The sequence below is a fragment of the Rathayibacter sp. AY1A7 genome, assembly GCF_002930845.1.
Classification (GTDB): Bacteria; Actinomycetota; Actinomycetes; order Actinomycetales; family Microbacteriaceae; genus Rathayibacter.
In genome coordinates, this window is the sequence record NZ_PSTL01000001.1 from 228,629 (window position 1) to 341,896 (window position 113,268).

Consider the following 113,268-nt stretch of genomic DNA (forward strand, 5'->3'; position numbering starts at 1 on the left):
TCCTCGAGCAGAACGGCGGCGTCGCTGCCGCCCGGAACCGCGCCCTCGACGGCATCGACTCCGAGTTCGTCTGGTTCGTGGACGTCGACGACGAGTGGGACACGGAGATCCTCCGGACCCTCACCGCCGAGGCCGAGCGGACGGCGGCCGACGTCGTCGTCTGCCGGGCGCTCTACCGCACCCGGCAGTCGACCTCCGGACGTGTGATCGACGGCCTCGACCGGCGCGAACTGGTCTCGTCCGAACTCGCTCTCGAGCGGATGGCGTCCGGGCGCCTGCACGGCTTCCTCTGGAACAAGCTCTTCCGCCGCGCCGTCCTGCAGGAGGAGCTCTTCCCGCGCTTGAGCTCCCAGTCCGACTTCGTCGGCGTGCTGCGGGCGGTCCAGGCGTCGGAACGGGTGCTCTTCGTGCCGGAGGTCCTCTACTCCTACGTCCACACGGCGTCCTCGATCACCCGTCGGCGCGACCCGGACCTCCGGAACCTCCTGGTCTGCGCCGAGGAGATGCGCGCGGCGCTCGCCCGTACGTTCGAGGAGGTGCCGCGCCCGCTGTCGGACTGGTTCACGACCTGGTTCTACGCCGTCCCCGTCGCGCTCACCCCGATCCGCCAGAACTCCGACCCGGCGCTCGTCGAGACCGGCGTCCGGCTCGGGTCCGAGGCGCTGCGCGACGTCCGCGTGCTCCGCTCCGCGCGGTCGCCGCGGCTGCTCGTCCTGGGGCTGGTGCTCAAGCACGTCCCCGCCGCCTTCACGGCGCTCAGCCGGATCCTCTACGCCGTGCACGACACCCGCCGCCGCCTCTCCGATCGGAGGAGCACCCGGTGGACGACGTGACCGTCCCCGTGCAGGCCGCCGCGGCCCGCCCCTTCCGCACCTCCGCTCCATTCCCTCCCTCCCGCACCGACCCCCGAGGAGCACCGGCATGACCTCCTACATCACCGGCCGCATCGAGCGGATGCCGGCCAGCATCACCACGCTCGACGAGGCGGCGGAGGCCGTGCTCGAGCTGTCCCGGAGCGGCCGCGACGAGCTGGTCGTCACACCGAACACCGACCACTTCGTGCGCTGGAAGCACTCCGGCGAGTTCCGGCGGTACTACGGCCGGGCGTCCCTCGTGGTGCTCGACGGGGCGCCTCTGGTCTGGCTGGCCCGCTCGTACGGCCACCGCACGGCGAGCCGCGTGACGGGCATCGACCTCTTCACCGAGGTCTGCCGCCGCGCGGCGCTCGAGGGTGCGCCGGTCGCTCTCATCGGCGGACGCCCCGGAGTCGGCGATCGCGCAGCCGCCGAGCTGCAGCAGCGCTTCGCCGGGCTCCAGATTCCGGTCGTCGTCTCGCCGGAGCCGGCCGAGCTCGCGGACGACGCCTACCTCGCCCGCCTCTCCTCGACCCTGCGCACGGCCGACGTCCGCATCGTCGCGCTCTGCCTCGGCTCCCCCAAGCAGGAGGAGGTCCGCGAGCGCCTGCTCGCCGTCGGCGGCACGGGAGCGGTGTGCCTCGGCGTCGGCGCCGCCGTGGACTTCCTCGCCGGCGAGATCCCGCGGGCGCCGCTCGTGGTGCAGCGCCTCGGCCTCGAGTGGGCGCACCGGCTCAGCCGGGAGCCCGGCAGGCTCTGGCGGCGCTATCTGGGCGACGCCGTGCGGGTGCTGCCGAGCGTGGTCGCGGCCCTCCGCTACCGGGTGCGCCGTGCCGTCCGCTGAGCACGCGGGCGGCGTCGCCGGCGAGAGGCCGCTGGTCCTGGTCTGGAAGCGCGCGTGGCTGCAGGACTCCGAGACGTTCGTCCGCAATCAGATGCACGGACTCGAGCGCTGGCGCGCCCTCGGAGTGGGCCTCGAGCGCACCGGCTCGGGCGTCCTCCACGACCGCACGGACATCGTCCTGCACGATCCGATCACCCCTCGCGGGCGGCGGTCCCTCCTCCTGCGGTGGCTCGGAGTGTCACGACGGCTCGACGCGATCGTCGATGAGCACCGGCCCGCCCTCATCCATGCGCACTTCCTCATCGACGCCGTCTCCATCGCCCGGTACGCACGGAGGAGGCGCCTCCCGCTCGTCGTGACGGGGCACGGCTACGACGTGACCAGCTGGCCGCTCGCGACCGGAGCTCCGCGCCTGCTCCGACCCCTCGCCCGAGCTCACCGCGCCCTCGAGGCCCGCACCGTCTTCCGTACCGCGCACGCGGTGATCGGCGTGTCCCGCTTCATCACCGACGGGCTCCTGCGCCTGGGGGCGGACCCGCGGCGCACCGGAGTGGGCTACATCGGCGTCCCGACCTCCCGCCCCGAGGCCGCACCGGCTGCGGAGCGCGCGGGAATCGTCTTCGTCGGACGCCTCACCGACAAGAAGGGCGTCCCGGATCTGCTCGAGGCGGTCGCCGCCCTCCCCGGACCAATCCGCGACGTCCCCCTGACCGTCGTCGGCGACGGCCACCTGCGGGGGGCGCTCGTCGAGCAGGCGGCGCGGCTGGGCCTGCAGGTGACCTTCACCGGCTCCCTGCCCCCCGCCGAGGTCGCCCGCATCCTCGCCGGCGCCGCGGTCTTCTGCGCACCGTCGCGGACCGCGGCGACAGGCGACTCCGAGGGCTTCGGCATGGTCTTCCTCGAGGCCGCGCTCGCAGGCGTCCCTGTCGTCTCGTACCGCCACGGCGGCGTCCCGGAGGCGGTCCAGGACGGCGTCACCGGGCTGCTCGTCCCGGAGGGGGACGTGCCCAGCCTGACCGGGGCGCTCGCCGCCCTGCTCCGGGACCCGGACCGCGCGGAGCGGATGGGCGCGGAGGGGCGGGAGCGCGTGCTCGCCTCGTTCGACCTCGCCGAGCGGATCCGCGACCTCGAGGACCTCTACGACCGGGCGGCCGGCCGATCGATGCCGACGACGACGGACGGAGATCGCGGATGAGCCGCGCCGAGCACCGCGCCGATGATCCGCGACCGGGCCTCCGTCCGGCCTCCGCCGGGCGGGAGAGGTGAGCCTGCGCCGGAGCACCGTCGACGCGACCGCCTGGACGGCGGTCTCGTTCGCCGTCGCGCTCGTCGTGCAGCTCGGGCAGTTCGCGCTCCTGGCGAGACTGCTGGACCCCTCCGAGATGGGGATCATCGCGATCGTCGCCCTGCTCAACGCGTTCGTCGACATCTTCCTCGGAATGGGGGTCGCCCAGGCGATCATCCAGCGCCGGAGGGCGACCAGCTTCGAGCTCTCGTCGGTCTTCTGGCTCAACCTCTCCGTCGGGCTCCTGGTCACCGTCGCCGTCCTCCTGGGCGCCGCACCGATCGCCTCCCTGCTCGGGTCCGCCGCCGCGGCGCCGGTCCTCACCGTCGCCTCGCTCGTGTTCGTGGGCAGCGCAGCCGGGCAGGTGCCGAGAGCGGTGCTCGAGAAGGGGATCCGGTTCCGAGCGGTCGCCGTGTCCGAGACGATCGCTCTCGTCGGCGGCTTCGCCGTGACGGTCTGCCTCGCGGTCTCGGGCGCGGGGGCGCTCTCCTATGCGTGGGGGCTCGTCGCGACCGCGGCTCTGCGCTCCGTGCTCGCCCTCGTGCAGGCCCGCCGCTGGTTCCGGCTGCGGTTCCGGTTCCGGATCCGCGAGACCGCCCGCTTCCTCTCCTTCGGCGTCTTCCAGACCCTCGACGGCATCGTCAACTACCTGGGCTCGAACGCCGGCTCGCTCGCGATCGGCCGCCTGCTCGGACCGGCCCAGCTGGGCGGGTACACCCTGGGATACAACCTCGCCGTGAACCTCCCCGCGAGGGTCAACCCGATCGTGACGCGGGTGATGTTCCCGGTGTTCTCCTCGATCCAGCACGACCGTGAGCGCGTCGCGCGGAACCACCTCCGCGTCACCGCGGTGCTCAGCATGGCGAGCATCCCGCCGCTGATGCTGGTGGCGCTGCGCTCCGAGGAGATCGTGCGGCTGTTCTACGGACCCGGCTGGGGCTGGATCGCGGGCATGACGAGCGCACTGACGGTGGTGGGCGCGGTGCGGGCGATCGGCAATCCGGTCGGCTTCATCCTGATGGCGATGGACCGGGTGCGGTTCGGGCTGGTCGTGAACATCGTGAAGACCGCGATCACGGTCCCGATGATCGTCGGCGGGGGAGTGCTGTTCGGACTCGACGGCTTGATCGGCGGGCTGCTGCTCTCGAGCGCTCTCGGCTTCGCCGTCACCTGCGCCGTGCTGCGGGTGGTGCTCGGAGTGCGCCTCGGCGCGTTCCTGCGCGCGTGCGCCGCGGGGCCGCTGCTCGCCGCACCGATGGCGATCGTGCTGCTCCTGCTCCGCCTGCTCCCCGAGGGCGCGCCCCTGCGGCTGCTCCCGGTGGAGCTGGCGCTCGCGGGCCTTGTGCTGGGAGCGACCGCCCTCCTGGCGCCGGGGCGCGACATCGCCGAGGCGCGATCGCTCGTCCTGTCGCGACTGCCCGCCCGGCTCCGGCTCGGCTCCGCCGCCCCGGTCGAGGTCGCCGTGGTGCTGGCCGCCGAGGAGCGCTTCGACGGCAGCGGGGGAGCCGTGGCGACCTGGGTCCGCGAGACGGTGTCCCGCTCCTCGCTCCGGATCGCCGTGCACGCGCCGTGGTCGTCGGCGTCACCGGGCGTGGACGTCAGGCCCCATCGTCTGTACCGGCGGATCTACGCGGTTCAGCGGCGCGCGGCACTCCTCCTGGCGCATCGGCGCGACAGCGACCCGGGCGCCGAGCTACGCCGGCTGTCCTTCGGCGGGCGCTTCTGGCTGCTGGTGCTCGCTCCGTCGCTGCGCCGTGTCCCGACGGTCTGGATCCACAACCGCCCCCGCTACGCCGTGCGCCTGCGCCGCCTGGGCTACCGGGGGCGGATCGTCGCACACCTGCACAACGACCTGCTCGATCACCTGCCACCCGATCCCGCCGCCGCCCGGCGCTACCTCGACGCGGTCGACGAGTGGATCTTCTGCAGCGAGTTCCTGCGCGCCCGGGCGGTCGACCGGTACGGCCTGATCGCCACAGCCGTCCTGTACAACGGGGTCGTCCCTCCGCCCGAGGTCCCGCCGGCGCCGCTCGGCGGTACTGCGGAGGCGGTCTTCGCCGGGAGGCTGGTGGCCGAGAAGGGAGCCCGCGAGGCCGTCGAGATCGTGAGGCGGATGCGGACCGAGCACGGCGCCGATCTGCGGCTGGTCATCGCCGGCGCATCGGGCCTCGGGGACGACGCGACGCCCACCCCGTACGTCCGAGCGCTCGACGAGGCGGTCGCCACCCTGCCCGGCGCCGTGCGCCGGCTCCCGTTCCTCCGGCACGAGAACCTGCTGGAGCTGTTCGGCTCCTCGGCGCTCCTGCTCTACCCCTGCCGCTGGAACGAGCCGTTCGGGATGGTGGTGGTGGAGGCGCTCTCGCGGGGGATCCCCGTCGTGACGGTCGAGCGCGGAGGCCTCCCCGAGATCCTGCGCACCTCCGACGGAGTGGTCGACGGATCCGTCCTCGTCCCGCCGGGCACGGAGGAGGAGGTCGCGGACGCCGTCCTCGCGGAGCTCCCCGCCCTCATCGCCTCGCTGCGCGATCCCCGGCGGCGCGCGGAGGTCGCTGCGGCGTCGCGGCGTCGGGCGGAGGACTTCGGCTGGCCGGGCATCGCCCGCCGCGCGGACGAGCTGCTGGCCCACCCCCGCGGCTGACGCGCGGGACCGCCGCGCGCACGCGGATCGACGTTCCGCGCCAAGCCCGTCGAGGCTCGTGCCGCGCGATTAGTGTCGGCGCGACATGCCACCTGCATCCCCTCTCCCGCCCGCGTCCGCCGACGCCACCGCCTCTCCCGTGCTGCTCGATCCGCCTCCCGCTCCGGACCGGCGACCGCGGACGACCCTTCCGCCGCGAGAGGTCGGCCCGTCGTCCCGGAATCGGCGCGCCGCTCCTCCGCTCCGCCAGACGGAGGCCGCCACCGGCACCTCCGCGGAACGGCTCTGACATGGGCCGCCACGCCGACGACGCCCTCCTCCGCCGCCGGACCGCCTCTCATCCCTCCGTCATCGCCGCGACCCGCGTCACCGACGCTCCGAAGACCCGCGGGCTGCCGTCGCGCGCGTCGGCGGATCCCGCTCAGCGGCGGCACGAGCGGATCGTCCTCGTCTTCCTCGCGGTGCTCCTGGCGCTGAGCGTCGTGCAGCTCTACACCCTGGGCCCCGTCACCGCTCCGGTCGCCTGGAGCCTGCTCTTCCTCCCGTACTCCGTCGCGCGGCTGCGCGGCGGGCGGATCGACCGGTTCGTGGTCGTGGTCCTCCTCGTGATCGCCGGCACCCTCTTCGCGCTCACCTACTCCGGAGCACGCGCGGCCGCGCTGCGCGACGTGGTCTCCGTCGTCTCCTTCCTCGCTCCGTACCTGGCCGTCCGCGGGCTCGGCGACGGCGCCTGGCGTGTCGTCGGCCGCGCCCTCGGCTGGGCGGCGCCCGTGTTCCTCCTCCAGGTGACGCTCACGATCCTCTTCCAGCTCGATCCCGTGCAGGAGACCGCCTACCTCCGGTGGCCGGACGCGGTGCTGTTCTCCGACATCTACGTGCGGGACATCTTCACGACGTCCTTCAACAACGTCCTGCAGGAGAAGTCGGGAGGGTTCTTCCTCAACGGCAACATCGCCTCGATGTACATGGCCACGACCGGCGCGCTGGCCTTCGCCGTCTGGAGACGGCAGCGGGGGAGGCTCCTCCTGCTCGTCGCCGTCGCCGGGCTAGTCGGCGCCCTCTTCACGCTGTCCAAGACCGCGATCGTCCTCGCGATCGTCCTGCCCCTGCTGGTCGCCGCGATCCGCGGACTCAAGGGACGCAGCCTCGGTCCGGTCGCCTGGATGATCACCATCCCCTCCGGGATCACGGCCGTGTACGCCGTCGCCGTGTCCTTTCCGCAGCTGGCGGAGGCGGGCCTGCTCACGCTCGGGGCCCGCGGCGACTTCCTGCGCCTGGCTGCGAGTGCGTTCCCCGACAACTGGCTGCTGGGGCTGGGGTACGGCGGATGGCAGGAGCTGTGGCTGGCGCGCGGGTCGCAGTTCACCCAGCACAGCGAGCCGCGCCCGCCTCACAACCTCCTCGTCACCGCGTGGACCAACGGCGGGCTCCTGATCGCGCTCCCCGTCATCGCGTTCCTCCTCCTCGCCACCGTCGCCGTCGTGCGCCTGCTCCTCCGGGTCGCCCGGAACGAGGCCGTCGCCGTCGGGGCGCTCGCCGTCGCCGTCCTCTGGACGTTCCTGCACGGGATGGCCGACAACACCACCTGGTTCGGCGATCAGCACTCGCTCGCGACGCTCGCCGTCTCCGTGGCGCTCGTGGGCGTCCTGTCGGCGGAGGTCCCCGCGCCGGGCCGAGTGCCTCACGGAAGCGCTCCGGCGGCCTCGGCCGGCACGGGTCGGGCGCCGCTGCGACGGCCGCCGAGCCCCGGCCTCGGGCGGCGCTGACGCGACCGCCGCGCCGCAGCCGGTCCGGACACGGACCGCGCCGGTATCATCGACCCGTTATGGCACGCATCTACGACTGCTCCGTCGACACGGACCTCCTGACCGGCACCCGTCTCGCGCGGACGGCCATCGGCCGCGGCGAGCTCGTGGTGATCCCCACCGATACCGTCTACGGCGTCGCGGCCAACGCGTTCGACGCCGCCGCGGTCCAGCGCCTGCTCGACGCGAAGGGACGGACGAGGCAGTCGCCGCCGCCCGTCCTGATCGGGGACGTGGCCGCCCTCGACGCCCTCGCCGAGAACGTGCCGGAGGCGGTGCGCGACCTCGCCCGCGAGTTCTGGCCCGGCGGGCTCACCATCGTCCTGCACGCCCAGCCCTCCCTGGTCTGGGACCTGGGCGAGACGCGCGGGACCGTGGCGCTGCGCATGCCGGACAACCCGGTGACGATCGAGCTCCTCGCCGAGACCGGCCCGCTGGCGGTCTCCTCCGCCAATCGCACGGGGCAGCCCTCGGCCACGACCGCACAGGAGGCGTTCGACCAGCTCGGCGACTCCGTCGACGTCTATCTCGACGCCGGCGCCGCCGGATCGCGCTACAGCGACCGCCCCGCGGGCGCCAGCGAGTCCTCGACGATCGTCGACGCGACAGCGCTGAGCTTCGAGGGCGGCACCCTGCGCATCCTGCGCCAGGGCGTCGTGTCGGCCGAGCGGATCCGCGAGGTCGTCGGAGACCTGCTGCCGGATCCGGACGCGCCTCGTGCCGAGACGTCGGAGCCCGACGCCTCCACGGCCGGCGCGGCGCAGGCCGGGTACCAGCAGGAGCCCGCCGAGACCGCGACCGGCAGCGACCCGTACGCCTTCGAGCGGACCCCGACCGCGCGCCCCGACTGGGCCTCCGGCGCCCGCCTGCAGGACGACTCCGCGCCCGGCGACTCCGCGCCCGTCGATTCCGCCGATGCACCGGACACGGGCTCGTCGAGCACGAACGCGCCGACGCCCAACACCGGCACCGGCGCCGCCCGCACCGACTCCGCTCCGGGTGAGTAACCGGTGATCACCTTCGCCCTCGTCTCGCTCGCGGTCGCGCTCGTGACCGGAGCGCTGTCGTGGGTCATCTGGAAGCTGAGCCTGAAGTACCGGCTCTACCCGAAGATCCGCGTCAGGGACATGCACACGCGGCCGACCCCCCGCCTGGGCGGCATCGCGATGTTCCTCGGGATCCTCGTCGGCTTCGGCATCGCCTCCCAGCTGCCCTACTTCCGGCTGGTGTTCGCCAATCCCGAGCCGATCCTCGCGATCCTCGGCGCGAGCCTGCTCATCGTCCTCATCGGCGTCGCCGACGACATCTGGGACCTGGACTGGACCACGAAGCTGGCCGGTCAGCTGATCGCCGCCGGCCTGATCGCCTGGAAGGGCGTGCAGATCGTCTCCCTGCCGATCGGCGGCCTGACCGTCGGCTCGCCGTGGATGTCGCTGATCATCACCGTGCTCGCGATCGTCCTGGTCACCAACGCTCTCAACTTCATCGACGGCCTCGACGGCCTCGTGGCGGGCGTCGCCCTGATCGCCAACGGGGTCTTCTTCCTCTACAGCTACCTGCTGGTGCAGCAGACCTCGCCCACCGACTACTTCAACCTGGCCTCGCTCATCGCGGTCCTGCTCGTCGGCGCCTGCGCCGGATTTCTCCCCATCAACTGGCGTCCGGCGCGGATGTTCATGGGCGACAGCGGCGCACTGCTGATCGGGATGCTGATGGCCACCTCCGCGATCGCGGTCACCGGCCAGATCGACCCGGCCCAGCTCGCGGCGAAGGAGCTCCTGCCCGCGTTCATCCCGATCATCCTGCCGTTCGCGATCCTCGTGGTGCCGCTGATGGACTTCGGCCTCGCTGTGATCAGGCGCCTGCGCGCGGGAAAGTCGCCGTTCAGCGCCGACCGGAAGCACCTGCACCACCGCCTGCTCGACATGGGGCACTCCCACCTGCACGCCGTGCTGATCTTCTACGCGTGGACCGCCGTCGTCGCCGTCAGCTGCCTGCTGATGTTCGTGGTCGACGTGCTGTGGGTCCCGCTCGTCTTCCTCGGAGTCGGTCTGCTGGTCTGCACCGTCGTCACGCTCGCCCCGCTCAGCCGCCGCAAGCGGCTCGAGGCGGCGGCGCAGTCCGCGGAGGCCTCACCCGTCCTCGACCCCCTCGACCGCGCGTCCTCGACGGAGCTGCTCCGTCCGCCGGCCGGACTCCCGATCGACCGGGACACGACAGCGCCGACCACGGCGCGGAAGGAAGCATCATGACCGGAGCCTCCCCGGCCACCCCCCGTCCGCAGCCCGCGTCCGTCCCCGTCCTGCGCCGCGCGCTGGTCGTGGGCGGCCTCTTCGTGCTCGCCCTGGCCGTTCTCGGCACCGTCGTCGGCGGGATCGCCGCCGGGGGAGAGGGCGCGATCGGAGCCCTCCTCGGCGCGATCGTCGGCGGCGTGATGGTGCTCCTCACCGCCGCGAGCATCCTCGTCGCCAACCGCCTCGACATCGGCGGGTTCTTCGCCGTCGTCCTCGGCACGTGGCTCGCCAAGTTCGTGCTGTTCGTGATCGCCGCCCTGGTCCTGCGCGATCAGCCGTGGCTGAACAGCACCGCGATGTTCGTCACGATCATCGTCGCCGTCCTGGGGTCCCTGGTGATCGACGTCCTCGTCGTCTCGCGCTCGCGCATGCCGAACGTCAGCGACATCGCTCGATGAGGACGAGCCGAACGGTTCCTGAGAGGACCACGATTCGGCTCTCAGGCCGTTCTGTTGCTACAGTAGGGACGAATCCCGCAGGCGAACGTGTCCTCAGATCGTCTCATCGTTGATGGCGGTCGTCGAGCACGATCGCCGTCCGAGCGGAAAACCCCACCTTTCGTCGTCGCGAGAGCGTTGCGTCCGAATGATTCGATTCGGTCGGCTGCAACGTGCCACGCCCCGAATTCCAGGAGCTAGCGCTGTTTGCTAACGCTGTGACCCTGTTGGTCTCGTCCTCGACCGGTGAGAGTGACTTCCACACCCCGTCGATCTCCGAGTTCTTCCCGCCCGGTTTCCTCTTCGAGGGAACCCCTTTCGAGATCAACCGCGTCATGCTGGTCCGCTTCATCGCGGTCATCGCACTGATGCTGTTCTTCTGGCTCGGGACGCGCAAGCTGCGCCTCGTCCCCGGCCGCTTCCAGAACGTCGTCGAGCTCGCGTTCGACTTCGTCCGCGTCACCATCGCCAAGGACATCCTCGGCGAGAAGGACGCGCGCCGGTTCCTCCCGATCCTCGTGACGATCTTCTTCGCGATCATCTCGATGAACCTGACCGGCATCGTCCCGTTCCTGAACATCGCGGGGACCTCCGTGGTGGGCATGCCGCTCTTCCTCGGCCTGGTCGCCTACGTGACGTTCATCTACGCGGGCATCAAGGACCGGGGGATGGGCTTCTTCAAGAACGCCCTGTTCCCGCCCGGAGCGCCGTTCCTGATCTACTTCATCCTCACGCCGATCGAGCTGCTGCAGACGTTCATCATTCGTCCGCTCTCGCTCGCACTGCGGCTCGTGATGAACATGATCGTCGGCCACCTCCTGCTGGTGCTGTGCTTCTCGGCCACGCAGTTCTTCCTCTTCAGCTCCCAGATCGACCCGGGCTTCAAGCTCTTCGGCGTCGTGACCTTCGCCTTCGGCGGTGCGTTCACGCTCTTCGAGCTCCTCGTCGCCGTGCTGCAGGCCTACATCTTCACCCTCCTCGCTGCGGTCTACATCCAGTTGGCCGTCGCCGAGGAGCACTGACCCCACTACTCACGGGCTCCCGCCCGTTCTCACGATCACCCCACTGAAAGGACCCACTCGTGGACTCAGTCACCGTTCTCGCCGAACTCACCGGCAACATCGCGACGGTCGGTTACGGCCTCGCAGCGATCGGCCCCGGCATCGGTGTCGGCATCGTCGCGGGCAAGACCGTCGAGGCCATGGCGCGCCAGCCCGAGATGGCCGGCCGCCTCCAGACCACGATGTTCCTCGGCATCGCGTTCACCGAGGTGCTCGCGCTCATCGGCCTCGCCACCTACTTCATCTTCGCGGCGTAGTCGTGTTCAGCACCGCTGTGAACATCGCTGCGGAAGAAGGTGACGTCCCCGCGGTCATTCTGATCCCGGAGTTCTACGACTTCTTCTGGTCGGGGGTGATCTTCCTCATCCTGCTGTTCTTCTTCTGGAGGCTGGTCCTGCCGCGCCTGCAGAAGATGCTCGACGCGCGCTCCGCCGCGATCGAGGGGAACATCGCGAAGGCCGACGAGGCCCAGCGACAGGCCGAGGCCGCCCTCGAGAAGTACACCGCCCAGCTGGCCGAGGCCCGCGCCGAGGCCGGAGTGATCCGTGAGAAGGCGAACGCCGACGGCAACGCGATCGTGGCGGCGAAGAAGGAGCAGGCGCAGGTCGAGGCCGAGCGCATCCTCCACAACGCGCACGCTCAGATCGAGGCGGACCGTCAGGCCGCCGTGGTCTCGCTCCGCTCCGAAGTCGGAACCCTCGCCATCGACCTCGCCTCCGGCGTGATCGGCGAGAGCCTCAACGACGACGCGAAGGCGTCCGCGATCGTGGACCGCTTCCTCGCCGACCTCGAGGCCTCGGAGAAGGCGAACAACTGATGGGCAGCGCGTCCAGGCAGGCACTCGCATCGGCGAAGGCGGAGCTCTCCGCCCTCGCCGGTCAGGCGTCCCTCGACACGGCCCAGCAGCTCTTCGAGGCCGCACGGGTCATCGACGGCCAGGCGCAGCTGCGCGCGGCCCTCGCCGACCCGAGCGCCGACTCGAGCAGCAAGCAGGCTCTCGTCGCCCGCGTGTTCGGTCCCTTCGGCGAGCCGGCCAAGCGCCTGCTCACCGTGATCGTCGGCCACCGCTGGTCGGGCCCGAGCGACATGGTCGCCGGGGTCGAGGAGGTCGGGGTCCGCGCGATCGCGTCGTCCGCTCCGGAGGGCGTCAACCTCGAGAAGGAGCTCCACTCCTTCGGCGAGGTCGTCGCCTCCGACGCCCAGCTCGAGCTCGCGCTCGGCAGCAAGCTCGCCGCCGCCGACTCGAAGGTCGCGCTCGTGCAGCGCCTCCTCGAGGGCAAGGCCGCGGCCGAGACGCTGGCGATCCTCCGGCAGCTGATCGCGCACCCGCGCGGTCGCCGCATCCCGGAGCTCGTCCGCTTCGCAGCAGGCGTGGTCGCCGACCAGGGCGGGTTCATCCTCGCCACGGTCTCGGTCGCCGCACCGATCGCCCCCGAGCAGCTCGACCGGCTCCGCTCGGCGCTCACGCGCCAGTACAGCCGACCGGTCTCCGTCAACGTCGTGGTCGATCCCTCCCTCCTGGGCGGGATGCGCCTGCACGTCGGCGACGAGGTCATCGACGGAACCGTCTCCGCACGGCTGTCCGACCTGAAGCTCCAGCTCGCGTCCTGACGGGCGCACGTATCCTCAGAGGGCACTGCCCTCGACCCCCGCACCATCCAGGTCAGGCCCCGACGACCTCTTCGGCTCGCACGGACCCAACGAATAGGAATTCCCATGGCAGATATCACCATCAGCCCGGATGAGATCCGCGACGCGCTGAAGGACTTCGTCTCGTCGTACGAGCCGGGCAAGGCCTCCACCACCGAGGTCGGCTACGTCATCGACGCCGCCGACGGCATCGCCCACGTCGAGGGCCTCCCCGGCGTCATGGCCAACGAGCTCATCCGCTTCTCCAACGGTGTCCTGGGCCTGGCCCAGAACCTCGACGAGAACGAGATCGGCGTCGTCGTCCTCGGCGAGTTCTCCGGCATCGAGGAGGGCATGGAGGTCACCCGCACCGGCGAGGTCCTCTCGGTCCCCGTCGGCGACGGCTACCTCGGCCGCGTCGTCGACCCGCTCGGCAACCCGATCGACGGGCTCGGCGAGATCGCCTCCGAGGGCCGCCGCGCCCTCGAGCTCCAGGCTCCCGGCGTCATGTCGCGCAAGTCGGTCCACGAGCCGCTGCAGACCGGCATCAAGGCCATCGACGCGATGATCCCGGTCGGCCGCGGCCAGCGCCAGCTCATCATCGGCGACCGCCAGACCGGCAAGACGGCCATCGCGATCGACACGATCATCAACCAGAAGGCCAACTGGGAGTCGGGCGACACGAACAAGCAGGTCCGCTGCATCTACGTCGCCATCGGCCAGAAGGGCTCGACCATCGCCTCGGTGAAGGGCGCGCTCGAGGACGCCGGAGCGATGGAGTACACGACCATCGTCGCGTCCCCCGCCTCCGACCCCGCCGGCTTCAAGTACCTCGCCCCCTACACAGGCTCGGCCATCGGTCAGCACTGGATGTACGGCGGCAAGCACGTCCTGATCATCTTCGACGACCTGTCGAAGCAGGCCGAGGCCTACCGCGCCGTGTCGCTCCTCCTGCGCCGCCCGCCGGGACGCGAGGCGTACCCGGGTGACGTCTTCTACCTGCACTCCCGTCTGCTGGAGCGCTGCGCGAAGCTGTCCGACGAGCTCGGCGCCGGCTCGATGACCGGTCTCCCGATCATCGAGACCAAGGCGAACGACGTCTCGGCCTACATCCCGACCAACGTGATCTCGATCACCGACGGCCAGATCTTCCTCCAGTCCGACCTCTTCAACGCCAACCAGCGGCCCGCGGTCGACGTGGGCATCTCGGTCTCGCGGGTCGGCGGCGACGCGCAGGTCAAGTCGATCAAGAAGGTCTCCGGCACGCTGAAGCTCGAGCTGGCGCAGTACCGCTCGCTCGAGGCCTTCGCGATGTTCGCCTCCGACCTCGACGCCGCCTCGCGCCGTCAGCTCGCCCGCGGCGCCCGCCTGACCGAGCTGCTCAAGCAGCCGCAGTACTCGCCGTACCCCGTCGAGGAGCAGGTCGTCTCGATCTGGGCCGGAACGAACGGCAAGCTCGACGAGGTCCCGGTCCCCGACGTGCTGCGCTTCGAGCGCGAGCTCCTGGACTACCTGGGCCGCAACACCCAGGTGCTGAACACCCTCCGCGACACCAACGTGCTCTCCGACGACACCGTCGCCGAGCTCAACCGTGCCGTCGACGGCTTCAAGCTGGAGTTCCAGACCGGTGAGGGCAAGCCGCTCGCCTCGGTCGGGCGCGAGGAGCACCAGGCCATCGCGGCCGACGAGGTCGGCCAGGAGAAGATCGTCAAGGGCCGTCGCTGACCAGCGGCACCCCGTCGATTCGCCACTTTTAGGACAACAGGAGACACATGGGAGCGCAACTCCGGGTCTACCGGTCGAAGATCCGCTCGGCCCAGACGACCAAGAAGATCACTCGGGCCATGGAGCTGATCTCGGCCTCGCGCATCCAGAAGGCGCAGAACCGCGTCGCTGCCGCGGCGCCGTACTCGAACGCGATCACGCGCGCCGTGTCCGCTGTCGCGACCTACTCGAACGTGGAGCACCCGCTCACGACCGAGCGCGAGAAGCTGGACACGGCCGCGATCGTGATCTTCACCTCCGACCGCGGCCTCGCCGGCGCGTTCTCCTCGAGCGTGCTCAAGGAGGCCGAGGAGCTGGCCGCGCTGCTGCGCAGCGAGGGCAAGGAGGTCGTCTTCTACCTGGTCGGCCGCAAGGCGAACGCGTACTTCTCGTTCCGGAAGCGGGCCAGCGTCCGCGTCTGGACGGGCGGCACCGACCAGCCCGTGTTCGAGACGGCGAAGGAGATCGCGGACGCGGTCGTCGAGTCGTACAACCTCGATGACGAGGAGGGCGGCGTGGACGAGATCCACCTCGTCTACAACCGCTTCGTCAGCATGGTCACCCAGCAGCCGACCGTCGTCCGGCTGCTGCCGCTCGAGGTCGTCGAGGGCGCCGAGGAGCAGAACAGCGAGCTTTACCCGCTCTACGAGTTCGAGCCCGACCCCGAGACGGTCCTCGACCGCCTCCTGCCCGTGTACGTCGAGAGCCGCATCTTCAACGCGATGCTGCAGTCGGCGGCCTCGGAGCACGCGGCACGCCAGAAGGCCATGAAGTCGGCGAGCGACAACGCGGACACGCTGATCAAGACCTACACGCGTCTCGCCAACAACGCCCGCCAGACCGAGATCACGCAGCAGATCGCCGAGATCGTCGGCGGCGCCGACGCCCTGTCCTCCTCCAAGTAAGAGGGCTCCGCTCCACACAGTTTCGACTCCGCCCTCCGGGAGCGGTGAGACCACAGAAGGAAGTAGCAATGACACTGACCGCACCTGAGGCGGCGACCGGGACGTCGGGCGGGGCCATCGGCCGCATCGCCCGCGTCACCGGCCCCGTCGTTGACATCGAGTTCCCCCACGACGCGATCCCCGAGGTCTACAACGCGCTCTACACGCACGTCGAGGTCGAGGGCGTCTCGAGCAAGCTGACCTTCGAGGTCGCGCAGCACCTGGGCGACGACCTCGTCCGGGCCATCTCCCTGAACCCCACCGACGGACTCGTCCGCGGCCAGGAGGTCCACGACACCGGCCTGCCGATCTCGGTCCCGGTCGGCGACGTGACCAAGGGCAAGGTCTTCAACGTGATCGGCGAGGTGCTCAACGCCGACGCCGACGGGAAGATCAACGGAGAGTCGTTCGAGATCACCGAGCGCTGGCCGATCCACCGCAAGCCCCCGCAGTTCGACCAGCTCGAGTCCAAGACCGAGCTGTTCGAGACCGGCATCAAGGTCATCGACCTGCTCACTCCGTACGTGCAGGGCGGCAAGATCGGCCTGTTCGGCGGCGCGGGCGTCGGCAAGACCGTCCTCATCCAGGAGATGATCCAGCGCGTCGCGCAGGACCACGGTGGAGTGTCCGTGTTCGCCGGCGTCGGCGAGCGCACCCGTGAGGGCAACGACCTCATCGCCGAGATGGAGGAGGCGGGCGTCTTCGACAAGACCGCTCTCGTCTTCGGCCAGATGGACGAGCCGCCGGGAACGCGTCTGCGCGTCGCCCTGTCGGCCCTGACCATGGCGGAGTACTTCCGCGATGTGCAGAAGCAGGACGTGCTGCTCTTCATCGACAACATCTTCCGCTTCACGCAGGCCGGCTCGGAGGTGTCGACCCTGCTGGGCCGCATGCCCTCCGCGGTGGGCTACCAGCCGAACCTCGCCGACGAGATGGGTGTGCTCCAGGAGCGCATCACCTCGACGCGCGGACACTCGATCACCTCGCTGCAGGCGATCTACGTCCCCGCCGACGACTACACCGACCCGGCGCCGGCGACCACCTTCGCCCACCTCGACGCGACCACCGAGCTCTCCCGCGAGATCGCGTCGAAGGGCCTCTACCCGGCCGTCGACCCGCTCACGTCCACCTCGCGCATCCTCGACCCCCGCTACCTGGGCGCCGACCACTACCGCGTGGCGACGAACGTGAAGCAGATCCTGCAGAAGAACAAGGAGCTGCAGGAGATCATCGCGATCCTCGGTGTCGACGAGCTGTCGGAGGAGGACAAGATCACGGTGTCGCGTGCGCGCCGGATCCAGCAGTTCCTCTCGCAGAACACCTACATGGCGAAGAAGTTCACCGGTGTCGAGGGATCGACCGTCCCGCTGAAGGACACGATCGAGTCGTTCGACGCGATCACCAAGGGCGAGTTCGACCACGTGGCCGAGCAGGCGTTCTTCAACGTCGGCTCGATCTCGGACGTCGAGGAGAAGTGGACCCAGATCCAGAAGGAGAACGGCTGATCATGGCCGGGACCCTGAAGGTCAGCGTCGTGTCCGCGAACGCCGAGGTGTGGTCCGGAGAGGCGAAGCAGCTCACGGCTCGCACGGTCGAGGGCGAGATCGGCATCCTCGCCGGCCACGAGCCGATGCTCGCGATCCTCGCCACCGGCGAGGTGCGCGTCACGGCCCTGGACGGCACGCGTCTCACCGCGCAGGCCGACGACGGCTTCCTGTCCGTCGAGAACGACGTGGTGACCGTGGTCGCCCGTCAGGCATCGCTGGTCTAGTACACCGCCGCTCACCGCGGCTCGGAGGGGCCGGACGATCATCGCGATCGTCCGGCCCCTTCGTCGTGCCGCCCGTCCCTCTTCTCCGAAGGAGTCCTGTGCACGTCCTGCTGCCACCGTCCGAGACGAAGCGCGACGGCGGCGACGAGCCGTTCGTGCTCGAGTCGCTCGCCTTCCCCGAGCTCCACGCGAAGCGGCGCGAGCTGGCGGAGGCGCTGATCGCGCTGGCCGGGGACCCCGAGCTCTCTGCCCGGGCGCTGAAGCTCGGTCCGCGTCAGTTCGGCGAGATCGATCGCAACGCGGGGCTCGCGACCGCGGCAGGTCTCCCCGCGGTCGACCGCTTCGACGGGGTGCTGTTCGATGCGCTCGACGCGCGCAGCCTCGATCCCGGTGCACGGGAGGTGCTCGGTCGGACGGCGATCGTGCAGTCCGCGCTCTGGGGGCCGATCCGCGCCCTCGACCTGATCCCTGCATACCGTCTGTCCCACGACTCCCGTGTGCCGGGCAGACCGCTCAAGCGGTGGTGGGCGGCGGAGGCCGGGCGGGTGCTGAGCGCGCTCGACGGGCTCGTCCTCGATCTGCGGAGCGAGGCGTACGCGGCGCTCGGACCGGTCCCTGCGGGCGAGGGGCGGTTCTTCGTCCGCGTCCGCTCGCGCGGGGCCGACGGCGTCCTCCGGTCGCTGAACCACTTCAACAAGCAGGGCAAGGGACGCTTCGTCAGGGCGCTGGCGGAGGACCGGGTGGCGACGGAGTCGCTCGGCGAGCTCTCGGCGTGGGCGGCCGGGCGCGGGTTCCTGCTCGCCGAGAACCGGCACACGGGAGAGCTCGACCTCGTCGTGCCGGAGTCGTAGGCGTCAGCGTCGGCGCCAGCAGCCGGTGAGGTGGTCGTCGACGACTCCGGCCGACTGCATCAGCGCGTACGCGGTGGTCGGTCCGACGAAGCGGAGCCCGGCGGCCTTCAGCACTCGCGCGAGCGCCGTCGACCCGGGCGTCGTCGCAGGGACGTCGGCGGCTCGGACCACCCGGTCCTCGACGTCCGGATCGTGGAAGGACCACACGAGCTCGTCGAGCGCGCCCTCGCCTCTCTGCTCCAGGAGCGCGAGCACGGCCCGGGCGTTGTCCCGGGTGGCGATGATCTTCGCGCGGTTCCGGATGATGCCGCTGTCCTCCATCAGCCGCTCGACATCGGTGTCGTCGTACCGGGCGACGCGGGCCGGATCGAAGCCGTCGAAGGCCTCGCGGAACCTCGGCCGCTTGCGGAGGATCGTGATCCAGGAGAGGCCGGACTGGAACGCCTCGAGGGAGATCTTCTCGAACAGCGGGCGATCTCCGTGCAGCGGGGTGCCCCATTCCTCGTCGTGGTAGCGGCGGTACTCCGGATCCGCGCCGCTCCAGGCGCAGCGGACCAGGCCGTCCTCTCCCTCGACGAGTCCGTCGGCCGTGCTCATCGGTGGGGGATCCCCTCGTGATCGAGAAGCCAGGCTTTCGTGGCGACGCCCTCGCCCGCGCTGAAGCCGGTGATCCGTCCGTCGCTCGCGAGGACGCGGTGGCAGCCCACGATGATCGGCACCGGGTTCGCACCTACCGCTCCGCCGATCGGCCGGCCCGCCCGGGGGCGACCGGCGGCCGTGCCCAGTGCACCGTAGGAGGTGATCTCCCCGAAGCCCAGAGCCTGGAGCCGCTGCCAGATCTCGAGCTGGAAGGGCGTGCCGCGCAGAGCGACCGGCAGATCGAACGAGCGGCGGGTCCCGTCGAAGTACTCGTCCAGCTGCTCGACGGCCCGCAGGAGCACCGGGAGGTCCGACTCCGGGAGGTGCTCGTGAGGGAGCAGACCGGCCTGCTCGATGGCGAGCGAGACGATCGCATCGCCGTCGCTGCCCACCTCGATGCGGCCGAGGGGGCTCGTCGTCCGTCGGACGTGAAGGGGAGTCGTTCTCATGCGTCGAGAGTATCCGCGGGGCTCCCCACCGACCGGCGGGAATCGGACACCGGTGCAGAACTCGGCCGATCGGTCCCTGTGGAGGGATTCCTGGCCGGAGGGCGCCATCCGAGCGCCGGCGATTCGGTGTCGATGGGACCTCTCCCTCCACAGGCGGCGATCTCGAGATCCTTCCGATGATCCCGAGGGCCGTCGCTCCCGGCGGGTGCGAGGGTCGGCAGGATCGCAGCATGACCTCCTCAGCGATCTTCCTCCACCCCGCTCCCGCCTCGCGTGTCCCGGCCTCACCCGACGACGCCGCCCTGTTCCACGCCGCTCACGGATCCCGGCGGGGTGCGGCCGAGGCGAGCCTCGTGCTCGTCCCGTTCCGGGCCGGCGCGCCGAGCGGCTCGCTCCGCTTCGAGCTGTCGGGGGCGGATCCGTCCCTGATCGCGCGGGCCAGCCTCGGTGCGCTCGGCCGGTTCGGGCGGGTGCAGCGAGCACTCGCGCTGGTGCATCCCGGCGAGGCGGGTCCGGAGTCGTGCGAGGGACTCGTCGCCGCCCTCGAGGAGCGTGCGCGCCGGCTCCCCGGTCTCGCCCTTCGGGTCGCCGTGCTCCCGTCGTCCGGCGGCGACGACGGGCTCGAGGCCGGCGACCGGGACGACCCGCGAGCGGTGGCCGCCGCGGTCGACCGTCTCCTCGACCGCCACCCGCGGGCTGAACTGCCCGACGTGCTGTTGCGCGGTGTCGACGACCTCCTCCGGCGAGCTCTCGCCGGTCCCGATCCCGAGGTCCGGCCGGCGGGCCTGGCTGCGCTCGTCGTGGCCGTGCAGCGCAGCCGCGGTGCGGACCGCGTGCTGCGGTCGGCGCGGGGCGGTGACCCCGGCGCGGCGGGAGCGCTCGCCCCGCTGCTCCGCCGTGCCGCCGTCGTCGCACCCGCGAGCGAGCGAGCCGGAGTGCTCGTCCTCCTCGCGCGGATCCTGGCCGGTGAGGGCCGTGCCGACGAGGCCGGACGGCTCGCCGACGAGGCCGTCGCTCTCGATCCGCACCACGCAGGTGCGCGCCGGGTCGCGGCCGCACTCGCCGCCGATCGGCGGGAGCGCGCCGCGTGAGGTCGCTAGAGCCGCGACCAGGCCTCGGTGAGAACGCTCCGGAGGATCTGCTCGATCTCGTCGAACTCGCGCGGGCCGATGGTGAGCGGCGGCGCGAGCTGCACGACGGGATCGCCTCGGTCGTCCGCTCGGCAGTACAGCCCCGCGTCGAAGAGCCCCTTCGAGAGGAATCCGCGCAGCAGCCGCTCCGACTCGTCCTCGTCGAACGTCTCCTTCGTCGCCTTGTCCTTCACCAGCTCGATGCCGAAGAAGTAGCCGTCGCCCCGGACGTCGCCGACGATCGGCAGGTCGAGCAGCTTCTCGAGCGTGGACCGGAAGACGGGCGAGTTCTCTCGCACGCGCTCGTTCAGGCCCTCCTCCTCGAAGATGTCGAGGTTCTCGAGCGCGACCGCGGCCGAGACGGGGTGGCCGCCGAAGGTGTAGCCGTGCGGGAAGACGACCTGACCGTGGCGGAAGGGCTCGTAGATCCGATCGCTGACGATCGTCGCGCCGATGGGGGAGTAGCCGCTGGTCATCCCCTTCGCGCAGGTGATCATGTCCGGCACGTAGCCGTACTCGTCGCAGGCGAACATGTGCCCGATGCGGCCGAACGCGCAGATCACCTCATCGGACACCAGCAGCACGTCGTGCTTGTCGCAGATCTCGCGGACCCTCTGGAAGTACCCGGGAGGGGGCGGGAAGCAGCCGCCCGAGTTCTGCACGGGCTCCAGGAACACGGCGGCCACCGTGTCCGGCCCCTCGAACTCGATCATCTCCTCGATGCGGTTCGCCGCCCACAGGCCGAACGCCTCCAGGTCGTCGCCGTGCTCGGGAGCCCGGTAGAAGTTGGTGTTGGGGACGCGGAAGCCGCCCGGCACCAGCGGCTCGAACATCGACTTCATCCCGGGGATGCCCGTGATCGCGAGCGCTCCCTGGGGAGTGCCGTGATACGCGACCGAGCGCGAGACGACCTTGTGCTTGCCCGGCTTGCCCTGCAGCTTCCAGTAGTGCTTGGCGAGCTTGAACGCCGTCTCCACCGCCTCGCCGCCGCCGGTCGAGAAGAAGACCCGGTTCAGGTCGCCCGGCGCGTGGTCGGCGAGCCGGTCGGCCAGCTCGATCGCCGAGGGGGTCGCGTAGGACCAGAGCGGGAAGAAGGAGAGCTCGGACGCCTGCTTCGCCGCGGCCTCCGCCAGTCGGCGCCGCCCGTGTCCCGCATTGACGACGAAGAGGCCGGACAGGCCGTCGAAGTACTTGCGCCCGGTGCTGTCCCAGATGTGGTGTCCCTCGCCGCGCGTGATGATCGGCACGCCCGCGCCCGAGTCCATCGTCGACTGACGGGTGAAGTGCATCCAGAGGTGGTCCTTCGCCTTCTTCTGCAGGGAGGCGTCGTCGGTCCCCCCAGGCGCGTCGGTCCCGCGGACGGGATCGCCCGACTCGAGGCCGGAGGTCGAGAAGGCTGTCTCGGTGGTCATCTTTTACCGCGTTCCCCAGTTGTAGAACTGCTTGTGGAGCTTCAGATAGACGAAGGTCTCGGTCGAGAGCACGCCGGGAAGCGACCGGATCTCCTGGTTGAGCAGGGCGATCAGATCGTCGTCGTTCTCGCACACGACCTCGGCGAGGATGTCGAAGGAGCCGGCCGTCAGCACGACGTAGTCGACGGCGGGGATGGAGGCGAGCCGGTCCGCGACGTCGCGGGTGTCGCCGGTGACGCGCACACCGATCATCGCCTGGCGGTAGAAGCCGAGCTGCATCGGATCCGTCACCGCGACGATCTGCATGACGCCCGACTCGGTGAGCTTCTGCACCCGCTGCCGGACGGCCGCCTCGCTCAGGCCCACGGCCTTGCCGATCTCGGCGTACGAGCGCCGACCGTCGGCCTGCAGCTGCTCGATGATCGCCTTCGACACCTCGTCGAGCTGGACAGGACGCTGAGAGGGCGGGCGAGACGGGGCCATGCGGCGATTCTGGCAGTCCACGGATGCCCGGGCAAGTGGATCCGCACGTCGGAGCTCGATCCGGCATCGGATCCGGTGGTCGGAGCGTCGACCCGTCTGCGCGACGGACATCGGGCGACAGCGATGGCGGCCGGCTCGGCGGAGGGCCGTCAGCGACTACCATCGGGAGGCGGCCGGGCACCCCTGGCGCCGGCGGTCACGGGCCGTCGGACCGGACGGCCGCGGGCCACGGGGATGCGAGGAGCAGCGATGACGCAGATCGGCCGCAGCCGCGCGTCCGTCACCGTCCCCGTCTCCGCCTGGAGCTCCGACGCACCCTCGGCCGAAGTCACCCTCGGCTGGGCCGCGCGCACCGAGACCGGCCACGTGCGCAGCGCGAACGAGGACAGCTACCTCGCCAAGAGCCCGCTCTTCGCTGTCGCCGACGGGATGGGCGGGCACGCGGCAGGAGAGGTCGCCAGCGACGCGGTCGTGTCGCGCCTGTCCACCGCGGCGCTCGGCGCGACCGTCGGAGCGGAGGAGATCGACCGGGCGCTTCGAGAGGCGGTCGGGGACATCGCCCGGCAGTCGCACACGGCCGACGTCGGCACCGGGACCACGGTCACCGGGATCGCGCTCACGGTGGTCGGGGGAGAGCCCTATTGGTCCGTCTTCAACATCGGCGACTCGCGCGTGTACCTGAGCGTCGCCGGGACCCTCGTGCAGCTCACCGTGGACCACTCCATCGTCCAGGAGCTGGTCGACGCGGGCCTGATCTCCCGCGACGAGGCCGACGTGCATCCGCACAGCAACGTGATCACCCGCGCGGTCGGCTTCCACGAGGCGCCCGTCCCCGACTACCGGCTCGTGCCCGTCCTCGCCGGATCGCGTCTGCTGATCTGCTCGGACGGACTCACGAAGGAGCTGACCGATGCCGGCGTCGGCCACCTGCTCAGCGGCACCGGCTCCGCTCAGGAGGCGGCCGACGCCCTGGTCGACGCCGCGCTGGACAACGGCGGGCGCGACAACGTCACCGTGATCGTCGTCGACGTCCTCGCGGTCACCGGCGACGAGGAGGCCGGCGCGCCGGTCTGACGAGCAGCGCTCCGGCACGGGACGGCCGCGGTGGCGGTGCCGCCGGACCGCCCGCACGCGCCGAACGGCCGTACGACGGTCCTGCGCCTGCCGGTTCGCGTCGGGTTCGGCCGGCTCGGGGCTCCCCGCGCCGGCGCTGGGTACGATGGTGAGCGGAAGGGCGTTCTCGGTGATCTGCAGCACGTGTGGCTCCAACCTCGCTCCCGGGGCGATCCTCTGCGGCGAGTGCGGTTCGTCGGTGGCGGCGCATGCCACGACGGGTGCGTCCCGCCCCTCGTCCTCCGGCGACACAACGGTCCTCGATCCGTCCCGCCGTGCCTGGCTGCCGGGCCTGGCCCCCGGCCGGCACCGCCGTCCCGCCCCCGGCGCTCCGATGGCGCCGCCCTCGCAGGGGCTCGTGCGCCTCAGCTTCGCGACCGGGCAGCACGCGATCGTGACCGGCAACGGCCTGATCGGACGCCAGCCGCTCCCGGACCCCAACGAGACGTTCCGGCACATCCTCGCGATCCCGGATCCGTCGCGATCCCTCTCCAAGACCCACCTCGAGTTCGGCTTCGACGAGGGCGGGCTCTGGGTCAGGGACCGCTGGTCGGCCAACGGGTCCGTGCTGGTCGCACCGACCCAGGCGCCGCTCCCGCTCGAGGCCGGCCGCCGCTACCGCGCGAAGCTCGGCAGCCGGATCCTGCTCTCCTCGGTCGAGATGGCGGTCGAGCGCGTCGACGGGTCCGCCGGCGGCTCGGGACGCCCGCCCCTCACCCGCTGACGGCACGGCCTCCGGGGACCGAATCGGCGGTCGATACGGCCTCCGGGTGCGGAATTCGTGACGATCATGTTTCCGGATGAGCGTTCTCCTCCGTTCGCCGTGACAGGCGGATGAGCGCTGTGCCAGTATTTCCCCACGTTCGGCCCCCGAGGCACGAGCCCCGACGCAGTCAGGAGCCCCCGCCATGACCCGTCCCCTCCCGAGGGATCCCGTCCTCCGCCGGGCCGTCGCCGCGGCACGCTCGCACGAGCGCGAGCGCCGGGCGGTCCTCTCGCGTCGGGCGGTCCTCGGCGGGATCGGCCTCGGAGCGGGTGCCCTCGCCCTGGCCGCCTGCGCCCCGCAGACCCGTGCCGCTCCGACCGCCGCCGCCGACGGATCGGCCGGCGACCCGCGCCTGGTGTGGGACAACTGGCCCGCCTACATGGACGAGGACGACGACGGGAACCACCCCACGCTCCAGGGCTTCGAGGAGCAGACGGGCATCGCGGTGACCTACAACGTCGCCGTCGACGACAACAACTCGTACTACGGCAAGGTGAAGGATCAGCTCGCGCTCGGGCAGTACATCGGCGCCGACACGGTCTGCCTGACGGAGTGGATGGTCTCGCGCCTGGTCCGCCGCGGCTACGTGCAGGAGCTCGACCACGCGAACATCCCGAACATCGCCAACCTCACCCCCTCGCTGGCGAACCCCGACTTCGATCCGGGCCGTCGGCTCTCCCTCCCGTACCAGGCGGGGTTCTCGGGCATCTGCTGGAACAGGGAGAAGCTGCCGAAGGGCCTCTCGAGCATCGAGGATCTGTGGGATCCGTCGCTCCGCGGCCGCGTCGGCGTGCTGAGCGAGATGCGCGACACGATCGGGCTCATCATGCTCGCTCAGGGGACGGACATCGCCGGCTCCTGGGGCGACGACGAGTACATGAACGCGATCGACGTCTTCCGCGAGCAGGTCGACGCCGGACAGATCCGCAACATCAAGGGGAACGCGTACCTCAACGACCTGCAGAACGAGGACACCCTCGCGGCGATCTGCTGGTCCGGCGACATCACCCTGATCAACGCCGAGGCCGGCGACAAGTGGGAGTTCGCCTTCCCCGACTCGGGCGGCGCGCTCTGGAACGACACCTTCGTGGTCCCGATGGGCTCCGAGCGCAAGGCCAACGCCGAGGCCCTGATGAACTACTACTACGAGCCCGAGGTCGCCGCCGAGGTGGCCGCCTGGGTCAACTACATCACCCCCGTGGATGGAGCGAAGGACGTCATGGAGAGCATCGATCCGGAGCTGGCCGAGAACCAGCTGATCTTCCCCGACGAGGACACGCTCGCGCAGGCGCACGTGTTCCGGACCCTGACCGCCGCGGAGGAGAAGGAGTACCAGGCCGAGTTCCAGAAGGTGCTCCTGGGCATCTGATGGCGATCGGGACCTTCGCCGAGAGCGGCGCCGACCTCCAGCTGGTCGGGATCAGCAAGCAGTACCCGGGCTTCACGGCCATCGACTCCCTGGACCTCACCATCCCGGCGGGCTCCTTCTTCGCCCTGCTGGGCCCCTCGGGCTGCGGCAAGACGACGACGCTGCGCCTGGTCGCCGGGCTCGAGGAGCCCTCCGCCGGCCGGATCCTCATCGGCGGGCGGGACGTCACCGAGACGAAGACGTACCAGCGGCCCGTCAACACCGTGTTCCAGTCGTACGCGCTGTTCCCGCACATGTCGATCCTCGAGAACGTCGCCTTCGGCCTGAAGCGGCGGAGGATCGCCGACCCCGTCGGCAAGGCGCACGAGGCGCTCCGCCTGGTCGAGCTCGACCACCTCGCCCAGCGCCGCCCCGCGCAGCTCTCCGGTGGTCAGCAGCAGCGGGTCGCCCTCGCACGCGCCCTCGTCAACCGGCCCGCCCTGCTCCTGCTCGACGAGCCGCTCGGCGCCCTCGACCTCAAGCTCCGCCGGCAGATGCAGCTGGAGCTCAAGTCGATCCAGGAGGAGGTGGGCCTCACCTTCCTCCACGTCACGCACGACCAGGAGGAGGCCATGACGATGGCCGACACCGTCGCGGTGATGAACAAGGGCAGGATCGAGCAGATGGGCGCGCCGGAGGAGCTCTACGAGCTCCCGCGCACCGCGTTCGTCGCGAACTTCCTCGGCCAGTCCAACCTCTTCACGGGCGAGGTGGTCGGCAGCACCGACCGCGCACTCACCGTCGACGCGGGCGGGCACCGGATCGTCGTGCCCGTCGCCCGCTGCGCCCGCACGAGCGGGGAGATCACGGTCGGCGTCCGCCCCGAGAAGCTCCTGCTGCTGACGCAGGAGCCGTCGGCGGAATCCGGCCGGAACGTGCTCGGGCCCGGCCGCGTGGTCGACGTCTCCTTCAGCGGGGTCAGCACCCAGTACACGATCCGGATGCCGGGCCTGGGCCCGGTGGTCGTCTTCGCGCAGAACATGGTCTTCGGGCCGGTCGTCGGCGAGGGAGCGGAGGTGTGGGTCGGCTTCAGCACCGAGCACGGCTTCGGACTCGCGGACGAACCGGGCTCGGTCCCGCGCTTCGAGGCGGACGACTCCACCAGCGCCATCGCCGTGCAGCGCCGGGGGCTCCTGGCCGGTCGCAGCGGGGGAGCGTAGGCATGGCCTTCGCCGCCTTCGCCACGGGGCAGGCGGATCCTCAGGACGCTCCGGTCCGCCGGCGGTCGACGATCGCGCTGGTCCTGCTGCTGCCGGGCATCGCCTACATGCTGCTGTTCTTCCTGGCACCGCTGATCTCGCTCGTGCTCACCTCGTTCCAGGCCGAGGTGCCGGACGGGGACATCGGCGAGTACGCCCCCGGGTTCGCCTGGCAGAACTACCTCGTGGTGATGGGCGACTACTGGCCGCACGTGCTCCGCTCCTTCGGCTACGCGCTGATCGCGACGGTGCTCGCGCTGGTGATCAGCTACCCGCTGGCCTACTTCATCGGAGTGAAAGCGCGGCCCTGGCCGCTGCTGCAGAACCTGCTCCTCACGCTGGTGATCGCGCCCTTCTTCATCAGCTTCCTGCTCCGGACGCTGGCGTGGAAGCAGATCCTCGCGGACGAGAGCCCGCTCGTGCAGGCGCTCAAGGCCGTGGCGGTCCTGCCGAGCGACGGCCACCTCACGGGGACGCCGATCGCCGTGATCTTCGGCATCACCTACAACTTCATCCCGTTCATGACGCTGCCGCTGTACACGACGCTCGAGCGCCTCGACGTGCGCCTCCTGGAGGCGGGGTCGGATCTCTACGCGCACCCCGCCTCCGTGTTCTGGAGCGTGACGGTCCCCCTGTCGATGCCGGGCATCGTCTCGGGCACGCTGCTGACGTTCATCCCCGCGGCGGGCGACTACATCAACGCGAGCCGGGACTTCCTCGGCTCGTCGCAGACCTCGATGGTGGGCAACGCGATCGAGGCGAACTTCCTCACGCTCGAGAATTACCCGGCGGCCGCCGCGCTCTCGATCGTGCTGATGGCCGTGATCCTGGTCATCGTCGGCTTCTACGTGAAGCGCAGTGGAACGGAGGACCTCCTGTGACCGCGACGGCCGACCGTCCGCTCGCGAGCGCCCAGGAGGCGCTCGGCGCGCCGCCCCCAGCCCCGATCCGGGGCCGCCGCCGCTTCCGGGGCCTCGGGCTCGGCGTCTACACGGCGCTGGCGCTGCTCTTCCTGCTCATCCCTATCGGGTACACCTTCGTCTTCTCCTTCAACGACTCGGGGAAGAGCAACCTCGCCTGGCGCGGGTTCACCCTCGACAAGTGGGTGTCGGCCTGGACCAGCGAGGAGGTGATGACCGCCTTCGGGAACAGCCTGCTGGTCGGTGTGATCGCCACCGTGCTGGCCACTGCGCTCGGCACCATGATCGCCATCGCGCTCGTGCGGTTCCGCTTCCGGTTCCGGTCGGCGATCAGCCTGCTGCTGTTCCTCCCCATGGCGACTCCGGAGGTGGTGCTCGGAGCCGGCCTCGCCGCGCAGTTCCTCAGCGTGGGCGCCGAGAAGGGGCTGGTCACGATCGTGCTGGCGCACACGATGTTCTGCATCAGCTTCGTCGTGGTCACCGTGAAGGCGCGGGTGGCGAGCCTGGACCCGAAGCTGGAGGAGGCGGGACGCGACCTCTACGCGTCGCCGAACCAGGTCTTCTGGCGGATCACCTTCCCGCTGCTGCTGCCCGGCATCCTCGCCGCGGCGCTGCTCTCGTTCGCGCTGAGCTTCGACGACTTCATCATCACGAACTTCAACTCCGGATCGGTCACCACGTTCCCGAAGTACATCTACATCGCGGCGGCGCGCGGCATCCCGGCGGAGGCGAACGTCATCGCATCGGCGGTGTTCGTCCTGGCGATCCTCGTGGTGGTGATCACGCAGGTCTCCGCGGCTGCCCGGGCGAAGCGCCTCGCGCGCGAGCAGTAGCTCAGGGCGTGCCGGGACGTGCGGTCAGACGTAGGAGGCACGGATCGCGCCGACCGGGCGCCCGCCGCCCGACACGACCGGGTTGAGCCGCACCAGCACGTCGTTCGCCGCGGTCCGGTGCACCGCGTCCGCCTCGACCAGGAGCTTCAGCGCGACCACGGTCGCGGCGCGCAGGCTCCCGTCGAGGATCTTCAGGGCGACGGTGGTGCCGTCGGGCGAGGCCATCACGAGCACGCCCTCGGCGCCGAGCTTGGCGACCAGGCCCAGGCGCTCGATCACGACGGTGTTGTCCCGGCCCGGGCCGTCGATCGCCCACGCGTTCTCGAGGATCGCGGCCGTGAGGACGCCCGCCTGGCGGTAGAGGCCGAACGGTGAGGCGGGGGAGGAGGACACGATCCGCGAGACGCCCTTCGCCAGCGCGGTCAGAGGAAGGGCGTGCACGGGAGCTCCGCAGCCGTCGATCCCCGAGGCCACGACGCGCTCGCCGGTGAGGCGCTCGATCGTGTCGACGATGTGCTGCTGCAGCGGGTGCGTCCGCTCGAGGTAGTCCTCGGTGCTCCAGCCGTTCTGCACGCAGGCCAGCAGCATCGCCGCGTGCTTGCCCGAGCAGTTCATGTAGAGCGGGTCCGGAGTCGCGCCCGCCCGCAGCAGCTGAGCGCGGGTCCCGGAGTCGCCGGGCCAGTCGGCCGGGCACTGCAGGGCGGTGTGGTCCAGGCCGGCGCGGAAGAGCAGGTTCTGCACCAGCGCCACGTGCTGGGGGATGCCGGCGTGGCTCGCGGTGGCGATGACCGCCTCCGCGCCGTTCAGCTCGACTCCGGCGGTCATCACCGCGAGGGCCTGGAACGGCTTGAGGCAGGAGCGGGGGAAGACGGGAGCCGTCGGGGTGCCGAGGCTGCGGGCGACGCGGCCCTCGGAGTCGAGGAGGACGGCGGAGCCGGCGTGGCGCGACTCGACGAACCCGGATCGCTCGACGACGGCCAGCTCGACGGACTCGGCGACGGTGAAGGTTCCTGCTGGCATCCCCCCATCCTGCCCGATGCGCCGACCGGACCCGCGCTCCCGGAGACGCCGAAGGCCACCGGGGAGCGCCTCGGCGCCTGCGGTGGCCTTCGGAGGATCGCGCTTAGAGGGTGGCGAACGCGTCAGCGATGACCGACACGGCGTCGTCGAGCAGCTCGTCGGTGAGGGCGAGGCTCGGCAGGAAGCGGACCACGTTGCCGTAGGTGCCGGCGCTCAGCACGAGGACCCCGTGCTGGGCGGCGTAGTCGATGATCGCCTGGACCGCGACGGCGTTCGGCTCCTTCGTGGTGCCGGCGGTGCCGGGCTGCACGAGCTCCATCGCCATCATCGCGCCGATGCCGCGGACGTCGCCGATGATGTCGTAGCGCTCCTGCAGGCCTCGCAGCGCCGCGCCCAGGCGTGCGCCGATCCGGTCGGCCTCGGCGAGGAGGCCCTCGCGCTCGATGCGCTCGAAGACCGCGACGGCGGCGGCGGCGGCGACGGGGTTCCCGCCGAAGGTGCCGCCCAGTCCGCCGGCCTGCGCCGAGTCCATGATCTCGGCGCGGCCCGTCACGCCCGCGAGCGGCAGGCCGCCGGCGATGCCCTTGGCCGAGAGGACGAGGTCGGGGACGAGGCCGAGGTGCTCGCTGGCGAACCAGGCGCCGGTGCGGGCCATGCCCGACTGGATCTCGTCGGCGACGAAGACGATGCCGTTGGCCGTGCACCACTCCTGCAGTGCCGGGAGGAAGCCGTCGGCGGGGACCATGAAGCCGCCCTCGCCCTGGATGGGCTCGGCGACGAGGCAGGCCAGGGCGGACGCGCCGACGGTCTTCTCGAGGTACGAGATCGCGCGCTGGGCGGCCTCGGCTCCCGACAGGCCGTCGTGGTACGGGTACGAGCTCGGCGCACGGTGGACGTCGCTGGCGAAGGGTCCGAAGCCCAGGCCGTAGGGCAGCGCCTTGAAGTTCATGGCCATCGTGAGGTTCGTGCGTCCGTGGTACGCGTGGTCGAGCACCGCGACGCCGGGGCGGCCGGTGTGCTTGCGCGCGATCTTGACGGCGTTCTCGACCGCCTCGGCACCGGAGTTGACCAGGACGGTCTTCTTGGCGAAGTCGCCGGGGGTGTGCTGGGCCAGCAGCTCCGCGACGCGGATGTAGGGCTCGTACGGTGTGACGGTGAAGAGGGTGTGCGTGAGGCGCGCGAGCTGCTCCGCGGCGGCCGCGACGACGGAGTCGTCGGTGTGCCCGATCGTCGTCACGCCGATGCCGGCGCCGAGGTCGATGAAGCTGTTGCCGTCGACGTCGACCAGGATCGCGCCGTGCGCGCGGTCGATGTAGACGGGGAGCGCGGTGCCGACGCCGGTGGGCACGACGGCGAGGCGGCGCTCGTGCAGGGCCCGGGATCGCGGCCCGGGGATCTCGGTCGCGACGCGCCGCTCCTGGGGGACTGCGGACGTGGGAACCTGGGGGGCGAGCGTGTCTGTCATGGTCCTCGGAGTCTACCCGCGGGGGTTCCGCGTCCAGAGGTCCAGACCGGCGCGACCGGCCTGATCCACCGCCGTCGAGGAGGAGCCCGATGAAGTCCGAGCACGAGTACGCGGTGTCCGTCGTCTGGGAGGGCGACCGGGGCACCGGCACGAGCGGCTACCGCGAGTACGGGCGCCAGCTGACCGTCACGGCGGAGGGCCCGGCGCCCATCCTCGCCTCGGCCGACACGCCCTTCCGGGGCGACGCCGACCGCTGGAACCCGGAGCAGCTGCTCCTCGCGGCGCTCGCGCAGTGCCACCTCCTCTCGTACCTGCACGTGGCGGTCAAGAACGGAGTCGTCGTCACCGGCTACACGGACGACGCGGTGGGCTCGATGCTGCAGGAGGGGGAGAGCGGCCGCTTCACCTCGGTGACCCTCCGGCCCCGCGTCACTGTCGCCGAGGAGTCGATGGTGGCGATCGCCCAGACGCTGCACGCCGAGGCCTCCCGGCTCTGCTTCATCGCCAACTCCGTGAACTTCCCCGTCGCCCACGAGCCGGAGGCGTCCGCGCGCTGAGGCTCAGCGGCGCTCGTGCGGGAGCGCCCGGCGGATGCGCTCGACCGTGGTCGTCGGCGGCGACTCGTTGTACGCACCGGCGAGCTCCTGCCCGGAGAGCGCGTGGACGGCCGCCATCACCTCGTCGGTGGCGTGGCGTCGGGCGCGGCCGGAGTCGGCGGAGCCGTGCCGCGAGAGGTCCAGCGGAGCCCCGAAGCGGACCGTGATCCGGTGCAGGCGCGGCACCCTCGTGCCCACCGGCTGGAGCTCCTGCGTGCCGATCATGCCGACGGGGACCACCGGCGCGCCCGTGGTGAGGGCGAGCCATGCCACTCCGGTGCGGCCCTTGTAGAGGCGCCCGTCGCGGGAGCGGGTGCCCTCGGGGTAGACGGCGAACGCCTCGTCCCGCTCGAGGATCGCCCGGCCGAGGTCCAGCGCCTCCTGAGCGGCCTGGCCGGCGCCGCGCTCGACCGCGACGGCTCCGACACTCGTGAAGAACGCGCGCGAGAGGGCGCCCCGCACGCCGGTCCCCGTGAAGTAGTCCGACTTGGCCAGGAACTGCACCGGCCGCGGGGCGAGCAGCGTCAGCACCGGGGAGTCGATGAACGAGAGGTGGTTGGCCGCCAGGATCACGCGTCCCTCGGCCGGGACGTTGTCGCGCCCCTCCACGATCGGCCGGTAGACCAGCCGGCCGACGCCGCCGATGGACAGGCGCGCCAGACGCGCGGAGAGGCCGATCCCCGGGGGAGTCGGCCTCTCGTGGTCGTCGTCGATCCGCATTCCGACGAAGCTACCGGGGCGTCCATGCCGCTCCGGTCATGCGGCGGATCAGCCGAACTGGGCGAGCGCCTCCTCGATGACCGTCGCGGCGTCGTCGATGAGCTCCTCGCTGATGACCACGCTCGGCATGATCCGCAGCACGCTGTCCCAGCTGCCCGCGTCGAGGACGATCACGCCGTTCGTGGTGGCGTGCTTCAGGATCGCTGTGAGCGCCTCCGGGTACTGCTTCTTCGTGCCCGGGTGGACGAGCTCGACGCCCCACATGGCGCCCTTGCCGCGGACCTCGCCCACGACCGCGAAGCGCTCGGCCCAGTCGCCGATCCGCGCCTGCAGCAGGCGCTCGACCCGCTGCGCCTCCTCCAGCAGGCCCTCGGACTCGATCGCCTCGAACGTCGCGAGCGCCGCGGCGGTGGAGACGGGGTTGCCACCGAACGTGCCGCCGATGCCGCCGGGCTGCACGGCGTCCATGATCTCGGCGCGGCCGGTGACGGCGGCGAGCGGGAAGCCGCCGGCGATGCCCTTGGCCGTCGTGATGAGGTCCGGGACCACGCCGTGGTGCTCGATGGAGTACCAGGTGCCGGTGCGGGCGATGCCGGCCTGGATCTCGTCCGCGACGAAGACGATGCCGTTCTCGGTGCAGAACTCGGACAGGCGGCGGAAGTAGCCCGGCGCCGGGATGATGATGCCGCCGTCGCCCTGGATCGGCTCGACGAAGAGCGCGGCCAGCTCCTGCGCGCCGATGTGGGTGGTGATGTAGTCGATGGTGCGCTCGGCCGCCTCCTCGCCCGTCATGCCCTCGGGATCGCGGAACGGGTAGCTGATCGGGAGGCTGTAGATCTCGCCCGGGAAGGGGCCCATGCCCGCGCGCTCCGGCCAGGGGCGGTAGGTCATCGCCATCGTGAGGTTGGTGCGGCCGTGGAAGGCGTGGTCGAGCGTAGCGATGGCGCGGCGGCCGGTGAACTTCCGCGCGATCTTGACGGCGTTCTCGACCGCCTCCGCGCCGGAGTTCACCAGGATCGAGTGCTTCTCGAAGTCCCCGGGGGTGATCTCGGCGAGCTTCTCGGCGACCCGGACGTAGTTCTCGTACGGAGTGACGGTGAAGAGGGTGTGCGTCAGCTTCTCGGCCTGCGCGGCGGCCGCCGCGGCGACCGCGGGGTGCGCGTGGCCGATGGTGGTCACTCCGATGCCGCAGCCGAGGTCGATCAGGCGGTTGCCGTCGACGTCGACCAGGACCGCGCCCGACGCGTGGTCCATGTAGATGTTCGCGAGCGTCCCGGCGCCGCGAGAGACGCTGGCGACGCGGCGCTCCTGGAGGGCGACGGAGCGCGGGCCGGGGAGCTCGGTGACGAGCTCTCGGGACTGGGGGACCGAGAATTCACGCATGCCCCGATGGTAGGCCTGGGACCGTTCGAGGACCCGCACCCAGCGCGTTGCGAGGCGCGCCGTGCAGGATGGAGGCGATCCCCGAACGTCCACCGGCCGCCGCCGGTCACGAAAGGTGCCCCTGTGCGCAGAACCCTCGCGATCCTCGCCGTCCTCGGCGCCTCCCTGAGCCTGGCGGCCTGCACCCCCGGGGAGCCGGATGCAGCGCCGTCCGCCTCCGCCACCCCGCTCGGCTGCGCGACCGAGGGCGAGGCGACCGCCGCGGTGCAGACCAGCGGCGACTTCGCCACCAAGCCGGTCACCGTGTTCCCCAGCCCGGTCAGCGTGGATGCCACCGAGCGCTCCGTCGCGATCGAGGGCACCGGCGAGGAGGTCGCCGAGGGCGACACCGTGCTGGTCGACTACACGCTCTACAACGGGACGAGCGGTGCCGAGTTCTCGGCGAGCAGCTACGCGTCCGGTGGCCGCGCGGCCTTCGAGGTCGACACCGACCAGTACCTCGCCGGCCTCGTGAAGGCCGTCAACTGCGCGACCGTCGGCTCGCGCGTCGTCGCCGTCGTTCCCCCGGCCGACGCGTTCGGCGACGCCGGGCAGAGCCAGTTCGGCATCGCCGCGACCGACTCGATCGTCATGGTGATCGACGTCGAGCAGATCGTGCCGACCGCCGCCGACGGCGAGCCGCAGCCCCCGGTCGACGGCCTGCCGACGGTGGCGCTCGCCGAGGACGGGGCGCCCACCGTCACCATCCCCTCGACCGACCCGCCCGCCGACCTGCAGCTCGCCGTCCTCAAGAAGGGGAGCGGCGCGACCGTGGCCGACGGCGACCAGCTGATCGTGCAGTACCAGGGTGTGGTCTGGGGCACCGGCGAGGTGTTCGACCAGAGCTGGGGGAAGCCCGCTCCCGCCGCCTTCGGCACCGGCGACGTGATCGAGGGCTTCAAGGAGGCCGTGGTCGGCCAGACCGTCGGCTCGCAGGTGCTGGTCACCATCCCGCCGTCGAAGGGCTACGGCGACCAGGGCAACCAGAACGCGGGGATCAGCGGGACCGACACCCTCGTCTTCGTGGTCGACATCCTCGCCATCAGCTGACCGGGAGGCGCTGGCTGCTCCGTGCCAGGATGGGCGGATGCGCAGGGTCATCATCCTCGGCTCGACCGGGTCCATCGGCACGCAGGCTCTCGACGTCATCGGCGCGAACCGCGAGCGGTTCGAGGTCGTCGGCCTCGCCGCCGGCTCGAACCGGGCGGCGGTCGCCGAGCAGGCGTCCGCGTTCGGCGTCGAGCACACGGCGTTCGGCGCGGAGGAGGCCGAGCAGCTGATCCGCTCGGTCGACGCGGACGTCGTGCTGAACGGGATCACCGGCTCGGTGGGGCTCGGCCCGACGCTCGCGGCGCTCGAGGAGGGCAGGACGCTCGCCCTCGCCAACAAGGAGTCGCTGATCGTCGGCGGCGAGCTCGTCACCTCGCTCGCCGGTCCCGGTCAGATCGTGCCGGTCGACTCCGAGCACTCCGCGATCGCCCAGGCCCTCCTCGCGGGCGAGCACCGCGAGGTCCGCCGCCTCGTGCTGACCGCGTCCGGCGGGCCGTTCCGGGGACGCGACCGCGCCTCCCTCCGCGACGTCACTCCGGCGCAGGCGCTCGCACACCCGACCTGGGACATGGGCCTGGTCGTCACGACCAACTCCTCCACTCTGGTCAACAAGGGGCTCGAGGTGATCGAGGCGCACCTGCTCTTCGACGTCCCCTACGACCGGATCGACGTCACCGTGCACCCGCAGTCGGTGATCCACTCGATGGTCGAGTACGTCGACGGCTCGACGATCGCCCAGGCCTCGCCGCCGGACATGCGGCTCCCGATCTCGCTCGGCCTCGACTGGCCGCACCGCGTCGCCGGGGTCGGCGTCCCGCTCGACTGGAGCCGCTCCCACTCCTGGACGTTCGAGCCGCTGGAGGAGGAGGCGTTCCCCTCGGTCCGGCTCGCGAAGCGCGTCGGGGAGGCGGGCGCCTCCTACCCGGCCGTGTTCAACGCGGCGAACGAGCAGGCCGTGCAGGCGTTCCACGCGGGGCGGATCGGCTACCTCGACATCCTCGAGACGGTGGAGGCGGTGGTCGATGCGCACAGCGTCGACGGCTCGCTGACCCGCGAGTCGCTGGCCGCGGCGGAGGAGTGGGCGCGCCGCACGGCGGACGAGCGGATCGCCGGAGTCTGACCAGGGGTCATCCGGACGGGCTCCGTCTCCGCGGATCCTTGTCGGCGGACGTCGCGCCGCTGATCCGCTCGGCCGCGGAGTTCATCGGATCCGTGCAGGCGCACCCCAGCGTGGACGGGCGGGCCCGGCCTACAGTGTGTCGGTGGAATCCGTGCTGCTCTTCGTCCTCGGCGTCGTCATCATCGCCGTCGGCGTCGCCCTCTCCATCGCCCTGCACGAGGTCGGGCACCTCCTCCCCGCCAAGCTGTTCGGGGTCAAGGTCACGCAGTACATGATCGGGTTCGGGCCGACCCTCTTCTCCCGGCGACGCGGCGAGACGGAGTACGGCGTCAAGGCGATCCCGCTCGGCGGCTACATCGCCATGATCGGCATGTACCCGCCGAAGCACCCGGGGGACCGGCCCACGGAGTCGAGCACAGGCTTCTTCAACGGCCTGGCGTCCTCCGAGGCCCAGCTCGAGGAGCCCCGGCGCGGCGCCTACGCCACGATGATCGACGAGGCCCGTGCCGCCAGCGCCGAGACGATCGGCGACGGCGAGGACCATCGCGCGTTCTACCGGCTCCCCGTGTGGAAGCGCGTGATCGTCATGGCCGGCGGCCCCTTCATGAACCTCGTGATCGCCACGGTCCTCTTCACCGTCCTCCTCTGCGGCATCGGGATCCCGCAGAGCACCAGCACCCTCGCCGCGGTCTCGCAGTGCGTGGTCCCGGAGTCGCAGCGCGCGACCGCGACCTGCACCGCCGACGACCCGCTGGCACCCGGAGCCGCGGCCGGCCTGCTGCCGGGCGACACGATCACGGCGATCGACGGCACTCCGGTGAGCACCTGGAACGACCTGACCCCGATCATCCAGCGCTCCGCGGGCATCCCGCTCAGCGTGTCCGTCCAGCGCGACGGCGCCCCGCTGACCCTCACGATCACCCCCGCCGAGAACGAGGTCGCGGTGACCGACGCGAACGGCGCCCCCGTCACCGACGCCTCCGGTGCGATCGAGACGCAGACGGTCGGCTTCATCGGCATCTCGCCCACGTCGGCCCTCGCGCAGCAGCCGCTCACCGCGGTGCCCGAGACGGTCTGGTCGAACATCACCAGCGTCGCCCACGTGATCCTCAACCTGCCGCAGCGCCTCATCGACGTCGCCCAGGCGGCGTTCGGCTCGGAGGCGCGCGACGCCAACGGCCCGATCAGCGTCGTCGGAGTCGGCCGGATCGCGGGCGAGATCGCCGCCTCCGACCAGCTCCCCGTCGTGTCGAAGGTGCAGACGATGGTCGGCGTCCTCGCCTCGCTCAACGTCGCCCTCCTCGTCTTCAACCTGGTGCCGCTGCTCCCCATGGACGGCGGCCACATCGCCGGCGCCCTCTGGGAGGGCCTGCGCCGCCGGATCGCCAGGCTCCTCGGACGCCGCGACCCCGGCCCCGTCGACATCGCCCGCCTGCTCCCGCTCACCTACGTCGTCGTCCTCGTCCTCGGCGGCATGAGCGCCCTCCTCATCTACGCCGACATCGTCAAGCCGATCACGCTGTTCTGAGTTGGATTCCACGCCGGTCCTCGCCCGGCGTGGCGCGGTCGGCTTCTCGGGGTGGGGGCGTGGGTGGAGCGGGGTGCGGACGGCTGGGGCGAATCGCTGGGACGCGATTCACCCGTTCGCCTCGGGGGTGGCAGGGCGGTCGCTGACCGGCGTGGCGCGGTCCGCTCTGTGAAAGGGAGCGGGCTGGCAGCGTCTGCGGTGAATCGCTCGGATGGGATCGGCGGTTCGGCTCGGGAGCGAGGCGACCGCGGATCGTCGTGCGGTCTCGGGCTGAGAGCAGGTGCGGTGGACGGGTTCCGAGGCGCGCAGGAGGGGCGGCGGCTGGGAAGGTGCGGCGAGCGGACGAGGGGTCCCGCGGCGCGCGTACGATGGGGCGCGTGCCAGCAGTGAATCTGGGTCTTCCCAAGGTCCCCATGACCCTCGCCCCCCGCCGCAAGTCCCGCCAGATCAAGGTGGGCAAGGTGCTCGTGGGCGGTGACGCGCAGGTCAGCGTCCAGTCGATGTGCACCACACCGACGACGAACATCAACGCGACCCTCCAGCAGATCGCCGAGCTCACCGCGTCCGGCTGCGACATCGTCCGCGTCGCGGTGCCGAGCCGCGACGACGCGGAGGCGCTGCCGATCATCGCCAAGAAGAGCCAGATCCCGGTCATCGCCGACATCCACTTCCAGCCGAACTACGTCTACGCCGCGATCGACGCCGGCTGCGCCGCGGTCCGCGTGAACCCCGGCAACATCCGCAAGTTCGACGACCAGGTCGGCAAGATCGCCGCCGCCGCGAAGGCCGCCGGCGTCTCGATCCGCATCGGCGTCAACGCCGGCTCGCTCGAGCCGAGCATCCTGCAGAAGTACGGCAAGCCCACCCCCGAGGCCCTCGTCGAGAGCGCCGTCTGGGAGGCCAGCCTCTTCGAGGAGCACGACTTCCACGACTTCAAGATCTCGGTCAAGCACAACGACCCCGTCGTCATGGTGAAGGCCTACCGCCAGCTCGCCGAGCGCGGCGACTGGCCCCTCCACCTCGGCGTCACCGAGGCCGGCCCCGAGTTCCAGGGGACGATCAAGTCCGCCACCGCCTTCGGCATCCTCCTCGGCGAGGGCATCGGCGACACCATCCGCGTGTCCCTCTCGGCCCCGCCCGCGCAGGAGGTCAAGGTCGGCCTGCAGATCCTCCAGTCGCTGAACCTCCGCGAGCGCAAGCTCGAGATCGTCTCCTGCCCCAGCTGCGGCCGCGCGCAGGTCGACGTCTACACGCTCGCCAACGACGTCACCGCCGGCCTCGAGGGCATGAGCGTCCCGCTGCGCGTCGCCGTCATGGGCTGCGTCGTCAACGGACCCGGCGAGGCCCGCGAGGCCGACCTGGGCGTCGCCTCCGGCAACGGCAAGGGCCAGATCTTCGTCAAGGGCGAGGTCATCAAGACCGTCCCCGAGGCCGAGATCGTCCAGACCCTCATCGAGGAGGCCAACCGCCTGGCCGCCGAGATGCCGGCCGACGACACCTCGACCGGAGCCCCGGTCGTCACCGTCGGCGCGAACTGACGGCGCGGGGCGGATCGACGTGGTCCGCCCCGCACTGCGCCTCGCGCTCGTGGTCGTCGCCGCCGCGCTCCTCGCCTCCGGTGTCGCCGCGCTCCGCAGCGGCCCGTCCTCCGAGGCCGGCGAGTGCATCGACAGCCGCACCCCGCAGGACCCCTTCGGCTGCGACCGCTGGGTGCTGACCGCGGCAGAGGGGGAGACCCCGTACACGGCCTGGGTCGAGGACGCCCGCGTTCGCCTCCGCTCGGAGAGCGTCGGGGGTGCGCCGACCCTGGTCGTCGGCACGGGCTGCCTCGTGGTCAGCGCCGCCTACCGGATCGACGACGGCGTGCTGGTCCCCGGCGATGAGGTGACCGGATCCGACAGCTGCTCCGACACGCCGAGCCCCGAGGCCATCCGGCTCCGGGCGCTCCTCTCCGGCCCGATGACGATCGGCGGCACCCCCGACGAAGTGCTGCTGGACGGCACGGGCGGAGCGGTCGTCTTCTCGCGGATCCCCGACTGAGGCTCCCGGCGCCCTCGCGAGCCGGGGGAGCGCAGCGGATAGGATCGTCCCTCGTGGTCACCCGTCTCTCGCATCTGTTCGTCCGCACGCTCCGGGAGGATCCCGCCGACGCCGAGGTCGCGGGCCACCGCCTCCTCGTCCGCGCGGGCTACATCCGCCGTCAGGCGCCCGGCGTCTTCGCCTGGCTGCCGCTGGGCCTGCGCGTCAAGCGCCGCATCGAGCGGATCATCCACGAGGAGATGGAGGCGGCCGGCGCCCAGGAGGTGCACTTCCCCGCGCTCCTGCCCCGCGAGCCCTACGAGCTCTCGGGCCGCTGGACCGAGTACGGCGACGGCGTGTTCCGCCTGAAGGACCGCAAGGACGCCGACTACATGCTGGCTCCCACGCACGAGGAGTTCTTCACGCTGCTCGTGAAGGACCTCTACTCCTCCTACAAGGACCTGCCCCTGTCGATCTACCAGATCCAGGACAAGTACCGGGACGAGGCGCGGCCCCGCGCGGGCCTCCTGCGCGGCCGCGAGTTCACGATGAAGGACGCGTACTCCTTCGACTACACCGACGCCGGCCTCGACGCGAGCTACCAGCGCCAGCGCGACGCCTACGAGCGGATCTTCGCCCGCCTGGGCCTGGAGTACGTGATCGTGCAGGCCGACGCCGGAGCGATGGGTGGCTCCCGGAGCGAGGAGTTCCTGCACCCCACCCCCGTCGGCGAGGACACCTTCGTCCGATCGGCGGGAGGGTACGCGGCGAACGTCGAGGCGTACCGCACGCCCGTCCCCGCGGCGCTGCCCGTCGAGGGCCTGCCCGAGGCGCGCGTCTTCGACTCGCCCGACACCCCGACCATCCAGACCCTGGTCGACCTGGCGAACGCGACGCAGCCCCGCCCCGACGGCCGCGCCTGGACCGCCGCCGACACCCTGAAGAACGTCGTCCTCGCGCTCACCGCGCTCGACGGCACCCGCGAGCTCGTGATCGTCGGCCAGCCCGGCGACCGCGACGTCGACCTCAAGCGCGCCGAAGTGGCCTTCGCCCCGGCCGAGGTCGAGGCCGCCACCGCGGAGGACTTCGCGAAGCACCCCGGACTGGTCAAGGGCTACATCGGACCCTGGTCGGCCGAGGGAGCCGTCCTGGGCGAGGAGTCGGCGACCGGCGTCCGCTACCTGCTCGACCCGCGCGTGGTCGACGGCACCGCGTGGATCACCGGGGCCAACGTCTCCGGGCAGCACGTCCTCGACCTGGTCGCCGGCCGCGACTTCCACGGCGACGCCACCGTCGAGGTCGCGGACGTCCGCACCGGCGACGAGGCGCCCGACGGCTCGGGCCCGATCGAGACCGCCCGCGGCATGGAGATCGGCCACGTCTTCCAGCTCGGCCGCAAGTACGCCGACGTCCTCGGGCTGAAGGTGCTCGACGAGAACGGGAAGCTCGTCACCGTCACGATGGGCTCCTACGGCATCGGCGTGACCCGCATCCTCGCCATCATCGCCGAGGCCACCCACGACGACCGAGGACTGCTCTGGCCCGCGAACGTCGCGCCGTTCGACGTGCACGTCATCGCGACCGGCAAGGACGCGGCGGCTCTCGAGCTCGCCGAGTCGGTCGGCGCCTCCCTCGAGGCCGCCGGCCGCGACGTGCTGCTCGACGACCGCCCGAAGGTCTCGCCCGGCGTCAAGTTCGGCGACGCCGAGCTGATCGGGGTGCCCGTGATCGTCATCGCGGGGCGAGGAGCGGCCGACGGGATCGTCGAGCTGTGGGACCGCCGGTCCGGCGAGCGCGAGCAGCTCCCGGTCGCCGAGGCGCTCGCCCGGCTGGGCGCCTAGACCCGACACGCCGAGGGCCCCGCCACCGCTTCCCGTGGCAGGCGGGGCCCTCCGTGCGTCGGCGGGATCCGCGGGTGGAACCCCGGGCCGCGTCGGGTACCCTTGAGGGCTGATCCGGGTGAGAGCCCGGCAGGCGAACGACCGCGGTCACCACCGCGGCATCCAAGTGAATAGAGAGAAAGGCCCGCCCGTGGACATCGACCTGAGCGTTCTGCGACTCATGGAGCGCGAGCGCGAGATCCCCTTCGAGGAACTCGTGCAGATCATCGAGCAGGCGATCCTGACCGCCTACCTCAAGCACATCGGCCAGGCCGACGACGCCGACAAGGCCACCGCCGTCGACGCGCGAGTGCACCTCGACCGCAAGACCGGTCACGTCTCGGTCTTCGTGCCCGAGCTCGACGAGGAGGGCGCCGTCGTGGGCGAGGCCGAGGACTCCCCGCGCGACTTCGGCCGCATCGCCGCCTTCGCCGCGAAGCAGGTCATCAACCAGCGCCTGCGCGACATCGCCGACGAGCACGTGCTCGGCGAGTTCAAGGGCCGCGAGGGCGACATCGTCGCCGGCGTCATCCAGCAGGGCCCCAACCCGCGGATGATCCACGTCGACCTCGGCTCCATCGAGGCGATCCTCTCGCCCGAGGAGCAGGTGCCCGGCGAGGACTACAGCCACGGACGCCGCATCCGCGTCTACGTCACGAGCGTCGGCCGCGGACCCAAGGGCCCGTCGGTCCAGGTGTCCCGCACCCACCCGTCGCTGGTGCGCAAGCTGTTCGCCCTCGAGGTCCCCGAGATCGCGTCCGGCGTGGTGGAGATCGTCTCCCTCGCCCGCGAGGCCGGCCACCGCACCAAGATCGCGGTGCGCGCGACCGAGCCCGGCGTGAACGCCAAGGGCGCCTGCATCGGCGAGCTCGGCCAGCGCGTGCGCGCGGTGACCGCCGAGCTCAACAACGAGAAGATCGACATCGTCGACTACTCCTCCGACCTGCCGACCTTCGTCGCCAGCGCGCTCTCGCCCGCCAAGGTGACCAGCGCGTTCGTGATCGACCAGAGCCTCAAGGCCGTCCGGGCGCTCGTCCCCGACTACCAGCTCTCGCTCGCCATCGGCAAGGAGGGCCAGAACGCCCGCCTCGCCGCCAAGCTGACCGGCGCGAAGATCGACATCCAGCCCGATTCGGTGATGGACGGGGAGTGATCCCCGATCATCGGCCGTGCGGGGGAGCGGTCCCGGAGGGGAGGGAGTAGAGTGGAATCCGTCAGAACGTGCGTCGGCTGCCGTCTGCGCGCCCCCCGGGCCTCTCTTCTGAGGCTGGTCCTCCACTCGAACGTCCTCGCGGTAGACCCGCGTGCCGTCCGTCCTGGTCGGGGAGCGTGGCTCCACGACACAGCCGACTGCTACGAGCTCGCGGTCAAGCGCCGCGCGTTCGGAAGAGCGTTCCGGACACGCGAGAGCGTGGACGCGAGCGAGCTGGAGCAGTACATCGCACGATCCGACCGGCTCGGCCCCTCGACCGGAGGGGCCGGAGCAGCGCACGATCACACCATAGAGAACAGGCAGAACGGCCCGTGAACTGATCATGAGCGAAGACTGATGAGCGGCTCGAAATGAGACCCGTCCGTTCGTGACGCCTGCCCCCGTCTTGGGTGCAGGCCCAAGACAGGAGAGAAGTGGCAAAACCACGCGTACACGAGATCGCATCCGAACTGGGTGTCGATAGCAAGGTTGCACTTGCGAAGTTGAAGGAGCTCGGCGAGTTCGTCAAGGGCCCGTCCTCGAGCATCGAACCCCCGGTGGCGCGCAAGCTCCGCCAGGCCCTCCAGGGCCAGGGCGGTTCCTCCGCGGGAGCGTCGGCGACCCCGGCCGCCCCCGCCGCCGGTGCCCGTCCCGGGGCCCCGCGCCCCTCCGGCGCGCGTCCGTCCGCGCCCACGCCCGGACCGGCCAAGCCGCCCGCTCCGGCGCCGGCACCGCCGATGTCTGTCGCCGAGCGCCAGGCCCAGGCTCAGGCAGCCCAGGAGGCCGCGGCCGCTCAGCGCGCCCAGGCAGCCAAGGACGCGCCCGCCGAGGCCGCCGCTCCGGCTCCGACCGAGGCCCCCGCGGCTCCGGCCGCCGCCGAGAAGCCGGCGTCCGGCGCGACCCCCGGCGGACCCAAGCCCGTGACCCCGCGTCCGGCTCCCGCCGCGAACACCCCGCGCCCCGGCGGCGCCTCGGGCGGCTCCAACCGCCCCGGCGGCACCCCGCGCCCGGGCAACAACCCGTTCGCCAGCAACCAGGGCATGGGACAGCGTCCCGCCGCCCCGCGCCCCGGCAACAACCCCTTCGCCAGCTCGCAGGGCATGGGATCGCGTCCGACCCCGGGCAACATCCCCCGCCCGGCTGCTCCGCGCCCCGGCGCGCCCCGACCCGGCGGACCCGGCATGGGCCAGCGCCCCGCCGGCTTCGGCCAGCGTCCCGGCGGACCCGGCGGCGGAGCAGGACGTCCCGGCGGTGCCGGTCGTCCGGCCGGCGGCGGCTTCCAGCGCCCCGGCGGCGCTCCCGGTGCCGGTGGCGGCTTCGCCCCGCGTCCCGGTGGCGGCGGCGGTCGCGGTCGCGGCCCCGGCGGTGGAACCGCAGGAGCCTTCGGTCGCGGCGGCGGCAAGAGCAAGGCCCGGAAGTCCAAGCGCACGAAGCGTCAGGAGTTCGAGCTCAGGGAGGCCCCGTCGCTCGGCGGCGTCAGCGTCCCCCGCGGCGACGGCAGGACGGTCATCCGTCTGCGCCGCGGCGCGTCGATCTCGGACTTCGCCGACAAGATCGAGGCCATGACCGGCGTGCCGGTGCCCCCCGGCAACCTGGTCACCGTCCTCTTCGCCCTCGGCGAGATGGCGACGGCGACCGAGTCGCTCGACGAGGCCACCTTCGAGGTGCTCGGCTCCGAGCTCGGCTTCAAGATCCAGGTCGTCTCGCCCGAGGACGAGGACAAGGAGCTCCTCGAGGGCTTCGGTCTCGACCTCGAGCAGGAGCTCGACGACGAGACGGACGAGGACCTCGAGATCCGTCCGCCGGTCGTCACCGTCATGGGTCACGTCGACCACGGAAAGACGCGCCTGCTCGACGCGATCCGCAACGCCAACGTCGTCGCCGGCGAGGCGGGCGGCATCACGCAGCACATCGGTGCGTACCAGGTCGTCGCGGAGCACGAGGGCATCGAGCGCCCGATCACCTTCATCGACACCCCGGGTCACGAGGCGTTCACCGCCATGCGAGCCCGCGGTGCCCAGGTCACGGACATCGCGATCCTCGTGGTCGCGGCGGACGACGGCATCATGCCGCAGACCATCGAGGCGCTGAACCACGCCCAGGCGGCCAACGTGCCGATCGTGGTCGCGGTGAACAAGGTGGACAAGCCCGACGCCAACCCGGCCAAGGTGCGCCAGCAGCTCACCGAGTTCGGGCTCGTCGCCGAGGAGTACGGCGGAGACGTCATGTTCGTCGACGTGTCGGCTCGCGCGGGCACCGGCATCCAGGACCTCCTGGACGCCGTGCTGCTCACCGCGGACGCCGGTCTCGACCTGCGCGCCAACCCCAACAAGGAGGCGCGCGGAGTCGCGATCGAGGCGAAGCTCGACAAGGGACGCGGTGCGGTCGCGACCGTGCTCATCCAGTCGGGAACGCTGCGCGTCGGAGACGCGATCGTCGCCGGAACGGCCTACGGCCGCGTCCGTGCGATGGCGGACGAGAACGGCAACGCCGTCCTCGAAGCCGTGCCGTCGCGTCCGGTGCAGGTGCAGGGACTCTCGTCCGTGCCCCGCGCCGGCGACACCTTCCTCGTCACCGAGGAGGACCGCACGGCCCGTCAGATCGCCGAGAAGCGCGAAGCCGCTCAGCGCAACGCCCTGCTGGCCAAGGCCCGCAAGCGCATCTCGCTTGAGGACTTCACCCGTGCTCTCGAGGAGGGCAAGGTCGAGTCGCTCAACCTCATCATCAAGGGCGACGTGTCCGGTGCCGTCGAGGCGCTGGAGGAGTCGCTCGTCAAGATCGAGGTCGACGACTCGGTGCAGCTGCGCATCATCCACCGCGGCGTCGGTGCGATCACGGAGTCGGACGTCAACCTCGCGACGATCGACAACGCGATCATCGTGGGCTTCAACGTCCGCCCCGACCCGAAGGCCCGCGAGCGCGCTGCTCGAGAAGGAGTGGACATCCGCTTCTACTCGGTCATCTACAACGCGATCGAAGAGGTCGAGAACTCGCTCACGGGCATGCTCAAGCCCGAGTTCGAGGAGGTCCAGTCCGGTGTCGCCGAGATCCGCGAGGTGTTCCGCTCCTCCAAGTTCGGCAACATCGCGGGTGTCATCGTCCGCTCCGGCACGATCACCCGCAACTCGAAGGCGCGCGTCATCCGTGACGGCGTCGTGGTCGGGGACAACCTGGCCATCGAGTCGCTGCGTCGCTTCAAGGACGACGTCACGGAGGTCCGTACGGACTACGAGGCCGGTATCGGACTCGGAAAGTACAACGACATCCAGATCGGCGACGAGATCGAGACGATCGAGATGAAGGAGAAGCCGCGAGGCTGATCCGCTCCACTGGAAGGCCCGGGTCCGCCCGGGCCTTCCGGCGTCTCACGGCGCTGTTCGTGCGGGATCGGGAGGGGACTCTCGTCCTCTCGCGCCCTGCGGGAGGAATCGCGGGCCGCCCGTGTCCCGGAGGTGCGCACCCTCCAGCGGGCGCTTCCGCACCCCCGGGTGCGGGCGACCGACCCCGATCAGGCGCTCCTGTATCGGTGGGTGCGCCCGCTGAACGAGCAGCTCGCGAGCAGCGCGCCTGCAGGCGACGTCCGGCTCCCGATCCAGCACCTGAGCCTTCCCACCCCGGTCCCCGAGGATCCGGGGGGCGGACCCGCACTCCCTCCGATCGCGGGCACGGGTGGGGTGCCTCCTCGCGGCTCCTGGCCGGGCCTGGCGGGCGGGCCGCAGGCCCGCGGGAGGGAGCCGCGAGGAGGCACCCCACCCGCGCCGTCGCAGACGCGCGGTCGAGGGGCATCACGCCCCAGAAGCAAGGCCCCCTCGGACGCGACCGGTCGTCCGGGCGGAGAGTGGTTGAATGGCGAGCTGAACGGTTCGCCGAGAGAGATGTGAGGACCAGCCATGGCAGATCCGGCCCGGGCGAGGAAGCTCGCCGAACGTATCCAGGTGATCGTCGCGAAGCGGCTCGAGCGCGGTCTCCGCGACCCGCGCCTCGGCTTCGTCACCATCACCGATGTCCAGGTGACCGGCGACCTGCAGCACGCCTCGGTGTTCTACACGGTCTACGGCACCGACGAGGAGCGCGCCGATTCGGCCGCGGCCCTGAAGGCCGCCACCGGAATGCTCCGCACCGAGGTGGGCAGGAACATCACGTCCCGGCTCACGCCGTCGCTCGAGTTCATCCTCGACGCGGTGCCCGAGAACGCGAAGCACATCGAGGACCTGCTCGCCGCCGCGCGCAGCCAGGACTCGCAGGTGCAGTCGCTCGCCGCTCAGGCGGACTACGCCGGCGAGGCCGACCCCTATGTGAAGCCCCGCGAGGACGACGAGGACTAGGCGCCGAGCCCGAACACCGCGGAGCCCGTGGCGACGTCGACCGATTCCAGGACGACGACGACACGGGCTCCCGGCGTGAGCGGGGCCGGGACGTCGACGGTGATCTCCGGGTCGAGCAGCTGGACCGAGGAACGGGTGCGCGCCGAGGAGACGACGATCCCGCTGAAGGAGGCTCCTTCGCGGCCGCGGAGGACGGCGGCCTCGACGATCGCGGTCGCCGCACGGGAGGCGGCTCCGGCCCGGCGGTCGCTCGCGGCGAGGAGCGGCGGGAGCAGGGGCAGCGCCTCGCGCAGCTGCGACGGGATCGTTCCGCCGCGGGACACCGCGAGGCAGACGGCGAGGCCGAACCGGTCGACCAGGCGCCGCAGCGGCGCGGTGACGTGCGCGTACGGCGCGGCGAGAGCCGCCTGCTCGGGATGCTCCGGCGGGGCGCCGTCGAAGGCGGTGTAGCCGGCGCCGCGGAACAGGCTCGCCGCGGCGTACATGATGGCGAGCTGGGCGGGGTCGGCGGTGTCGAGGCGGCGCAGGTAGGCGCCGTAGGCCTCCTCCTCGGGCCACGGGACGCCGAGCGCCGCGGCTCGGGAGCGGAAGGCCGCGACGGTGGCGGGGTCGGCCTCGGGCATGGTCCGGAGGATGCCCACCCCCGCGTCGAGCATCATCGTCGCCGCCGCCATGCCGGTCAGCAGCGAGACCTGGGCGTTCCAGCCCTCGACGGCCAGGGGAGCGCGGCGCTCGACCCGGTAGCCGCCGTCGGCGGCGACGATCTCCTCCTCGGGCAGCGTCAGGCTCGCTCCTCCGCGCTCGGCCTCGCGCGCCAGGCGCTCGCGTCCGAACCAGGGGAGGAGGACGAGGGAGGGGTGCTGATCGCCCGCGTCGACGCTGCGCTGCACGCCCTCGTAGTCGAGCCGGGCCACGCTGCGGACGAGCGCCCGCTCGAGGTGCACCGAGCGCGGCTCCGCCCGCTCGTCGAGGGTCAGCGTCCAGACCAGCGCTCGGCGCGTCTCGTCCGGCAGGAGCGACGCGGTCCCCTCGGAGAGGACCGCGGGGTGCAGCGGGACGCGGCCGTCCGGGAGGTAGTAGGTCTGGCCGCGGCGGCGCGTCTCGGCGTCGAGCGCTCCGCCGGTGCGGACGACCGCGGGCACGTCCGCGATGGCGTAGCGGAGGACGACGCCCTCCGACGTGCGCTCCAGGTGGAGGGCCTGGTCCAGGTCGAGCGAGCCGGGCGGGTCGATCGTCACGAAGGGGAGGTCCGTCCGGTCGACGCGGTCCTCGTCGTCCGCTCCGGCGTCCGCGTGCTCGGCCTCGGCCAGCGCGGCCGGCGGGAACGGGCCGGGCAGGTCGTTCTCGACGCGGACCGCGGCGAGGGCGCGCTGGACGTCCTGGGCGAGGTCGACGTCGAGGGCGCGCTCGACGGCGGCGTCGGGGCGGGGGAGGCGGAGGCGGCGACCGGTCACGGCGCCGACCCTACCCGCCTCCTCCGACGCGGACGGCGGTCGACGGGCCCTCAGGAGCCGGGGAGGAGGTAGCCGTCCTCCGGGCCGCCCGTCGCCAGGCCGTCGGCGAGGAGCCCGGCCAGGGCGCGACCGCGCTGGTCGGCGTCCGGCCAGAGAGACTCCACCTCGGCCGCGGTGACCGGGCCGTGCGCGGCGCGCAGCTCGGCGAGGATGAGGCCGCGGACCTGGCGGTCCGAGCCCTCGAACCGCTTCTGCTTCGCCTTCACGGGCCCGGTGTGCTCGGGGTACCCCTCCGCCCGCCAGCGGCAGAGGTCGCGGATCGGGCACTCGTCGCAGCGCGGAGCGCGGGCGGTGCAGACGATCGCCCCCAGCTCCATCGCGCCCGCGTTGAAGGCCGCCGCCTCGGAGAGCGACTCGGGCAGCAGCGCCGACATCGCGGCGAGGTCGGCCCTCGCGCGGGGCGGGCCGGGCTCCGCCGCTCCGTCGACCGCGCGCGCGAGGACCCGGCGGACGTTGGTGTCGACCACGGGGTGCCGCCTCCCGTAGGCGAACACGGCGATGGCGCGGGCGGTGTAGTCGCCGATGCCGGGCAGCGCGAGGAGGGTCTCGACGTCGTCGGGGACCACGTCGCCGTGCTCCTCGGCGATCGCCACGGCGCAGGCGTGCAGGCGCAGGGCCCGCCGCGGGTAGCCCAGGGACTGCCAGGCGCGCACCGCCTCGCCGGGCGGGACGGCGGCGAGTGCGGAGGGTGTCGGCCAGCGCTCCAGCCACTCCGCCAGACGCGGGACGACGCGGACCACCGGGGTCTGCTGCAGCATGAACTCGCTGACGAGCGTGCCCCAGGCGGGGAAGTTCTCGCGGCGCCACGGCAGGTCGCGGGCGCTCGTGCGGAACCAGGCGGTGATCGCGTCGGCGAGAGGGTCGGAGGGCATCAGCCCACACTAGGCGGCGGCGCGTATCGTGGGCGGATGACCAGGTGGGCTCCGCAGAAGGCCGATGTGCTCGACGCTCTCGCGGCGGAGGTGCTGCACAACTACGGGCGCGGACGGGTCAAGGTCGGGATCGACGGCGACGACCCCGCGGGGAGCGCGGCGTTCGCGCTCGACCTCGCGGAGGCGCTCCGCCGGGCCGGCAAGGACGCGATCGTCGCGCACCTCGCCGACTTCCGACGTCCCCGCGCCGATCGGGACGACCCCGCCGTGCCCGAGGAGCAGCGCTCCTACGCGGCCGGGTACGACTACGAGCTCCTGCGCCGCGTCCTGCTCGATCCGTTCACCCTCGGCGGCAGCACCGGGTTCGTGCTCGCGGGCTTCGACGCGGTGCGCGACGAGGCGCGGCAGGCGCGATGGCGGACCGCCGGCCGCGACGCGGTGCTGCTCGTCGACGGCGAGTTCGCCCTCCGGCCGGAGCTGCGCGGCGCGTGGAGCACCAGCATCCGCCTCGACACGCAGGAGCCGCCGGTGGACGCGGCGTACCGCGCCACGACGGATCCGCGCCGGCTGGCGGGGATCCTCGTCGACATCCGCGATCCGGAGCAGCCCCGGCGCCTCTTCGCCGACTCCTGCTGAGCCTCGGGACGGAGGCCGCCGCCGCGGGCGGCGTCGGTCCGACAGGGCCGCGGGCTCAGACCAGGGCGGCGCGGCGCACGACCTCAGCCGGCGGCACGAAGGCGCCCGCCCGCTCGACCTCGTGCACCAGGTCGACCAGCAGCTGGTTGACCGGTGCCTCGCGCCCGCCGCGGTGAGCGGTGCGGACCACGGCCCCGGCCAGGTGGTCGATCTCGCTCGGCACTCCGCGGCGGACGCTCTGCAGCGTCGACCCGGGGTTCGGCACCTCGCCCATCCGCGCGGCCATCCGGCGGGGGAGCAGCTCGACCAGGGGCAGGGGAGCGGCGGCCAGGGCGCGGACGGACGCGTTCGAGAGTCCCTGCAGCGAGCCGAAGCGGACGCCCGACGCGAGGCCCGTCCGGGCGGCCTCGCGCATCGACCGGGCGAGGACGCGCCGCAGCCCCGGATCGACGATCGTCTCCTGGACCGAGAGCCCGGTGATCGCGGGCAGGGCGTTGACCTCGTTGATCAGCAGCTTCGTCCACTGCGCTCCGGTGAAGTCGTCGGTGACGGCGGTGGGGACCGCCTCGCCGAGCACGGCGGCGGCCCGGCGCACGTCGTCGTCGGCCGGGCGGCCGGGGACGCCGAGCGTGGTCGTGGCAGGAGCCGTGACGGTGACGCGGCCGGGTTCGAGGTGGCTCGCGGCGAAGAGGGCGAGAGCACCCACGAGCCGGGCGTCGCGCACCTGCCGGGCCGCCGCGGTGAGTCCGTCCAGTCCGTTCTGGACGACGACGACGAGGGTGCCGTCGACCGTGCGGCGGTTGGTTCGCAGCGCGTCCTCGGCGTCCTGCGCTTTCGTGCAGACGAAGGCGAGATCGGGTGCCAGATCGAGGGACTCGCCGCAGCGGACCCAGGCGGTGTGCTCGCCCCACGCCCCGTCGAGCCGGATCCCCGACCGGCGGATCGCGGTGAGGTGGTCGCCTCGGGCGGTGACCTCGACGTCGTGCCCGGCGCGGTCGAGAAGGGCGGCGATGGTGCCGCCGACGGCGCCTGCTCCGAGTACTGCGATCCTCATCCGGACAGCCTAGGACGGGCGGGGGAGGGCTCCGGCTCCACCCCGGGAGTACTCCCGATCCGTCCGTGTATCCTCGCACCCGTGCTCGAGACCCCCGCCCCGGCTCCGAACGGGATCCTCCTGCTGGACAAGCCCGGCGGCATCACCAGCCACGACCTCGTCTCGCGGACCCGCCGTCGCGCGGGGACCCGCAAGGTCGGCCACGCGGGAACGCTCGATCCGATGGCGACCGGGCTGATGATCCTCGGTCTCGGCCCCTCGACGCGCCTGCTCACCTACCTCGTCGGCCTCGACAAGCAGTACGAGGCGACGATCCGGCTGGGCTCCTCCACCACCACCGACGACCAGGAGGGCGAGGTGCTCGCCTCGGCGGAGCCCGCCCTCGTCGCGGCCCTCGCCCCGGAGTCGGTGTCCGACGCGATCGCGGCCCTCACCGGAGCGATCGAGCAGGTCCCGAGCACGGTCAGCGCGATCAAGGTGGACGGCCGCCGCGCCTACGCCCGCGCCCGCGACGGCGAGGAGGTCGTGCTCGCCTCCCGCCCCGTGACCGTCTCGGAGTTCGCCGTCCTGGCGAGCCGCCCGGTCGAGGGGTTCCTCGACCTGGACGTGCGCGTCACCTGCTCCTCCGGCACCTACATCCGCGCGCTCGCCCGCGACCTGGGCGCGTCCCTCGGAGTCGGCGGCCACCTGACAGCGCTGCGGCGCACCGTGGTCGGCCCCTTCTCCGTGGCGCAGGCCGGCGAGATCGACGAGCTCGACGTCCCCGCCGCGCTCCTGCCGCCGACGCTCGTGGCGGGCGAGCTGTTCCCCCTGCTGCGCCTCGACGCCCAGGAGGCGGGCGATCTCGCGAACGGCAAGCGCATCCCGGCCCCGGAGGCGGTGGCGGGAGCGAAGGGCCTCCTCGCCGCGGTCGGCCCGGGGGAGCGGCTGATCGGCCTCGCCGAGCGGCGCGGCACCCAGCTCAAGAGCGTCGTCAACTTCCCGACCGAGGACCTGCGGACGGCCGCCTCGTGATCGAGTGGTTCACGATCCTCCAGGTGGGGATCGCCGTCGCGGCCGGCCTGCTCTGCCTCGTGCTCGGGCTGCTCGCCCGCCGTCCCTCGGACGTCTCGGTCGGCGCGACGGCGATCGTCGAGCTGCTGCTGATCGTCCAGCTGGCGGTCGCGATCGTGTCGCCGCTGGTCGGCAACCGCCCGTCGGGGAGCCTGCCGGAGTACTACATCTACCTGATCTCGGCGCTGCTCCTGCCGCTCGCTGCCGGGTTCTGGGCGCTCATCGAGCGGAGCCGCTGGAGCACCGTGATCCTGGGCGTCGCCTGCCTCTCGATCGCGGTCATGGTCTACCGGATGCACCAGATCTGGTTCTTCCAGAGCGCCTGATCGGGCCCGCCACCGGGCCCGGCCCGGCGAGCGCCTAGCATGGACGTGCGATGTCGAAACCAGCCAGCGATGCGTCCGGACGGGCCGCTCACGACCCCTCAGTCCCCTCGGCCCCCGGGAGCGGCGAGCCGACCCGTTCCGCCCGCTCGCGCGGGATCGGCAGCCTCCTGGTCGTGGTCTACGGGATCCTCGCGCTCGCCGCGACGGGGCGCTCCGTCTTCCAGATCATCGATCGGTTCGACGAGGCGCCGCTGGCGTTCTCGCTCTCCGCGCTCTCGGCCGTCGTGTACGTCGTCGCGACGGTCGCCCTGATCGTCCCGGGCCGCGCCTGGCAGCGCGTCGCGTGGGTGACGATCACCTTCGAGCTGGTGGGCGTGCTCGTGGTCGGCGCGCTCAGCCTCCTCGCTCCGCAGCTCCTCGGGCTCGCGAGCGCCGACCCGTTCGGGCGCCAGTCGACGGTGTGGGCGGCCTTCGGCGCCGGCTACCTGCTCATCCCGCTCGTCCTGCCCGTGCTCGGCCTCTGGTGGCTCCGCGTGCAGGGGCGGCGCACGCCCCGGGCGGCCGCCTGATGCGCGTCGAGACCCGCCCCGGCGACCTGGCCGGGATCGGACCCTCCGCCGTCACGATCGGCAAGTTCGACGGCGTCCACTCCGGGCACCGGGCCGTCATCGGCCGGCTGCACGAGCGGGCCCGCGAGCAGGGGCTCGCCGCCGTCGTCGTCACCTTCGACCGCAATCCGCTCAGCGTGATCGCGCCGGAGAAGTGTCCGCCCGTCCTGGTCGGCAACGAGCAGAAGCTCGAGCTCCTCGCCGGGACCGGCGTGGACGCGACGCTGCTGCTCACCTTCGACGAGGCGTTCCGGGCGCTCTCACCCGAGCAGTTCGTCGAGCAGGTGCTGGTGGAGGCGCTCGAGGCCCGTGTGGTCCTCGTCGGCTCCGACTTCCGCTTCGGCGCCCGGGGAGCGGGCGACGTCGACCTGCTGCGCGTGCTCGGCGGGCAGCACGGATTCGAGGTGGTGCTGATCGACGACGTGCGGCCCGAGGACGGCCGCCGCGTCTCCTCCACCTGGATCCGCGAGCTGCTGGCCGAGGGCGACGTGGAGCACGCGACGCGCCTGCTCGGGCACGAGCCCGTCGTCCGCGGCGTGGTCGTGCACGGAGCGAAGCGCGGCCGCGAGCTGGGCTTCCCGACCGCGAACCTCTCGCCGCAGTCGCAGGGCCTGATCCCGGCCGACGGCGTCTACGCGGGCCGGCTCACCACCGACGGCGTCACGCATCCCGCCGCGATCTCGGTCGGCAGCAACCCGACCTTCGTCGGAGTGCCGCCCAAGCAGGTCGAGGCGTACGTGCTCGACCAGACGCTCGACACCCTCGACCTCTACGACCGCGTGGTCGACGTGGCGTTCGTCGGCCGGATCCGCGGCCAGGTCGCCTACGAGGGCGTCGAGCCCCTCATCCGCCAGATGAACCACGACGTGGTGCAGGTCCGCGAGGTCCTCGGCATCGACTGAGCGGGATGCCGGCCGCCGCCTAGCAGGGGCCGCGGGCCCGCACCAGCGGGAGAGGTCCCGGGGCCATCGGCGTACCGTGGCCGCATGAGCGAAACCCCCTCCGACTCGGCGCGCCCCCTCGCGCTCGTCACCGGCGCGACCGGCTACATCGGCGGCCGGCTGACGCCGCGCCTCCTCGAGGCGGGCTTCCGGGTGCGCGTCCTGGTGCGCGACCCGCGCAAGCTGGTCGACGTGCCGTGGGCGGAGGAGGTCGAGGTCGCCCAGGGCGATCTCGGCGATCCGGAGTCGCTGGAGGCCGCGGTCGAGGGCGTCGACGTCCTCTACTACCTCGTCCACTCGATGGGCTCGGGCAACGACCACGCCCACTTCGAGGAGGTCGAGAGCCGCGCCGCGCAGAACGTCGCCACGGCCGCGGAGTCGGCCGGCGTCGGCCGCATCGTCTACCTCGGCGGCCTGCACCCCGAGGGCCAGGAGCTCTCGAAGCACCTCCGCTCGCGCGCGGAGGTGGGCCGGATCCTGATGGAGTCGGGAGTGCCGACGATCGCCCTGCAGGCGGGCGTGATCATCGGCTCCGGGTCGACCTCGTTCGAGATGGTGCGCCACCTCACCGACGTGCTGCCGTACATGCCCGCGCCGCAGTGGGTGCGCAACTTCATCCAGCCGATCGCCGTGCGCGACGTGCTGCACTACCTGATCGGCTCCGCGTCGCTCGAGGACGCCACGCTCAACCGCACCTTCGACATCGGCGGGCCCGACGTGCTCCGCTACGGCCAGATGATGAACGGCTACGCGGTCGAGGCCGGGCTCCCGCAGCGGCCGATCGCGTCCCTGCCGGTGTTCACCCCGTGGCTGGCCTCGCAGTGGGTCAACCTGGTCACGCCGATCCCGCGCTCGCTCGCGGTGCCCATCATCGCCTCGCTGCAGTACGACTGCGTCGTGCACGAGCAGGACATCCGCGCGCTCATCCCCGACCCCGAGGGCGGGCTGACCTCCTACCGCCGCGCCGTCCGGCTCGCGCTGGGAAAGATGCAGGCGGGCGAGATCGAGACGAGCTGGCAGAACGCGGAGGTCGTCGGCGCTCCCAGCGATCCGCTGCCGAGCGACCCGGAGTGGGCCGGCCACACGGTCTACGTGGACCTCAAGGAGCGCCGCACCCAGGCCGACCCGGCCAAGCTCTGGCGCGTCATCGAGGGCATCGGCGGCACCAACGGCTGGTACTCCTTCCCGCTCGCGTGGGTGATCCGCGGCTGGATGGACCGCCTCGTCGGGGGAGTGGGCCTGCAGCGCGGGCGCCGCGACTCCGCGCGCCTGCACGCCGGCGACGCCCTCGACTTCTGGCGCGTCGAGGAGATCGAGCGGCCGAAGCTCCTGCGCCTGCGCGCCGAGATGAAGGTGCCCGGCGGGGCCTGGCTCGAGATGCGCGCCGAGCCCTCCGGAGACGGCGGCTCGGTCTACACGCAGCGCGCGGTGTTCTTCCCGCAGGGCCTCGCGGGCAGGCTCTACTGGTTCGCGATCCTGCCCTTCCACGGCATCATCTTCAACGGCATGGCCAACCGCATCACGGCCACCGCGGCCGACCTGCCGGACTCCGGCGACGAGCGCTCCCCTGGCGGGCGCCGGGTGCAGCGGTGACAATGGAGGGGTCCGGCGGCGGCGAGGCCGCCCGGGACGCCGACGAGAGGAGCACGATGAGCGAACGGTCGAGTACGGACGCGGGGCGCGGACTCCAGCTGGGGAAGGTCCTCTTCATCGGGGACAGCATCATCCAGGCGGGAGCCTGGGGCGAGTGGCTGACGGAGTCGACGGTCGTCGACGAGGGAGTCGGAGGGGCCACCACGGCGGACGTCGTCGCGCGGCTCGCCGAGCTGGTCGCGCAGGAGCCGGATACGGTGGTGCTGCTGATCGGCACCAACGACCTCGCCTGGCACCGCACGACGGAGCACGTCGTGCGCAACATCGAGACGATCGTCGCGACGTTCCGGCGCGACCTCCCGGACGTGCGCATCCTGGTGACCTCGGTCCTGCCGCGCGGACACGAGTTCGCGCCGCAGATCCGCGAGATCAACCGCCACCTGTGGCAGTTCGCGCCCACGGCGCACGCGGGCTACCTCGACCTGTGGCCGGTGCTCGCGGGCGAGGACGGCGGACTGCTCGAGCAGTACTCGCCGGACGGCCTGCACCTCAACGAGGACGGCTACCGCGCCTGGCGCGAGGCACTGGGCCCGGCGCTCGAGGCGGTCGTGCGGATGCCTCCGCGGACCCGCCCGATCACGCTGCCCTACGACGAGTTCGCGCGGCCGAAGACGGCCTAGCGCAGCACCGTGGAGGGGGAGTCGACCGCAGGGTCGGCTCCCCTTCCGTCATTCCGCGGCCAGGGCGGCCTCGAAGGCCGCGAGGGCGTCCGCGGAGAAGAGGACGAACCGGACCTCGTCCAGTGCGCCGTCCGCGGTCGCCTCGCGGACCGTCTCCACCGCGATGCGCGCCGCGTCGTCCATCGGCCAGCCGTAGACGCCCGCCGAGACGGCCGGGAAGGCGAGCGTCCGCGCACCGAGACCGACGGCGGTGCGCACCGACTCGCGGTAGGCCGAGGCGAGGACGGCGCTGCGGTCCTCCGACCGCGAGTGGACGGGACCGACGGTGTGCACGACCCAGCGGGCGGGGAGGCGGCCGGCGGTCGTGGCGACCGCGGAGCCGGCGGGCAGGCCGTCCGGCAGCTCGGTCCCGCGGAGCCGGCGGCACTCGGCGAGGATCTCCGGTCCGCCCGCGCGGTGGATCGCGCCGTCGACGCCGCCGCCGCCGAGGAGCGACGAGTTCGCCGCGTTCACGATCGCGTCGACGTGCTCGCGGGTGAGGTCGCCGCGCACGGCTCTCAGGGTGGTCACGACTCCTCCTCCAGGCTTCGTCCGAGGGCAGCGATCGCCGCAGGTCCCACGCGGCAGCAGCCGCCGATCAGATCCGCTCCCGCCGCGCGCCAGGAGGCGACCAGCGCGGGGTCGAAGGCCGCGTCGCCTGCCCAGCGACGCTCGACGGCGTCCCACTCCTCGCCGCTGTTCGGGTACACGACGACCAGCTTGCCGGTGACGGAGCGGGCGATGCGGACCGCCTCGGCGACGTCGCCGGGCGGGCAGCAGTTCACTCCCACGCCGACCACCTCCTCGGAGGCGGCGGCGACGGCGAACGCCTCGGCCAGGGGCTCGCCGGCCGCGGTGCGGCCCGAACGGCCGCTCACGCAGATCCAGGCGGGGACCGAGGAGCCCGCGAGGGCCTCCACGACGGCCCGCACCTCCCGCACCGACGGGATGGTCTCGACGGCGAGCAGGTCGGGCCCGGCCGCGGCCAGGGCCTCCAGGCGCGGCCGGTGCCAGGCGGCGAGCTCGCCGACGGTGAGGCCGTCGTCGCCGCGGTACTCGGAGCCGTCGCCGAGGCTCGCACCGAAAGGGCCGACGGAGGCGGCGACCCAGCCGCTCTGCGCGCGCCGGGCCAGGTCGACGCTCTCCCGGAGGGCGCGCTCGGCGAGGCGCGGGGCCAGCCCCGCGGCTGCGAATCCGCTCGCGGACACCTGGTAGCTCGCGGTCACCGCGACCCGGGCGCCCGCCTCGGCGAAGGCGCGGTGCGCGGCGACGACCCGGCCGGGCTCCTCCAGCAGGACCCGGGCGCTCCAGAGCGAGGAGTCCACCGCGGCCCCCTGCTCCTCCAGCTCCGTGCCCAGGCCCCCGTCGAGCAGCAGCGGGCGCACCCGCGCCGCAGCGACGAGGCCGGCGGTCACGAGCGGTTGTTGGAGAGCTCGAAGATCTTCACGAGCTCGGCGATCGCCGCCTCGCGGGCGTCTCCGCCCTCCTCGAACATCGCGGTGATGTGCGTGCGGAGGTGGTTCTCGACGATGAGCTTGTTAAGCGAGCCGAGCGACTTCTGGATCGCGAGGGACTGCGTGACGATGTCGACGCAGTAGTCCTCGTTCTCGATCATCCGCTCGAGGCCGCGCATCTGGCCGCCCAGGATCCGGGCACGGTGCAGCGAGCGCTTCTTGAGGTCCTCGATCACTCCTCCAGCCTACGCGCCGCAGGCGGTACCCGGGCGGGGTATGCGCGCCTACGATCGAGGGGTGAGCACCCGCAAGCCGTCCCGCGCGACCGCCGCCCGCTACCCCTCGCGCGACCGCGCCCGCATGGCGCTCGCGCCCGGGATCCTCGGCGCGATCGTGCTGCTGGCCGGGCTCGCCCTCGTCGGCTCCGACGCCTACGACTTCATCCGCTACCCGGTCGCGATCCTCGCGGCGGTCATCGGCTGGTTCGCGATCCAGGCGCGCGCACTCCTCTGGCTGATCGGGCTCGTCCCGGTGCTCGTGCTGTGGAACCCGGTGCTGCCGTTCGCGTTCCCGGACGCGATCTGGTCCTCGCTGAGCCTCGCCGCGGTCGGCGTCTTCGTGGCGGCGGGTCTCGTGATCCGCGTCCCGACCCCGGAATGACGACGAGCGCGACCGTCCGCGCGGCGGAGCGCCGACCGGACCGTCCCGAGGAGTAGACTGGCGCCGCACCCGCACGCCGGGGATGCTGCGACCGGGTCCCAGACCCGTTGCTCGGAGCTCCCGACGGCCACCGGATGCACCGACGCCCGACGCCTCCCCGGAGGCGATCCGGCGGATGCACGGCGACGGCAGCGCGCGGGAACCCCTCCTCCGCCCCCCGTCACACATCGAGGAGGAGCATGGCTCGCAGCGGCCAGCGTCAGTCCGGTCAGACGCGACGAGCGTCGAACGCCGCCGGGAGCCGACCCCGATCGCGCTCGCGCGGTGTGGACAACGCGGGGATCATCCCGATCCTCGCCCGCCGCGTCCGCGAGGTGGAGGCGAAGGCCCAGACCGGCAAGGTCGGACCGACCAACCGGACGAAGTTCCTGGTGATCGCCCTCCTGATGCGCGAGGAGCGCAAGCGGGTCAAGGTCGATCCCTCGCTCAGCGACGCGCAGCGCGCCGAGGAGATGAAGCGCCTCGACGGCATCGCCACGATCCTGGCCAAGACGGCCGCCCGCGACACCAGCCTGATCGCGCTGCTCGAATCGGAGGCCGGCGTCACGGCGGCCGCGCAGAAGCTCCGCCGCGACTGGCTGCTCGAGGCGGGCGCGGAGCTCAGCCCCGACGAGCTGCTCATCGTGACCGAGCCGGAGCCCAAGCCCGAGGTGCCGGTCAACCAGGTCGTGCCGCAGTCGGTGCGCGCCCGCCAACTGGCGAACCCCTTCCTCCCGCCGGACTTCTCGATCGCCGAGGCCTCGGCTCCGGCGCCGCGCCGCAGGCTCGACGACTGGGAGCTGCTCGGGCCGCTCTTCAAGGCGTTCGAGTACGGAGCGGGCGGACGGGCCGCGAGCATGGAGCTCCCGGAGCCGCCGAAGCTCGACCGGGTCTCGCCGCGCGGCCGCGAGCTGATGCCGCACCAGGCGCGCTTCATCGAGAGCGCCCGCGAGGGGCACCGCAGCTTCCTGCTCGCCGACGAGCCGGGTCTGGGCAAGACCGCGCAGAGCCTCCTGGCCGCCTCGGTGGTCGGGGCGTACCCGCTGCTCGCGGTGGTGCCGAACGTGGTCAAGATGAACTGGGCGCGCGAGGTCGAGCACTGGACCCCGCAGCGGCGCGCCACGGTCATCCACGGAGACGGCGGCACGCTCGACGCGTTCGCCGACGTGGTCATCGTCAACTACGACATCCTCGACCGGCACATCGGCTGGCTCGGGAGCCTGGGCTTCCGCGGCATGGTCGTCGACGAGGCGCACTTCATCAAGAACCTCCGCTCGCAGCGCTCGCAGAGCGTGCTCGCGCTGGCGTCGAGGATCCGCGAGACCACTCCGGGGCACGATCCGCTGATGATCGCGCTGACCGGCACCCCGCTGATCAACGACGTCGACGACTTCCGCGCCATCTGGCGCTTCCTCGGCTGGATCGACGAGACCAAGCCGGGGCCGGAGCTGATGGGCCGCCTCGAGGAGACGGGCCTCACCCCCGCCGACACGGGCTTCTACCCGGAGGCGCGCGAGGCCGTGATCGACCTCGGCATCGTCCGGCGCAAGAAGATCGACGTCGCCGCCGACCTGCCGTCGAAGCGGATCGTCGACCTGCCCGTCGAGCTGGACGACGACCTCGGCCGCTCCATCCAGAAGGCCGAGCGCGAGCTCGGCGCCCGCATGCTGCAGCGCTTCAGGGCGGTCACCTCCTCGATCACGCACGAGCTCGACGACGACGAGCGCGAGCGGTTCATCCGCATCGTGGCGCAGAGCGAGCTCGAGGAGTCGAAGTCGGCCAAGACCGGCGAGAACGTCTTCACCATGGTGCGCCGGATCGGCCAGGCCAAGGCGGCGCTGGCCGCCGACTACGCCTCGCAGCTGGCCCGCTCGGTGGGCAAGGTCGTCTTCTTCGCGAAGCACATCGACGTGATGGACCAGGCGGAGGACACCTTCGAGAAGCGCGAGCTCACGTCCGTCTCGATCCGGGGGGACCAGACCGCGGCGTTCCGCCAGACGCAGATCGACGCCTTCAATGAGGACCCCGACGTCTCGGTCGCCGTCTGCTCGCTCACCGCGGCGGGAGTCGGCGTGAACCTGCAGGCGTCGTCCAACGTGGTGCTCGCCGAGCTGTCGTGGACCTCGGCCGAGCAGACGCAGGCGATCGACCGCGTGCACCGCATCGGCCAGGAGGAGCCGGTGACGGCGTGGCGGATCATCGCGGCGCACACGATCGACGCGAAGATCGCCGAGCTCATCGACGCCAAGGCCGGTCTCGCCGCCCGCGCGCTCGACGGCGCGGACGCCGAGACGGCCTCGGCCGACACAGTGCAGCTGGACGCCCTCATGCACGTCCTGCGCGAGGCGATCGGCTGAGTGCACCCGGCCGGGCCGGCTGAGCGCACCCGGCCGGGCCGGCTGAGAGCTCAGCCGGTCCGGGCGAGCGGTGCGGCGAAGAAGTCCCTCTCGAACGAACTCGACCGCAGGAACGCGTCCCTCATCGCGGCGCGCTCCCTCGGTGAGGCGTCGCGGGCGGCCTGCTCCGTGAACTCGATCGCCCGCTCGGTGGCCGTCGCGAAGACCGGGTCGCCGTACGTGAGCAGCCAGTCCGCGTAGGGGTGCTCGGGATGCCCGGAGGCGGCGAGGCGCGACCCGACGTCGGCGTAGAGCCAGAAGCAGGGGAGCAGGGCGGCGACGATCTCGCCGTAGCCGCCGCGCGCGGCGACCGCGAGCAGGTGGTCGGTGTAGCCGCGGGTCACGGGCGCGGGCGTCGCGTCCCTGGTCCCGAGCCGGTCGCGGTGCAGCTGCGCCTCCGCCGCGAGGGCGGACGCCGAGCCCTCGGCCCAGAAGACCTGCTCGGCGGTGGTCGGCGCGCGCTGCGCCGCCACGGCCAGGACGCGGGCGTACTCGGTGAGGTAGAGAGCGTCCTGCTCGAGGTACCACTCGAAGTCCTCCCGCCCGAGGGAGCCGTCGCCGAGGGCCCGCACGAACGGGAGCGCGTCGATCTCGTCGCGGAGGGTCCGGGTCCGCTCCCAGACGTCCGCGCAGAACGCCGGAGGACGTTGCCGGTGGAAGTGGTCGATCGGGCCGTTGCCGGTGCCGACCTCCAGGGCGTCGGCGGCGCGCAGGGCGCCGGTCAGCCACTCCTTGGCCTCCGTCAGCGCCTCGACCAGGGCGTCGGAGGAGGCATCGCGCCCGGCCAGGAGCGTCGCCATCGCGGACGAGAGCGAGCACCCGGTGCCGTGCGTGTTCGAGGTGGCGACGCGCTCGCCGGGGACCTCGCGCACGAGGCCGTCGGGGGTGACGATCGCGTCCGGGGTGGCGGGGCCGTCGAGGTGGCCGCCCTTCACGAGCACGGCGGCGTCGAGGGCGCGGGCGAGTGCCGCTCCCTGCGCGAGCGCGGCCGGCCAGTCGGAGGCGGTCGGCTCTCCGGCCAGCACGCCCAGCTCGGGGAGGTTCGGCGTCACCAGGTCGGCGCGGCGGAGCAGGTCGCGCACGGCGTACTCGGCTTCGGGAGCGAGCAGCCGGTGACCGCTGGTCGCGACCATCACCGGATCCACGACCACGACGGGCGGGCGGACCTCGTCGAGCCACTCGGCGACGACTCCGGCGTACTCGGCCGTGGCGAGCATCCCGATCTTCACCGCGTCGATCGTGACGTCGTCGCTCACCGCGTCGAGCTGCTCGCGGAGGAACGCGGCGGGCGGCAGGTGCACGGAGCGGACCCCGTGCGTGTTCTGCGCGACGAGCGCGGTGACGACCGCCATGCCGTAGCCGCCGAGCGCGCCGATCGACTTGAGGTCGGCCTGGACGCCGGCACCGCCGGTCGGATCGGTGCCGGCGATGCTGAGGACACGGGGGACGCGAGCGCCGGCGGTCATCGGTCCCACTCCGCTCGGATCAGGCGGGCGGCCGCCGCGGGGTCGGCGGCCGTGCAGAGCGCCGACACGACCGCGAGGCCGGCCGCACCGGCGAGGCGGAGTGGCCCCGCGTCCGCGGCTCCGACTCCGCCGATGGCGACGCAGGGCAGCGCCGTGGCCGCGGCGAGGGCGGCGAACCCGTCGACACCGAGGGGAGCGGGGTGGTCGGGCTTGGTCGCGGTGGGCCGGATGACGCCGACGCCGAGGTAGTCGACCGTCCCCGCGGGCAGGGCGCGGACGGCGGCGAGGTGCTCGGGGGTGTTCGCGGTGAGCCCGATCACCGCGTCGGGACCGAGCAGCGAGCGGGCGGCGGTGACGGGGAGGTCGGACTGCCCGAGGTGGACGCCGTGGACGCGGGCGCCCGCGAGGCGGGCGGCGAGGGCGACGTCGACGCGGTCGTCGACCAGCAGGGTCGTGCGCTCGTCGAGGACGGCGGCGACGGCCCGGGTCAGGGCGACGAGCTCGGCGGCGGAGGCGTCGTGATCGCGGATCTGCACGGTCGTGACTCCGCCTCGGACGGCGGCAGCGGCCACGGCGGGCACGCCGCGCGGGCCGCACTGGGCGGTGTCCGTGACGAGGTAGAGCGAGAGGTCGAGGCTCATGCGATCCGCGCCCCGGCCTCGGCGTCGGCCGGCTGGAGGGCAGCGAGGGCGTCGAGGAGGCCGACGGCGAAGGACCCGGGACCGCTGCTCGCAGCGGCGGCCCGCTCGGCGGCGAGGCCCCAGACCGCGGAGGCGCTGACGGCCGCGTCGAGCGGGCGGGCGCCCGCGCCGAGGAACGCCGCCATCACGGCGCCGAGCGCGCAGCCGCCGCCGGTCACGCGGGTCAGCAGCGGGTGGCCCCCCGTGACCCGGACGATCCGCTCGCCGTCGGTGACGAGGTCGACCGCTCCCGAGACGGCGACCACGCCTCCGGTGCGGCGGGCGAGGACGCGGGCGGAGTCGAGCGCCTGCTCGGCGGTGTCGACGGCGTCCACGCCGCGGCCGCCCGCACCGGCTCCCGCGAGGGCGAGGATCTCGGAGGCGTTGCCGCGGATGATCGCGGGCCGCGCCTCGAGCAGCTCCACCGCCAGAGCGGTGCGGACGGGCAGCGGGCCCACGGCGACCGGATCGAGCACCCACGGGGTGCCGGCGCGTCCGGCCGCGGCGACCGCCTCGCGAGCACCCTCGCGCTGCTCCGCTCCGGGCGTGCCGAGGTTGACGAGCACCGCGGAGGCGAGGCCCGCGAAGACGCCCGCCTCGCCGGGCAGGTCGCACATCGCCGGGCTGGCGCCGAGGGCCAGAAGGCTGTTGGCGGTGAAGCCGGTGACGACCGCGTTCGTGATGCACTGCACCAGGGGCCCGGCGGCGCGGAGCTCGGCGAGATCGCGACCCACGGACGCCGGGTCGGGCGCCGTGTCGGCGGGGAGGGTCGGGTGGACAGGCGTGCGAATGCTCATTCGCGACATCCCTTCGCTAGTACGAACTAGATCAGGTTCAACGGGTCTTCTCTCAGCCCTGGCGGGCACCCCGTGTCACTGCGCACGACCCTAGCAGCGGGCGCGGGCGCGCTCGCTGCTGCAGTGCGAGAGGAGGGAGCGGGCCGTCGTCGCCCCTTCGCCCGGGAGCGGCCGCTCAGCCGGTGAGGATCGTCGAGTCGCCGCGCGGCCCCACCGCGACGCGGAGGCCGATCGGCAGCCGCTCGCGCATCGCGTCGACGTGGCTGATCAGGCCGATCGTCCGACCGCCCGACCGCAGCTCGTCGAGCGTGCTGAGCGCCGTCTCGAGCGTCTCGGCGTCGAGCGAGCCGAAGCCCTCGTCGATGAACATGGTCTCGAGCGAAATGCCGCCGGACTGCGCCGTCACCACGTCGGCGAGGCCGAGGGCGAGGGCGAGCGAGGCGAGGAACGTCTCGCCGCCGGAGAGCGAGGCGGGCTGCCGGCGGACGCCGGTGAAGGCGTCGAGCACGTCGATCCCGAGGCCGGAGGCGGCACCGCGGTAGGCGAGCGAGTCGTCGTGGGCGAGGGCGTAGCGGCCGCTGGTCATCGCGTCGAGGCGGAGGTTCGCCGCGGTCACGATCTCCTCCAGGCGTCCGGCGAGGGCGAAGGCCTCGAGGTCCATCCGGCGCGTGTTCTGCCCCCGGCCGGAGACGGTCTCGGCCAGCGCGCGCAGCTCCTCGTGGCGGTGGAGACGCTCACCCAGCACGGCGAGGCGGCCCGCGGCCGTCGCGGCGAGCTCGGCCAGGCGCTCCGAGCGGTGCTCGAGCACGGAGAGGCCGGCTCGCGCCTCGTCGCGACGGGCGGAGGCCTCGCGCGAGCGCTCCTCGGCGGCGGCGAGGTCGACGGCCGTGCCCGGCAGTCCGCGGAGCTCCGGGTCGGCGAGCACCGCCTCCGTCGCGCTCCGCCGTCGCTCGTGCTCGGCGACGACGGCCTCGGCCCGTGCCCGGTCCCCGCTGGCCAGCGCGGCCGACTCGGCCTCCTCGGCGGTCGTGAAGCCGCGCTCGGCGAGGACCTCGGCGAGCTCCTCCCGGGCGGCGGCGGCGGCCTCGGACCGCGAGACGGCCGCCTCCTCGGCCTCGACCAGGGCGACGGCACGGCGGCGCTGGGCACTCAGCTGCTCGACCCGCGAGGCGACGCTCGTCGCGCCGTCGCGGAAGGCCTCGACGCGCTCCCGCAGCAGCCGCAGCGCTTCAGCGGCGAGGGCGGACTCGTCGGCGCGGGCGCGGTGCTCCTCGCGAGCGGCGTCCCGTCCGGTCGTGAGAGCGTCGATCCGGGTGCGCAGCCGGGTGCGCTCGCGCCGCAGCTCCTCCATGCGGGCGGCGGCGCGGCGCGCCGAGGCGAGCCGCTCCTCGTGCGCCGGGCGGAGCGACTCCGGATCCGCGTCCTCGCCCACACGCTCCTCGAGCGCCGCGAGAGCCCGAGCCGCGGCTCCCTCGCGCTCGCGGGCGCCGTCGAGGGCGGCGGCGGCGCGCTCCACCGCGACGCGGGCCCGGTCGAGGTCGTCGGTGCCGACCGTCGTCGGGCCGTCGTGCTCGGCCGGGCGGGGGTGCTCGCACGAGCCGCAGACGGGGCAGGGCTCGCCCGGCTCCAGCCGCTCGGCGAGCTCCCCGGCGAACCCGGCGAACCGGCGCGCGATCAGGGCGGCCTGCTCCGCGGCGCGCTCGCCGTGGACGCGCGCCGCGTCGGCGTAGGCCGTGCCGAGCCGCTGCAGACCCGCCGCAGTGAGATCGCGCTCGAGGGCCGCGGCGATCCTCCGCTCGAGCGCGGCGAGCTCGTCGACGCGCGTGGGGACAGCGGCGGCCTCCCCGGCCAGGGACTCCTCCTCGGCGGCGAGCGCGTCGACGCGGGCGGGCAGCTCGCGCAGCTCCGCCTCGATCCCCGCGAGCGCGGTCGCCGCCGCCTGCTCGGCGCGTGCGGACCGCTCGGTGACGCGCTCCGCGTCGGGGAGCCGGCGCTCCTCTGCCAGCGCCTCGGCGAGGGCGCCGAGGACAGCGGCGAGCCGTTCGGCCGTCTCGGCGGCCGGGCCCCCGGACGCGTCCCCGTAGGCGTCGGCGGCGAGGTCGCGCTGCTGCCGGGCGGCCCGCTCCTTCTCGGCGGCTGCCCGGGCGGAGCGGAGCAGCGGCAGCACGCCGTCGGCCCGGCGCGCGCGCTCGATCGCGGCCCGCTGCTGCTCGACGTGCGCCTCGGCGACCACGAGCTCCTCCGCCTCGATGAGGGCGCGCCGGCGCCGCTCCTGGCCCCGGGCGATGCGCCGTGCCTCGTCGAGAGCGGTGCCCGCGGCCTCGTGCGCCGCGTCGGCCGCGGCGGAGCCGGCCCGGGCCGCCTCGAGCGGAGCGGCGAGCCGCGCCGACAGCCCGGCGAACCAGGCGGCGTCCGGCAGAGGCGGCTCGGCTCCGTCATCGAGGAGCCGGACGGCCTCGTCCGCGAGCGCCGTCACGGCCGCGCGCTCCTCCTCGAGCCCGACGGCGCTCGCGTCGCGCTGCTCGAGCAGGCGGCGGCGGAGCAGATCGAAGCGCTCGGTCGCGAAGAGCGTGCGCAGGAGCCGCTGCCGGTCGTCGTTCTTCGCGAGCAGGAACTCGTGGAAGCGGTTCTGCGCCAGCAGGATCACCTGGAGGAACTGGTCCTTCGTCAGGCCGACGATCCGGCCGATGTCGGCGCCCACCTCCTTCGCGCTCGACGAGACCCCTACCCAGGCGCCGTCGACCTGCTCCAGCAGCTCGACCTTCGCCGGCTGGGTCGTGGTGCCGGTGCCGCGCCGCTTCGGCCGCTCGTACTCGGGCGAGCGCCGGACGCGGTAGACGCGCCCCGCCGCCTCGAACTCGAGCTCGGCGAAGGTCTCGTCCTCGGGGCCGCTGTGGTCGCTCCGGAGGCGCGAGGCGGTGCCGTCGAAGCGGGGGACCGAGCCGTAGAGTGCGAACGCGATCGCGTCGAGGATCGTCGACTTGCCCGCTCCGGTGCGCCCGGCGATGAGGTACACGCCCACGTCCTCGAGCCGGTCGAAGTCGACGCACTGCTCGGCGCGGAACGGTCCGAATCCGGCGAAGGCGAGTCGGCGGATCCTCACCGCAGAGCCTCGGCCTCGATGGCCGCGAGCGCGTCGAGGGTGAGGGCGCGCTCGGTCTCCGTGGCGCCGTGACCGCCGCGGACGTGGGCGAGGAAGTCGTCGACGACCTCCACGTCGCTCCGCCCGCGGATCCGCTCGGCGTACGCGCGCGGCTCGGCCGCGGCGTGCGGGGGCCGGTGCTCGAGCGTGGCGCAGCCGGGGAAGCGCGACTGCAGGCGCGCCATCGCGTCGAGCGGGCGCACGGGATCGGTGAGCACCGCCGAGACCCAGTCGCCCTCCACCTCGGCCAGGGAGGGATCGCGCAGCAGCTGCTGGAGCTCGCCCTCGATCACGCTGAGCCTCCTCGGCACGGGGAGCGGCGACCACTCGACGCCCTCGAGCCCCTCGGGCCCGATCGTCACCAGCCAGGCGCCGCGCGGCTTCGACGCCTCGCCGAACGAGTAGTGCAGCGGCGCTCCGGAGTAGCGCACTCCCGGCAGCAGCTCGGCGCGTCCGTGGATGTGCCCGAGCGCCGCGTAGTCGGCCGCGGCGAAGTGCTCGACCGAGACGTAGTCGAGCCCGCCCGCCGTGATGTCGCGCTCGAGGACCGCGGCCGGGGCTCCGACCGCGAAGCAGTGCGCGAGCACGACCCAGGGACGGCCCGCCGCCTCGGCGGCGGCGCGCACCCGCGCCATCGCGAAGGCGAGCACGTCCTCGTGGCGGCGCAGCTGCTCCTCCGGGTGCCGGTGGCGGTAGAGGGCGGGCTCGAGGAAGGGGATGCCGTGGACGCCGACCTCGAGGCCGGACGCGTCGCGCAGCACGACCGGCTCGGCGTACGCCTCGGGGTCGGTGAGGACGTGGACGCCCGCTCCGCGCAGGAGCCCGGCCTGGAAGCCGAGCCGGGCGGGGGAGTCGTGGTTGCCGCTGGTGAGGACGACCTCGGCGCCGGCCGCGCGGATCGCCTCGAGCGTGCGGGTGAGGAGGGTGTAGTGCTCTGCGGCGGGCACGGCGGAGTCGAAGACGTCGCCGGCGATCAGCACCGCGTCCACGCGCTCGGCCAGAACCGTCTCGACCAGGGCCTCGAGCACGGTCGCGAGCGCCGCCGTCGTGGAGTGCCCGTGGAAGGTGCGGCCGATGTGCCAGTCCGAGGTGTGCAGCAGCTTCACGGTCGTCCTTCCTCTGCGTCGTCCGGGGGAGCGACTCCAGGCTAGTGAGGCCCTCCGACACCGGCGGCGCAACGGACACCTCCCGTTCACCGGGAGGTGCACAATAGGGCGTCGGTCGAGCAGAGGAGATGGTCGTGAAGCTGCCCCGCGTCCCCGCGACGATCCTGGGTCTGGGCTCGCGCACCCGCGCCGCCGCCGAGGACACCGCTCCCATCCAGCGTCTGCGCCCGGACGACGAGCCGGCCCGCACCAGCACGGTCGACAACGCGATCTACCAGGACGGCCGCCGGGTCGTCTCTCCCGGCAGCATCCCGGAGGCGCTCGCCGCCCTGCAGAAGCTGCCCGACGCGATGGCGTGGATCGGGCTGTACCGGCCGAACGCGGCCGAGCTCGCCGCGCTCGAGGACGAGTTCTCGATGCACCCGCTCGCCCTCGAGGACGCGATCAGCGCGCACCAGAGGCCCAAGCTCGAGCGGTACGGCAGCGACATGTTCGTGGTGCTGCGCGCCGCCAGCTACTCCGACCAGCGCGAGGAGGTCGATTTCGGCGAGCTCCACCTGTTCGTGGGGTCGAACTTCGTCGTCACGGTCCGCCACTCCGAGAAGCCCGACCTCTCGCTGGTGCGGCGGCGGATGGAGGCCGATCCGGAGCTGCTGCGCGTCGGCCCGGTCGCCGTGCTGTACGCGATCCTCGACGCCGTCGTGGACCAGTACTCGCCCGTCGTCGCCGGTCTCGAGAACGACATCGACGAGATCGAGGCGCAGGTCTTCGAGGGCGACCCGGCGGTGTCCCGCCGCATCTACGAGCTCAGCCAGGAGGTGCTGGACTTCCAGCGTGCGGTCGCTCCGCTGACCGGCATGCTCGGGCGGCTCGTCACCGACTTCGAGGTGTTCCAGTCGGATGTGGAGCTGCGCCGCTACATCCGCGACGTCGCCGACCACGTCGCGCTCGTCACCGAGCGGGTCGACGGCTTCCGCACCACGCTGCGGGAGATCCTGGCGGTGAACGCGACCCTCGTCGCCCAGCGCCAGAACGAGGACATGAAGAAGCTCGCGGAGGTGGGCAACCAGCAGAACGACGAGGTCAAGCGGATCTCCGCCTGGGCGGCCATCTTCTTCGCGCCGACCATGATCTCGAGCATCTACGGCATGAACTTCGACGTGATGCCCGAGCTGCACGTGGCGTGGGGGTACCCGGCGGCGCTCGCGGCGATGCTCGCCTCGAGCGTGGTGCTGCACCGGCTCTTCAAGCGGTGGGGCTGGCTCTGAGCCCGCGTCCCGCGACGTGTCAACACCGTGACGGTCCCGGAGGCTCCGCGTAGCGTCGCTCGCGGGCCGTCCGGCCCCTGAACGGAGGGACTCCCGATGACTCCGGAGGACACGACCACGACGGCCCCGCGGCCCCGCTCCCTCTGGCGGGCGGGCGCGGCTCCGATCCCCTCCGACGAGTTCGTGCCGGGCGCGCACTACGACGACGTCGTGGTCGGCGCCGGGCTCACCGGGCTGGTCACCGCGCTCCTCCTGCAGCGGACCGGCCGGCGCGTGCTGGTGCTGGAGGCGCGGGAGGTCGGCGCCGTCACGACCGGGAACACGACGGCGAAGCTCAGCCTCCTGCAGGGAGCGCACCTCTCCCGGATCTCGGAGCGCAACATCCCCGCGGTGACCGAGGCCTACGTCGCGGCGAACCTCGCGGGCTTCCGCTGGCTGCTCGACTACTGCGAGGGCGCGGGCGTGCCGGTGCAGAGGCGCACCGCCTACAGCTACGCGCAGACGCCCGAGGGCGTGGACGCCGTCCTGAAGGAGCACACGACCGCGCGCCGCTTCGGCCTCGCGACCCGCCTCGTCGGCGAGCTCGACGTGCCGTTCCCCAGCACGGCGGCCGTCGCCCTTGACGACCAGGCCCAGTTCGACCCGATGGACGTCCTCACGGCGCTCGCCGCCGACTTCCGCGCCGCCGGGGGCACCCTGGTGCAGGGCGTCCGGGCCCTCGGTATGCGAGCGACCGCTCCCGTCCGGGTCCGCACCAGCGCGGGCCCGGTGACCGGGGACCGGGCCTACCTGCTCACGGGGGCGCCGATCCTCGACCGCGGCCTGTACTTCGCCAAGATCGCAGCGCTGCGCTCGTACGCGGTCGCGTTCCGCACCGACGCGCCGATCCCCGACGGCATGTACCTCTCGGTCGACGAGCCGTCCCGCTCGGTGCGCGACGCCGAGCGCGACGGCGAGCGGCTCCTCCTGATCGGCGGCAACGGCCACCCCGTGGGGCGCAGGCCCGTCACCTCGGAGGCGGTGGACGACCTGGTCGCCTGGACGCGGCGGTCCTTCCCGGGGGCGGAGCCGGTCGCGCAGTGGAGCGCCCAGGACTACGAGCCGTTCCACCGTGTGCCGTTCGTGGGCTGGCTGCCGCGGGGCCGCGGACGGATCTTCCTGGCGACCGGCTACGACAAGTGGGGGATGACCAACGCGGTGCAGGCCGCGCTGACGCTCGTCTCCGACCTCGAGGGCGGGACGCCGGCCTGGGCGAGGACGCTGCACCGCCGGCCCACGCTGCCGCGGGTGATGGCGGAGGGGCTCGGCGCCGGGCTGGCGGTGGGCGCCTGGTACGCCCGCGGGTGGTCGGCAGCGTTCCGCGCGCCCCGCTCGGCCGGGGTGGTGCCGGCGGAGGGCCAGGGCTCGCTCGCCCGCGACGGCCTGCAGCCCGTCGCGGTCTCCACCGTGGAGGGGCGGCGCTGCGCGGTGTCGGCGGTGTGCCCGCACCTGGGCGGGATCGTCACCTGGAACGACTCGGAGCGCAGCTGGGACTGCCCGCTGCACGGCTCCCGCTTCGCAGCCGACGGGACGGTGCTGGAGGGGCCGGCGGTCGAGCCGCTCGCCCCGCTGGGCTAGGACGGCCGCCGGCTCAGCGGAGCCGACGGCCGAGGCAGGCCCCGCGGAGCAGGCGGCTCAGTCCTCGTCCGCTCCAGGCTCCGCGACCTCGTCGCCGTCCGCGCCCGAGGCGTCGCCGGTCGTGTGCAGATCGGTGTCGCCCGGGATGCTGAAGTCGCTCAGCGGGTCCAGGGGCTTCTTGTCGTCGGTGTCGTCGCTCATGCCTGCCACCCTACGAGCGCCCGGCGAGGCGCTGCACCGCGGCGACCGGGATCGACAGCCACTCCGGCCGGTTGCGCGCCTCGTAGATCGCCTCGTAGACGGCCTTGTCGAGTTCGAACGCGTCGAGCACCGCCCGGTGCGCGGTGACCGCGTCGCCCGCCCGCTCGGTGTAGCCCTCGAGGAACGCGGCCCGGCTCGCCGCCGCCCAGGCCGCCCTCGAGGCGCCCGGCTCGGCCTGCTCGTGCGCGCCCGCCGCGTAGTCGAAGGACCGCAGCATCCCCGCCACGTCGCGCAGGGCCACGTCGGGAAGGCGGCGCTCGTGCATGGGCCGCAGCGGCTCGCCCTCGAAGTCGAGGAGCACCCAGCCGCGGTCGGGCACGGACAGGACCTGCCCGAGGTGGTAGTCGCCGTGGATGCGCTGGAGCCTCGGCCACGGCGCGGTCTCGGCGGCGCGGAACACGGCCTCGATCGCCTCCGAGTCCTCCGCGATCACGGGGACCTCGGCCGAGGCGATGCGCAGGCGACGGCGCATGGTCGCGACCATCCGCTCGACGACCTCGGACGTGGTGTCCTCGGTCGGCATGACCTCCGCCAGCGTCGCGTGCACCTCGGCGGTGGCGCGGCCCAGCTCGCGGGCGGGTCCGGTGAAGTCGGAGTCGGCGGCGACCGCCTCGAGGGCGACGCGCCACGCGTCCTGGACCCCGGGGAGGAACTCCTGCGCGAAGGCGAGGTGCCCGAAGGCGCGGCCCGTCTCCTCGCCCTCGTCGTCCCACTCGCCCGTCACGTTGCCGATCACGGGCGGGACGAGGGCGCTCCCGGCGGCGTTGAGCGCCGACTGCACCGTCACGTCCGGGTTGTCGCCGTGGTGGAGGGCGCGGAAGACCTTGACGATCACCGGCGTCGCGTCGGATCCGTCGTCGGCCGTGGTGCGGACGATCACCGAGGTGTTCGACTGCTCGCCGCTGAGCACCTTCGAGGACGCGAACGCCCCGATCGCGGCACCCGGCTGCCGGTGGCCCTCGGCGCGGGCGCCGCCCTGGGCGCCGTCCTCGTCGGAGCGGCCGCCGTCGGCGATCATCCCGAGCAGGGCGCGGGCGAACACCGGGTCGCGCGGAGCGTCGTACACGTAGTGCGAGTCGTCGGAGTAGACGAGGGCGTCCTCGAGCCCGGGCACCGGAGCCGCGTGGACGGTCACCGGCACCTGGTACAGCACCGGGCTCGTGCCTGCCCGGTCGATGAAGAGGTGGTCCACCACCTCCGCCTCGCCGGGCTGCAGCGACCAGGCGCCGCGGACCTCCAGCTCGGGGCGCCGCCCCTTGCTCGCGTACCACCTCTGGTCCGCCACCCATGCGGCGATGCGGTCGATCGACAGGCCTGCGCTCATGCTCTTCCCTCCGTCGGCACCCCGAACCCTACTGGCCGCGGACGACGGGCGGAGGGGCTTGCGGCGGGGCGCTCAGGCCAGCTCGAGCACGTCCAGCGTCCAGGCGTACTCGAACGCGATCTCGCGCCAGCGCTCGTAGCGTCCGCTCACTCCGCCGTGTCCCGCGGTCATCTCGGTGCGCAGCAGCGCGGGAGCGCCGACCTCGCGGAGCCTGGCCACCCACTTCGCCGGCTCCACGTACAGCACCCGGGTGTCGTTGAGGCTCGTCGTCGCGAGGATCCGGGGGTACTGCACGCCCTCGCGGACGTTCTCGTAGGGCGAGTACGACTTCATGTAGGCGTACACCTCGGCGTCGTGCAGCGGGTCGCCCCACTCGTCCCACTCGATCACCGTGAGCGGCAGCGACGGGTCGAGGATCGAGGTGAGCGCGTCGACGAACGGGACCTGCGCGAGGACGCCGGCGAACGCCTCCGGGGCGAGGTTCGCGACCGCGCCCATCAGCAGGCCGCCGGCCGACCCTCCCTGCGCGACCAGGCGGTCCGGAGTGGTGAAGCCCGCGTCGACCAGGTGCCGCGCCGCGGAGACGAAGTCGGTGAAGGTCGTCCGCTTCGCCAGCGTCTTCCCGTTCTCGTACCAGGAGCGGCCCATCTCCCCGCCGCCGCGGACGTGCGCGACGGCGAAGACGACGCCGCGGTCGAGCAGCGAGAGGCGCGCGATCGAGAAGCCCGGGTCGATGCTCGCCTCGTACGAGCCGTAGCCGTAGAGGAGGAGCGGCGCGGGGGCCGAGTCCGGATCGGCGGCGTCGCGGCGCCAGACGAGCGAGAGCGGCACCCGCGTGCCGTCCTCCGCCACGGCCCACTCCCTCCTCTGCACGTACAGCGCGGGGTCGTAGTCGCCGAGCACCGGCTGCTGCTTGAGCACCGTGCGCTCGCCCGTCGCGACGTCGAGCGCGAGCACGGTCGAGGGGGTGACGAACGAGGTGTAGGCGAGGCGGAGGGAGGACTGCTCCCACTCCGGGTTCCCCGCCAGGCCCGCGTCGTAGAGCGGCTCGTCGAAGACGATCTCCTCGAGCCGCGCTCCGGCGCCGTCCTCGCGGAGCAGCCCGAGCCGGGTGGCTCCGTCGGCGCGGTACGAGACGACGACGTGCCCGGCGAAGGCGTCGACGCCCTCGATCCGGCGACCCTCGCGGTGCGGCACCACCACGCGGCGCTCGCGGGCCCGGGCGTCGGCGTCGAGCGACAGGTCGGCCGGCTCCTCGACGATCTCGAAGTCGAGGGCGCCGTCGTTGTGCACGATCAGCAGGCGGTCGTGCCCGTCGACGACGGCGTGCTCGACCTCGTACTCCACGCCCTCTCGGCGCGGCCACACCGAGCGGAAGGAGCCGGTCGGGTCGGACGCGTCCAGCAGCAGGCACTCGCTCGTGATCTTGCTGCCGATCTCGATGACGAGGAAGCGGCGGCTGCGGGTGAGGCCCACGCCGATCCAGTAGCGCTCGTCGGGCTCGGCGAAGACGACCTCGTCCGGGGTCCCGGCGCCGACCTCGTGCCGCCAGATCGTGTCGGGGCGCCAGGACTCGTCGACGGTCGGGTAGAAGACGAAGCGCGCGTCGGCGCCGAAGGTCGCTCCGCCGCCGGTGCCCTCGATGACGTCCGGCAGGTCCTCGCCGGTCTCGAGGTCGCGGATGCGGAGGGTGTAGCGCTCGTCGCCCTCGACGTCGGTGCCGAAGAGCAGCCGTCGGCCGTCGGCCGAGACGTCGAAGCTGCCGAGCGAGAAGAAGTCGTGCCCCTCCGCCTCCGCGTTGCCGTCCAGGACGACCTGCTCGCCCTCGAGCGGACCGCCCTCGGCGATCGACGGCGGCGTCCAGTCGTCCGGCCCGCTGATCGGCGCTCGGCAGTGCACGGCGTACTGGCGGCCCTCGTAGGAGCGCGAGAAGTACCACCAGGAGCCCTCCCGGACGGGGACCGAGAGGTCGGTCTCCTTCGTCCGCGAGCGGATCTCCTCGAACAGGCGCTCGCGCAGCGGAGCGAGAGGAGCCAGCACCGCCTCGGTGTACGCGTTCTCGGCCTCGAGGTGCGCGATCACCTCGGGGCTCTCCTTCTCGCGCAGCCACTCGTAGCGGTCGACCACCACGTCGCCGTGGTGGCGGCGCTCGAGGGGGACGCGGCGGGCGACGGGCGGAACGGGCGCGGTCATCGCTCCAGCCTAGGGCGAGGGCGCCCCTGGCCGCCCGGGGTGCCGCAGCGGCGCCGGGCGTGATCACAATGGAGCATGGCCAGCGGTGCGGAGAACGAGTCGGCGACGTCCCGGGCGGGCGGTGCGCGGAGAGTGCAGACCGAGGTCGAGCGCAAGTACGACGTCGACGCGGGCACCCGGCTGCCCGACCTGACCGGCACCGGGAGCGTCGCGAGCGTCCGCACCGAGGAGCCGGTGACCCTCCGCGCCGAGTACTTCGACACCGCCGAGCGCGCTCTGTCCCGGGGGCGCATCACGCTGCGCCGCCGCGAGGGCGGATCCGACCAGGGCTGGCACGTCAAGCTGCCCGGCTCCTCCGGCCGCACCGAGATCCACGCGGAGCTCACGGCCTCGCGCACGGTCCCGTCCGCCGTCCGCGAGCCGGTGCTCGGGCAGGTGGGGCGCGCGCCGCTCGAGCCGCTGGCGCTGCTCGAGACGGTCCGCTCGATCACCCGCGCCCTCGACTCCCACGGGCGGGAGCTCGCCGAGATCGCCGACGACCTGGTGACCGCGCGCGACCAGCGCACCGGCCGCGAGCGGCGCTGGAGGGAGTGGGAGGTCGAGCTCGTCGACGTCCCGGGCGACGAGGGCGAGCGGGTCCTCGACGCGATCGAGCAGCGCCTCCTCGCCGCGGGCGCCCGCCCGGCCGCCAGCGCCTCCAAGCTCGCCCGGGCCACCGGCGGCCCGATCGAGGAGACGGTCCCGGATCCGCGGAACGGCGGGGAGGCGGCGCTCGCCGCGGTCCGCTCGCTCCTGCGAGAGCTGCGCGCCGTCGACCCGCGGGTGCGCCTCGAGGCCGACGACGCCCTGCACCGGATGCGCGTGCTCGCGCGCCGGCTCCGGTCCGTCCTCGCCGCCTCCCGCTCCGTGCTCGACCGTGCGGCGACCGACCCCGTGCGGGACGAGCTGCGCTGGCTGGGAGGGGTCCTCGGCGCGGCCCGCGACCAGGAGGTGCTCGCCGAGCGGTTCCGCACCTCCCTGGCGGCCGTCGAGGGCGCCCCGAGCACCCCCACCGCCCTGCTGGAGGAGATCGAGCACCGGCACGCCTCGGCGCTGCGCCGCGTCGACCGCACTCTGCGCGGCGGCCGCTACCTTGCGCTCCTCGCCTCGCTCGACGCCCTGCTCGCGGATCCGCCCCGCACCGCGCAGGCCAGCTCGAGCGCGACGGCGCTGGTGCGCCGCTCCGTCGCGAAGGACCTCGCGCGCATCTCCGCGGCGGGCTCCGCGGCGGCCGGCGGCTCGCTCGAGGCTCGTCACGACCTGCGGAAGGCGGCGAAGCGGCTCCGCTACACCGTGGAGGCGTGGCGGGCGGTCGTCCCCGAGGCCGTCGGCGCCCGGCGCCGCTCGCTCGCCGAGGCGGGAGAGGACCTCGCCGACGCCCTGGGGGAGGAGCGCGACGCGCTCGCCGCCCGTGCGCTGATCCTGGAGGAGGCCGATCGCAGCGGGGAGGGAGCCTTCGCGCTGGGGGTCGTCGCCGCCGAGGAGCGGCACCGCGCCAGGCGGGCCGCGAAGGCCGCGGAGAAGGCGGGGGACCGTCTGGGGTCGCTCTCGCGCTGACCGTGCGGCCCCGCGGTCGCTGTCAAGCCGACGGCCCGGTCACACGGACGAAATCCACGGCGGATAATGTGAATCATGCCTTCCGTCCGTGCTCTTCCGTCACCGCTCCTGCGCCCGCGCCACTTCGACCGCGACGACGTCGTGGTCCATGCCGGCCTGTTCTCGCTGGTGAACTCGAGTACGACGCCCCGCGCGGCCTGGACCGAGGACCTGATCGCCATCGGCGAGGTCCTCGACGCCGCCGAATTCCCCTACCGCCTCATCCGCGGCACCGACGGCTCGCCCTTCCTCGCGGTGGACCGCGTGCTCGGCGCCGAGCTGGCCACGCTGCTGGCGCGCGCCTTCGCGACCGAGCCCTTCTACGCCAAGACGGTCGACAAGCGGGGCACCCCGCCCCAGCTCCTGGCCGAGGGCGTGCTCGCGCCGTACCCGCGCGCCTCCGTCTTCAAGCTCTTCCGCCCGCGCGTCTCCTCGACGGGATCGCTGCGCTACGGCGCCCGCAGCGGCGTCCGCCTCGAGCTGTGGAAGGTGGGCGAGGAGGAGATCATCACTCCCGCCGAGAACGCGCTCATGCGCAACAGCCTCCCCGTCGCCGAAGCCATCGACGCCCACGTCGAGGCGTACGGCCGCACCTGGCCGACGTTCGAGGGCATGTTCGAGCCGCTCGTCAGCGACATCCGCTTCGAGGTGGACATCGTCTTCTCGTGGGTCGACGGCACCGACCTGGAGTTCCAGCGCGCCCGTGCGGCCCGCATGGCGAGCTACGTGGTGGGCGAGGGCGACGACGCTCCGGCGCGCTTCCGCCAGATCGACGAGCTCAAGTACGCCCTGCGCAGCGTCTACATGTACGCGCCGTGGATCCGGCACATCTACATCGTCACCGACTCCCCGCGCCCGCGCTGGCTGGACGAGCACCCGGACGTCACCCTCGTGCGCAGCGAGGACCACTTCCGCGACCTCTCGGTGCTGCCGACGCACAACTCCCACGCGGTCGAGAGCCAGCTGCACCGCATCCCGGGGCTGGCGGAGCACTTCCTCTACTCCAACGACGACATGTTCTTCGGGCGCCCGGTCGACCCGTCGATCTTCTTCTCGCCCGGGGGCATCACGAAGTTCATCGAGGCGACGACGCGCATCGGCATGGGCGACTCCAACGCCTCCCGCAGCGGCTTCGAGAACGCGGCCCGCGTCAACCGGCGCCTGCTCCGCGAGCGCTTCGGCGCGATGACGACCCGTCACCTCGAGCACGCCGCCACGCCGCTCCGCAAGACCGTGATGGCCGAGCTCGAGGCCGAGTTCGAGCCGGAGTTCACCGCGACCGCCGCGAGCCGCTTCCGCTCCGCGAGCGACGTCTCCGTCACCAACTCGCTCTACCACTACTACGCGCTGATGACCGGGCGCGCGGTCGTGCAGGAGAACGCCTCGGTGAAGTACGTCGACACGACGATGCACCAGGGGCTGAAGGACATGCGCAAGCTCCTCAAGAACCGCGGAGTCGACTTCTTCTGCCTCAACGACGGCAGCTTCCCCGAGATCTCGGCGGAGGCGCGCACCAAGGCCGTCATCGGGTTCCTCGAGGAGTACTACCCGATCCCGGCTCCGTGGGAGCGCGAGGTCTGACCGTGGGCTGGGCCGTCGGGGGAGCGGTTGCCGGGCTGCTTCTCGGCCTGGCGAGCTCGCTCGTGTTCCCGGGCATCGGAGTGGGAGCGGCCGTCGGCGTGGGCGTCGCGCTGGCCGCGGCGCTGGCGCTCGCCGGATGGCTGTTCGCGCGGGACCGCGCCGGCGGGCGCTGACACCGTCGGCCGTGTCCGAGGACGCGGTCGACGCGGCGCCCGGAGGCGTCGGGGCGACCCCGACGCCCCGTCGCGTCGCTACGCGCTGACGCCCACCCGCTCCACGAGCGGCGGGTAGAGCTCCTCGTCCCGGGCGACGGGGGCCGCCGTCGCCGCGGCGATCTCGACGCCGTGGTCCGCGAGGATCCGCTGCGTCTCGTTCGCCGAGACGTAGGACACCTCGGTCGAGGCGCCGATCGGCACCACCGAGTGCAGCACCGTGCCGTCGTAGACGTGGATCAGGTTGAACGCCTGGGCGCCGTTGCGGGCGCGGGTCGCTCCCACCGGCACGTTGAGGTCCTGGGTGTAGCAGGTGGCCGACGCGACCGAGACCGGGATGCCGGCGAACATCGCCGTCGACGAGTAGTGCAGGTGGCCCGCGATGATGCTGCGGACGTCGGAGCCCTCGAGCACCTCCGCGAGGGCGGGCTGGTCGCGCAGCTCCACGAGGACCGACAGGTCGAGCACGCTCGGCACCGGCGGGTGGTGCAGCGCGAGGATCGTGCCGTGCGGGGCCGGGCTGGAGAGCTCCTCCGCCAGCCAGTCGAGCTGCGCGTCCGAGATCTCCCCGTAGTGGGCGCCGGGCACGGTGGAGTCCAGCGCGATGATCCGCAGCCCGTTCACGTCGTGCACGCGGTCGACCGGCTGCGTGGTCGGGAGCTGGTCGAGCAGCCCCGAGCGGAACGCGCCGCGGTCGTCGTGGTTGCCCATCACCCAGATCACCTCGGCGCCGAGGCGTGCGGCCGCGGGCTCGACGACGGCGCGCAGCTTCGCGTACGCCTCCGGCTCGCCCTTGTCGGCGAGATCACCCGTGATGACGATGGCTTCCGGACGTCCGCCGGACGCCTCCAGCTCGTCGAACAGGAGCCGCAGCTGGGCCTCGCTGTCGACGTCGGAGCCGTACAGGCCGCCGTCTCCGGCGATGAAGTGGGTGTCGCTCAGGTGAAGGATGAAGTGGTTGGGCCGGGGGTACTCGGCCTGGCGGAGGGACATGATCCTCGGGTTCCACGATCGGCGGGAGCCGGATCACGCGACCCGGCGTCGGCACTTGCGCACTGCTCCAGCGGAGGCGACCCCGCTGCGATCAGTCCATCATCGCGGGGTGAACTCCGGGCCAACACCGGTCGGCGCGTCATCGAACGGTTCTCCCAGGTTGCCGGTCGCTGCGCGGTCCTCCCGGACCCCGGAGGACCGCCGCGATCAGAGCCGGGCGAGCAGCCGCGCGTAGAACTCGATGGCGCGCTCGAACTGGTCGGCCTCGACCGACTCGTCGACCCCGTGGATCCCGAGCTGCTGCCGCGGGCTGATCTCGAACGGGATGAAGCGGTAGACGTGGTCGCTGATGGCGTGGAAGTGCCGGGCGTCGCTGCCGCCGGTCTGCACGTAGGGGGCGACGATCGCGTCCGGGAACGACTCCTGGACGACCGCGCGGAGCAGGTCGTACGGCCCGCCGTCGCCGGGTTCGCCGGTGGGGGAGACGGCGGAGGGCTCGTGGGCGACCTTCACCTCGACCTCGACCTCCGGGTCGTCGATGACGGCGCGGATGCGCTCGACCACGCCCGCCACGGTGCCGCCCGGGTTGATCCGCACGTTCGCGGTGGCGCTGGCGCTGGAGGCGAGGACGTTCGCTCCGGTGCTGCCGCGCAGCTCGGTGATCGCGACCGTCGTCCGCAGCATCGCGGCCGAGCGGTTGGAGTGGGCGGCGAGCGCGCCGACGACGGCGTCCGGGTGCTCGTGCGGGCGGGCGTACCAGACGGCGTGGGCCGCGTCCGCGTGGTCGGCCGCCGCGCGCACCAGCTGGGCGATCGGCTCCGGGAGGGTCGAGGGGAACGGGTTCTCGGTCAGGCGGTGGATCGCCCTCGCGAGCCGCTGGGTGGCGAGCAGCCCGGGCGGGGGCGGCGGAGCGGAGGCGTGGCCGCCGACGTCGCGGCAGGTCAGCTCGAGGTTCATGATCCCGCGCTCGGTGACGCCGATCACGGCGATCGGGGTGGTGACGCCGGGCAGGATGCCGCGCCGCACGTTCCCGCCCTCGTCGAGCACGAGGCGCGGGCGGACCCCGCGCGCGCCGAGCAGGGCGACGACCGAGGGGGCGCCGTCGCCCGCCGTCTCCTCGTTGTGCGTGGAGAGGAGGTACACGTCGTGCCGGGGCCGCTCGCCCCGCAGGACGGCCGCCTCGACCGCCTCGAGGAGGGCGACGAGGGAGCCCTTGTCGTCGAGGGCGCCGCGCGCCACGACGGAGGTGCGGCCGTCCGCGGCGACGATCGTCTCGGCCGCGAACGGGTCGTGCGACCACTCCGCCGCCGTCACGCTGACCACGTCGTAGTGGGCCATCAGCACGGCCGGCTCGCCCGGCTCCTCACCGCGCCAGCGCCAGAGGAGGGAGTGGCCGGCGACGGTCTCGGACTCCAGCGCCGCGTGCAGCGCCGGGTAGAGCTCGGCGACGAGCTCCCGGAAGGCGTGGAAGCGGCTCCAGTCGGTCGCCGACTCGTCCGAGTGGGACACGGTGTCGACGCGCAGCAGGGCCTGGAAGCGCTCGAGCGCGGTCGTCGTCACCGGGCTAGCCTACGACGGCGGTGCCGGGCCCCCGGCCCGTCGGAGCGGAGGTGTGCGGTGGGGCTGCCCGAGGTCTGCGTCGTCTACGTCCTCCGCGACGGCCCGCGGGGCGCGGAGGTGCTCCTCGGCCGCAAGCGCAGGGGCCTCGGCGAGGGCCGCGTGGTCGCCCCCGGCGGCAAGCTCGAGCCCGGGGAGTCGCCCGTCGACGCGGCCGTCCGCGAGCTGGAGGAGGAGGCGGGGCTGGTCGCCCTCCCGGCCGACCTGGAGCCGCGCGGCGTGCTCGACTACTCCTTCCCCCACCGGCCGGCGTGGAGCCAGCGCTCGCACGTCTTCCTCTGCCGCCGGGTCGCCGGCGAGGTCACCGAGTCGAGCGAGCTCGCCGCCGCCTTCGTCCCGGTCGAGGAGGTGCCGTTCGAGCGGATGTGGGATGACGCCCGCCTCTGGCTGCCGGGCGTGCTGCGCGGGGGCGCGCCCGTGCGCCTCCGGGTCGAGTTCGGCGCCGACCTCGCGAGCGTGGCCTCGTGGGGGCCGGCCGACGCTCAGACGAACGTTCCCGCCACCAGCAGCGCCAGCAGCGAGATCACCGAGGCGATCGAGAGCGTCAGCGAGTAGGCGGTGAACGTGCCCCGCACGGTGAGGCCGAGCACGGACTTGAAGAGCCAGAACGCGTTGGCGTTGACCATCCCGAGGAAGAGCGCGCCGGAGCCGGCGGCCAGGGCGATCAGCGCCGGGTTCACGTCGAGCACGGGGATCAGCGGGGCGACGATGCCGACCGCGGTGATCGCGGCCGTCGAGACCGAGCCGATCGCCGCGTGGAGCACGGCCGCGACGACCCAGGTGAGCAGGATCGGCGAGAGGGCCCGCCCGTCGAAGGCGCCGGCGAGCGCGTCGCCGACCCCGGTTCCTCCGACCACGGCGGCGAGGCTGCCGCTGACCCCGGTCAGGACGACGATCGGGCCGCTGCGGGTCAGTGCTCCGCCCAGTGCCGTGGCCACGGCGCCCTTCGGGAGCGTCCGCAGTGCCGTCGCGTAGGCCAGCACCAAGCCGGCCAGCAGCGCGATGTGCGCGTCGCCGAGGAACCGCAGGAGGGGGACGTCGAGCTCGGCCAGCTGGGTGAGCGAGTTCGCGGCGATCAGCACGATGGTGAGGGCGATCGGAGCGACGGCCAGCGCGAGCGGCACCCGCCGCGTCGCGAGCGCCGTGCCTCCCGTGGCCGCGCCCGCCTCGGGCTCGAGAGCGGGCCCCGGGACCGCCCCGCCCTCGAGGTCGCGCTCGTCCCGCCAGCCGCCGCGCTTCACCAGGGCGCTGTACACCAGCACGGTCAGCACGATGGTGATGATGCCCAGCGGGGCGCCGATGGCGACCATCGACGGCAGGGGAGCGCCCGCGATGCCTGCCGTGGCCAGCGCGGCGGCTCCGGGGACGACGAAGACCACGCCCACGATCATCCCGACGATGGAGGAGCCGGCCAGCAGCCCGTAGCCACCGGCACCGAGCCCCCGCGAGGCCAGACGAGTCAGCGGTGCGCTCATCACGACCAGCACGTCGGAGTAGATCGAGGGGAAGGCGACGCCCAGGGTCAGCGCGTAGGCGACCGGGAGCGCGCGCCGACCGAAGCGCTTCACGAGCCAGCGGGCGAGCAGCGGGGCCACGCCCAGCGCCTCCAGGAGCGATCCGAGCAGCAGGCCGAGCGCGATCAGCAGGCCGATGTCGCCGAGGACCGCGCCGAATCCGGACGTCATCGCGGTCACCGTCCCCTCGCCGCCCTGCCCCGAGACGAGGCCGAGCCCGAGGGCCGAGACGAGGAGGGCGATCACCGGCTCGACCTTCAGCACGACGATCAGGACCACGACGGCCACGATCGTGAGCAGGATGAGGAGCACGGGCCAGTAGTCGGTCATGGGCGGTCCTTCTGTCGAGGAGCGGGAGGGCCCGGAGACCGGGTCGCCGCGAGCCGTCCAGCCCCGGCCGTGGTGCGCCGCCAGACGGACGATCGCGCGGATCCGCGGAGCCGGGAGAACGCCGCGGAGATGCGGCGCGTCAGCGGAACATACCGATCCCCGACCCTGCTCCCCGACGTCGACGACTTCTCTCGTCATGCAGCGTCGCGAACACGCGGGCCGGATGCGCACCGTGCTACTTTCACCGGGCAGACGTCCTCGGGGGGAGGACGCAGCCGCATCTCTCCTCCGTGGTCACCCGCATCCGGACGGCCTCCGCCGTCCGACCCGCCAGGCGCCCTCCGTGGGGCGCCGCCGTCAGCGGGCCACACGACAGCGACGCGATCCGGCCCCGCCCGGACGCGCCCGAGCGCAGCAGGAGCACGACCCATGACGGCACAGATCATCGACGCGACCGATCTCGACGAGCTCCGGCGCGTCGGGCAGGAGCTCCGCGAGGGCGCGACCGTCATCGCGCAGACCGACACGAACTACGGCGTGTTCGCCAGCCCCTTCTCGCGCAGCGCCTGCTTCCGCCTCTACGACATGAAGAAGCGGGACGGCGCGAAGCCGCTCACCCTCTTCGTCTCCGCGCCCCGCGACTGGGCGACCTGGGCCTTCGCCCCGGAGACGGCCGACATGGACGCGCTCGTCGCAGCGTTCTGGCCGGGGCCGCTGAACGTCATCCTGCGCCGCAAGCCCGTCGTCCCGGACTGGGTCACCTCGGGCCAGGACACGGTGTCGGTCGTGCACAACCTCAGCGCCCCGATCAACCTGCTCTCGATATTCGCGGGCCTGCCGCTCGCGGCCACCTCCGCCAACATCAGCGGCACGGTGTCGACCGGACTCGTCGACTTCGACCTCGCCGCGGAGCACCTCGGCGGCGACAGCGACTACCTGATCCGCAGCACCACCGCCCCCGACTCCACGATGAGCAGCACGATCGTCTCCCTCGTGGGCGGCGCGTCGATCGTCCGTCAGGGCGACGTGGGCGCCGACGCACTGCGCGTCGTCGTGCCCTCCCTTGTCTGACCTCGGGCGCGGGGACGCCCCGCGCGGCCGCAGCGCCGCCGGGCTGATCACGGTCTACCGGATCGTCTCGCGCGCCTACTTCCACCTGCCCGTGGTCGCGGTGTTCCTGCTGGCGCGGGGCTACCCGATCCTGGCCGTGGCGCTGCTGCTGGCGCTCTACGGAGTGGTGGCGGCGCTCGCCGACGGCCCGCTCTCGCCGCTCACACGCCGCCTGTCCTCGGCGGGCGCGCTCGTCGTCGGCGAGGGCGTGAAGGCACTGGGCCTCGTCGTGATCGTGCTGGACGCGGATCCGGTCGCCGTCGTGATCAGCCAGCTGCTCGCCGGCTGCGGCTTCTCGCTGACGGCCGGGCGGGACGCCGCGCTGGCCTCCTCGCTGCGCGCCGGAGCCGATGCTCGCCGCCAGGAGACGCGGGTGCAGAGCGGAATGTTCCTCGCCTCCTTCGGCGCGGGAGTGCTCGGGGCCGCCTCGCTCGCGCTCTGGGACCGGCTGCCGTTCCTCCTCAGCGCGCTCGTGTCGTGCGCCGCGCTGGCCGTGGTGCTCCTTGCCCGCCTGCCGCTCGGCGCGAGCGCCGCCTCGGGAGTGGCGGCGCGCGCCGTGCGGCCGGCCGTCCTGCCCGCCGCGGTGCGCTTCTGGTCCCTCTACTACTCCGTGAACCGCGCCGTCCTGCTCGCCGCTTACACCTTCGTGATCCCGCTGCTGCTGTTCCAGGAGCTGCGTCTGACGCTGCCCGCGTTCGGCCTGGTGCTCGGCCTCTACACGCTCGCCGGCCTGGCCGCCGCCCGGCTCTCGCCGCTCATCGCCGGCACGCCCCTGGTCTTCCGGCTGACGGCGCTCACCCAGGTGCTGGGCCTCGCCCTGACCACCCTCGGGGTGCTCGGCGCCGCGATCGCCGGCCTGGCCCTGCTCGGGATCGCGGGCGGCTTCGTGCGGCCCGCGACGATGATCGCCCTGGCGCCGGCGATGAACGGGCTCGAGGACGGCGCCCGGGTCGCGGTGATGCGCGGACTGGAGCGCAACCAGGGGATCCTCCAGGCCGTCCTGCTCGTCGGCGCCGGGATACTCGTCCCCCTCACGGGAGGGACCGCGCCGACCCTCATCGTCCTCGTCGTCCTCGCGGTCCTCGCGCAGACGATCGGGGCCGTCTCGATGCGACGACAGGAGAGAAGGGCCGTCACCGCGGAAGCGGAGTGACAGAGGAAGTCCGGGACGAGCCCGCCGGCGGCGTCCCTCATCCACGTGCAAGGAGTGAAGCAATGCAGCCCATCTACACGTTCTCCGATTCCGACAGATCGACCCTCCAGCAGTCGCTGCTGGCGGTCGCCATCGACCCCTACAAGGACTACGACCGCTTCCGCGACGCGATCGCCGCGCTGATCGACAGCGGCGACGTCCCGCAGGGCTTCGTCGACGCGCTCGCCCGCATCCGGCGCGAGCGCGACGAGAAGATCACCTACGCGCACCTGATCTCGAACAACCCGGTCGACGACGAGATCCCCTGGCTCGACCAGGACGACGCGCTCGAGGACAAGTACCGCAAGAAGCTGACGTTCGTCGGCGAGGGCCTGCTCGAGCTGCAGTCGCAGTACCTCGGCTCGCCGCTGCTCGCGTACGCCACCCGCAACAACGGCGACTTCTTCCAGGACGTCTACGCCGACAACCGCTTCTCGAACACCCAGACGCAGAAGACCGACGGCGAGCTGTACTGGCACAACGAGCGGACCGCGCACCCGGTGCGCGCCGACTTCATCTCGCTCCTGGGACTGCGCACGCCCGAGACCGACCTCGTCTACACGAAGTACGTCGACGGCCGCGAGATCCTGCGCTTCATCTCACCCGAGAACCAGGCGCTCCTGCGCGAGGCGGTCTACATCACCCCGTTCGACGAGCTCTCGCGCGCCCAGAACAAGAACCAGATCGTGTCGGACCAGCACGCTCTGCTCGAGAACGAGCACAGCTTCCGCTACTACGACACCCGGACGGTGCCGGCCGACCCGGACGACCTGCCGCACCTGTGGGCGCTCTGGCAGTTCCGCGATGCGCTCTCGAAGGTCAGCGAGCAGTACCACCGGATCCGCGACGCGGACCTGCTGATCATCGCGAACCAGGACGGCCTGCACAGCCGTCAGCTCGTCGACGTCCAGGACCGCGACAAGACCCGCTTCCGCTGGCTGCTGAAGACGTACTCGTTCCGCGACGCGGCGACCGCGGACCGCCACTCCGACTACTGGCTCGACGGCGTCCGCGGCCGAGTCACCGACTGAGAGAGAAGGAGAACGACATGACCGATCTGACCAGGAGCACGCCCCCGCACCCGCTCGACTTCCTGCCCGCGACGGCGCCCCTGGAGGTGTCCAGCGACGACGTGACCGACGGCGAGCGGCTCGCCGAGGCCCAGGGGAGCGGCGACACCAGCCCGTCCCTGCGCTGGAGCGCCGGCCCCGAGGGCACGCAGTCGTACGCCGTGACCGTGTTCGACCCCGATGCGCCGACCCTCGGCGGCATCCACCACTGGGTCCTGGTCGACATCCCGAAGGAGGTCACCGAGCTGGCCGCCGGCTCGACGGAAGTGGGGCGCCCGGCGCTCAACGACCTCGGGTCGCTCGCCTACGCCGGTGCGGCCCCGCCGCCCGGTGACCGCCCGCACCGCTACCTCTTCACGGTGCACGCGCTCGGAGTGCCGACGCTGCCGGTCGACGAGTCGACTCCGGCCTCGCTGGTCGGCTTCCATCTGACCGTCAACACGCTCGCGCGAGGCTCGCTCACGGCCCTCGCCTGAGCCGTCCCGTCGGCGCGCGCGGCGCGGACGGGCGCGCACCGGGCACCGGAGTCGATCCGGAGCCCGGTGCGCGTCCGTTCGCGGCATCACCGCCGCGGACGACGGGAGGCGATCCGCTAGGCTTCCGCTCGGCCAGGGCCCCGCCCATGGCGTCTCTGGACACCACGAAAGGGAAAGAATGACCAGCACGACGGTGATCGAATGGCGTGAGCAGGCTCCTGCGGAAGCGGTGGACGCGCTCTACGCCCCCGGTGGACTGGTCGTCTGCGCGACCAAGGTCGGCTACATCCTGATGACGACCGACGGAGCGGGCCTCGAGCGCAAGTTCTCGGCCAAGCAGCGCAACCGCAACAAGCCGGGCGTCGTGCTCTGCTCCAGCATCGAGCAGCTCACCGAGCTCGCCGAGCTCAACGAGGAGGTCCTCGCCTTCTACCAGAAGCACTGGGACCAGGACGTCCTGCTCGGCTGCATCCTCCCGTGGAAGGCCGAGGCCGTCGACCTGATCGACGAGGACGCCCGCGAGCTGGTCCGCGACGGACGGGGCACCAGCTGCTTCGTCATCCGCTTCGGCCGCCCGGCCGAGCAGCTGGTCGCCACCATGTGGGAGCGCGACCGCACCCTCACCTTCGCCAGCTCGGCCAACCCCTCGGGCGTGGGCAACCGCGGCCGCGTCGCGAACATCGGCGAGCGGATCGAGAACGAGGCCGACGTCATCGTCTCGGCCGACTCCTACGTCTCCTCGATCCAGCCGGACAAGGACGAGGACTCCCGCCACGAGCAGGGCGTCATGGTCTCGATGGTGGACGCCTCGGGCGCCCTCATCCCGGTGCAGGGCGGCGAGCGCTCAATCACCCCGGGTCCCGTGCTCATCCGCCGCGGGCTCGACTACGAGCGCATCATGCTGAACCTCGCCGAGCAGTTCAACTCCTGGGACTACCGCCAGGGCGAGTACTACTGATCCGCTAGCGGATCGCGACGACGGCCGGGCCGGGGCTCACCCCCGACCCGGCCGTCGTCGTCCCCGGCGTCAGAGCTCCAGCACGTCGCCCGGCTCGAGGGCGTGGTACTCGCCGCCGCCCTCGCGCACCGCCCAGCCGAGCCGGTCGTGGCCGAGCGAGCGCCCCGCCTCCGAGAGCACCTGCTCGTGGGTCGCGAAGGCGTGCCGCGGGGCGAGCTCGAGCACGTAGTCCATCGCCTCGGCGATCTTCATCCACGGTGCTCCCGAGGGAGCAGCGAGAATCTCGACATCGACGCCCTCCGGCACTGTGAACGAGTCGCCGGCGTAGTAGACCCGGCCGTTCACCAGGACGCCCACGTTGTCGATCACGGGGATGCTGCGGTGGATCACCGCGTGACGGGAGCCGAAGAAGCGCAGCTCGAACGGGCCCACCGTCACGACATCGCCGTCGGCGACCGTCTCGACGTCGAAGCCCTCGGCGGCGGCGGCGACCCCGGCCGGGCCGAGGATCCGCAGCGACGGGGCCGCGTCGCGCAGGCGCTGCAGCTGCTCCGGGGTCCAGTGGTCGGCGTGCTCGTGGGTGAGCACCACGGCGACGGTGTCGGTCGTCCCCTCGACGGGCCGGGTGAAGGACCCCGGATCGATCACCAGCCGGGCGCCGTCCTCCTCGATCAGGACGGCGGCGTGCTCGAGTTTCGTCAGTCTCATGCCCCGAGCCAACCGCCTCGGCGGGCGGCGGGCAAGGCCGGGGCCGAGCGGAGACCGGACGGGCCGGGCGCTCGATTTGCGTCGATGCGGATCCGTGTGCAACACTCTTCGAGTTGCAAAAACGCGGCCCCATCGTTTAGCGGCCTAGGACGTCGCCCTCTCACGGCGGTAACGCGGGTTCAAATCCCGCTGGGGTCACCACGGCAACACGAGAAGAACCCCCGGTCTGACCGGGGGTTCTTCTCGTTTAACACCCGGGTGCTCGCCACGCGGCACCCGCTCGACGCATCGCGCCGATCGCCTCGTTCCCGCTCCGCCTCCCCGGGGCCGCATCCCGCCGGATCGGCGCTAGGATCGCATCCGCGAAGGGGAGTATCCCGCCTTTCCGCTCCCGTCAGTACGCACCGCCCCTGCGCGGCGCCGGGGGCGGAACGGGTGACGCGGACCGGCACGGCCGTCCGCTCCCCGGGGAGAGACTTTCGGCCCCCACCCACTCGGAAGGCCCTCATGCTCGATCTGCCCGTCTGGTTCGTTATCGGCTCGTTCGTCGTCCTGAGCCTGATCCTCGCCGCCGACCTGCTGCTGGTCTACAAGCGCCCGCACGTGCCGAGCCTGAAGGAGTCGGGGCTGTGGGTCGGCTTCTACGTGTCGCTGGCGCTCGTGTTCGCGCTGCTGATGCTGATCCTCGGCGGCGGCGAGCTGGCCGGCCAGTTCGTCGCAGGCTGGCTGACCGAGTACAGCCTCTCGGTCGACAACCTGTTCGTCTTCGTCATCATCATGGGCCGCTTCGCGGTGCCGGCGAAGCTCCAGCAGGAGGTGCTGATGGTGGGCATCATCATCGCGCTGGTCTTCCGCGGCGTCTTCATCCTGCTCGGCGCGCAGCTCATCGAGAGCTTCAGCTGGATCTTCTACCTCTTCGGCGCGTTCCTGGTCTACACGGCCTGGAACCAGGCGTTCGGCGCGGAGGACGAGGACGAGGGCACCGACAACCTGCTCATCCGGCTCCTGCGCCGCCGCGTCAAGATCTCGGACTCGTTCGACGGCTCCAGGATCCGCACCACGATCGACGGCACGCGCCACTTCACGCCGATGCTGATCGTGTTCCTCGCGATCGGCTCGACCGACCTGCTCTTCGCGCTCGACTCGATCCCGGCGATCTTCGGCATCACCGAGAGCCCCTTCATCGTGTTCACCGCGAACGTCTTCGCGCTGATGGGGCTCCGCCAGCTCTACTTCCTGCTCGGCGGGCTGATCGACAAGCTCGAGTACCTCAAGTACGGGATCGCGTTCATCCTCGCCTTCATCGGCGTGAAGCTCGTCCTGCACGCCCTGCACGAGAACGACCTGCCCTTCCTCAACGGGGGCGAGCCGGTGCCGGTGTGGGACATCGACACGATCACCTCGCTCGTGGTCATCGTGCTGAGCATGACCGTGGCGACGCTGGCGAGCCTGGCGAAGATGCGCCGCGAGCACCGCCACATCCAGCTGCACGACGGGCACCCCGAGGTCGTCGCGGACGACGCCCGGTCCTCCGCCGAGGAGAAGTGATCCCGCGATGACGACGACCACGGTCGACCTGCCCCAGGGGGCGCTGCGGCTCGCCGTCAGCAGCAGCACCGACGTCGGCGCCGTCCGCCGTGTCAACGAGGACGCCCTCCTCGCCGACGAGCTGCTCCTGGCAGTCGCGGACGGGATGGGCGGGCACGCACGAGGGGACCTCGCGAGCGCAGCCGCCGTCGAGGCGCTGCGCGAGAACCGGCCGACGAGCCTGGGTCCGGTGGACGCGGTGTTCGACCTGGTGGAGGGCGCCAACACGGCCGTGCGCGCGCTCGACGTGGGCGGTGCGCTCTGCGGCACGACGCTGACCGGGCTGATGCTCGTGCTCCCCGAGCCCGCGGGCCCGGCCCGCTGGGCGCTGTTCAACGTCGGGGACTCCCGCGTCTACCGCTGGGACGGTGCCGAACTCCAGCAGCTGACGGTGGACCACTCCGCCGTGCAGGAGCTCGTCTCGGCCGGCCTGCTCACCCCCGAGTCGGCGGAGTCGCATCCCGACCGCAACATCGTCACCCGCGCCCTCGGCGCCGACGAGGAGGTCGAGACGGACGTCTGGACGCTGCCCGTCGTGCCGCGCGCCAGCTACCTGCTCTGCTCCGACGGGCTGACGAAGGAGCTCTCCGACCAGCGGATCGCCGCCCTGTTCGCCCGCCGCGACTCCGGCGACCCTGCCGACCTCGCTCAGGCGCTCGTGCGTGCGGCGGTCGAGGCCGGCGGACGGGACAACGTCACCGTCGTCGTCGTCGACGCCGTGCTCGACGCCCGCGCCTGAGCCGGGCGACTCCGTGCCGCGCCCGCCCGGGAGGCGGGGGAGCGCGGTGCTATTCTCGGTCCATGCTGAGTGGCCCGCACCTCCTTCCGTGCCGCGACGAGACCTCGAACTGACGGCCTCCCTCGTCGCGGTGCCTCGCCCGGCCGAGCAGCGACTCCAGGAGGAGAAGGAACCGTCATGATCGAGACCACACCCGGCACAGCCGCGCCCGCGTCGAGTGGAGCAGGGACCGGCAGGAGAGCCGAGAAGCCGCGCACCCTCGCCGAGAAGGTCTGGGACGACCACGTCGTCGTCGCGGGCGAGAACGGCGCTCCCGACCTGCTCTACATCGACCTGCACCTGCTGCACGAGGTGACCAGCCCGCAGCCGTTCGACGGCCTGCGTGCCGCGGGGCGCCCGCTGCGCCGGCCGGACCTCACCATCGCCACCGAGGACCACAACACGCCGACCCTCGAGATCGGACGCCCCATCGAGGATCCGATCAGCCGCACCCAGATCGACGCGCTGCGCCGCAACGCCGGCGAGTTCGGCGTCCGCCTGCACTCCCTGGGCGACGTCGAGCAGGGCATCGTGCATGTCGTCGGCCCCCAGTTGGGCCTGACGATGCCCGGCGTCACGGTGGTCTGCGGCGACTCGCACACCTCCACGCACGGCGCGTTCGGCGCGATCGCCTTCGGCATCGGCACGAGCGAGGTCGAGCACGTGATGGCGACGCAGACGCTGCCGCTGCAACCCTTCAAGACGATGGCGATCACGGTCGAGGGCACGCTGAAGGAGGGGGTGACGGCCAAGGACATCATCCTCGCGGTCATCGCCCGCATCGGCACCGGCGGCGGCCAGGGCTACATCCTCGAGTACCGCGGCTCCGCGATCCGCGCGCTCTCGATGGAGGGCCGGATGACGATCTGCAACATGTCGATCGAGGCGGGTGCGCGGGCCGGCATGGTCGCGCCGGACGAGACGACCTTCGCCTACCTGCACGGCCGCCCGCACGCTCCGGCGGGCGAGGACTGGGACGCCGCGGTCGCCTACTGGCGGACGCTGCCGAGCGACGAGGGCGCCGTGTTCGACGCCGAGGTCGTGATCGACGCCGACGCGCTCGAGCCGTTCGTCACCTGGGGCACGAACCCCGGCCAGGGCGTCTCGCTCTCGCAGGCGGTACCGGACCCTGACGTCCTCGACGATCCGAACGAGCGCGCCAGCGCTCTGCGAGCGCTGGAGTACATGGCGCTGGAGCCCGGCACGCCGATGAAGGAGATCCCGGTCGACGTGGTCTTCATGGGCTCCTGCACCAACTCGCGGATCGAGGACCTGCGGGCCTTCGCTGCCGTCGTCGAGGGGCGCACCAAGGCCCCCGGCGTCCGCGTGATGGTCGTCCCCGGCTCCGCCCGGGTGCGGCTCGAGGCCGAGGCCGAGGGGATCGACCGGATCGTCACCGCGTTCGGCGCGGAGTGGCGCTTCGCCGGCTGCTCGATGTGCCTCGGGATGAACACCGACCAGCTCGTCCTGGGGGAGCGCGTGGCCTCCACGTCCAACCGCAACTTCGAGGGTCGTCAGGGCAAGGGGGCGAAGACCCACCTCGTCTCGCCCCTCGTCGCCGCGGCCACGGCCGTGCGCGGCACCCTCTCCAGTCCCTCCGATCTGGAGCCGGTCCGCGAGAGAGCAGGAGTCTGACCGTGCAGAAGTTCGAGACCGTCACCGCGATCGCCGCGCCCCTGAAGCGCGCCAACGTCGACACCGACCAGATCCTCCCCGGCATCTACCTCCGCCGCATCACGAAGACCGGCTTCGAGGACGCGCTCTTCCACGGCTGGCGGCAGGACGCGGACTTCGTCCTCAACCAGGAGCGCTACCGCGGCGCCGGCATCCTCGTCGCCGGCCCCGACTTCGCCATCGGCTCCAGCCGCGAGCACGCCGTCTGGGCGCTGCGCGACTTCGGCTTCCGGGTCGTCATCTCCCCCCGCTTCGGCGACATCTTCCGGGGCAACGCCGGCAAGCAGGGACTGCTCGCGGCCGTCGTCTCGGAGCCCGACGTCGAGCGGCTGTGGGAGATCATCGAGGGCACCCCGGGAATAGAACCGACGGTGGATCTGGTTGCGCGTACGGTCACCGCCGGTGGCGAGACCTTCGACTTCGAGATCGACGACTACACTCGATGGCGCCTGATCGAGGGCCTGGACGACATCGGCCTGACCCTGCGCGACGAAGCGCTCATTTCCGAATTCGAGACCCGCCGCGAGAGCTGGCGGCCCAAGACATTGCCGGTGAAATAGCGTGAACACACTTCTTCAGGACGCCAAGGCCCTGCAGGACGCCAAGGCCTCGGGAGCCCGCGTGGGGATGACGACCGAGCGGATCACCATCAACGGCGGGCGACCGCTGGTGGGCCGGATCGAGCTCAAGGGGGCCAAGAACCTGGTCACCAAGGCGATGGTCGCGGCGCTGCTCGGCGAGACCGCCTCCACCCTCCGCGACGTGCCCGACATCAGCGACGTCCGCGTCGTGAAGGGCCTGCTCGAAGTCCACGGCGTCAAGGTGAAGCAGGGCGCCGAGGTGGGCGAGCTGATCCTCGACCCCTCCAACGTCGAGTCCGCGCACTTCGCCGACATCGACGCGCACGCCGGCTCCAGCCGCATCCCGATCCTCTTCTGCGGCCCGCTGCTGCACCGCCTGGGCGAGGCGTTCATCCCCGACCTCGGCGGCTGCCGCATCGGCGACCGCCCGATCGACTACCACCTCGAGGTGCTGCGCAACTTCGGCGCCGTCGTCGAGAAGCTGCCCTCGGGCATCCGGATGTCGGCACCCGAGGGCCTGCACGGCGCCAAGGTGTCGCTGCCCTACCCGAGCGTCGGAGCGACCGAGCAGGTCCTCCTGACCGCGGTGCGCGCCTCCGGCATCACCGAGCTCTCGGGCGCGGCGATCGAGCCCGAGATCATGGACCTGATCAACATCCTGCAGAAGATGGGCGCCATCATCTCGGTCGACACCGACCGCGTGATCCGCATCGAGGGCGTGGACCGGCTCACCGGCTACTCCCACCGCGCGCTCTTCGACCGCAACGAGGCGGCCTCCTGGGCGGCTGCGGCCCTCGCGACCGACGGCGACATCTTCGTCGGCGGCGCCCGCCAGCAGGAGATGACCACCTTCCTCAACGTCTTCCGCAAGGTCGGCGGCGCGTTCGAGATCGCCGAGGACGGCATCCGCTTCTACCACCCGGGCGGCGAGCTCAAGCCGGTCATCATCGAGACCGACGTGCACCCCGGCTTCATGACCGACTGGCAGCAGCCGCTGGTCGTGGCGCTCACGAAGGCCAAGGGCGTCTCGATCGTGCACGAGACCGTCTACGAGCAGCGCTTCGGCTTCGTCGACGCGCTCGTCGAGATGGGCGCGACCATCCAGATCCACCGCGAGTGCCTCGGCGGGCAGGCCTGCCGCTTCGGGCAGCGCAACTTCATGCACTCGGCCGTGATCTCGGGACCCTCGAAGCTGCACGGCGCCGACATCGTCGTGCCGGATCTGCGCGGCGGCTTCTCGCACCTGATCGCGGCGCTCTCGGCCGAGGGCACCTCGACGGTCTCGAACGTCGGCATCATCAGCCGCGGCTACGAGAACTTCCTCACCAAGCTCGAGCTGCTGGGCGCCGACTTCTCGCTCGACGCGTAGCCGCCCACCGGGACCCCGGTGCCGCGGAGGACGACCGTCCTCAGCGGCCCGGGGTCCTGTCGCGCCCGGGCGCGCCCCACGCGGGCGGTTCCGCGTCCTCCTCCAGGCGTCCCCGGATCCGCTTCTCGAGGAGCGCGAGCGTCGTCTCCGGCGCGGGCCGGAGGCCCAGCGGTCCGGGCGACTCGACCAGGACCAGCGTGAGGCGTCCGCGCCGCGTGCCGGCCAGGACGACCTCGAGGGCCTCGCGCGGACGCAGGCCCACCAGCACCCACCGCCGCTCCAGCCGCGCGATCCGCGCCCAGGGCACGACGACGCCCCAGTCGCCGAAGGAGACGGTCAGTCCCCGGCGGCGCGGCACGACCACCGCGTAGGGCCGCAGCGTCGGCAGCGGGAACCGCGGCTCGACACGACGGAGGCCCGCTCCGAGCCGGCCGCGTCCGAGGACCGCGACGCCGCCGGTCGCCTCCGCCTCGACGTGGGCGAGCGGTGCCACCGCCACGCGCCAGAGGGCGTCGACCCCGCCGATCACGAGGGCGACGGCCGCCGAGCCGCCGACGAGGACCGCGAGCGTCAGCAGGAGGCCGTCGCCGAGCGCGGCCGCGTCGCGTCCGGCCTGCGTGGCGAGCAGCACGACTCCCCACACGAGCAGGAGCACCAGGCCGGACTGCGCGATCGGCGAGTCGGCGAGGCGGCCGAGCGTTCGGCCGACGGCGTCCCACGGCGACGGGCGGCGACGCGGACGGGGCGTGCCGGTACCGTACCCGGCGGCCGGGCCGCTCCTCCCACCGCGGGGCCCCGCTGCTCCCGGGCGTGGGGACGCGGCCCCTCCGATGCGGGATGCGAGGATGGGCGGGTGTCTGAGCGAAGCCGTCCGTCCATCTTCTGGTTCCTCGCGGCGGCGGTGATCCCCGTGATGACCGCCTCGGTCGACCTGCGGATCCGGAACGGCGACAAGATCCCGAGCACCGGAGCCTTCGTGTTCGCGCCGAACCACTACAGCGAGATCGACCCGATCATCACGGGCTGGACCCTGTGGCGCGCCGGCCGCGCACCGCGCTTCCTCGCCAAGGCCTCGCTGTTCTCGGTGCCCGTGCTCGGCTCGATCCTGCGCGGCTCCGGGCAGATCCCCGTCGAGCGCTCGGGCTCGGTCCGCGGCAGCGAGCCGCTGAAGACCGCCAAGGCTCTCGTGGACGGGGGCCGCTCGGTCATCATCTACCCCGAGGGCACCCTCACCCGCGACCCCGAGCTCTGGCCGATGCGCGGCAAGACGGGAGCGGTGCGGATGGCGCTGCAGTACGGCCTGCCTGTCGTTCCGGTCGCGCACTGGGGCGCGCAGCAGCTGATGGGCCGCTACTCCAAGCGGATCACCCTCTTCCGCCGCAAGCGCGTCGACGTGATCGTCGGCGACCCCGTCGACCTGTCCGCCTTCCGCGGACGCAGCCTCGACTCCGCCACACTCAACGAGGCCTCCGCGGTCGTGATGGCGGCGATCACCGCCCTGCTCGAGGAGCTGCGCGGCGAGGCGGCGCCCGAGAAGCGCTGGAACCCCTCCGAGCACAACCAGAAGGGCACGGGTCGCTTTGAGTCCGAGCAGTAGGAAGGCGCCCATCCCCGTGCCCCGCCGCGTCGCCGTCCTCGGCGCCGGCAGCTGGGGCACCACGTTCGCGAAGATCCTCGCCGACGGCGGCTCCGACGTCGTGATGTGGGCGCGCCGCGCCGAGCTGGCCCGCGAGATCACCGAGGCCAAGCGCAACAGCGACTACCTCCCCGGCATCAACCTCCCGCGCAACATCCGGGCCACGCCGCGCATCGAGGAGGCGCTGGAGGGCGCGGACCACGTCTACCTCTCCATCCCGTCGCAGTCGCTGCGGAGCAACCTCGAGGCGATCACGCCGTTCCTCACCGAGCGCACGGTGCTGGTGAGCCTGATGAAGGGCGTCGAGAAGGGCACCGGCCAGCGGATGAGCGAGGTGATCGCGCAGATGCTGCCGGTTTCTCTCGACCGGATCGCCGTCGCCTCCGGGCCCAACCTCGCCCTCGAGATCGCCAAGGAGCAGCCGACCGCGGCGGTCATCGCCTCCGAGAGCCTCGTCACCGCGCAGGAGGTGGCTCTCGCGGCGACCAACCGCTACTTCCGCTCCTACGTCAACACCGACGTGATCGGCACCGAGTTCGGCGGCGTGCTGAAGAACCTCATCGCCGTGGCGATCGGCATCGTCGACGGCGTCGGCTACGGCGAGAACACGAAGGCATCGATCATCACGCGCGGTCTCGCCGAGATGACCGACTTCGCGGTCGCGTACGGCGGACGGGCCGAGACGATGGCCGGACTCGCTGGGCTCGGCGACCTCATCGCGACGTCGAGCTCGTCCCTCTCGCGCAACAACACGGCCGGGCGCCTGCTCGGCCAGGGCTACAGCTTCACCGACGTGGTGAAGTCGATGCAGCAGACGGCGGAGGGGCTCGCCTCCGTCGCGCCGGTCCTCGAGCTGGCGCGCGCCAGGGGAGTCGACATGCCCATCGTCGAGCAGGTGTCGCAGGTGCTCGCCGGTACGCTCGATCCGAAGGACATCGCGCCGCACCTGACCACGGATTCGGACGAGCCACAGGGTGAGAGGAACCTCGATGACCAGCAAGCTCCGCGTGGCCGTTCTGTTCGGGGGGCGCTCCAGCGAGCACTCGATCAGCTGCGCAACGGCGGCCGGGGTGCTGCGGGCGATCGACCGTGACCGCTTCGAGGTGATCCCCGTCGGGATCACCTCCGACGGCGCCTTCGTGCTCGAGGAGGACCGTCCTGAGAAGTTCGCTCTCGACGCCGCGTCGCTGCCCCGCGTCGAGGACGACGGCTCCCGTGTGCGCTGGCCGGAGTCGGCCCTCTCGCGAGAGCTCACCGTGACGACCGAGGACGGCGCGACGCGCTCGCTCGGCGAGGTCGACGTGGTGCTGCCGATCCTGCACGGCCCGTGGGGCGAGGACGGCACCGTCCAGGGGATGCTCGAGCTCGTCGGCCTGCCCTACGTCGGCTCGGGCGTGCTCGCGTCGGCGCTCGGCATGGACAAGCACTTCACCAAGACGGTGCTGCAGGCCGCGGGCCTCGCGGTGGCGCCCTGGTACCTCGTGACCGAGGCGGAGTGGCGCGCCGACCCGGGCGACGCCTCCTCGGCCCTCGACGAGCTGGGCCTGCCCGCGTTCGTGAAGCCGGCGCGGGCCGGCTCGAGCGTGGGCGTCAGCCGGATCGACGAGCGCGAGCAGCTCGAGGCCGCGCTGGAGGAGGCGTTCGCGCACGACTCGCGGGTGCTGATCGAGTCGGGCATCGTCGGCCGCGAGGTCGAGATCGGCGTGCTCGGCGGCCGCCGCGGTGCTCCGGCCCGCGCCTCCGTCGCCGGCGAGGTGGTCGTCTCCGGCCGCGGCTTCTACGACTTCGAGGCGAAGTACCTCGGGGCGTCCGGCATCGAGCTGGTCTGCCCTGCCGACCTCACGGACGGCGAGCTCTTCGAGATGCGGTCCCTCGCGATCCGCGCCTTCGACGCGATCGGAGCCGAGGGCCTCGCCCGGGTCGACTTCTTCCTCACCGCCGACGGCTTCGTCGTCAACGAGATCAACACCATGCCCGGCTTCACGCCGGTCTCGATGTTCCCGCGCATGTGGGGCGCGAGCGGCGTGGACTACCCGGACCTGATCAGCGAGCTGCTCGACTCGGCGCTCGACCGCGTCCCGGTCGCCGCCCGATGACGTCGGCGCTCGCGCTCCGCGTCGAGGCGGGCGCGGCCGCGGCGCCCTTCGAGCAGATCCGTGAGCAGATCACCGCTCTGATCGCCGCGGGCGAGCTGCCGGTCGGCACGCGGCTGCCGCCGGTGCGCGCGCTGGCCGAGACGCTGGGCGTCGCCGCGGGGACGGTCGCCCGCTCCTACCGGGAGCTGGAGTCGGCGGGCCTGGTCGAGACGCGCGGCCGGGCGGGCACGGTCGTCGCGGGAGGCGTGGACGCGCTGGAGCGCGAGCTGCAGGCCGCGGCCGCCGTGTTCGCGTCCCGCGCGCGCGAGCTGGGGGCGACCTCCGATGGTGCGCTCACCGCAGCGAGTCGAGCCCTCGGCGTCTGACCGCTGAGACTCAGCCGGTGGGCGTGTCCGTCGGATCGAGGGTGTCGGCGTCCGAGACGTCGGTGCACTCGCGCGTCTGCGGGACGTAGGAGACGGCGTTCGCCAGGTCGAGCGCCGCGGAGGATCCGGACGCGCGGCTCTGGTCGACGGTGATCTCCACCGCGGGATCGCGCCCGTAGGTGGTCAGCGTGTAGATGTCCTCGTCCTTCTGCGTCTCGTCGATGATCCAGTCGACTCCGCTGACGTTCACGCAGAGGTCCGTCGTCGGGCCGGGCACCTCGACTCCGCAGTGGAGGATGACGGCGGCCGGGGTGCCCCAGGCGGCGGTGCCCTGAGCGTTCGTCTCGCGCTCGGGCTGCTCCGCGACCACGTCGGGCAGGCGCACCGAGACCTCCGCGCAGCCGGTGCTCGTCGCATCGGCGGCGGGCTCGAGGGCGACGCTGGCCGAGCAGCCCGAGAGCAGCAGGACGGCGGCGGCGGCGAGAAGGGGGGAGCGGAGTCGGCGGGGGGACATCGCCGTCAACGCTAGCGTGTGAACCATGGCAGAGGATCGGAGTCCCACCCTGGCCGAGCTCAGCGAGGGCGAGGTGCTCGCGAGGGTGCTGGCCCGGCTCGGCGGCCCGGGCGCGGAGACCCTGGTCGGGCCCGGCGACGACTGCGCGGTGCTGCGCGCTCCCGACGGCCGCTTCGTGGTGACCACGGACATGATGGTGCACGGCCCCGACTTCCGGCTGGCCTGGTCGCGCCCGGCGGACCTGGGCTGGAAGGCGGCGGCCTCGAACCTCGCCGACGTCGCGGCGATGGGGGCCCGTCCCACCGGGCTCGTCGTCGCGCTCGCGGCACCCCAGTCGCTGGGCGTCGACGTGCTGGAGGGGATCGCGGGCGGCCTCGCCGCCGGCTGCGCCGCGATGGCGCCGGGATGCGGAGTCGTCGGGGGAGACCTGTCCGCCTCCGCGACACTGACGCTCTCGATCACGGCGTTCGGCTCGCTCGACGGACGACCGCCGGTGCTCCGCAGCGGTGCGAGGCCGGGGGACGTGCTCGCCGTGGCCGGCCCGCTGGGACGAGCGGGGCTCGGGCTGCGCCTGCTGTTCGAGCAGGCGCGGCGGGACGGGGAGCCGTCGGCCGACCTCGCCGACCGGCTCCGCGAGCGGCATCCGTCCCTCCTCGAGGCGCAGCTGCGCCCGACCGCGCCGATCTCCGCGGGCGAGGCCGCGGGCGGGACCGCCACCGCGATGATGGACGTCTCGGACGGCGTGGTGCTCGACGCCCGTCGGATGGCGCGTGCGAGCGGAGTGGCGATCGACCTCGATGCCGCGGCGGTCGACGTGCACGCGCGCGGGCTCACGGGCGTGGAGGGCGTGGACCTCGACCTGGCGAGGGCGTTGGTGCTGGGAGGCGGCGAGGACCACGCGATGCTCGCGTGCTTCCCGCCCGCCGCGGCGCTGCCGGAGGGCTTCGTCCCGCTCGGGGTCGTCCGCGAGGGGGACCCGGAGGTGCGCCTGGGCGGGGTCGCGCTCGAGGGGCGCGGGGGCTGGGACCCGTACCTCGGCTGGGACGGCGCGGCGGGCTGAGGCCGGTCAGCCGGCCGCGGAGGAAGCGGGCGAGACGGGCGACGCCGGTGAAGCCCACCAGATCGTGGTCTCGCCGTAGTCCTTCCTCCGCTCCCGCTCCAGACCCGCGGGCCAGCGCGGCTCCGGGCTGCGGGAGCTCCGCTCCACGACGACCACCGCGTCCTCGCGCAGCAGCGGCAGCACACCGGCGAGATCGGCGGCCAGGTCGTCCTCGCCGAGGTCGTAGGGCGGGTCGAGGAACACCGTGTCCGTATTGAGGGCCGGGGAGCCGTCGAGGAAGGAGCGGACCGAGCCGGTCACCACCTCGATCCTCGGGGCGGGCCGCTTGTTCTTGGCCGCCGCGGTCGCGATCGCCCGTGCGTTCTCGCCCGCGGTCCTCGCAGCCTTCGGGTCGCGCTCGACCAGGACGACCGCGCTCGCTCCGCGGCTGGCCGACTCGAGCCCGAGGGCGCCGGAGCCCGCGTAGAGGTCGACCACCGTCGCGCCGTCGAGGGCGTCCCGGGCCTCGAGGGCCGAGAAGACGGCTTCGCGCACGCGGTCGCTGGTGGGGCGGGTGCCCGCGCGCGGGACCCGGAGGGTGAGCGAGCCGGCGAATCCGGCGATGATCCTGGTCACCGGACCGAGCATAGGGCGGCACCCCTGCCTGCGGCGTCCGGCGGCCGCCGCGCGGCTCCCGCCTGGCGGCACACTGCGAACTCGCGGAACCTGGACCCTTTTCCCGTCAGGACTGCGAGAATCCGTAGCTATGACGTCGCTCGAAGACACCCGCTCCGCTGTCGGCCGCCGAGCGGCTCCCGAGACGCCCCTGACCCGCGAGGAGTTCACGGCGCACTGCGGCGCCGTCCTCGGGAACCTCACCCGCGTGATCGACGGCAAGTCGGCCGAGGTCTCGATGGCGCTGACGGTGTTCCTCGCCGGTGGGCACCTCCTGATGGAGGACGTCCCCGGCACCGGCAAGACGGTCCTGGCGAAGTCGCTGGCGGCCTCGGTCGGCGGCAGCGTCGCGCGCATCCAGTTCACGCCCGACCTGCTCCCCTCCGACGTCACGGGGGTCTCGGTCTACAACCAGGCGACCCGCGACTTCGAGTTCAAGCCGGGCCCGGTCTTCGCGAACATCCTGATCGGCGACGAGATCAACCGGGCCTCGCCCAAGACGCAGTCGGCGCTGCTGGAGTGCATGGAGGAGCGCCAGGTCTCGGTCGACGGCACCACCCACCTCCTCCCGCGCCCCTTCGCCGTGATCGCGACGCAGAACCCGGTCGAGATGGAGGGCACCTACTCGCTGCCCGAGGCCCAGCGCGACCGCTTCATGGCCCGCCTCTCGCTCGGCTACCCCGATGAGCGCGCCGAGCTCGAGATGATCCGCACCCGCGACTCGGCCAGCCCGCTCGAGGAGCTGCGGCCCGTCGTGGGCCTCGCCGAGCTCGAGCGGATGATGGCCTACGTGCGCTCCGTGTACGTGGCACCGCCTGTGCAGGAGTACGTGGTGGCGATCATGCAGGCCACGCGGGTGGACCCCGAGCTGAGGCTCGGGGGGAGCCCGCGCGCCACGCTCCAGCTGATCGCCGCCGCGAAGGCGCTCGCCGCTCTCAGCGACCGCGACTTCGTGGTGCCGGACGACGTGGACGCGCTCGCCGTCCCCGTGCTCGGCCACCGCCTCCTGCCCGCCACCCGCCTCCCCGGCCGCTCCGGCGCCGGATCCTCGCACTCGGTCACGGAGATCGTGCAGCGCATCGTCGCGGCCACCCCCGTCCCCTTCGGCAACCGTGGCGACTGAGGCCCGCCCCGCCGAGACGCCGTCGTCCCGTCTCGGCGGTCTGCCCGCGCTCCGCGGGGTCGCGCTGACGCTGCGCGGCTGGGCGCTCGTTCTGCTGGGCGTCGCGGGAGTGGTGATCGCGCCGCTGACAGAGTTCCGCGAGCTGCTGTTCGTCGGCCTGGTGCTGCTGGGCCTGCCCCTGGGCGCGCTCGTCTCCCTGCTCCTGGCGCCGGCGTCGTTCCGGGTGCAGCGCCGCTTCGCTCCCCAGACCGTCGCGGCCGGCGACGTGGTGGAGGTCGACGTGCTGCTCGAGAACCGCGGCCGCGCCGTCCGCAGCGGGGCCCGCGCCCACGACCGGCTCGAGCGCGTGGAGCGCGGGGTCGTCGTCGGCCGGCCGGTCGCCGAGGGCGTCTTCGGGCTGCCGGGCGTCCCGTCGGGCGGCCGCGTGCGCGCCCGCTACCGTCTGCCCGCCGAGCGGCGCGGGATCCACCGCATCGGCCCGCTGCGCCTGGTGCGCGGCGACGGCCTCGGGCTCGCGCTCCGCGAGAGCGTCGTGGGGGCTGCGCAGCCGTTCGTCGTGACTCCGCGGGTCGTGCCGCTCCAGAGCGACGTCCTGGACGCGCACGGAGCAGGCGGATCGAGCCCGGTCGCGCACGCGACAGCCGGCGCCGGCACGGACGACGTGATCCCGCGCGACTACCGCCCGGGGGACGCCATGCGCCGGGTGCACTGGCGGGCGAGCGCCCGCTCCGGTGAGCTCATGGTCCGCCAGGACGAGCAGAACACCGATCCGCACGCGTGGATCCTCCTCGAGACCCGGGCCGAGCGCGTGCTCGAGCGGCGCGGCGACGACCGGCTCGAGTGGGCGGTGTCGATGACGGCCTCCCTCGCCGTGCACCTGCTCGACCGCGGCTTCGAGACCCACCTCGTCGAGACGGGTGCGGACGGCGAGCCGGAGCACTCGGAGGACGAGCGCGAGGTGGCGCACGACGTGCTGCTGCGCCTGGCCGAGCTGGCGCCCTCGCGCGAGTCGGTCGACGCGGTGACCCGGATCTCGGCCGACATGCGCGACACGGGGGGAGTACGCCCGGTCTTCGCCGTGCTCACCCGACTCCTCGAGTCGGACCTCGACGCCCTCGGCTCCCTGGCCGCGCAGTCGCGCCCCGCGATCGCCTTCGTCGTCGCCGGCACCGCTGAGGAGGAGGCGGCTCTCGCCTCGCTCGGCTGGTACGCGGTGTCCGTCGACCCGAGTGCCTCCGTCGAGGAGGCGTGGGCGCAGGCTCTCGCTCTGCGGGTGGTGGCGTGAGCCGCCGCGTCGAGAGCGATCCGCGCGCCGGGTTGGCTCCTCTGAGCGGTCTGCTCTTCCTCGCGATCACGGCCGCCGCCGCCGGGATCGGGCGGCTCCTCGTCGGCGTCGACTGGCTGGTGCTCCTCGCGAGCGCGGTCGCCGTGGTGCTCGGCGTCCCGGCCGCCGCCCGGGCTCTGCGCGTGCACCCCGTCGTCCCGCCGATCCTCGGCACGCTGACGATGGTCGGCGTGCTGACCGCGATGTTCGTGCCCGGTCGGGCCCTGCTGTTCGTGATCCCCACGCCCGGCGCCGTCGCGCAGGCGGAGGCGCTCGCGCAGGGCGGCTTCCAGTCCATCGCCCAGCAGGGGCTCCCGGCCATCGCCGACGACGGCATCTCGTTCCTCCTGATCGGCGGGGTGGTCGTGCTCGCCTGGGCGGCCGACCTGTTCGCCTTCTCCGTCCGCCTCCCCGCCCTGGCCGGTCTGTTCCCTGCGGCGCTGCTCGCGGTGCCGGCGATCGTGGACCCCTCCGAGGTGTCCTGGGCGAGCCTCGTCGTCACTGCGCTCGCCTACGCGGGCGTGCTCGCCGCCACGGCCGCCCCTCGCCGCCCGAGCGGCCCGAGCGCGGCCGCGGCCGTGCTGCCCGCCTTCGCGGCCGTGACCGTCGTCGTCCTGGGCGCGGGAGTCGTCGCCGGGTCGGCGGCAGGCTACGCGCGCACCACCGCCCCCTCGGGCGTCTCCGGCAGCCTCTTCAACGGCGCGATCGACCCGGTGGTCGCTCTCGGCGCGGACCTGCGCCGCCCGAACCCCGTGACCGTGCTGCGCTACGCCACCGACTCCGACCTGCCCGTCTACCTCCGCGTGCTGACCGTCTCGGACTTCGACGGTGACGACTGGGCGCCGAGCGAGACGGAGCAGACCGCTCCGATCGAGGCGCCGATCGCGCCCGAGGGGCTCTCCGAGAGCGTGCCGCGCGAGGCGGAGGAGGTCGACGTCTCGGTGGAGACGCTGCGGAGCCAGTGGCTCCCCGTGCCGTATCCGGTCTCGTCGCTGACGGGCGTCGGCGACGGCTGGCTCCAGGACGTGCAGGACGGCTCGATCCGCGGCGACGCGACGACCCGCTCCGGAGACGACTACCAGGTGCAGGCGCTGCGGCTCGAGCCCGACCCGCAGCAGCTGCTCGCCGCGCCCGCGCCGTCCGGCGTCGACCGGTACCTCTCGCTCCCCGACGACGTGCCCGAGATCGTCCGCACCACCGCCGAGGAGGTCACGGCGGAGGCTCCGACCGCCTACGACCGGGCGCGCGCGCTGCAGACGTACTTCCGCTCGTCCGAGTTCCGCTACTCCGAGGACACCCCCGCGGAGGAGGGCTACGACGGCGACGGAGTCGGCGTGCTCTCGGCGTTCCTGACGACGAAGGAGGGCTACTGCGTCCACTTCGCCTCGGCGATGGCGGTGATGGCGCGCGAGCTCGGGATCCCGTCGCGGCTCGCCATCGGCTACCAGCCCGGCTCCGTCGTGCCCTCCGGCGGCAGCGACCTGACCACCTACCGCGTCCTCTCCTCCGACCTGCACGCCTGGCCCGAGCTGTACTTCGAGGGAGTCGGCTGGCTGCCCTTCGAGCCGACGCCCAGCCGCGGCGCTCCGGCCTCCTACACCCTGCCGAGCGCGACGGCGTCCTCGGGCCCCACCGCCCCGGGCTCGACCGCGACCACCGCGCCCGGTGCGACCAGCGCTCCCGCCGCGACACCCACTCCGACGGCCGCGTCGGCGACGCCGACCCCCGGTGCCGTCGGCGCCTCGAGCACCACGGCGGCTCCCGCGGCCACGCTCTGGGTGCTGCTCCTGCTGCTCGTGCTCGTCCCCTGGCTGATGCGCGCCGTCCAGCGCGCGCTGCGGCGCCGGTCCGCGCGCTCCGGCTCCGTCGAGGCCGCGTGGGCCGAGCTGCTGGCGACCGCCCGCGACCTGGGCGTCCCCGTGGAGGACACGGAGTCTCCGCGCGCGCAGGAGGCCCGCATGGCTCCCGCCCTCGACCCCGGAGCGGCGGCACGTCTGCAGGGGCTCCGGGAGCGCGTCGAGCGCCGGCGCTACTCGCCGTCCGCGAGCGAGTCGGAGGCGTGGGACGACGCGACCGCCGTGGCCGCCGCGCTCCGCGGCTCCGCGGGTGCCGGTCGTCGGGTGCTCGCGTCGGTCGTGCCGCGCTCGGCGCTGGACCCGGTCGCCCGGCTCGCGCGTCCGAGGTCCGACCTATGATCGCTAGGTGATCCCGGACCCCCTCGACGCCTCGCTCGCGCCGCTGATCGGGCCGCGCACGGCGACCGCGGTCGAGAAGGCCTTCGGGTACCGCACGGTCGGCGAGCTCCTGGGCCACTACCCGCGCCGCTACGCGAAGCGGGGCGAGCTGACGGCGCTCTCGCGTCTCCCCGTGGGAGAGAGCGTGACGATCGTGGCGGAGGTGCGCGAGGTGCGCGAGCGGCCGATGCGCAACCGGCGCGGCACCCTGCTCGAGGTCGTCATCTCGGACGGCTCGGGCACGCTCTCGCTGACGTTCTTCGGACAGCCCTGGCGCGCGGCGAAGCTCCACCGCGGCGTGCGCGGGATCTTCGCGGGCACGGTCTCGATGTTCCGCGACACCCCGCAGCTCACGCATCCCGACTACCGCCTGTTCGACGACGAGGAGGCCGCCGCGACGGAGACGGGAGGCGGTGAGCTCGCGAAGGACTGGGCCGAGCGGCCGATCCCGATCTACCCGGCGACCAGCGCGATCTCGAGCTGGCAGCTCCAGGCCGCGATCGGCGTGCTGCTGGACGGCCTGCGCGACGTGCCCGACCCGATGCCCGAGCAGGTGCGCGCCGGCCGCTCGCTGCTGGGCCTCGGCGAGGCGCTGGAGCTGATCCACCGCCCGCAGCGGGAGGGCGAGGAGGCGCAGGCGCGCGAGACGCTCCGCTTCCACGAGGCGTTCCTCCTGCAGCTCGCCCTGCTCGAGCGCCGGGCCTCGGCGCGCAGCAGCCCCGCGACCGCCCGCGTGCCCGGCCCCGGCGGGCTGCTCGAGCGCTTCGACGCCGCGCTGCCCTTCGCCCTCACCGGCGACCAGACCGCGGTGGGGCACGAGATCGCCGCCGATCTGGCTGCCGAGAGCCCGATGACCCGGCTGGTGCAGGGCGAGGTCGGCTCCGGCAAGACCCTCGTCGCGCTCCGGGCGATGCTCGCCACGGCCGAGAGCGGCGGGCAGGCGGCGCTGCTCGCTCCCACCGAGGTGCTCGCGGGGCAGCACCTCCGCTCGATCGCGAGGACCCTCGGCCCGGAGCTCGCGGCCGAGCTGGTGCCGACCCTCCTCACCGGCGGGCTGGGGGCGGCGCAGCGCCGCGCGGCCCTCCTCCGGATCGTCTCGGGCACGGCGAAGATCGTCGTCGGCACGCACGCCCTCCTCGGCGACGCGGTGTCCTTCTACGACCTGGGCCTCGTCGTGATCGACGAGCAGCACCGCTTCGGCGTGGACCAGCGGGACGCCCTGCGCCGGAAGGGCGCCACCCCGCCGCACGTGCTGGTGCTGACGGCCACGCCCATCCCGCGGACCGTCGCCATGACGGTCTTCGGCGATCTCGACACCTCGACCATCCGCGAGCTGCCCGCCGGGCGCCCCGGCATCACGAGCCACGTGGTCCCGCTCGCCGACCACCCCGCGTGGATCGCGCGGGCCTGGGAGCGCGCCGAGGAGGAGATCCGCTCGGGGCACCAGGTCTACCTCGTCTGCCCGGCGATCGAGCCGGGGGAGCCCGCCGAGGGCGCGCAGCCGCCCGAGGAGGACGCCGCCGCGCCGCTCACGACCGTCGCGGCCACGCTGGAGGGCGTGCGCGCGCATCCGCTGCTCGGGAAGCGGCGGTCGGCCGCGCTGCACGGGCGGATGACGACGGAGGAGAAGGACGCCGTGATGCGCTCCTTCGCCGCGGGGGAGATCGACGTCCTGGTGTCGACGACGGTCATCGAGGTCGGCGTGGACGTGCCGAACGCCTCGATGATGGTCGTGCTCGACGCGGAGCGGTTCGGGGTCTCGCAGCTGCACCAGCTCCGCGGGCGCATCGGGCGCGGCGGCGTCGCGGGGGTGTGCCTGTTCGTGACGGCGGCGGAGGCGGGGACGGTCGCGCGCGAGCGGGTGGAGGCGGTCGCCGCGACGCTCGACGGCTTCGCGCTCGCCGAGGTCGACCTCGAGCTGCGCCGCGAGGGCGACGTGCTGGGCGACTCGCAGTCCGGCGGGCGCTCGTCGCTCCGCCTGCTGCGGGTGGTGCAGGACGCCGACGTGATCGTGGAGGCGCGGGCGCTGGCCGAGCGGCTCCTCGCGGAGGACCCGTCGCTCGCCGCGCACGACCGGCTCCGTGCCGCGCTCGAGCGCCGCGTGCAGGACCGCGACCGGGAGTTCCTCGCCAAGAGCTAGGCGGTGCCCGCCCGCTACTCTGTCGGCATGGCCCGCATCGCCGTCGTCCCCGGCTCCTTCGACCCCGTGACCCTCGGTCATCTCGACGTGATCGAGCGGGCTGCGCGCCTGGTCGACGAGCTGCACGTCGTGGTGGTGCACAACCCCGCCAAGACCGCGCTGCTGCCGATCGCCCAGCGCGTCTCGCTCATCGAGCAGTCGATCGCGGAGGCGGGGGTCGAGGGGCGGATCGTCGTCGCCTCGTGGAGCATGGGCCTGCTCGTCGACTACTGCACCGACGTCGGCGCGAGCATCCTGGTGAAGGGCATCCGCTCGCAGGTCGACGTGGCGTACGAGACCCCCATGGCGATCGTGAACCGCAACCTCGCGCACGTCGAGACGGTGTTCCTCCTGCCCGATCCCGCGCACGCCCACGTGTCGAGCTCGCTGGTGAGGCAGGTCTCCTCCCTCGGCGGCGACGTCGCTCCCTACGTGCCGCCCGCGGTCGCCGCGTACCTCGCCGCCGGCTGAGGCGCCGCCGATCGTCCACCCGGGCGATCCCGGGCCGTGGACCCGGGCGCCCGCGGCAGCCGGGAGAATGGACCGGTGAGCGAGACGCGCGTGCAGGCCTGGGCCCTCGACGGCATCCCGGAGGTGACTCCCGGTGACGACCTGCTCGAGCTGATCCTCGCGGCCGTCGCCGCCGCCGCCGAGGAGGACCGGCCCGCGGACGGTGACATCCTCGTGGTCACGAGCAAGATCGTCTCGAAGGCGGAGGGGCGCATCGTCGCCGCGACCGACCGCGAGGACGCGATCACGGCCGAGACCGTCCGCGTCGTCGCCACCCGGGCGCACGGCTCCGGCGTCACCCGCATCGTCGAGAACCGCCTCGGGATCGTCCAGGCGGCGGCCGGAGTCGACGCCAGCAACGTCGCGGAGGGGACGGTCCTCCTCCTCCCCCTCGACCCGGACGCCTCGGCGCGGGCCCTCTGCGCGGGCCTCCGGGAGCGGCTCGGCGTGGAGGTGGGTGTGCTCGTCAGCGACACCCTGGGCCGCGCCTGGCGCGTCGGACAGACCGACGCGGCCATCGGAGCCGCGGGCGTCCTCGTGATCGACGACCTCCGCGGCGGGGTCGACGCCCTGGGGCGCACGCTCGGAGTGACCATGCCGGCCGTGGCGGACGAGATCGCCGCGCTCGGCGACCTGGTGAAGGGCAAGGCGAGCGGTCGCCCCGTCGCCGTCGTCCGCGGGCTCGCCCGCCTGGTGACGGGAGTCGAGAGCCCGGGCGCCCGCACGCTGACCCGCACGGGCCCCGACGACATGTTCCGCCTCGGCGCCGACGAGGCCTTCGCCGAGGGCTTCGCGGCCGGAGCCGCCTCGCGCGAGGAGCGCGCGTGACCGGCTGGAGCGCGGTCGTCGTGTTCAAGGGCCGCGGCGGCTCGAAGACGCGCCTCGACGTGCCGGGCCGCGCGGCGCTGGCCGAGGCGTTCCTCCTGGACACGCTCGCCGCCGTGGCCGCCGCGGAGCCGGTGGCGAGCCTTCTCCTGGTCACCTCCGACGCCGGTGCGGCCGACCGCGCACGGGCGGAGCACCCGCAGCTGGTGGTGGTGCCCGACCCGGGGACCCTCGACGCCGCCGTGTCCGGGGGAGCCGAGGCCGCCCTCCACCGCCGGCCGGGCGCCCCGGTTATCGTGCTGACCGGGGACCTGCCCGCCCTGCTGCCGTCGGACCTCTCCGAGGCGCTCGCGACGCGGTCGCTCCCGGCCGTCGTCCCGGACCGCGAGGGGAGCGGCACCACGGCGCTCCTGCTGGCGGCCGGAGCCCTCGTCGCTCCGGCGTTCGGCCCGGGCTCTCTGGCCCGGCACCGCGACGCGGGCTGCGCCGTCGTCGTGCTGCCAGGCTCGTCGACGCTGAGGCTGGACGTCGACACGCTCGCCGATCTCGGAGACGCGGAGGAGGCCGGCGTCGGCCCGCACACCTCCCGCGCGCTGGCCGCAGCGGCCTGACGCGCAGGGAGTCCGAGCCGCGGACGCGATCAGCCGGCGAGCAGCCCCGCCTCGAACGCCGCCGTCAGGCCCGCGTCGATCGCGAGCGGTGCGCCGTCGACCGAGCGGACGGGGATCGCCCGCCGGGTGCTCGACACCAGCCACGCCGCATCGGCACCGGTGAGCGCCGAGACCGGAAGCTCGCGGCGCGACGACGCGAGCCCGCGGCGCTCGCCCAGCGCGAGGACCCGCTCGACCGTCGTGCCGGCGAGCACGCTGCCCGAGAGCGGCGTCGCGAGCACCCCGTCGCCGAGGAGCACCAGGCTCGACGTCGCCCCCTCGAGGAGCAGCCCGTCGCTCGTGCGCCAGACCACGTCGTCGGCGCACCGGGACGCCGCCTCGCGCAGTGCCGCCCGGGTGACGGCGCCCGACGTGGTCTTGACGCCCGGGAGCAGCCACGGCGCGAGCGGACCGCTCGCGTACCCGCGGTCCAGCACGACGACGGCCGCGCCCTTCTCCCGGAGAGCGCTCGAGTCGGGAGTCGGAGCCGCGCGCACGGTGCACCGGGCGGAGTCGCCCGAGCCGTGGGCGGCGATGAAGCGGACCGTCAGGTCGTCGACCCGATCGTGCTCCGCCACGGCGAGGTCGACCGCTCGGGACCAGAGGGGCGCCTCCGGGATCGTCAGCCCGACGGCCCGGGCCGATCCGGCCAGCCTCTCGAGGTGCTCGCCGAGCGCGCGGGGACGTCCGTCGAGGACCGCGACGGTCTCGAAGACCCCGTCGCCGCGGAGGTAGCCCGCCTCGTCGACGCGGACGAGCGGACCCTCCGGGTCGCGGAGGAGGACGGCGCCGGAGGTGATCTCGACCAGGACGGGGGTGCTCATCCGCCCATCCTGCCCCCGGCGGAGCCTCAGCGGGGGAGGAGGCCGCTCGCCACGTCGGACGGCTCGACGATCTCGCGCCACGGCTCCGGCCGGAGTCCTGCCGAGCCGAGCACGTCGGCCCCGGCGAGGAGGTCCACGTCGAGACCTGTCAGCTCGCCGATCGCGGCGACCGGCAGCTGGAACGTCCTGAAGCCGCCGAGCGGCACCAGGCCCTCGCGCACGCGCTCCACGAGCTCGCTCTGGTCGAGCAGGTACGCGCTCGTCGCGAGCGTCGATCCGTCCGGGCTCCACGCCGCGATCTTCCAGAAGCGGCGGGGGATGCCCGTACCGCGGTAGACCGGGTCGTCGTCCGCGAGCACGGGCCCGGTGAAGACGCTCAGGCGCGTGCGCCAGGTCTGCGCGTACTCGAGCACCAGGGTCTCGAGCCCGAGCCACAGCTCCTGCGACTGGTTGAAGCCGCTCGCCTGGGGCGCGGCGTTCGTGTAGCAGAAGCTGTCGCGGTTGGCCGCGGCGGCCTCGTCCCGGTCGCCCCAGACGGGGTCGCGGCGGCGGACGAGGTGGCCCCGGTCGAGGTCGTTGCGGGCGTACACCTCCGGCCCGGTCTGCTCGGAGGCGGGGATGCGGTCGTCGAGGTGCCAGTCGTCGCCGCGGCCGAGCTCGACCAGGCGCGCGCCGTCGATGTTCACGGCCGTCGAGACGGCCAGGCGCCGCTCCGGATCCAGCAGCACCTCGAAGTGCGTGTACGGCAGGAGCCGCACCGGGCGCTCGACCCTCAGGCGCGGCGCACCCGCGGGGACGCCGAGGAAGTCCGCGTCGAAGCTCACTCCTCGACCTCCGCCGTCGGAGTCGCCGTGGCTGTCGCTGTCGGGGTCGCCGTGGGCGTCGCCGGGGGAGCCTCGGTCGCGGGGACTCCCGTGCCGGTCGGAGCCGGAGCCGGTGCCTGGGTGGCGGGAGCCGGGACCTGCGAGCCGTTGCTGATCAGCAGGGCGATGTCGGAGTAGCGCGCGACGGTCGTGCCCGCGGCCGGGTCGGTGCCCGCCACCACGCCGGCCGGGAGCGACGAGTCGATGGTCGCCCCCTCCTCGACGTCGAAGCCGAGGTCCTCCAGCGCCTCCGTGGCGTCGTCGACCGAGCGGCCGGAGACGGTCGGCACGGCGATCTGGCGGCCGTTCAGCAGGGCGCTGCTGGGCTCCTCGAAGTCGTCTCCGCCGTACTTCTGGTCGGCGCGGGTCATCACCGAGTTCCAGATGTAGTGGCGGATGTTGGAGGCGTACGGGCGGCTCTCGAGCTCCGAGTTCGGGAAGCGGACCTCGCGCATCGAGGTGTGGCCGTCGATGTTGCCCACCCAGACCACGGTCGCGACGCGCGAGCTCGCGCCGTCCATCCAGGTCGACTCCGCGTTGTCGGTGGTGCCCGTCTTGCCGATGTGCTCGATGCCGTCGTCCGGGTCGGACTGGGCGGCCGTGCCGCCGGTGACGACGCGCTGCAGGGCGTAGTTCGCGACCGCCGTCAGCTCGGGGCTGAGGGCCTGGTTGCAGGTGGAGGTCGGCGGCTGGACGGCGGCGCCGGTCGCGTCGGTGATCGCGTCGATGGCGATCGCGGAGCAGGCGGTGCCGTTGTTGGCGAAGCCGGCGAAGGCGGTGACCATCGAGAGGGGGGAGATGAGCGTGTCCGAGCCGAGGACGGCGGACGGCTTGTAGTCGACCTCGCCGCCGTCGGCCGCCTTCACGCCGAAGCCGACCGCGCGGTCGCGGATCGCGCAGAGGTCGAGCTGCTGCGCCATCGAGACGTAGACGGTGTTGATCGACTGCATCGTGCCGGTCAGCACGCTGTAGCTGCCGTTCTCGCTGTCGTCGTTGTTGACCTCGTAGGAGGTGTCGAGCTCGCCGCCCGGCGCGCAGCTGGCGGGGAAGCCCGAGAAGGTGCGCTCGCGGCCGTTGATCGTCTCGTTCAGGGTGCGTCCGCTCGCGAGCCACTGCGCGAGCGTGAACACCTTGTAGGTCGATCCGACCTGGAACCCGGCGGAGCCGCCGTAGGCCGTGTCGGTATTGAAGTTGACGGCGGAGAAGTTCGCGCCGTTCACGGCGCCGGCCGCGTCGTAGTCCTTGTTCTGCACCATCGCCAGGATCCGGCCGGTGCCGACCTCCATCGAGACGGTCGCGCTGCCGATGTTGGTGTCGAGGGTGGGGACCTTGGGGACGGCGTTGTTCGTCGCGTTGGCCGCGGTGTCCTGCAGGTCGCGGTCGAGCGTCGTGTAGATCTTGTAGCCGCCGCGCTGGAAGTTCGCGAGGCGGGTGTCCGCGTCGTCGCCGAACGCCGGGTCGTTCTGGACGACGCGGGTGATGTAGTCGCAGAAGAAGGCCGCGTTGCCGGCGGTCTGGCAGCCCGTGGGCGTCTGAGTGATCGCGGGGACGACCTCCTCGGCGACGGCGGCGTCGTGGTCGGCCTGCGAGATCTTCCCCTCCTGCAGCATCTGGTCGAGGACGTAGTCGCGGCGGATCTTGTTGTCCGGGATGTTCTCGGGCTGGTCGATCCTGAGGCCGTTGGGGTTGTTGACCGTGGCGATCAGGCTCGCGGCCTGCGCCAGGCTCAGGTCGGCCGCGGTGGTCGAGAAGTAGTACTCGGCCGCCGCCTGGATGCCGTAGACCTGGCCGCCGAAGCCCGCGATGTTGAGGTAGCCGAGGAGGATGTCGTCCTTGCTGTACTTCTTCTCGAGGTCGACGGCGAGCTTCATCTCCTTGAGCTTGCGGCTCGGAGTGGTCGCGGTCGCCTCCTCGTAGGCGGCCTCGGAGGCCGCCTCGTCGGTCGCGCTCAGCGACTCCGCCTTCTGCACGAGGACGTTCTTGACGTACTGCTGAGTGATGGAGGATCCGCCCTGGAGGTCCCCGCCGACGATGTTGCTGAGCACCGCGCGGATCGTGCCCTGCAGGTCGACGCCGCCGTGGTCGTAGAAGCGCGGGTCCTCGGTCGAGACCGCCGCGTCCTTCACGGACTGGCTGACCTGGTCGAAGGCCACCTCCTCGCGGTTCTGCGCGTAGAAGGAGGCGAGCAGCTCGTCCGAGCCGTCGGTGCGCTTGGCGTAGATCTCGGTCTTCTGGGCCAGCTGGCCGAGCTCGAGGTACTCGGGCACCGTCTCGAACAGCCCGATCGGGTTGTTCTCGGCGAGACCGGTGACGGCGAGGGCGGGAGTGACCCCGACCGTGATCAGCAGGCCCCCGGCGAGGCTGGCTCCGACGATCCCGAGGACCCGGGCGAGCACGCCGCCGCGGGCGGTTCCTTGCGCAGACATGGCTACGAGAGTAGG

The 113,268-nt window shown here is 72.8% G+C and carries 104 protein-coding genes, 1 tRNA gene and 1 riboswitch (1 of these 106 running past the window's edge); of the genes, 73 read left to right on the forward strand and 32 right to left on the reverse strand.

Going from position 1 to position 113,268, the window contains the following annotated elements:
* The 17 genes from C5B95_RS00985 to C5B95_RS01065 form a co-directional block, all read left to right on the forward strand.
* On the forward strand, positions 1-833 hold the 3' portion of the coding sequence (locus C5B95_RS00985; RefSeq protein ID WP_181067963.1) for a glycosyltransferase family 2 protein. It extends 199 nt beyond the left edge of the window; only the last 833 of its 1,032 coding nucleotides appear in the window; its start codon lies off the left edge, out of view; its stop codon occupies positions 831-833.
* A gap of 88 nt (positions 834-921) precedes the next feature.
* Positions 922-1,698, forward strand: coding sequence for a WecB/TagA/CpsF family glycosyltransferase (locus C5B95_RS00990; RefSeq protein ID WP_104266960.1), 777 nt, complete (start codon positions 922-924; stop codon positions 1,696-1,698).
* Positions 1,685-2,893 (forward strand): glycosyltransferase, encoded by a 1,209-nt coding sequence (locus C5B95_RS00995; RefSeq protein ID WP_104309055.1) that lies wholly within the window; start codon positions 1,685-1,687, stop codon positions 2,891-2,893. Before C5B95_RS00990 ends, C5B95_RS00995 begins: the two co-directional genes overlap by 14 nt.
* A gap of 67 nt (positions 2,894-2,960) precedes the next feature.
* Positions 2,961-5,621: an MOP flippase family protein gene (locus C5B95_RS01000; RefSeq protein WP_104348282.1), complete on the forward strand. Its 2,661-nt coding sequence runs from the start codon at positions 2,961-2,963 to the stop codon at positions 5,619-5,621.
* A 290-nt stretch (positions 5,622-5,911) separates the two neighbouring features.
* On the forward strand, positions 5,912-7,387 hold the full coding sequence (locus C5B95_RS01005; protein WP_104348283.1) for an O-antigen ligase: 1,476 nt from the start codon (positions 5,912-5,914) through the stop codon (positions 7,385-7,387).
* A gap of 59 nt (positions 7,388-7,446) precedes the next feature.
* On the forward strand, positions 7,447-8,433 hold the full coding sequence (locus tag C5B95_RS01010) for an L-threonylcarbamoyladenylate synthase (RefSeq protein ID WP_104260103.1): 987 nt from the start codon (positions 7,447-7,449) through the stop codon (positions 8,431-8,433).
* Between the two features lie 3 nt (positions 8,434-8,436).
* Complete coding sequence (locus C5B95_RS01015; RefSeq protein ID WP_181065442.1) at positions 8,437-9,678, forward strand: MraY family glycosyltransferase; 1,242 nt, start codon at positions 8,437-8,439, stop codon at positions 9,676-9,678.
* Complete coding sequence (locus C5B95_RS01020; RefSeq protein ID WP_104223021.1) at positions 9,675-10,118, forward strand: hypothetical protein; 444 nt, start codon at positions 9,675-9,677, stop codon at positions 10,116-10,118. Before C5B95_RS01015 ends, C5B95_RS01020 begins: the two co-directional genes overlap by 4 nt.
* Positions 10,119-10,375: 257 nt before the next feature.
* Positions 10,376-11,179: a F0F1 ATP synthase subunit A gene (gene atpB / locus C5B95_RS01025; protein ID WP_068254016.1), complete on the forward strand. Its 804-nt coding sequence runs from the start codon at positions 10,376-10,378 to the stop codon at positions 11,177-11,179.
* Positions 11,180-11,238: 59 nt separating this feature from the next.
* Positions 11,239-11,475 carry an ATP synthase F0 subunit C gene (locus C5B95_RS01030; RefSeq protein WP_055794702.1) on the forward strand — a complete coding sequence of 79 codons (237 nt, stop codon included), beginning with the start codon at positions 11,239-11,241 and terminating at the stop codon, positions 11,473-11,475.
* Between the two features lie 2 nt (positions 11,476-11,477).
* Positions 11,478-12,035: a F0F1 ATP synthase subunit B gene (locus C5B95_RS01035; protein ID WP_244229449.1), complete on the forward strand. Its 558-nt coding sequence runs from the start codon at positions 11,478-11,480 to the stop codon at positions 12,033-12,035.
* On the forward strand, positions 12,035-12,829 hold the full coding sequence (locus C5B95_RS01040; protein WP_104348284.1) for a F0F1 ATP synthase subunit delta: 795 nt from the start codon (positions 12,035-12,037) through the stop codon (positions 12,827-12,829). Before C5B95_RS01035 ends, C5B95_RS01040 begins: the two co-directional genes overlap by 1 nt.
* A gap of 105 nt (positions 12,830-12,934) precedes the next feature.
* On the forward strand, positions 12,935-14,572 hold the full coding sequence (atpA, locus tag C5B95_RS01045) for a F0F1 ATP synthase subunit alpha (RefSeq protein ID WP_104223023.1): 1,638 nt from the start codon (positions 12,935-12,937) through the stop codon (positions 14,570-14,572).
* A gap of 47 nt (positions 14,573-14,619) precedes the next feature.
* The gene (locus C5B95_RS01050) at positions 14,620-15,516 is read left to right on the forward strand and encodes a F0F1 ATP synthase subunit gamma (protein ID WP_104223024.1); all 897 of its coding nucleotides are present in this window, start codon (positions 14,620-14,622) and stop codon (positions 15,514-15,516) included.
* Positions 15,517-15,584: 68 nt separating this feature from the next.
* Positions 15,585-17,060, forward strand: coding sequence for a F0F1 ATP synthase subunit beta (gene atpD, locus C5B95_RS01055; RefSeq protein WP_104223025.1), 1,476 nt, complete (start codon positions 15,585-15,587; stop codon positions 17,058-17,060).
* Positions 17,061-17,062: 2 nt separating this feature from the next.
* Positions 17,063-17,326, forward strand: coding sequence for a F0F1 ATP synthase subunit epsilon (locus C5B95_RS01060; protein ID WP_104223026.1), 264 nt, complete (start codon positions 17,063-17,065; stop codon positions 17,324-17,326).
* Between the two features lie 98 nt (positions 17,327-17,424).
* Positions 17,425-18,177, forward strand: coding sequence for a YaaA family protein (locus C5B95_RS01065; protein WP_104348285.1), 753 nt, complete (start codon positions 17,425-17,427; stop codon positions 18,175-18,177).
* A gap of 3 nt (positions 18,178-18,180) precedes the next feature.
* Here C5B95_RS01065 and C5B95_RS01070 read toward each other — a convergent pair whose 3' ends face one another.
* Together C5B95_RS01070 and C5B95_RS01075 are read right to left on the reverse strand one after the other, a co-directional pair.
* Positions 18,181-18,774, reverse strand: coding sequence for a DNA-3-methyladenine glycosylase I (locus C5B95_RS01070; RefSeq protein WP_104348286.1), 594 nt, complete (start codon positions 18,772-18,774; stop codon positions 18,181-18,183).
* On the reverse strand, positions 18,771-19,265 hold the full coding sequence (locus C5B95_RS01075) for a methylated-DNA--[protein]-cysteine S-methyltransferase (protein ID WP_104223029.1): 495 nt from the start codon (positions 19,263-19,265) through the stop codon (positions 18,771-18,773). Before C5B95_RS01075 ends, C5B95_RS01070 begins: the two co-directional genes overlap by 4 nt.
* Positions 19,266-19,495: 230 nt before the next feature.
* Between C5B95_RS01075 and C5B95_RS01080 the strand changes: the two genes are divergently transcribed.
* The gene (locus C5B95_RS01080; RefSeq protein ID WP_104348287.1) at positions 19,496-20,356 is read left to right on the forward strand and encodes a hypothetical protein; all 861 of its coding nucleotides are present in this window, start codon (positions 19,496-19,498) and stop codon (positions 20,354-20,356) included.
* Positions 20,357-20,361: 5 nt separating this feature from the next.
* On the opposite strand, the gene C5B95_RS01085 is transcribed toward C5B95_RS01080, so the two are convergent.
* Together C5B95_RS01085 and C5B95_RS01090 are read right to left on the reverse strand one after the other, a co-directional pair.
* Complete coding sequence (locus C5B95_RS01085; RefSeq protein ID WP_104262499.1) at positions 20,362-21,807, reverse strand: aspartate aminotransferase family protein; 1,446 nt, start codon at positions 21,805-21,807, stop codon at positions 20,362-20,364.
* A gap of 3 nt (positions 21,808-21,810) precedes the next feature.
* The gene (locus C5B95_RS01090) at positions 21,811-22,290 is read right to left on the reverse strand and encodes an Lrp/AsnC family transcriptional regulator (protein ID WP_104223032.1); all 480 of its coding nucleotides are present in this window, start codon (positions 22,288-22,290) and stop codon (positions 21,811-21,813) included.
* Positions 22,291-22,539: 249 nt separating this feature from the next.
* Here C5B95_RS01090 and C5B95_RS01095 point away from each other — a divergent pair, with 249 nt between their 5' ends.
* The 6 genes from C5B95_RS01095 to C5B95_RS01120 all read left to right on the forward strand — a co-directional run bounded on the left by C5B95_RS01095 (position 22,540) and on the right by C5B95_RS01120 (position 28,529).
* Positions 22,540-23,364, forward strand: coding sequence for a PP2C family serine/threonine-protein phosphatase (locus tag C5B95_RS01095; protein WP_104225583.1), 825 nt, complete (start codon positions 22,540-22,542; stop codon positions 23,362-23,364).
* Positions 23,365-23,602: 238 nt separating this feature from the next.
* A complete protein-coding gene (locus tag C5B95_RS01100; protein ID WP_104223034.1) occupies positions 23,603-24,127 on the forward strand; it encodes a hypothetical protein in 525 nt (174 codons plus the stop codon).
* Positions 24,128-24,311: 184 nt separating this feature from the next.
* The gene (locus C5B95_RS01105) at positions 24,312-25,538 is read left to right on the forward strand and encodes a PotD/PotF family extracellular solute-binding protein (protein WP_104223035.1); all 1,227 of its coding nucleotides are present in this window, start codon (positions 24,312-24,314) and stop codon (positions 25,536-25,538) included.
* Positions 25,538-26,737, forward strand: a complete 1,200-nt coding sequence (locus tag C5B95_RS01110) for an ABC transporter ATP-binding protein (protein ID WP_104348288.1) — start codon at positions 25,538-25,540, stop codon at positions 26,735-26,737. The genes C5B95_RS01105 and C5B95_RS01110 overlap by 1 nt, the downstream gene beginning before the upstream one ends.
* Before the next feature lie 2 nt (positions 26,738-26,739).
* A complete protein-coding gene (locus C5B95_RS01115) occupies positions 26,740-27,657 on the forward strand; it encodes an ABC transporter permease (RefSeq protein WP_104348289.1) in 918 nt (305 codons plus the stop codon).
* A gap of 65 nt (positions 27,658-27,722) precedes the next feature.
* Positions 27,723-28,529, forward strand: coding sequence for an ABC transporter permease (locus C5B95_RS01120; RefSeq protein WP_181027101.1), 807 nt, complete (start codon positions 27,723-27,725; stop codon positions 28,527-28,529).
* Between the two features lie 24 nt (positions 28,530-28,553).
* Here C5B95_RS01120 and C5B95_RS01125 read toward each other — a convergent pair whose 3' ends face one another.
* Both C5B95_RS01125 and gabT read right to left on the reverse strand, forming a co-directional pair.
* The gene (locus C5B95_RS01125) at positions 28,554-29,549 is read right to left on the reverse strand and encodes an asparaginase (protein WP_104348290.1); all 996 of its coding nucleotides are present in this window, start codon (positions 29,547-29,549) and stop codon (positions 28,554-28,556) included.
* Between the two features lie 103 nt (positions 29,550-29,652).
* Positions 29,653-31,014: a 4-aminobutyrate--2-oxoglutarate transaminase gene (gene gabT, locus C5B95_RS01130; protein WP_104223040.1), complete on the reverse strand. Its 1,362-nt coding sequence runs from the start codon at positions 31,012-31,014 to the stop codon at positions 29,653-29,655.
* An 89-nt stretch (positions 31,015-31,103) separates the two neighbouring features.
* Between gabT and C5B95_RS01135 the strand changes: the two genes are divergently transcribed.
* The gene (locus C5B95_RS01135; RefSeq protein ID WP_104223041.1) at positions 31,104-31,571 is read left to right on the forward strand and encodes an OsmC family protein; all 468 of its coding nucleotides are present in this window, start codon (positions 31,104-31,106) and stop codon (positions 31,569-31,571) included.
* A gap of 3 nt (positions 31,572-31,574) precedes the next feature.
* On the opposite strand, the gene C5B95_RS01140 is transcribed toward C5B95_RS01135, so the two are convergent.
* Both C5B95_RS01140 and C5B95_RS01145 read right to left on the reverse strand, forming a co-directional pair.
* Positions 31,575-32,330, reverse strand: a complete 756-nt coding sequence (locus C5B95_RS01140) for a 1-acyl-sn-glycerol-3-phosphate acyltransferase (protein ID WP_104223042.1) — start codon at positions 32,328-32,330, stop codon at positions 31,575-31,577.
* Between the two features lie 48 nt (positions 32,331-32,378).
* On the reverse strand, positions 32,379-33,713 hold the full coding sequence (locus C5B95_RS01145) for an aminotransferase class III-fold pyridoxal phosphate-dependent enzyme (RefSeq protein ID WP_104223043.1): 1,335 nt from the start codon (positions 33,711-33,713) through the stop codon (positions 32,379-32,381).
* 123 nt (positions 33,714-33,836) lie between these two features.
* On the opposite strand from C5B95_RS01145, the gene C5B95_RS01150 reads away from it, so the two are divergent.
* The 10 genes from C5B95_RS01150 (at position 33,837) to rbfA (ending at position 46,866) form a co-directional block, all read left to right on the forward strand.
* The gene (locus tag C5B95_RS01150) at positions 33,837-34,802 is read left to right on the forward strand and encodes an FKBP-type peptidyl-prolyl cis-trans isomerase (RefSeq protein ID WP_159939270.1); all 966 of its coding nucleotides are present in this window, start codon (positions 33,837-33,839) and stop codon (positions 34,800-34,802) included.
* A 37-nt stretch (positions 34,803-34,839) separates the two neighbouring features.
* Entirely contained in the window at positions 34,840-35,922 is a 1,083-nt protein-coding gene (locus tag C5B95_RS01155) for a 1-deoxy-D-xylulose-5-phosphate reductoisomerase (protein WP_104348291.1), read from the forward strand.
* Between the two features lie 142 nt (positions 35,923-36,064).
* Entirely contained in the window at positions 36,065-37,450 is a 1,386-nt protein-coding gene (locus tag C5B95_RS01160; RefSeq protein ID WP_258059728.1) for an RIP metalloprotease, read from the forward strand.
* A gap of 377 nt (positions 37,451-37,827) precedes the next feature.
* On the forward strand, positions 37,828-38,988 hold the full coding sequence (ispG, locus tag C5B95_RS01165; protein WP_173244694.1) for a flavodoxin-dependent (E)-4-hydroxy-3-methylbut-2-enyl-diphosphate synthase: 1,161 nt from the start codon (positions 37,828-37,830) through the stop codon (positions 38,986-38,988).
* Positions 38,989-39,007: 19 nt separating this feature from the next.
* Positions 39,008-39,490 (forward strand): hypothetical protein, encoded by a 483-nt coding sequence (locus tag C5B95_RS01170; protein ID WP_104348293.1) that lies wholly within the window; start codon positions 39,008-39,010, stop codon positions 39,488-39,490.
* Positions 39,491-39,543: 53 nt separating this feature from the next.
* Entirely contained in the window at positions 39,544-41,310 is a 1,767-nt protein-coding gene (locus C5B95_RS01175; protein ID WP_104348294.1) for a proline--tRNA ligase, read from the forward strand.
* Positions 41,311-41,500: 190 nt separating this feature from the next.
* Entirely contained in the window at positions 41,501-42,502 is a 1,002-nt protein-coding gene (gene nusA, locus C5B95_RS01180) for a transcription termination factor NusA (protein ID WP_104225180.1), read from the forward strand.
* Between the two features lie 51 nt (positions 42,503-42,553).
* The gene (locus C5B95_RS01185; protein WP_104348295.1) at positions 42,554-42,877 is read left to right on the forward strand and encodes a YlxR family protein; all 324 of its coding nucleotides are present in this window, start codon (positions 42,554-42,556) and stop codon (positions 42,875-42,877) included.
* Positions 42,878-42,975: 98 nt separating this feature from the next.
* Positions 42,976-45,861 carry a translation initiation factor IF-2 gene (gene infB / locus C5B95_RS01190; RefSeq protein WP_104246572.1) on the forward strand — a complete coding sequence of 962 codons (2,886 nt, stop codon included), beginning with the start codon at positions 42,976-42,978 and terminating at the stop codon, positions 45,859-45,861.
* A 570-nt stretch (positions 45,862-46,431) separates the two neighbouring features.
* Complete coding sequence (gene rbfA / locus C5B95_RS01195; protein ID WP_104223052.1) at positions 46,432-46,866, forward strand: 30S ribosome-binding factor RbfA; 435 nt, start codon at positions 46,432-46,434, stop codon at positions 46,864-46,866.
* Here the strand turns inward: rbfA and C5B95_RS01200 are convergent.
* Both C5B95_RS01200 and C5B95_RS01205 read right to left on the reverse strand, forming a co-directional pair.
* The gene (locus C5B95_RS01200; protein ID WP_104348296.1) at positions 46,863-48,320 is read right to left on the reverse strand and encodes a ribonuclease catalytic domain-containing protein; all 1,458 of its coding nucleotides are present in this window, start codon (positions 48,318-48,320) and stop codon (positions 46,863-46,865) included. The two genes, rbfA and C5B95_RS01200, sit on opposite strands and share 4 nt — an antisense overlap.
* A 50-nt stretch (positions 48,321-48,370) precedes the next feature.
* Positions 48,371-49,252 (reverse strand): A/G-specific adenine glycosylase, encoded by an 882-nt coding sequence (locus C5B95_RS01205; RefSeq protein WP_104223054.1) that lies wholly within the window; start codon positions 49,250-49,252, stop codon positions 48,371-48,373.
* A 36-nt stretch (positions 49,253-49,288) separates the two neighbouring features.
* Between C5B95_RS01205 and C5B95_RS01210 the strand changes: the two genes are divergently transcribed.
* Complete coding sequence (locus C5B95_RS01210) at positions 49,289-49,888, forward strand: hypothetical protein (protein ID WP_146076470.1); 600 nt, start codon at positions 49,289-49,291, stop codon at positions 49,886-49,888.
* Between the two features lie 55 nt (positions 49,889-49,943).
* Here the strand turns inward: C5B95_RS01210 and C5B95_RS01215 are convergent, their stop codons facing one another.
* Positions 49,944-50,942 carry a ketopantoate reductase family protein gene (locus C5B95_RS01215; RefSeq protein WP_104246568.1) on the reverse strand — a complete coding sequence of 333 codons (999 nt, stop codon included), beginning with the start codon at positions 50,940-50,942 and terminating at the stop codon, positions 49,944-49,946.
* Positions 50,943-51,023: 81 nt separating this feature from the next.
* Here C5B95_RS01215 and truB point away from each other — a divergent pair, with 81 nt between their 5' ends.
* From truB to C5B95_RS01245, 6 genes are all read left to right on the forward strand, one after another.
* Positions 51,024-51,956, forward strand: coding sequence for a tRNA pseudouridine(55) synthase TruB (gene truB, locus C5B95_RS01220; protein WP_104348298.1), 933 nt, complete (start codon positions 51,024-51,026; stop codon positions 51,954-51,956).
* Positions 51,953-52,321: a hypothetical protein gene (locus C5B95_RS01225; RefSeq protein ID WP_104223058.1), complete on the forward strand. Its 369-nt coding sequence runs from the start codon at positions 51,953-51,955 to the stop codon at positions 52,319-52,321. The genes truB and C5B95_RS01225 overlap by 4 nt, the downstream gene beginning before the upstream one ends.
* A gap of 50 nt (positions 52,322-52,371) precedes the next feature.
* Positions 52,372-52,890 carry a hypothetical protein gene (locus C5B95_RS01230; protein ID WP_258059729.1) on the forward strand — a complete coding sequence of 173 codons (519 nt, stop codon included), beginning with the start codon at positions 52,372-52,374 and terminating at the stop codon, positions 52,888-52,890.
* Positions 52,890-53,831, forward strand: coding sequence for a bifunctional riboflavin kinase/FAD synthetase (locus C5B95_RS01235; protein WP_104267021.1), 942 nt, complete (start codon positions 52,890-52,892; stop codon positions 53,829-53,831). Before C5B95_RS01230 ends, C5B95_RS01235 begins: the two co-directional genes overlap by 1 nt.
* An 84-nt stretch (positions 53,832-53,915) precedes the next feature.
* A complete protein-coding gene (locus tag C5B95_RS01240; protein ID WP_104348299.1) occupies positions 53,916-55,463 on the forward strand; it encodes an SDR family oxidoreductase in 1,548 nt (515 codons plus the stop codon).
* A 56-nt stretch (positions 55,464-55,519) separates the two neighbouring features.
* Positions 55,520-56,143: a GDSL-type esterase/lipase family protein gene (locus tag C5B95_RS01245; protein WP_104225671.1), complete on the forward strand. Its 624-nt coding sequence runs from the start codon at positions 55,520-55,522 to the stop codon at positions 56,141-56,143.
* Between the two features lie 48 nt (positions 56,144-56,191).
* On the opposite strand, the gene C5B95_RS01250 is transcribed toward C5B95_RS01245, so the two are convergent.
* From C5B95_RS01250 to C5B95_RS01260, 3 genes are read right to left on the reverse strand one after another with little or no spacing between them, the layout of a single operon-like run.
* Positions 56,192-56,713: an O-acetyl-ADP-ribose deacetylase gene (locus tag C5B95_RS01250; protein WP_104225600.1), complete on the reverse strand. Its 522-nt coding sequence runs from the start codon at positions 56,711-56,713 to the stop codon at positions 56,192-56,194.
* On the reverse strand, positions 56,710-57,597 hold the full coding sequence (mmuM, locus tag C5B95_RS01255) for a homocysteine S-methyltransferase (protein ID WP_104348300.1): 888 nt from the start codon (positions 57,595-57,597) through the stop codon (positions 56,710-56,712). Before mmuM ends, C5B95_RS01250 begins: the two co-directional genes overlap by 4 nt.
* Positions 57,594-57,872, reverse strand: coding sequence for a metal-sensitive transcriptional regulator (locus C5B95_RS01260; RefSeq protein ID WP_104223062.1), 279 nt, complete (start codon positions 57,870-57,872; stop codon positions 57,594-57,596). The genes mmuM and C5B95_RS01260 overlap by 4 nt, the downstream gene beginning before the upstream one ends.
* A gap of 61 nt (positions 57,873-57,933) precedes the next feature.
* Here C5B95_RS01260 and C5B95_RS01265 point away from each other — a divergent pair, with 61 nt between their 5' ends.
* Together C5B95_RS01265 and C5B95_RS01270 are read left to right on the forward strand one after the other, a co-directional pair.
* Positions 57,934-58,296 carry a DUF6804 family protein gene (locus C5B95_RS01265; RefSeq protein ID WP_244229446.1) on the forward strand — a complete coding sequence of 121 codons (363 nt, stop codon included), beginning with the start codon at positions 57,934-57,936 and terminating at the stop codon, positions 58,294-58,296.
* A 239-nt stretch (positions 58,297-58,535) separates the two neighbouring features.
* Entirely contained in the window at positions 58,536-60,692 is a 2,157-nt protein-coding gene (locus C5B95_RS01270; protein WP_104225603.1) for a DEAD/DEAH box helicase, read from the forward strand.
* A gap of 50 nt (positions 60,693-60,742) precedes the next feature.
* Here the strand turns inward: C5B95_RS01270 and thiD are convergent, their stop codons facing one another.
* The 5 genes from thiD to C5B95_RS01295 all read right to left on the reverse strand — a co-directional run bounded on the left by thiD (position 60,743) and on the right by C5B95_RS01295 (position 67,922).
* On the reverse strand, positions 60,743-62,197 hold the full coding sequence (gene thiD / locus C5B95_RS01275; RefSeq protein ID WP_104291504.1) for a bifunctional hydroxymethylpyrimidine kinase/phosphomethylpyrimidine kinase: 1,455 nt from the start codon (positions 62,195-62,197) through the stop codon (positions 60,743-60,745).
* Complete coding sequence (gene thiE, locus C5B95_RS01280; RefSeq protein ID WP_104291503.1) at positions 62,194-62,838, reverse strand: thiamine phosphate synthase; 645 nt, start codon at positions 62,836-62,838, stop codon at positions 62,194-62,196. The genes thiD and thiE overlap by 4 nt, the downstream gene beginning before the upstream one ends.
* Positions 62,835-63,674 carry a hydroxyethylthiazole kinase gene (gene thiM, locus C5B95_RS01285; protein ID WP_104246561.1) on the reverse strand — a complete coding sequence of 280 codons (840 nt, stop codon included), beginning with the start codon at positions 63,672-63,674 and terminating at the stop codon, positions 62,835-62,837. Before thiM ends, thiE begins: the two co-directional genes overlap by 4 nt.
* Positions 63,666-63,757: riboswitch (TPP riboswitch) on the reverse strand. (Overlaps the previous gene by 9 nt.)
* Before the next feature lie 92 nt (positions 63,758-63,849).
* Positions 63,850-66,777 (reverse strand): AAA family ATPase, encoded by a 2,928-nt coding sequence (locus C5B95_RS01290; RefSeq protein ID WP_104348301.1) that lies wholly within the window; start codon positions 66,775-66,777, stop codon positions 63,850-63,852.
* Positions 66,774-67,922, reverse strand: a complete 1,149-nt coding sequence (locus C5B95_RS01295; protein WP_104348302.1) for an exonuclease SbcCD subunit D — start codon at positions 67,920-67,922, stop codon at positions 66,774-66,776. The genes C5B95_RS01290 and C5B95_RS01295 overlap by 4 nt, the downstream gene beginning before the upstream one ends.
* 128 nt (positions 67,923-68,050) lie before the next feature.
* Here C5B95_RS01295 and C5B95_RS01300 point away from each other — a divergent pair, with 128 nt between their 5' ends.
* Complete coding sequence (locus C5B95_RS01300; protein ID WP_104223070.1) at positions 68,051-69,190, forward strand: magnesium and cobalt transport protein CorA; 1,140 nt, start codon at positions 68,051-68,053, stop codon at positions 69,188-69,190.
* Between the two features lie 96 nt (positions 69,191-69,286).
* Complete coding sequence (locus tag C5B95_RS01305) at positions 69,287-70,807, forward strand: FAD-dependent oxidoreductase (RefSeq protein WP_104348303.1); 1,521 nt, start codon at positions 69,287-69,289, stop codon at positions 70,805-70,807.
* Between the two features lie 57 nt (positions 70,808-70,864).
* On the opposite strand, the gene C5B95_RS17300 is transcribed toward C5B95_RS01305, so the two are convergent.
* The 3 genes from C5B95_RS17300 to C5B95_RS01315 all read right to left on the reverse strand — a co-directional run bounded on the left by C5B95_RS17300 (position 70,865) and on the right by C5B95_RS01315 (position 74,585).
* The gene (locus C5B95_RS17300) at positions 70,865-71,008 is read right to left on the reverse strand and encodes a hypothetical protein (protein WP_159914626.1); all 144 of its coding nucleotides are present in this window, start codon (positions 71,006-71,008) and stop codon (positions 70,865-70,867) included.
* Positions 71,009-71,018: 10 nt separating this feature from the next.
* Complete coding sequence (locus C5B95_RS01310; protein ID WP_104348304.1) at positions 71,019-72,392, reverse strand: phosphotransferase; 1,374 nt, start codon at positions 72,390-72,392, stop codon at positions 71,019-71,021.
* A 72-nt stretch (positions 72,393-72,464) separates the two neighbouring features.
* Positions 72,465-74,585 carry a S9 family peptidase gene (locus C5B95_RS01315; protein ID WP_104348305.1) on the reverse strand — a complete coding sequence of 707 codons (2,121 nt, stop codon included), beginning with the start codon at positions 74,583-74,585 and terminating at the stop codon, positions 72,465-72,467.
* A 75-nt stretch (positions 74,586-74,660) separates the two neighbouring features.
* Between C5B95_RS01315 and C5B95_RS01320 the strand changes: the two genes are divergently transcribed.
* The 3 genes from C5B95_RS01320 (at position 74,661) to C5B95_RS17305 (ending at position 77,974) form a co-directional block, all read left to right on the forward strand.
* Positions 74,661-76,181, forward strand: a complete 1,521-nt coding sequence (locus tag C5B95_RS01320) for a CYTH and CHAD domain-containing protein (RefSeq protein ID WP_104348306.1) — start codon at positions 74,661-74,663, stop codon at positions 76,179-76,181.
* A 75-nt stretch (positions 76,182-76,256) separates the two neighbouring features.
* The gene (locus C5B95_RS01325; RefSeq protein ID WP_104225612.1) at positions 76,257-77,801 is read left to right on the forward strand and encodes a stealth family protein; all 1,545 of its coding nucleotides are present in this window, start codon (positions 76,257-76,259) and stop codon (positions 77,799-77,801) included.
* A 2-nt stretch (positions 77,802-77,803) separates the two neighbouring features.
* The gene (locus tag C5B95_RS17305) at positions 77,804-77,974 is read left to right on the forward strand and encodes a hypothetical protein (protein WP_219813798.1); all 171 of its coding nucleotides are present in this window, start codon (positions 77,804-77,806) and stop codon (positions 77,972-77,974) included.
* Positions 77,975-78,052: 78 nt separating this feature from the next.
* Here C5B95_RS17305 and C5B95_RS01335 read toward each other — a convergent pair whose 3' ends face one another.
* Together C5B95_RS01335 and C5B95_RS01340 are read right to left on the reverse strand one after the other, a co-directional pair.
* Positions 78,053-79,006, reverse strand: coding sequence for a phosphodiesterase (locus tag C5B95_RS01335; protein ID WP_104249612.1), 954 nt, complete (start codon positions 79,004-79,006; stop codon positions 78,053-78,055).
* 207 nt (positions 79,007-79,213) lie between these two features.
* Positions 79,214-80,566 (reverse strand): M20/M25/M40 family metallo-hydrolase, encoded by a 1,353-nt coding sequence (locus C5B95_RS01340; RefSeq protein WP_104348308.1) that lies wholly within the window; start codon positions 80,564-80,566, stop codon positions 79,214-79,216.
* A gap of 57 nt (positions 80,567-80,623) precedes the next feature.
* Here C5B95_RS01340 and C5B95_RS01345 point away from each other — a divergent pair, with 57 nt between their 5' ends.
* The gene (locus C5B95_RS01345) at positions 80,624-81,178 is read left to right on the forward strand and encodes an 8-oxo-dGTP diphosphatase (protein ID WP_181067964.1); all 555 of its coding nucleotides are present in this window, start codon (positions 80,624-80,626) and stop codon (positions 81,176-81,178) included.
* Here C5B95_RS01345 and C5B95_RS01350 read toward each other — a convergent pair.
* On the reverse strand, positions 81,106-82,467 hold the full coding sequence (locus C5B95_RS01350) for a GntP family permease (protein WP_181067965.1): 1,362 nt from the start codon (positions 82,465-82,467) through the stop codon (positions 81,106-81,108). The genes C5B95_RS01345 and C5B95_RS01350 overlap by 73 nt on opposite strands.
* A 429-nt stretch (positions 82,468-82,896) precedes the next feature.
* On the opposite strand from C5B95_RS01350, the gene C5B95_RS01355 reads away from it, so the two are divergent.
* From C5B95_RS01355 to C5B95_RS01375, 5 genes are all read left to right on the forward strand, one after another.
* On the forward strand, positions 82,897-83,538 hold the full coding sequence (locus C5B95_RS01355) for an L-threonylcarbamoyladenylate synthase (RefSeq protein ID WP_104225616.1): 642 nt from the start codon (positions 82,897-82,899) through the stop codon (positions 83,536-83,538).
* A complete protein-coding gene (locus C5B95_RS01360) occupies positions 83,531-84,730 on the forward strand; it encodes a hypothetical protein (protein WP_104225617.1) in 1,200 nt (399 codons plus the stop codon). Before C5B95_RS01355 ends, C5B95_RS01360 begins: the two co-directional genes overlap by 8 nt.
* A gap of 62 nt (positions 84,731-84,792) precedes the next feature.
* Entirely contained in the window at positions 84,793-85,800 is a 1,008-nt protein-coding gene (locus tag C5B95_RS01365) for a TauD/TfdA family dioxygenase (protein ID WP_104223082.1), read from the forward strand.
* 17 nt (positions 85,801-85,817) lie between these two features.
* Positions 85,818-86,315, forward strand: coding sequence for a YbhB/YbcL family Raf kinase inhibitor-like protein (locus C5B95_RS01370; RefSeq protein ID WP_104223083.1), 498 nt, complete (start codon positions 85,818-85,820; stop codon positions 86,313-86,315).
* A 178-nt stretch (positions 86,316-86,493) separates the two neighbouring features.
* Complete coding sequence (locus tag C5B95_RS01375) at positions 86,494-87,273, forward strand: L-threonylcarbamoyladenylate synthase (protein WP_104223084.1); 780 nt, start codon at positions 86,494-86,496, stop codon at positions 87,271-87,273.
* A gap of 69 nt (positions 87,274-87,342) precedes the next feature.
* Here the strand turns inward: C5B95_RS01375 and C5B95_RS01380 are convergent, their stop codons facing one another.
* A complete protein-coding gene (locus C5B95_RS01380; protein ID WP_104225619.1) occupies positions 87,343-87,981 on the reverse strand; it encodes an MBL fold metallo-hydrolase in 639 nt (212 codons plus the stop codon).
* 125 nt (positions 87,982-88,106) lie between these two features.
* Between C5B95_RS01380 and C5B95_RS01385 the strand changes: the two genes are divergently transcribed.
* The 6 genes from C5B95_RS01385 (at position 88,107) to murA (ending at position 93,970) form a co-directional block, all read left to right on the forward strand.
* Positions 88,107-88,182, forward strand: a tRNA-Glu gene (locus C5B95_RS01385).
* Between the two features lie 306 nt (positions 88,183-88,488).
* Complete coding sequence (locus tag C5B95_RS01390) at positions 88,489-89,529, forward strand: TerC family protein (RefSeq protein WP_104223086.1); 1,041 nt, start codon at positions 88,489-88,491, stop codon at positions 89,527-89,529.
* A 7-nt stretch (positions 89,530-89,536) separates the two neighbouring features.
* Positions 89,537-90,307 (forward strand): PP2C family serine/threonine-protein phosphatase, encoded by a 771-nt coding sequence (locus C5B95_RS01395; RefSeq protein WP_104223087.1) that lies wholly within the window; start codon positions 89,537-89,539, stop codon positions 90,305-90,307.
* A gap of 177 nt (positions 90,308-90,484) precedes the next feature.
* Complete coding sequence (gene leuC, locus C5B95_RS01400) at positions 90,485-91,981, forward strand: 3-isopropylmalate dehydratase large subunit (protein WP_104223088.1); 1,497 nt, start codon at positions 90,485-90,487, stop codon at positions 91,979-91,981.
* 2 nt (positions 91,982-91,983) lie between these two features.
* The gene (leuD, locus tag C5B95_RS01405) at positions 91,984-92,580 is read left to right on the forward strand and encodes a 3-isopropylmalate dehydratase small subunit (RefSeq protein WP_104223089.1); all 597 of its coding nucleotides are present in this window, start codon (positions 91,984-91,986) and stop codon (positions 92,578-92,580) included.
* Between the two features lie 67 nt (positions 92,581-92,647).
* Positions 92,648-93,970: a UDP-N-acetylglucosamine 1-carboxyvinyltransferase gene (murA, locus tag C5B95_RS01410; RefSeq protein ID WP_181067970.1), complete on the forward strand. Its 1,323-nt coding sequence runs from the start codon at positions 92,648-92,650 to the stop codon at positions 93,968-93,970.
* Between the two features lie 40 nt (positions 93,971-94,010).
* On the opposite strand, the gene C5B95_RS01415 is transcribed toward murA, so the two are convergent.
* A complete protein-coding gene (locus C5B95_RS01415; RefSeq protein ID WP_104348312.1) occupies positions 94,011-94,625 on the reverse strand; it encodes a hypothetical protein in 615 nt (204 codons plus the stop codon).
* A gap of 198 nt (positions 94,626-94,823) precedes the next feature.
* Between C5B95_RS01415 and C5B95_RS01420 the strand changes: the two genes are divergently transcribed.
* The 4 genes from C5B95_RS01420 to C5B95_RS01435 are packed head-to-tail and all read left to right on the forward strand — an operon-like array spanning position 94,824 to position 98,067.
* Positions 94,824-95,567 carry a 1-acyl-sn-glycerol-3-phosphate acyltransferase gene (locus tag C5B95_RS01420; RefSeq protein ID WP_258059730.1) on the forward strand — a complete coding sequence of 248 codons (744 nt, stop codon included), beginning with the start codon at positions 94,824-94,826 and terminating at the stop codon, positions 95,565-95,567.
* Between the two features lie 16 nt (positions 95,568-95,583).
* Positions 95,584-96,699 carry an NAD(P)H-dependent glycerol-3-phosphate dehydrogenase gene (locus C5B95_RS01425; protein WP_181027083.1) on the forward strand — a complete coding sequence of 372 codons (1,116 nt, stop codon included), beginning with the start codon at positions 95,584-95,586 and terminating at the stop codon, positions 96,697-96,699.
* Positions 96,596-97,702, forward strand: a complete 1,107-nt coding sequence (locus C5B95_RS01430) for a D-alanine--D-alanine ligase family protein (RefSeq protein WP_104348313.1) — start codon at positions 96,596-96,598, stop codon at positions 97,700-97,702. The genes C5B95_RS01425 and C5B95_RS01430 overlap by 104 nt, the downstream gene beginning before the upstream one ends.
* A complete protein-coding gene (locus C5B95_RS01435; protein WP_104223095.1) occupies positions 97,699-98,067 on the forward strand; it encodes a GntR family transcriptional regulator in 369 nt (122 codons plus the stop codon). The genes C5B95_RS01430 and C5B95_RS01435 overlap by 4 nt, the downstream gene beginning before the upstream one ends.
* 10 nt (positions 98,068-98,077) lie before the next feature.
* Here the strand turns inward: C5B95_RS01435 and C5B95_RS01440 are convergent, their stop codons facing one another.
* A complete protein-coding gene (locus C5B95_RS01440; protein ID WP_104223096.1) occupies positions 98,078-98,581 on the reverse strand; it encodes a DUF3515 family protein in 504 nt (167 codons plus the stop codon).
* Positions 98,582-98,606: 25 nt separating this feature from the next.
* Here C5B95_RS01440 and thiL point away from each other — a divergent pair, with 25 nt between their 5' ends.
* Positions 98,607-99,641, forward strand: a complete 1,035-nt coding sequence (gene thiL / locus C5B95_RS01445; protein ID WP_104348314.1) for a thiamine-phosphate kinase — start codon at positions 98,607-98,609, stop codon at positions 99,639-99,641.
* A gap of 6 nt (positions 99,642-99,647) precedes the next feature.
* Here thiL and C5B95_RS01450 read toward each other — a convergent pair whose 3' ends face one another.
* Positions 99,648-100,256, reverse strand: coding sequence for an RsmD family RNA methyltransferase (locus tag C5B95_RS01450; protein WP_104255155.1), 609 nt, complete (start codon positions 100,254-100,256; stop codon positions 99,648-99,650).
* Positions 100,257-100,386: 130 nt separating this feature from the next.
* Between C5B95_RS01450 and C5B95_RS01455 the strand changes: the two genes are divergently transcribed.
* The 7 genes from C5B95_RS01455 (at position 100,387) to cofC (ending at position 109,101) form a co-directional block, all read left to right on the forward strand.
* Positions 100,387-101,418, forward strand: a complete 1,032-nt coding sequence (locus C5B95_RS01455; protein ID WP_104225624.1) for a MoxR family ATPase — start codon at positions 100,387-100,389, stop codon at positions 101,416-101,418.
* Positions 101,408-102,703 (forward strand): DUF58 domain-containing protein, encoded by a 1,296-nt coding sequence (locus C5B95_RS01460; protein WP_104255128.1) that lies wholly within the window; start codon positions 101,408-101,410, stop codon positions 102,701-102,703. Before C5B95_RS01455 ends, C5B95_RS01460 begins: the two co-directional genes overlap by 11 nt.
* Entirely contained in the window at positions 102,700-104,937 is a 2,238-nt protein-coding gene (locus C5B95_RS01465) for a DUF3488 and transglutaminase-like domain-containing protein (protein WP_104348315.1), read from the forward strand. Before C5B95_RS01460 ends, C5B95_RS01465 begins: the two co-directional genes overlap by 4 nt.
* Before the next feature lie 7 nt (positions 104,938-104,944).
* Positions 104,945-107,116: an ATP-dependent DNA helicase RecG gene (locus C5B95_RS01470; protein WP_374953798.1), complete on the forward strand. Its 2,172-nt coding sequence runs from the start codon at positions 104,945-104,947 to the stop codon at positions 107,114-107,116.
* A gap of 27 nt (positions 107,117-107,143) precedes the next feature.
* Entirely contained in the window at positions 107,144-107,626 is a 483-nt protein-coding gene (gene coaD, locus C5B95_RS01475) for a pantetheine-phosphate adenylyltransferase (protein ID WP_104223138.1), read from the forward strand.
* 75 nt (positions 107,627-107,701) lie between these two features.
* A complete protein-coding gene (locus C5B95_RS01480) occupies positions 107,702-108,493 on the forward strand; it encodes a coenzyme F420-0:L-glutamate ligase (RefSeq protein ID WP_258059731.1) in 792 nt (263 codons plus the stop codon).
* On the forward strand, positions 108,490-109,101 hold the full coding sequence (cofC, locus tag C5B95_RS01485; protein WP_104225626.1) for a 2-phospho-L-lactate guanylyltransferase: 612 nt from the start codon (positions 108,490-108,492) through the stop codon (positions 109,099-109,101). Before C5B95_RS01480 ends, cofC begins: the two co-directional genes overlap by 4 nt.
* A gap of 29 nt (positions 109,102-109,130) precedes the next feature.
* Here the strand turns inward: cofC and C5B95_RS01490 are convergent, their stop codons facing one another.
* The 3 genes from C5B95_RS01490 to C5B95_RS01500 are packed head-to-tail and all read right to left on the reverse strand — an operon-like array spanning position 109,131 to position 113,253.
* The gene (locus C5B95_RS01490) at positions 109,131-109,964 is read right to left on the reverse strand and encodes an aminotransferase class IV (RefSeq protein ID WP_104348316.1); all 834 of its coding nucleotides are present in this window, start codon (positions 109,962-109,964) and stop codon (positions 109,131-109,133) included.
* A gap of 26 nt (positions 109,965-109,990) precedes the next feature.
* Positions 109,991-110,788, reverse strand: a complete 798-nt coding sequence (locus C5B95_RS01495) for a DNA/RNA non-specific endonuclease (protein ID WP_244230625.1) — start codon at positions 110,786-110,788, stop codon at positions 109,991-109,993.
* Positions 110,785-113,253, reverse strand: coding sequence for a transglycosylase domain-containing protein (locus tag C5B95_RS01500; RefSeq protein ID WP_104225628.1), 2,469 nt, complete (start codon positions 113,251-113,253; stop codon positions 110,785-110,787). The genes C5B95_RS01495 and C5B95_RS01500 overlap by 4 nt, the downstream gene beginning before the upstream one ends.
* Positions 113,254-113,268 lie beyond the last annotated feature (15 nt).

Bases quoted from the DNA above. Each gene is read 5' to 3' on its own strand.
- C5B95_RS00990 (WP_104266960.1), top strand. From the start codon at position 922: ATGACCTCCTACATCACCGGCCGCATCGAGCGGATGCCGGCCAGCATC.
- C5B95_RS01005 (WP_104348283.1), top strand. From the start codon at position 5,912: ATGGGCCGCCACGCCGACGACGCCCTCCTCCGCCGCCGGACCGCCTCT.
- C5B95_RS01010 (WP_104260103.1), top strand. From the start codon at position 7,447: ATGGCACGCATCTACGACTGCTCCGTCGACACGGACCTCCTGACCGGC.
- C5B95_RS01020 (WP_104223021.1), top strand. From the start codon at position 9,675: ATGACCGGAGCCTCCCCGGCCACCCCCCGTCCGCAGCCCGCGTCCGTC.
- C5B95_RS01040 (WP_104348284.1), top strand. From the start codon at position 12,035: ATGGGCAGCGCGTCCAGGCAGGCACTCGCATCGGCGAAGGCGGAGCTC.
- atpA (WP_104223023.1), top strand. From the start codon at position 12,935: ATGGCAGATATCACCATCAGCCCGGATGAGATCCGCGACGCGCTGAAG.
- C5B95_RS01050 (WP_104223024.1), top strand. From the start codon at position 14,620: ATGGGAGCGCAACTCCGGGTCTACCGGTCGAAGATCCGCTCGGCCCAG.
- atpD (WP_104223025.1), top strand. From the start codon at position 15,585: ATGACACTGACCGCACCTGAGGCGGCGACCGGGACGTCGGGCGGGGCC.
- C5B95_RS01060 (WP_104223026.1), top strand. From the start codon at position 17,063: ATGGCCGGGACCCTGAAGGTCAGCGTCGTGTCCGCGAACGCCGAGGTG.
- C5B95_RS01070 (WP_104348286.1), bottom strand. From the start codon at position 18,774: ATGAGCACGGCCGACGGACTCGTCGAGGGAGAGGACGGCCTGGTCCGC.
- C5B95_RS01075 (WP_104223029.1), bottom strand. From the start codon at position 19,265: ATGAGAACGACTCCCCTTCACGTCCGACGGACGACGAGCCCCCTCGGC.
- C5B95_RS01080 (WP_104348287.1), top strand. From the start codon at position 19,496: ATGACCTCCTCAGCGATCTTCCTCCACCCCGCTCCCGCCTCGCGTGTC.
- C5B95_RS01085 (WP_104262499.1), bottom strand. From the start codon at position 21,807: ATGACCACCGAGACAGCCTTCTCGACCTCCGGCCTCGAGTCGGGCGAT.
- C5B95_RS01090 (WP_104223032.1), bottom strand. From the start codon at position 22,290: ATGGCCCCGTCTCGCCCGCCCTCTCAGCGTCCTGTCCAGCTCGACGAG.
- C5B95_RS01095 (WP_104225583.1), top strand. From the start codon at position 22,540: ATGACGCAGATCGGCCGCAGCCGCGCGTCCGTCACCGTCCCCGTCTCC.
- C5B95_RS01105 (WP_104223035.1), top strand. From the start codon at position 24,312: ATGACCCGTCCCCTCCCGAGGGATCCCGTCCTCCGCCGGGCCGTCGCC.
- C5B95_RS01110 (WP_104348288.1), top strand. From the start codon at position 25,538: ATGGCGATCGGGACCTTCGCCGAGAGCGGCGCCGACCTCCAGCTGGTC.
- C5B95_RS01115 (WP_104348289.1), top strand. From the start codon at position 26,740: ATGGCCTTCGCCGCCTTCGCCACGGGGCAGGCGGATCCTCAGGACGCT.
- C5B95_RS01125 (WP_104348290.1), bottom strand. From the start codon at position 29,549: ATGCCAGCAGGAACCTTCACCGTCGCCGAGTCCGTCGAGCTGGCCGTC.
- gabT (WP_104223040.1), bottom strand. From the start codon at position 31,014: ATGACAGACACGCTCGCCCCCCAGGTTCCCACGTCCGCAGTCCCCCAG.
- C5B95_RS01135 (WP_104223041.1), top strand. From the start codon at position 31,104: ATGAAGTCCGAGCACGAGTACGCGGTGTCCGTCGTCTGGGAGGGCGAC.
- C5B95_RS01140 (WP_104223042.1), bottom strand. From the start codon at position 32,330: ATGCGGATCGACGACGACCACGAGAGGCCGACTCCCCCGGGGATCGGC.
- C5B95_RS01145 (WP_104223043.1), bottom strand. From the start codon at position 33,713: ATGCGTGAATTCTCGGTCCCCCAGTCCCGAGAGCTCGTCACCGAGCTC.
- C5B95_RS01155 (WP_104348291.1), top strand. From the start codon at position 34,840: ATGCGCAGGGTCATCATCCTCGGCTCGACCGGGTCCATCGGCACGCAG.
- rbfA (WP_104223052.1), top strand. From the start codon at position 46,432: ATGGCAGATCCGGCCCGGGCGAGGAAGCTCGCCGAACGTATCCAGGTG.
- C5B95_RS01205 (WP_104223054.1), bottom strand. From the start codon at position 49,252: ATGCCCTCCGACCCTCTCGCCGACGCGATCACCGCCTGGTTCCGCACG.
- C5B95_RS01210 (WP_146076470.1), top strand. From the start codon at position 49,289: ATGACCAGGTGGGCTCCGCAGAAGGCCGATGTGCTCGACGCTCTCGCG.
- C5B95_RS01215 (WP_104246568.1), bottom strand. From the start codon at position 50,942: ATGAGGATCGCAGTACTCGGAGCAGGCGCCGTCGGCGGCACCATCGCC.
- C5B95_RS01230 (WP_258059729.1), top strand. From the start codon at position 52,372: ATGTCGAAACCAGCCAGCGATGCGTCCGGACGGGCCGCTCACGACCCC.
- C5B95_RS01235 (WP_104267021.1), top strand. From the start codon at position 52,890: ATGCGCGTCGAGACCCGCCCCGGCGACCTGGCCGGGATCGGACCCTCC.
- C5B95_RS01240 (WP_104348299.1), top strand. From the start codon at position 53,916: ATGAGCGAAACCCCCTCCGACTCGGCGCGCCCCCTCGCGCTCGTCACC.
- C5B95_RS01245 (WP_104225671.1), top strand. From the start codon at position 55,520: ATGAGCGAACGGTCGAGTACGGACGCGGGGCGCGGACTCCAGCTGGGG.
- C5B95_RS01270 (WP_104225603.1), top strand. From the start codon at position 58,536: ATGGCTCGCAGCGGCCAGCGTCAGTCCGGTCAGACGCGACGAGCGTCG.
- thiD (WP_104291504.1), bottom strand. From the start codon at position 62,197: ATGACCGCCGGCGCTCGCGTCCCCCGTGTCCTCAGCATCGCCGGCACC.
- thiE (WP_104291503.1), bottom strand. From the start codon at position 62,838: ATGAGCCTCGACCTCTCGCTCTACCTCGTCACGGACACCGCCCAGTGC.
- thiM (WP_104246561.1), bottom strand. From the start codon at position 63,674: ATGAGCATTCGCACGCCTGTCCACCCGACCCTCCCCGCCGACACGGCG.
- C5B95_RS01300 (WP_104223070.1), top strand. From the start codon at position 68,051: ATGGTCGTGAAGCTGCCCCGCGTCCCCGCGACGATCCTGGGTCTGGGC.
- C5B95_RS01305 (WP_104348303.1), top strand. From the start codon at position 69,287: ATGACTCCGGAGGACACGACCACGACGGCCCCGCGGCCCCGCTCCCTC.
- C5B95_RS17300 (WP_159914626.1), bottom strand. From the start codon at position 71,008: ATGAGCGACGACACCGACGACAAGAAGCCCCTGGACCCGCTGAGCGAC.
- C5B95_RS01310 (WP_104348304.1), bottom strand. From the start codon at position 72,392: ATGAGCGCAGGCCTGTCGATCGACCGCATCGCCGCATGGGTGGCGGAC.
- C5B95_RS01315 (WP_104348305.1), bottom strand. From the start codon at position 74,585: ATGACCGCGCCCGTTCCGCCCGTCGCCCGCCGCGTCCCCCTCGAGCGC.
- C5B95_RS01320 (WP_104348306.1), top strand. From the start codon at position 74,661: ATGGCCAGCGGTGCGGAGAACGAGTCGGCGACGTCCCGGGCGGGCGGT.
- C5B95_RS01325 (WP_104225612.1), top strand. From the start codon at position 76,257: ATGCCTTCCGTCCGTGCTCTTCCGTCACCGCTCCTGCGCCCGCGCCAC.
- C5B95_RS01335 (WP_104249612.1), bottom strand. From the start codon at position 79,006: ATGTCCCTCCGCCAGGCCGAGTACCCCCGGCCCAACCACTTCATCCTT.
- C5B95_RS01350 (WP_181067965.1), bottom strand. From the start codon at position 82,467: ATGACCGACTACTGGCCCGTGCTCCTCATCCTGCTCACGATCGTGGCC.
- C5B95_RS01355 (WP_104225616.1), top strand. From the start codon at position 82,897: ATGACGGCACAGATCATCGACGCGACCGATCTCGACGAGCTCCGGCGC.
- C5B95_RS01365 (WP_104223082.1), top strand. From the start codon at position 84,793: ATGCAGCCCATCTACACGTTCTCCGATTCCGACAGATCGACCCTCCAG.
- C5B95_RS01370 (WP_104223083.1), top strand. From the start codon at position 85,818: ATGACCGATCTGACCAGGAGCACGCCCCCGCACCCGCTCGACTTCCTG.
- C5B95_RS01375 (WP_104223084.1), top strand. From the start codon at position 86,494: ATGACCAGCACGACGGTGATCGAATGGCGTGAGCAGGCTCCTGCGGAA.
- C5B95_RS01380 (WP_104225619.1), bottom strand. From the start codon at position 87,981: ATGAGACTGACGAAACTCGAGCACGCCGCCGTCCTGATCGAGGAGGAC.
- C5B95_RS01390 (WP_104223086.1), top strand. From the start codon at position 88,489: ATGCTCGATCTGCCCGTCTGGTTCGTTATCGGCTCGTTCGTCGTCCTG.
- C5B95_RS01395 (WP_104223087.1), top strand. From the start codon at position 89,537: ATGACGACGACCACGGTCGACCTGCCCCAGGGGGCGCTGCGGCTCGCC.
- leuC (WP_104223088.1), top strand. From the start codon at position 90,485: ATGATCGAGACCACACCCGGCACAGCCGCGCCCGCGTCGAGTGGAGCA.
- murA (WP_181067970.1), top strand. From the start codon at position 92,648: ATGACGACCGAGCGGATCACCATCAACGGCGGGCGACCGCTGGTGGGC.
- C5B95_RS01430 (WP_104348313.1), top strand. From the start codon at position 96,596: ATGACCAGCAAGCTCCGCGTGGCCGTTCTGTTCGGGGGGCGCTCCAGC.
- C5B95_RS01435 (WP_104223095.1), top strand. From the start codon at position 97,699: ATGACGTCGGCGCTCGCGCTCCGCGTCGAGGCGGGCGCGGCCGCGGCG.
- C5B95_RS01440 (WP_104223096.1), bottom strand. From the start codon at position 98,581: ATGTCCCCCCGCCGACTCCGCTCCCCCCTTCTCGCCGCCGCCGCCGTC.
- thiL (WP_104348314.1), top strand. From the start codon at position 98,607: ATGGCAGAGGATCGGAGTCCCACCCTGGCCGAGCTCAGCGAGGGCGAG.
- C5B95_RS01455 (WP_104225624.1), top strand. From the start codon at position 100,387: ATGACGTCGCTCGAAGACACCCGCTCCGCTGTCGGCCGCCGAGCGGCT.
- coaD (WP_104223138.1), top strand. From the start codon at position 107,144: ATGGCCCGCATCGCCGTCGTCCCCGGCTCCTTCGACCCCGTGACCCTC.
- C5B95_RS01490 (WP_104348316.1), bottom strand. From the start codon at position 109,964: ATGAGCACCCCCGTCCTGGTCGAGATCACCTCCGGCGCCGTCCTCCTC.
- C5B95_RS01500 (WP_104225628.1), bottom strand. From the start codon at position 113,253: ATGTCTGCGCAAGGAACCGCCCGCGGCGGCGTGCTCGCCCGGGTCCTC.